The organism is Nitratireductor rhodophyticola, from assembly GCF_019891355.1.
Taxonomy (GTDB): domain Bacteria; phylum Pseudomonadota; class Alphaproteobacteria; order Rhizobiales; family Rhizobiaceae; genus Nitratireductor; species Nitratireductor rhodophyticola.
Genome location: NZ_JAHSSF010000002.1, coordinates 341,665 through 456,758, shown reverse-complemented (window position 1 = coordinate 456,758; position 115,094 = coordinate 341,665). Strand labels below are relative to the sequence as shown.

General features: G+C 60.8%; 104 protein-coding genes, 1 tRNA gene and 1 pseudogene (2 of these 106 only partly in view). 51 read left to right on the top strand and 55 right to left on the bottom strand.

Annotation, left to right across the window (positions count from 1 at the left end):
* Positions 1-189: the 3' portion of an aspartate aminotransferase family protein gene (locus tag KUG85_RS07885; RefSeq protein ID WP_223004781.1), read on the top strand. 1,128 nt of this gene lie to the left of the window's left edge; only the last 189 of its 1,317 coding nucleotides appear in the window; its start codon lies beyond the left edge, outside the window; it ends in the stop codon at positions 187-189.
* Between the two features lie 6 nt (positions 190-195).
* Here the strand turns inward: KUG85_RS07885 and KUG85_RS07880 are convergent, their stop codons facing one another.
* The 4 genes from KUG85_RS07880 to KUG85_RS07865 all read right to left on the bottom strand — a co-directional run bounded on the left by KUG85_RS07880 (position 196) and on the right by KUG85_RS07865 (position 5,413).
* A complete protein-coding gene (locus tag KUG85_RS07880) occupies positions 196-1,023 on the bottom strand; it encodes an inositol monophosphatase family protein (RefSeq protein WP_223004780.1) in 828 nt (275 codons plus the stop codon).
* Positions 1,020-2,084 carry an ABC transporter ATP-binding protein gene (locus KUG85_RS07875; protein ID WP_223004779.1) on the bottom strand — a complete coding sequence of 355 codons (1,065 nt, stop codon included), beginning with the start codon at positions 2,082-2,084 and terminating at the stop codon, positions 1,020-1,022. The genes KUG85_RS07880 and KUG85_RS07875 overlap by 4 nt, the downstream gene beginning before the upstream one ends.
* On the bottom strand, positions 2,081-4,312 hold the full coding sequence (locus KUG85_RS07870; RefSeq protein WP_223005224.1) for an ABC transporter permease: 2,232 nt from the start codon (positions 4,310-4,312) through the stop codon (positions 2,081-2,083). Before KUG85_RS07870 ends, KUG85_RS07875 begins: the two co-directional genes overlap by 4 nt.
* A gap of 72 nt (positions 4,313-4,384) precedes the next feature.
* The gene (locus KUG85_RS07865) at positions 4,385-5,413 is read right to left on the bottom strand and encodes an ABC transporter substrate-binding protein (RefSeq protein WP_223004778.1); all 1,029 of its coding nucleotides are present in this window, start codon (positions 5,411-5,413) and stop codon (positions 4,385-4,387) included.
* 203 nt (positions 5,414-5,616) lie between these two features.
* Here KUG85_RS07865 and KUG85_RS07860 point away from each other — a divergent pair, with 203 nt between their 5' ends.
* The gene (locus tag KUG85_RS07860) at positions 5,617-6,630 is read left to right on the top strand and encodes a LacI family DNA-binding transcriptional regulator (RefSeq protein ID WP_223004777.1); all 1,014 of its coding nucleotides are present in this window, start codon (positions 5,617-5,619) and stop codon (positions 6,628-6,630) included.
* A 9-nt stretch (positions 6,631-6,639) separates the two neighbouring features.
* Here the strand turns inward: KUG85_RS07860 and KUG85_RS07855 are convergent, their stop codons facing one another.
* From KUG85_RS07855 to KUG85_RS07840, 4 genes are all read right to left on the bottom strand, one after another.
* Positions 6,640-7,398 (bottom strand): iron ABC transporter ATP-binding protein, encoded by a 759-nt coding sequence (locus KUG85_RS07855; RefSeq protein WP_223004776.1) that lies wholly within the window; start codon positions 7,396-7,398, stop codon positions 6,640-6,642.
* Entirely contained in the window at positions 7,395-8,291 is an 897-nt protein-coding gene (locus KUG85_RS07850) for an iron chelate uptake ABC transporter family permease subunit (protein WP_255606371.1), read from the bottom strand. Before KUG85_RS07850 ends, KUG85_RS07855 begins: the two co-directional genes overlap by 4 nt.
* A gap of 64 nt (positions 8,292-8,355) precedes the next feature.
* Positions 8,356-9,339 (bottom strand): ABC transporter permease, encoded by a 984-nt coding sequence (locus tag KUG85_RS07845; RefSeq protein ID WP_040664623.1) that lies wholly within the window; start codon positions 9,337-9,339, stop codon positions 8,356-8,358.
* A 25-nt stretch (positions 9,340-9,364) separates the two neighbouring features.
* Entirely contained in the window at positions 9,365-10,297 is a 933-nt protein-coding gene (locus KUG85_RS07840; RefSeq protein ID WP_223004774.1) for a siderophore ABC transporter substrate-binding protein, read from the bottom strand.
* Positions 10,298-10,474: 177 nt separating this feature from the next.
* On the opposite strand from KUG85_RS07840, the gene KUG85_RS07835 reads away from it, so the two are divergent.
* Complete coding sequence (locus KUG85_RS07835) at positions 10,475-10,756, top strand: DUF2218 domain-containing protein (RefSeq protein WP_223004773.1); 282 nt, start codon at positions 10,475-10,477, stop codon at positions 10,754-10,756.
* A gap of 69 nt (positions 10,757-10,825) precedes the next feature.
* Here the strand turns inward: KUG85_RS07835 and KUG85_RS07830 are convergent, their stop codons facing one another.
* The 9 genes from KUG85_RS07830 to KUG85_RS07790 form a co-directional block, all read right to left on the bottom strand.
* A complete protein-coding gene (locus KUG85_RS07830) occupies positions 10,826-13,969 on the bottom strand; it encodes an efflux RND transporter permease subunit (protein WP_223004772.1) in 3,144 nt (1,047 codons plus the stop codon).
* Between the two features lie 12 nt (positions 13,970-13,981).
* On the bottom strand, positions 13,982-15,073 hold the full coding sequence (locus KUG85_RS07825; protein WP_065816473.1) for an efflux RND transporter periplasmic adaptor subunit: 1,092 nt from the start codon (positions 15,071-15,073) through the stop codon (positions 13,982-13,984).
* Positions 15,074-15,173: 100 nt separating this feature from the next.
* Positions 15,174-15,788, bottom strand: a complete 615-nt coding sequence (locus KUG85_RS07820) for a TetR family transcriptional regulator (RefSeq protein ID WP_065816570.1) — start codon at positions 15,786-15,788, stop codon at positions 15,174-15,176.
* A gap of 83 nt (positions 15,789-15,871) precedes the next feature.
* On the bottom strand, positions 15,872-17,470 hold the full coding sequence (locus tag KUG85_RS07815; RefSeq protein ID WP_223004771.1) for a GMC family oxidoreductase: 1,599 nt from the start codon (positions 17,468-17,470) through the stop codon (positions 15,872-15,874).
* A 5-nt stretch (positions 17,471-17,475) separates the two neighbouring features.
* The gene (locus KUG85_RS07810; RefSeq protein WP_374730055.1) at positions 17,476-18,459 is read right to left on the bottom strand and encodes a branched-chain amino acid ABC transporter permease; all 984 of its coding nucleotides are present in this window, start codon (positions 18,457-18,459) and stop codon (positions 17,476-17,478) included.
* Positions 18,452-19,339, bottom strand: coding sequence for a branched-chain amino acid ABC transporter permease (locus KUG85_RS07805; RefSeq protein WP_065816571.1), 888 nt, complete (start codon positions 19,337-19,339; stop codon positions 18,452-18,454). Before KUG85_RS07805 ends, KUG85_RS07810 begins: the two co-directional genes overlap by 8 nt.
* 4 nt (positions 19,340-19,343) lie before the next feature.
* Positions 19,344-20,063: an ABC transporter ATP-binding protein gene (locus KUG85_RS07800; RefSeq protein ID WP_223004770.1), complete on the bottom strand. Its 720-nt coding sequence runs from the start codon at positions 20,061-20,063 to the stop codon at positions 19,344-19,346.
* Positions 20,053-20,847: an ABC transporter ATP-binding protein gene (locus tag KUG85_RS07795; RefSeq protein ID WP_223004769.1), complete on the bottom strand. Its 795-nt coding sequence runs from the start codon at positions 20,845-20,847 to the stop codon at positions 20,053-20,055. Before KUG85_RS07795 ends, KUG85_RS07800 begins: the two co-directional genes overlap by 11 nt.
* Positions 20,848-20,858: 11 nt before the next feature.
* Complete coding sequence (locus KUG85_RS07790) at positions 20,859-22,064, bottom strand: ABC transporter substrate-binding protein (RefSeq protein WP_065816478.1); 1,206 nt, start codon at positions 22,062-22,064, stop codon at positions 20,859-20,861.
* A 259-nt stretch (positions 22,065-22,323) separates the two neighbouring features.
* Between KUG85_RS07790 and KUG85_RS07785 the strand changes: the two genes are divergently transcribed.
* Together KUG85_RS07785 and KUG85_RS07780 are read left to right on the top strand one after the other, a co-directional pair.
* The gene (locus tag KUG85_RS07785) at positions 22,324-23,235 is read left to right on the top strand and encodes a LysR family transcriptional regulator (protein ID WP_223004768.1); all 912 of its coding nucleotides are present in this window, start codon (positions 22,324-22,326) and stop codon (positions 23,233-23,235) included.
* Between the two features lie 148 nt (positions 23,236-23,383).
* Entirely contained in the window at positions 23,384-23,803 is a 420-nt protein-coding gene (locus KUG85_RS07780) for a DUF983 domain-containing protein (protein ID WP_223004767.1), read from the top strand.
* A gap of 103 nt (positions 23,804-23,906) precedes the next feature.
* Here the strand turns inward: KUG85_RS07780 and KUG85_RS07775 are convergent, their stop codons facing one another.
* The 5 genes from KUG85_RS07775 to KUG85_RS07755 form a co-directional block, all read right to left on the bottom strand.
* Positions 23,907-25,655, bottom strand: a complete 1,749-nt coding sequence (locus tag KUG85_RS07775) for a M14 family metallopeptidase (RefSeq protein ID WP_223004766.1) — start codon at positions 25,653-25,655, stop codon at positions 23,907-23,909.
* Positions 25,652-26,500: an ABC transporter permease gene (locus KUG85_RS07770; RefSeq protein ID WP_065816482.1), complete on the bottom strand. Its 849-nt coding sequence runs from the start codon at positions 26,498-26,500 to the stop codon at positions 25,652-25,654. The genes KUG85_RS07775 and KUG85_RS07770 overlap by 4 nt, the downstream gene beginning before the upstream one ends.
* Positions 26,501-26,514: 14 nt before the next feature.
* On the bottom strand, positions 26,515-27,438 hold the full coding sequence (locus tag KUG85_RS07765; RefSeq protein ID WP_065816572.1) for an ABC transporter permease: 924 nt from the start codon (positions 27,436-27,438) through the stop codon (positions 26,515-26,517).
* Between the two features lie 111 nt (positions 27,439-27,549).
* A complete protein-coding gene (locus KUG85_RS07760; RefSeq protein WP_065816483.1) occupies positions 27,550-29,079 on the bottom strand; it encodes an ABC transporter substrate-binding protein in 1,530 nt (509 codons plus the stop codon).
* 40 nt (positions 29,080-29,119) lie between these two features.
* Positions 29,120-30,958, bottom strand: a complete 1,839-nt coding sequence (locus KUG85_RS07755; protein WP_223004765.1) for an ABC transporter ATP-binding protein — start codon at positions 30,956-30,958, stop codon at positions 29,120-29,122.
* 366 nt (positions 30,959-31,324) lie between these two features.
* Between KUG85_RS07755 and KUG85_RS07750 the strand changes: the two genes are divergently transcribed.
* The 7 genes from KUG85_RS07750 to KUG85_RS07720 are packed head-to-tail and all read left to right on the top strand — an operon-like array spanning position 31,325 to position 39,357.
* Positions 31,325-32,485: a transporter substrate-binding domain-containing protein gene (locus KUG85_RS07750; RefSeq protein WP_223004764.1), complete on the top strand. Its 1,161-nt coding sequence runs from the start codon at positions 31,325-31,327 to the stop codon at positions 32,483-32,485.
* A complete protein-coding gene (locus KUG85_RS07745; protein WP_223004763.1) occupies positions 32,482-33,099 on the top strand; it encodes an ANTAR domain-containing response regulator in 618 nt (205 codons plus the stop codon). Before KUG85_RS07750 ends, KUG85_RS07745 begins: the two co-directional genes overlap by 4 nt.
* Positions 33,080-33,970: an ABC transporter permease gene (locus KUG85_RS07740; protein ID WP_223004762.1), complete on the top strand. Its 891-nt coding sequence runs from the start codon at positions 33,080-33,082 to the stop codon at positions 33,968-33,970. Before KUG85_RS07745 ends, KUG85_RS07740 begins: the two co-directional genes overlap by 20 nt.
* Positions 33,970-34,890, top strand: coding sequence for an ABC transporter permease (locus KUG85_RS07735; protein ID WP_223004761.1), 921 nt, complete (start codon positions 33,970-33,972; stop codon positions 34,888-34,890). Before KUG85_RS07740 ends, KUG85_RS07735 begins: the two co-directional genes overlap by 1 nt.
* Positions 34,891-34,936: 46 nt before the next feature.
* Positions 34,937-36,565 (top strand): ABC transporter substrate-binding protein, encoded by a 1,629-nt coding sequence (locus KUG85_RS07730; RefSeq protein ID WP_223004760.1) that lies wholly within the window; start codon positions 34,937-34,939, stop codon positions 36,563-36,565.
* Positions 36,555-37,499 carry an acetamidase/formamidase family protein gene (locus tag KUG85_RS07725; protein ID WP_223004759.1) on the top strand — a complete coding sequence of 315 codons (945 nt, stop codon included), beginning with the start codon at positions 36,555-36,557 and terminating at the stop codon, positions 37,497-37,499. Before KUG85_RS07730 ends, KUG85_RS07725 begins: the two co-directional genes overlap by 11 nt.
* Before the next feature lie 28 nt (positions 37,500-37,527).
* On the top strand, positions 37,528-39,357 hold the full coding sequence (locus KUG85_RS07720; protein WP_255606300.1) for an ABC transporter ATP-binding protein: 1,830 nt from the start codon (positions 37,528-37,530) through the stop codon (positions 39,355-39,357).
* A gap of 112 nt (positions 39,358-39,469) precedes the next feature.
* Here KUG85_RS07720 and KUG85_RS07715 read toward each other — a convergent pair whose 3' ends face one another.
* Positions 39,470-39,679 carry a cold-shock protein gene (locus KUG85_RS07715; protein WP_065816492.1) on the bottom strand — a complete coding sequence of 70 codons (210 nt, stop codon included), beginning with the start codon at positions 39,677-39,679 and terminating at the stop codon, positions 39,470-39,472.
* Positions 39,680-39,882: 203 nt separating this feature from the next.
* Positions 39,883-40,626 carry a sulfite exporter TauE/SafE family protein gene (locus tag KUG85_RS07710; RefSeq protein WP_223004757.1) on the bottom strand — a complete coding sequence of 248 codons (744 nt, stop codon included), beginning with the start codon at positions 40,624-40,626 and terminating at the stop codon, positions 39,883-39,885.
* 260 nt (positions 40,627-40,886) lie between these two features.
* Between KUG85_RS07710 and KUG85_RS07705 the strand changes: the two genes are divergently transcribed.
* The gene (locus KUG85_RS07705) at positions 40,887-42,086 is read left to right on the top strand and encodes a GGDEF domain-containing protein (RefSeq protein WP_223004756.1); all 1,200 of its coding nucleotides are present in this window, start codon (positions 40,887-40,889) and stop codon (positions 42,084-42,086) included.
* A gap of 16 nt (positions 42,087-42,102) precedes the next feature.
* On the opposite strand, the gene KUG85_RS07700 is transcribed toward KUG85_RS07705, so the two are convergent.
* Complete coding sequence (locus KUG85_RS07700; RefSeq protein ID WP_065816494.1) at positions 42,103-43,014, bottom strand: LysR family transcriptional regulator; 912 nt, start codon at positions 43,012-43,014, stop codon at positions 42,103-42,105.
* A 108-nt stretch (positions 43,015-43,122) separates the two neighbouring features.
* Between KUG85_RS07700 and KUG85_RS07695 the strand changes: the two genes are divergently transcribed.
* From KUG85_RS07695 to KUG85_RS07675, 5 genes are all read left to right on the top strand, one after another.
* Positions 43,123-43,629: a TRAP transporter small permease gene (locus KUG85_RS07695; protein ID WP_025029583.1), complete on the top strand. Its 507-nt coding sequence runs from the start codon at positions 43,123-43,125 to the stop codon at positions 43,627-43,629.
* Positions 43,630-43,644: 15 nt separating this feature from the next.
* Positions 43,645-44,922: a TRAP transporter large permease gene (locus KUG85_RS07690; protein WP_065816495.1), complete on the top strand. Its 1,278-nt coding sequence runs from the start codon at positions 43,645-43,647 to the stop codon at positions 44,920-44,922.
* A 30-nt stretch (positions 44,923-44,952) separates the two neighbouring features.
* Entirely contained in the window at positions 44,953-45,783 is an 831-nt protein-coding gene (locus KUG85_RS07685; protein ID WP_223004755.1) for a creatininase family protein, read from the top strand.
* On the top strand, positions 45,780-46,730 hold the full coding sequence (locus KUG85_RS07680) for a TRAP transporter substrate-binding protein (RefSeq protein ID WP_065816497.1): 951 nt from the start codon (positions 45,780-45,782) through the stop codon (positions 46,728-46,730). Before KUG85_RS07685 ends, KUG85_RS07680 begins: the two co-directional genes overlap by 4 nt.
* Positions 46,731-46,813: 83 nt before the next feature.
* Positions 46,814-48,004, top strand: coding sequence for a M20 metallopeptidase family protein (locus KUG85_RS07675; RefSeq protein WP_223004754.1), 1,191 nt, complete (start codon positions 46,814-46,816; stop codon positions 48,002-48,004).
* 77 nt (positions 48,005-48,081) lie between these two features.
* Here KUG85_RS07675 and KUG85_RS07670 read toward each other — a convergent pair whose 3' ends face one another.
* From KUG85_RS07670 to KUG85_RS07645, 6 genes are all read right to left on the bottom strand, one after another.
* A complete protein-coding gene (locus KUG85_RS07670) occupies positions 48,082-48,762 on the bottom strand; it encodes an FAD binding domain-containing protein (RefSeq protein ID WP_407673658.1) in 681 nt (226 codons plus the stop codon).
* Positions 48,763-48,867: 105 nt separating this feature from the next.
* Positions 48,868-51,045 (bottom strand): type I secretion system permease/ATPase, encoded by a 2,178-nt coding sequence (locus KUG85_RS07665; RefSeq protein WP_223004752.1) that lies wholly within the window; start codon positions 51,043-51,045, stop codon positions 48,868-48,870.
* 34 nt (positions 51,046-51,079) lie between these two features.
* Positions 51,080-52,525: a TolC family outer membrane protein gene (locus tag KUG85_RS07660; protein ID WP_025029776.1), complete on the bottom strand. Its 1,446-nt coding sequence runs from the start codon at positions 52,523-52,525 to the stop codon at positions 51,080-51,082.
* Positions 52,526-52,775: 250 nt separating this feature from the next.
* Positions 52,776-53,375 carry a L,D-transpeptidase gene (locus tag KUG85_RS21085; RefSeq protein WP_407673657.1) on the bottom strand — a complete coding sequence of 200 codons (600 nt, stop codon included), beginning with the start codon at positions 53,373-53,375 and terminating at the stop codon, positions 52,776-52,778.
* Positions 53,376-53,442: 67 nt separating this feature from the next.
* A complete protein-coding gene (locus KUG85_RS07650; RefSeq protein ID WP_223004751.1) occupies positions 53,443-53,952 on the bottom strand; it encodes a hypothetical protein in 510 nt (169 codons plus the stop codon).
* Positions 53,953-54,150: 198 nt separating this feature from the next.
* Entirely contained in the window at positions 54,151-54,942 is a 792-nt protein-coding gene (locus KUG85_RS07645; protein WP_065817137.1) for a GGDEF domain-containing protein, read from the bottom strand.
* 376 nt (positions 54,943-55,318) lie between these two features.
* Between KUG85_RS07645 and KUG85_RS07640 the strand changes: the two genes are divergently transcribed.
* Positions 55,319-55,537, top strand: coding sequence for a hypothetical protein (locus KUG85_RS07640; protein ID WP_223004750.1), 219 nt, complete (start codon positions 55,319-55,321; stop codon positions 55,535-55,537).
* Between the two features lie 29 nt (positions 55,538-55,566).
* Here KUG85_RS07640 and KUG85_RS07635 read toward each other — a convergent pair whose 3' ends face one another.
* Positions 55,567-55,890: a hypothetical protein gene (locus tag KUG85_RS07635; protein ID WP_255606296.1), complete on the bottom strand. Its 324-nt coding sequence runs from the start codon at positions 55,888-55,890 to the stop codon at positions 55,567-55,569.
* 352 nt (positions 55,891-56,242) lie between these two features.
* Here KUG85_RS07635 and KUG85_RS07630 point away from each other — a divergent pair, with 352 nt between their 5' ends.
* The 6 genes from KUG85_RS07630 (at position 56,243) to KUG85_RS07605 (ending at position 63,043) form a co-directional block, all read left to right on the top strand.
* Entirely contained in the window at positions 56,243-57,265 is a 1,023-nt protein-coding gene (locus KUG85_RS07630) for an ABC transporter substrate-binding protein (RefSeq protein WP_065817412.1), read from the top strand.
* Positions 57,266-57,326: 61 nt separating this feature from the next.
* On the top strand, positions 57,327-58,829 hold the full coding sequence (locus KUG85_RS07625) for a sugar ABC transporter ATP-binding protein (RefSeq protein ID WP_223004749.1): 1,503 nt from the start codon (positions 57,327-57,329) through the stop codon (positions 58,827-58,829).
* Between the two features lie 2 nt (positions 58,830-58,831).
* Positions 58,832-59,821 carry an ABC transporter permease gene (locus KUG85_RS07620; RefSeq protein ID WP_223004748.1) on the top strand — a complete coding sequence of 330 codons (990 nt, stop codon included), beginning with the start codon at positions 58,832-58,834 and terminating at the stop codon, positions 59,819-59,821.
* The gene (locus tag KUG85_RS07615) at positions 59,818-60,774 is read left to right on the top strand and encodes an ABC transporter permease (protein WP_223004747.1); all 957 of its coding nucleotides are present in this window, start codon (positions 59,818-59,820) and stop codon (positions 60,772-60,774) included. The genes KUG85_RS07620 and KUG85_RS07615 overlap by 4 nt, the downstream gene beginning before the upstream one ends.
* Positions 60,771-61,790, top strand: a complete 1,020-nt coding sequence (locus KUG85_RS07610; RefSeq protein WP_223004746.1) for a LacI family DNA-binding transcriptional regulator — start codon at positions 60,771-60,773, stop codon at positions 61,788-61,790. Before KUG85_RS07615 ends, KUG85_RS07610 begins: the two co-directional genes overlap by 4 nt.
* Before the next feature lie 14 nt (positions 61,791-61,804).
* Positions 61,805-63,043, top strand: coding sequence for a Gfo/Idh/MocA family protein (locus KUG85_RS07605; RefSeq protein WP_223004745.1), 1,239 nt, complete (start codon positions 61,805-61,807; stop codon positions 63,041-63,043).
* A gap of 63 nt (positions 63,044-63,106) precedes the next feature.
* Here the strand turns inward: KUG85_RS07605 and KUG85_RS07600 are convergent, their stop codons facing one another.
* The gene (locus KUG85_RS07600) at positions 63,107-64,258 is read right to left on the bottom strand and encodes a beta-lactamase (RefSeq protein WP_223004744.1); all 1,152 of its coding nucleotides are present in this window, start codon (positions 64,256-64,258) and stop codon (positions 63,107-63,109) included.
* Positions 64,259-64,609: 351 nt separating this feature from the next.
* Here KUG85_RS07600 and KUG85_RS07595 point away from each other — a divergent pair, with 351 nt between their 5' ends.
* Together KUG85_RS07595 and KUG85_RS07590 are read left to right on the top strand one after the other, a co-directional pair.
* Positions 64,610-65,716: an NAD(P)/FAD-dependent oxidoreductase gene (locus tag KUG85_RS07595; protein ID WP_223004743.1), complete on the top strand. Its 1,107-nt coding sequence runs from the start codon at positions 64,610-64,612 to the stop codon at positions 65,714-65,716.
* A gap of 11 nt (positions 65,717-65,727) precedes the next feature.
* Positions 65,728-66,078 (top strand): RidA family protein, encoded by a 351-nt coding sequence (locus tag KUG85_RS07590; protein WP_065817146.1) that lies wholly within the window; start codon positions 65,728-65,730, stop codon positions 66,076-66,078.
* Here KUG85_RS07590 and KUG85_RS07585 read toward each other — a convergent pair whose 3' ends face one another.
* Together KUG85_RS07585 and KUG85_RS07580 are read right to left on the bottom strand one after the other, a co-directional pair.
* On the bottom strand, positions 66,079-67,302 hold the full coding sequence (locus tag KUG85_RS07585; protein ID WP_223004742.1) for a multidrug effflux MFS transporter: 1,224 nt from the start codon (positions 67,300-67,302) through the stop codon (positions 66,079-66,081).
* A gap of 16 nt (positions 67,303-67,318) precedes the next feature.
* Positions 67,319-67,780 (bottom strand): Lrp/AsnC family transcriptional regulator, encoded by a 462-nt coding sequence (locus KUG85_RS07580; protein ID WP_007009486.1) that lies wholly within the window; start codon positions 67,778-67,780, stop codon positions 67,319-67,321.
* Positions 67,781-67,887: 107 nt separating this feature from the next.
* Here KUG85_RS07580 and KUG85_RS07575 point away from each other — a divergent pair, with 107 nt between their 5' ends.
* Positions 67,888-69,345, top strand: a complete 1,458-nt coding sequence (locus KUG85_RS07575; RefSeq protein ID WP_223004741.1) for an aminotransferase class V-fold PLP-dependent enzyme — start codon at positions 67,888-67,890, stop codon at positions 69,343-69,345.
* A gap of 129 nt (positions 69,346-69,474) precedes the next feature.
* Here the strand turns inward: KUG85_RS07575 and KUG85_RS07570 are convergent, their stop codons facing one another.
* The 3 genes from KUG85_RS07570 to KUG85_RS07560 are packed head-to-tail and all read right to left on the bottom strand — an operon-like array spanning position 69,475 to position 74,274.
* Entirely contained in the window at positions 69,475-70,632 is a 1,158-nt protein-coding gene (locus KUG85_RS07570; RefSeq protein WP_007009490.1) for an osmoprotectant NAGGN system M42 family peptidase, read from the bottom strand.
* A 48-nt stretch (positions 70,633-70,680) separates the two neighbouring features.
* On the bottom strand, positions 70,681-72,495 hold the full coding sequence (gene ngg / locus KUG85_RS07565) for an N-acetylglutaminylglutamine synthetase (RefSeq protein WP_223004740.1): 1,815 nt from the start codon (positions 72,493-72,495) through the stop codon (positions 70,681-70,683).
* Between the two features lie 3 nt (positions 72,496-72,498).
* On the bottom strand, positions 72,499-74,274 hold the full coding sequence (locus KUG85_RS07560) for an N-acetylglutaminylglutamine amidotransferase (protein WP_223004739.1): 1,776 nt from the start codon (positions 74,272-74,274) through the stop codon (positions 72,499-72,501).
* Between the two features lie 90 nt (positions 74,275-74,364).
* On the opposite strand from KUG85_RS07560, the gene KUG85_RS07555 reads away from it, so the two are divergent.
* Both KUG85_RS07555 and hemA read left to right on the top strand, forming a co-directional pair.
* Entirely contained in the window at positions 74,365-74,865 is a 501-nt protein-coding gene (locus tag KUG85_RS07555; RefSeq protein WP_223004738.1) for a MarR family winged helix-turn-helix transcriptional regulator, read from the top strand.
* Between the two features lie 135 nt (positions 74,866-75,000).
* The gene (hemA, locus tag KUG85_RS07550; protein WP_223005221.1) at positions 75,001-76,278 is read left to right on the top strand and encodes a 5-aminolevulinate synthase; all 1,278 of its coding nucleotides are present in this window, start codon (positions 75,001-75,003) and stop codon (positions 76,276-76,278) included.
* Between the two features lie 101 nt (positions 76,279-76,379).
* Here hemA and mscL read toward each other — a convergent pair whose 3' ends face one another.
* Positions 76,380-76,796 (bottom strand): large conductance mechanosensitive channel protein MscL, encoded by a 417-nt coding sequence (gene mscL / locus KUG85_RS07545; protein WP_007009495.1) that lies wholly within the window; start codon positions 76,794-76,796, stop codon positions 76,380-76,382.
* 303 nt (positions 76,797-77,099) lie between these two features.
* On the opposite strand from mscL, the gene KUG85_RS07540 reads away from it, so the two are divergent.
* A complete protein-coding gene (locus KUG85_RS07540; RefSeq protein ID WP_223004737.1) occupies positions 77,100-80,588 on the top strand; it encodes a PAS domain-containing hybrid sensor histidine kinase/response regulator in 3,489 nt (1,162 codons plus the stop codon).
* A 27-nt stretch (positions 80,589-80,615) separates the two neighbouring features.
* On the opposite strand, the gene KUG85_RS07535 is transcribed toward KUG85_RS07540, so the two are convergent.
* Positions 80,616-81,293, bottom strand: a complete 678-nt coding sequence (locus KUG85_RS07535) for a response regulator transcription factor (RefSeq protein WP_007009497.1) — start codon at positions 81,291-81,293, stop codon at positions 80,616-80,618.
* A 179-nt stretch (positions 81,294-81,472) separates the two neighbouring features.
* On the opposite strand from KUG85_RS07535, the gene KUG85_RS07530 reads away from it, so the two are divergent.
* Positions 81,473-81,847: a hypothetical protein gene (locus KUG85_RS07530; RefSeq protein ID WP_223004736.1), complete on the top strand. Its 375-nt coding sequence runs from the start codon at positions 81,473-81,475 to the stop codon at positions 81,845-81,847.
* A gap of 117 nt (positions 81,848-81,964) precedes the next feature.
* Here KUG85_RS07530 and KUG85_RS07525 read toward each other — a convergent pair whose 3' ends face one another.
* Complete coding sequence (locus tag KUG85_RS07525) at positions 81,965-82,402, bottom strand: hypothetical protein (RefSeq protein ID WP_223004735.1); 438 nt, start codon at positions 82,400-82,402, stop codon at positions 81,965-81,967.
* A gap of 136 nt (positions 82,403-82,538) precedes the next feature.
* On the opposite strand from KUG85_RS07525, the gene KUG85_RS07520 reads away from it, so the two are divergent.
* Positions 82,539-82,886, top strand: a complete 348-nt coding sequence (locus KUG85_RS07520) for a DUF952 domain-containing protein (protein WP_223004734.1) — start codon at positions 82,539-82,541, stop codon at positions 82,884-82,886.
* Positions 82,883-83,974, top strand: coding sequence for a quinone-dependent dihydroorotate dehydrogenase (locus KUG85_RS07515; RefSeq protein ID WP_223004733.1), 1,092 nt, complete (start codon positions 82,883-82,885; stop codon positions 83,972-83,974). The genes KUG85_RS07520 and KUG85_RS07515 overlap by 4 nt, the downstream gene beginning before the upstream one ends.
* Positions 83,975-83,977: 3 nt before the next feature.
* On the opposite strand, the gene KUG85_RS07510 is transcribed toward KUG85_RS07515, so the two are convergent.
* The 6 genes from KUG85_RS07510 to KUG85_RS07485 all read right to left on the bottom strand — a co-directional run bounded on the left by KUG85_RS07510 (position 83,978) and on the right by KUG85_RS07485 (position 88,557).
* On the bottom strand, positions 83,978-85,324 hold the full coding sequence (locus KUG85_RS07510; RefSeq protein ID WP_223004732.1) for an MATE family efflux transporter: 1,347 nt from the start codon (positions 85,322-85,324) through the stop codon (positions 83,978-83,980).
* A gap of 21 nt (positions 85,325-85,345) precedes the next feature.
* On the bottom strand, positions 85,346-85,609 hold the full coding sequence (locus tag KUG85_RS07505; protein ID WP_007009504.1) for a DUF6460 domain-containing protein: 264 nt from the start codon (positions 85,607-85,609) through the stop codon (positions 85,346-85,348).
* Between the two features lie 99 nt (positions 85,610-85,708).
* Positions 85,709-85,782, bottom strand: a tRNA-Gly gene (locus KUG85_RS07500).
* A 146-nt stretch (positions 85,783-85,928) separates the two neighbouring features.
* Positions 85,929-86,957: a mannonate dehydratase gene (locus KUG85_RS07495; protein WP_223004731.1), complete on the bottom strand. Its 1,029-nt coding sequence runs from the start codon at positions 86,955-86,957 to the stop codon at positions 85,929-85,931.
* A 105-nt stretch (positions 86,958-87,062) separates the two neighbouring features.
* On the bottom strand, positions 87,063-87,818 hold the full coding sequence (locus KUG85_RS07490) for an SDR family NAD(P)-dependent oxidoreductase (RefSeq protein ID WP_223004730.1): 756 nt from the start codon (positions 87,816-87,818) through the stop codon (positions 87,063-87,065).
* Positions 87,805-88,557 carry a FadR/GntR family transcriptional regulator gene (locus tag KUG85_RS07485; protein WP_223004729.1) on the bottom strand — a complete coding sequence of 251 codons (753 nt, stop codon included), beginning with the start codon at positions 88,555-88,557 and terminating at the stop codon, positions 87,805-87,807. Before KUG85_RS07485 ends, KUG85_RS07490 begins: the two co-directional genes overlap by 14 nt.
* A 178-nt stretch (positions 88,558-88,735) precedes the next feature.
* On the opposite strand from KUG85_RS07485, the gene KUG85_RS07480 reads away from it, so the two are divergent.
* The 5 genes from KUG85_RS07480 (at position 88,736) to KUG85_RS07460 (ending at position 93,490) form a co-directional block, all read left to right on the top strand.
* Complete coding sequence (locus tag KUG85_RS07480; protein ID WP_065817162.1) at positions 88,736-89,437, top strand: RraA family protein; 702 nt, start codon at positions 88,736-88,738, stop codon at positions 89,435-89,437.
* Between the two features lie 75 nt (positions 89,438-89,512).
* Positions 89,513-90,607, top strand: coding sequence for a TRAP transporter substrate-binding protein (locus KUG85_RS07475; RefSeq protein WP_255606294.1), 1,095 nt, complete (start codon positions 89,513-89,515; stop codon positions 90,605-90,607).
* A complete protein-coding gene (locus KUG85_RS07470; protein WP_255606293.1) occupies positions 90,604-91,164 on the top strand; it encodes a TRAP transporter small permease in 561 nt (186 codons plus the stop codon). The genes KUG85_RS07475 and KUG85_RS07470 overlap by 4 nt, the downstream gene beginning before the upstream one ends.
* Positions 91,161-92,438, top strand: a complete 1,278-nt coding sequence (locus KUG85_RS07465) for a TRAP transporter large permease (RefSeq protein ID WP_223004728.1) — start codon at positions 91,161-91,163, stop codon at positions 92,436-92,438. The genes KUG85_RS07470 and KUG85_RS07465 overlap by 4 nt, the downstream gene beginning before the upstream one ends.
* Before the next feature lie 11 nt (positions 92,439-92,449).
* Entirely contained in the window at positions 92,450-93,490 is a 1,041-nt protein-coding gene (locus tag KUG85_RS07460) for an L-idonate 5-dehydrogenase (protein ID WP_223004727.1), read from the top strand.
* A 342-nt stretch (positions 93,491-93,832) separates the two neighbouring features.
* Here KUG85_RS07460 and KUG85_RS07455 read toward each other — a convergent pair whose 3' ends face one another.
* The 5 genes from KUG85_RS07455 to KUG85_RS07435 form a co-directional block, all read right to left on the bottom strand.
* Positions 93,833-94,906, bottom strand: coding sequence for an ABC transporter ATP-binding protein (locus KUG85_RS07455; RefSeq protein WP_223004726.1), 1,074 nt, complete (start codon positions 94,904-94,906; stop codon positions 93,833-93,835).
* A 14-nt stretch (positions 94,907-94,920) separates the two neighbouring features.
* Positions 94,921-95,781 (bottom strand): carbohydrate ABC transporter permease, encoded by an 861-nt coding sequence (locus KUG85_RS07450; protein ID WP_255606292.1) that lies wholly within the window; start codon positions 95,779-95,781, stop codon positions 94,921-94,923.
* Complete coding sequence (locus KUG85_RS07445) at positions 95,750-96,685, bottom strand: carbohydrate ABC transporter permease (RefSeq protein ID WP_083213034.1); 936 nt, start codon at positions 96,683-96,685, stop codon at positions 95,750-95,752. The genes KUG85_RS07450 and KUG85_RS07445 overlap by 32 nt, the downstream gene beginning before the upstream one ends.
* A gap of 101 nt (positions 96,686-96,786) precedes the next feature.
* Positions 96,787-98,220 (bottom strand): extracellular solute-binding protein, encoded by a 1,434-nt coding sequence (locus tag KUG85_RS07440; RefSeq protein ID WP_245291840.1) that lies wholly within the window; start codon positions 98,218-98,220, stop codon positions 96,787-96,789.
* Positions 98,144-99,694 carry a sulfatase gene (locus KUG85_RS07435; RefSeq protein WP_223004725.1) on the bottom strand — a complete coding sequence of 517 codons (1,551 nt, stop codon included), beginning with the start codon at positions 99,692-99,694 and terminating at the stop codon, positions 98,144-98,146. Before KUG85_RS07435 ends, KUG85_RS07440 begins: the two co-directional genes overlap by 77 nt.
* 129 nt (positions 99,695-99,823) lie before the next feature.
* On the opposite strand from KUG85_RS07435, the gene KUG85_RS07430 reads away from it, so the two are divergent.
* The 9 genes from KUG85_RS07430 to KUG85_RS07390 all read left to right on the top strand — a co-directional run bounded on the left by KUG85_RS07430 (position 99,824) and on the right by KUG85_RS07390 (position 109,501).
* Entirely contained in the window at positions 99,824-100,750 is a 927-nt protein-coding gene (locus KUG85_RS07430; RefSeq protein ID WP_223004724.1) for a LysR family transcriptional regulator, read from the top strand.
* 80 nt (positions 100,751-100,830) lie between these two features.
* Entirely contained in the window at positions 100,831-102,213 is a 1,383-nt protein-coding gene (locus KUG85_RS07425) for a sulfatase-like hydrolase/transferase (RefSeq protein ID WP_065817171.1), read from the top strand.
* Positions 102,214-102,778: 565 nt separating this feature from the next.
* Positions 102,779-104,125 (top strand): ROK family transcriptional regulator, encoded by a 1,347-nt coding sequence (locus KUG85_RS07420; protein WP_223004723.1) that lies wholly within the window; start codon positions 102,779-102,781, stop codon positions 104,123-104,125.
* 57 nt (positions 104,126-104,182) lie between these two features.
* Positions 104,183-104,977 (top strand): ABC transporter permease, encoded by a 795-nt coding sequence (locus KUG85_RS07415; RefSeq protein ID WP_065817173.1) that lies wholly within the window; start codon positions 104,183-104,185, stop codon positions 104,975-104,977.
* A 3-nt stretch (positions 104,978-104,980) separates the two neighbouring features.
* The gene (locus KUG85_RS07410) at positions 104,981-105,760 is read left to right on the top strand and encodes an ABC transporter ATP-binding protein (RefSeq protein WP_065817174.1); all 780 of its coding nucleotides are present in this window, start codon (positions 104,981-104,983) and stop codon (positions 105,758-105,760) included.
* 40 nt (positions 105,761-105,800) lie between these two features.
* A complete protein-coding gene (locus tag KUG85_RS07405; protein WP_065817175.1) occupies positions 105,801-106,772 on the top strand; it encodes an aliphatic sulfonate ABC transporter substrate-binding protein in 972 nt (323 codons plus the stop codon).
* Between the two features lie 73 nt (positions 106,773-106,845).
* Positions 106,846-108,414 carry a sulfatase family protein gene (locus KUG85_RS07400; RefSeq protein ID WP_223004722.1) on the top strand — a complete coding sequence of 523 codons (1,569 nt, stop codon included), beginning with the start codon at positions 106,846-106,848 and terminating at the stop codon, positions 108,412-108,414.
* Positions 108,399-108,563 carry a hypothetical protein gene (locus KUG85_RS07395; RefSeq protein ID WP_223005278.1) on the top strand — a complete coding sequence of 55 codons (165 nt, stop codon included), beginning with the start codon at positions 108,399-108,401 and terminating at the stop codon, positions 108,561-108,563. The genes KUG85_RS07400 and KUG85_RS07395 overlap by 16 nt, the downstream gene beginning before the upstream one ends.
* Before the next feature lie 56 nt (positions 108,564-108,619).
* Complete coding sequence (locus KUG85_RS07390; protein ID WP_255606291.1) at positions 108,620-109,501, top strand: formylglycine-generating enzyme family protein; 882 nt, start codon at positions 108,620-108,622, stop codon at positions 109,499-109,501.
* 94 nt (positions 109,502-109,595) lie between these two features.
* Here the strand turns inward: KUG85_RS07390 and KUG85_RS07385 are convergent.
* The 3 genes and pseudogenes from KUG85_RS07385 to KUG85_RS07375 form a co-directional block, all read right to left on the bottom strand.
* Positions 109,596-109,736, bottom strand: a pseudogene (locus KUG85_RS07385) (IS3 family transposase); the annotation flags it as partial.
* Between the two features lie 241 nt (positions 109,737-109,977).
* Complete coding sequence (locus KUG85_RS07380) at positions 109,978-111,003, bottom strand: alpha/beta hydrolase (RefSeq protein ID WP_223004721.1); 1,026 nt, start codon at positions 111,001-111,003, stop codon at positions 109,978-109,980.
* Entirely contained in the window at positions 110,993-111,655 is a 663-nt protein-coding gene (locus tag KUG85_RS07375; RefSeq protein ID WP_007007601.1) for a GntR family transcriptional regulator, read from the bottom strand. The genes KUG85_RS07380 and KUG85_RS07375 overlap by 11 nt, the downstream gene beginning before the upstream one ends.
* A gap of 160 nt (positions 111,656-111,815) precedes the next feature.
* On the opposite strand from KUG85_RS07375, the gene KUG85_RS07370 reads away from it, so the two are divergent.
* The 3 genes in view from KUG85_RS07370 to KUG85_RS07360 are tightly spaced (at most 37 nt apart) and all read left to right on the top strand, a layout consistent with a single transcriptional unit that may run on beyond the window.
* Complete coding sequence (locus KUG85_RS07370) at positions 111,816-112,685, top strand: alpha/beta hydrolase (RefSeq protein WP_223004720.1); 870 nt, start codon at positions 111,816-111,818, stop codon at positions 112,683-112,685.
* Positions 112,685-113,797 carry a C45 family autoproteolytic acyltransferase/hydolase gene (locus tag KUG85_RS07365; protein WP_223004719.1) on the top strand — a complete coding sequence of 371 codons (1,113 nt, stop codon included), beginning with the start codon at positions 112,685-112,687 and terminating at the stop codon, positions 113,795-113,797. The genes KUG85_RS07370 and KUG85_RS07365 overlap by 1 nt, the downstream gene beginning before the upstream one ends.
* 37 nt (positions 113,798-113,834) lie before the next feature.
* A protein-coding gene (locus tag KUG85_RS07360) for an ABC transporter substrate-binding protein (RefSeq protein ID WP_223004718.1) crosses the window boundary here: on the top strand, positions 113,835-115,094 show its 5' portion. Its footprint extends 297 nt past the window's final position; only the first 1,260 of its 1,557 coding nucleotides appear in the window; its start codon is at positions 113,835-113,837; the stop codon falls past the right edge of the window.

Sequence of the window (115,094 nt, the reverse complement as noted above, 5' to 3'; positions counted from 1 at the left end):
CGCGCCTTCCAGCTCGGGCTCGTCATCTACTATGTGGGCCTCAATTCCAACGTGCTGGAATTCACCCCGCCCCTGACAATGAGCGAGGACGAAGCCCTTCGCGGGATCGCCATTCTCGATCAGGCCCTGAGCGATGTGGAAGCCGGCAGGGTGGATCCGCAATTGCTGGAGCGCTTTGCCGGCTGGTAGGTTTTCTCAGGACGGCGCTATGGCGGAAATCTGCTCCAGTTCGGCATAGCTGCCGCCGGTGGCTGCAAGCACACGCGCCGGTGCGTGGAAGCCATCGCGCGGGAATGGCAGAACCGTGCCGCCGGCCTCGCTGACAAGGCAATAGCCGGCCATGCAGTCCCAGGCGTTCATGCTCGGCTCCGCATAGCCGACCAGCCGGCCCGCCGCCACATAGGCGAGCATCAGCGCGCCCGAACCGTTGCGGATGAACGTTCCGCCGATCTCGAAGAGGTTTTCCACAATGCGCGCGGCGGCGGCAGGCTCGACGCGGTCATTGGAGCCAAGCCCCACCACGCCGTTGCGAAGATTGAGCTGGTCCGCGACGTGGATCGATTTTCCATTCAGCGTTGCTCCGCCACCGCGTCGGGCGCTGTAGCACTCGTCGAAACAGGGCGCGACGATGACGCCGAGCACCGGTTCGCCATCAATCGCGGCACCGACCGAAACACACCAGTTCGGCATGCCGTTCAGAAAGGCACTGGTGCCGTCAATCGGATCGATCACCCAGGTGAGACCGCTTGTGCCTTCGGTCAGCCCGTATTCCTCGCCAAGCACGCCGTCCGAGCCAAAATGCTTTGCGATCTCGGCGCGGATCAGCTCTTCGACCTTCTTGTCGGCCTCGGAAACCAGATCCTGCGGATTGCGCTTGGTCTCGATCACCAGTTCATCGCGCCGTGTGAAATAGTCGAGGGCGGCTGCCCCCGCAGCCTTTGCCATGGTTTCGGCAAAACCCAGCCGTTCGGCAAGGTCGGTTTCGGAAAGGGACACGCGGTTCTCCTGAATGGTCGTTGTCATGCGGTTATCAAGGCTATGCCGCGATCGCGGAAGCCGATGGAAACATCGGTCGCCGGCGGCAGCGGGTCGGTCGTCGCATTGTCGACGACGAAGATCGTTCCGGTATCGAGTTCCACCTCATATTCGACATGGTCGCCGAGATAGGCGGAGCTCTGGATCCGGCCCGGCAGGCTGGCATCCCCACCCGCTTCAAGGCGGATGGCGTTTGCCCTGACGGCCAGTTTTGCCGGCCCGGGACGTGCCGCCTTGCGTGTCGGCAGCGTGTGTCGCAGGCCGCCCACCTGCACCGTCGCGCGGCCCTCCGCAATGTCCAGCACCTCGCAGGCAAGCACATTGGCCTCGCCCATGAAGTCCGCGATGAATTCGGAGGCCGGTTCCTCATAAAGTTCGCGCGGCGGACCTTCCTGCGCGATGCGCCCGCCCTCCATAACGACGATCCGATCAGAAACGGCCAAAGCTTCTTCCTGATCATGCGTCACATAGACGGCGGTAAAGCCTAGCCGTTGCTGCAGCTCGCGGATTTCGGTACGCACACGGCGGCGCAGCCTCGCGTCGAGATTGGACAAGGGCTCATCCAGCAGAAGCACCTGCGGTTCCAGCACCAGCGCGCGGGCAACGGCAACGCGCTGCTGCTGCCCGCCGGAAAGCTCCGCCGGCAGGCGCGTGCCATATCCTTCGAGCCCCACCAGCGCCAGCCCCGCATGCGCGTTTTCCCGCGCCTCCGCCTTCGACTGGCCGCCCGCCTCCAGCCCGTAGGCCACATTGTCGAGCACGCTCATATGCGGGAACAGCGCATAGGACTGAAACACCATGGCGACATCGCGCTCATTGGCCGGCAGGCGCGTGACATCATGCCCACCGATTTGGATGGTGCCCGCACTTGGCGTCTCCAGCCCGGCCAGCATGCGCAATGTGGTGGTCTTGCCGCAGCCCGAGGGGCCCAGGAGCGTGACCAGCGTGCCTGGCTCGATCTCCAGATCGAGATCGTGGATCGCCGTGAACGAACCGAAATCCTTGCGCACATTGCGAAAACGGACGGAACCGCGTTGCGAATTGCTCATGCCTTTGCCTCCAGACTGGAATGGGCGCGCTTCTTCGCGGCCGGTCGACTGACTGCGTTTTCCCGTCTCAGCCGGCGCTCGCCAACCAGAAGCTGGAACCCGCCTATCACGGTGATCATGACAAGGATGAGAACCGAGGAGTAAGCGATGGCGATGCCGTATTCGCCGTTCTCCACCAGCCCCACGATATAGGCCGTCGCCATGTTGTACTTCGCGCTCACCAGGAAGATGACGGCGCTGATCGAGGTAATGGCCCGCACGAAGGAATAGACCAGTGCCGCCATGATCGCAGGGCGAAGCAGCGGCAGGATCACCCGTCGGATCGTGCGCGGGCTCCCTGCCCCCAGCGTGATGGAGGCCTCGTCGAGGCTCTTGTCGAGCTGGCTCATCGCCGCCACACCACCGCGCACGCCCACCGGCATGTTGCGGAACACGAAGCAGGCAATCAGGATCAGCGCCGTGCCTGTCATTTCGATGGGGGGCAGGTTGAAGGCCATGATGTAGCTGATCCCGATAACCGTTCCGGGGATGGCAAAGCTCATCATCAGCGCGAACTCGAAGGCGTTCCGGCCAAAGAAATTCTGCCGGACAATGAGATAAGCGGTCAACAGCCCCACCGCCGCCGTCAGCGGCGCTGCGATCAGCGCGATTTCCATCGTGGTCCAGAAACTGTCCCAGGCAACGCCGGTCCAGGCCAGCGCCCCCTCGCGCCATTCGACCGAGAAGCCACGCGCATAGTGTTCCAGCGTCAGCGTGTGATCGAGGCCCCAGGTGGTGACGAACCCGCCGAAGATGATCATGCCGTAAACCGCAAGCGTGAAGATGATCCACGGCACCACAACCGCATAAAGAAGTGCGGCGAGCGGTCCCGGCAAGGCGGCGTGTTTGCCTGAATCTCCCTTGCCCGTCACCGTTGCGAAATTGCGCCCTGCAAGCCAGACCCGCTGCAAGAGGAAGGCGGAAAGCGTGAATGTCAGAAGAATGATCGCGAGCACTGCCGCGCGCGACGGATCGGTCTGCGCGCCGACAACCGCAAAGAATATCTCGGTCGACAGAACCCCGTGGCTTCCGCCAAGCACCAACGGATTGCCGAAATCCGCCATGCTTTCGATGAAGCCGATCAGAAAGGCGTTGGCAAGCCCCGGTGCCATCAGCGGCAGAGAGACCTTGCGGAAGGTGCGCCAGCGCCCCGCCCGCAATGTCTGCGAGGCCTCTTCCATGGATGGGCTCACGCCTTCCACCACACCGATGAGAACGAGGAAGGAAATGGGCGTGAAGGAAAGCACCTGCGCGATCCAGATGCCGGTCAGGCCATAAAGCCAGCGGCCGAGCTCTATCCCCGTCAGCGCCTCGATCCACCCGGTCACGAGCCCGGAGCGGCCAAGCATCATGGTCAGCGCAAGGCCGATGACGAAGGGCGGCGTGATGATGGGCAGAATGGTGAGAAGCCTGAGGCCCTTCTTTGCCGGAAAGCCCGTTCGGGTTGCCACCAGCGCGAAGGCGAGGCCAAGCAGCGTCGAGGCGCTTGCCGTCATCACCGCCAGAAAGAGCGTCCGCCAGGCCACACCGCACCGCGCCCCACCGATCACACAGTCCAGACTCCAGATGGCCGGATCCTGAATGTTGCGGATGAAACCGTCCGGATTGAAGGAGCCGTCGAAGTCCTGGAAGGAGCCGGCGAACATCGAAATGATGGGGTAGAAGACGAAGACGCCCACGAGCGCGATCAGAAGGATGATGGAGCCGACCGTGAAGGCGTCGCCCTTCATGGCTCCGCGTTCGGCCAGCCCGTAGGCGATGAAGGCCAGAAAGCCCAGTGAGAGAATGACCGCGCCCGCGCCAAAAGCCGGCTGGCCGGGGTCCAGCGGTCCGAACAGTGCATCGCCGATGCCCCAGGCCCACCCCCAGAAAGTGATGGCAAGCCCCTGCAGGGCCATGAAACCGACCCCGATTGCGCCGATGAGCGCGAGCCGCCCTCCACGCGCATTTCCGGCGGGCATGATAAACCGTGTGGCAATCGCTGCCGCGAACAGGGCGAATGCGATCAAGAGCCAGAAGCGACCAAGAAAGAGCTGCAAAAATCCGGGATAGAGATCCGGTTCGCCTGCCATCTCCCCCACCCATTCAAGGGCGAAGAACCCGCCTTCAACCCTGTACCAGGGCAGAAGGCAAATTGCGGCAAGGCCGAGCCCGAACGTTATGTCGAGCCGACGGTTTTCGCGCGTCATCATGTGCAGTCCTGTGCGTGAGAAGCGCCTCGGGTTCCACCCCAATGGAACCCGAGGCTCCGGAACGCGAGATCAGTTGGCGATGGCGCCAATCTCACGATCCCAGCGCTCAAGCAGCGCCTTTCGCTTTTCCGAGCTGCCATAGGTGGTGAAGTCGTAGTCGATCAGTTTCACCTCATCGAGGCTCGGAGATTCCTCAGGAACCTTAGCCGAAGCATTTGACGGAATCTGGAACGATTTCGCTTCCTTCAGAAGCGATTGCACATCCGCCTTCAGCACCCAGTCATACCAGGTCTTGGCTTCTTCGACGTTGCGGGCGCGCTCGACAATCGACATGGAGCCGATCTCGTAGCCCGTGCCCTCACAGGGCGCGACGACCCCCACCGGGAAGCCTTCGACCGCCTGCGAAACCGCATCATGCATGAAGACGATGCCGATCCCGGTTTCACCGCGCGCCGCAGCCTTCACCGGCGCGGAGCCCGACTTGGTGTATTGCGAGACGTTGTCGTTCATCTTTTTGAGGAATTCGAACGCCTCGTCTTCACCCATAAGCTGCACAAGCGTCGCCAGCGCTGTGTAGGCTGTGCCCGACGAGTTCGGGTTCGCCACCTGGATTTCGCCTTTCAGCGCCGGGTTCAGCAGATCCGCCCAGCATTTCGGCGGCTCGATGCCCTTTCCGGCCAACACCTCCTTGTTGTAGCCCCAGCCGAGTGCGCCGGAATAAACACCAACGGTCTTGTAGTCGGCACTTTCGGCCTGCTTGACCGCCCAGGGCAGAAGCTCATCCAGCATCGGCGACTTGTACGACATGGTCAGCCCGTCGGCCGCTGCCTGAAGATGCGGATCGCCGGTGCCTCCCCACCAGATATCCGTCTTCGGATTGCGCGCTTCCGCGCGAACCTTCGCATAGGCTTCGCCGGACGACAGCCGCACCATGGAAACGTCGATGTCGTGCTGGGCTTCGAACGTTTCGACGAGCAGTTCGCAGATCACCACATCTGCCGAGCAGATAAGGTTCAGTTCAGCCGCATTCGCCACGGCCTGCGACGCCAGAACCGAACCGGCAGCAAGCGCAGCCGTGGCCAGATAATTTTTCCTCATTAAAGCCTCCCTTGGTGCGTATCGATCTTTTTTGCACACGTGTGCAATGTTCATCCGGCTTTGCCCTGCTGTCAACGTGCTTCGTCATAAAAATTTCACTTGAAATTATATTTTGAAACGAATGTTCTATTTTCCTTCCGTGGAGCCGGGTTATAATCCACTCCTTCAAAGCCCGCATTCAGGGCCCGCATTCAGGAGCGAAAGTGCCGGGACGCAAGAACTCTGTCAGCGCAAAGGATGTGGCCGCACGCGCCGGTGTTTCGCGGGCGGCGGTCTCCCGCACGTTCACCCCCGGGGCGAGCGTTTCTAAAGAGACCCGCAGCAAGGTTCTCGAAGCCGCAGAAGCCCTTGGGTATCAGGTCAACCACCTGGCCCGTGGCCTCATCAGCCGGAAGACGGGCATCGTCGCGCTGATCGGGGCTGACCTAGCCACCCCCTATCGCTCCGAGCTGGTGCGCGTTCTTACGGACAGGCTACAGGCCTCCGGGCGCGTGGCAATCCTCATCAACACCGACCGTTCCGACTCGACGGTCGATGTGGCGCTGCAACAGGCGATCCGCTACCGGGCCGAGGCGGCCGTGGTGCTTTCGGGCATGCCGGAAAGCTCGATCAGCGAACTCTGTCATCGGAACGGGTTACGGCTCGTTCTTATCAATCGGGACGATGCTCATACCGGCTCGGTGCAGATCCGCCTCAACGATGCGGAAGCGGCGCGGGTGGCGCTGGCCTCGTTCCTGCGTGCAGGATGTCGCCGCCTTGCTCTTGCCTCGTCACAGGCCGGCACGCCAAGTCTTCTCGATCGGGAGAACGGTTTTCTTGCCGAGGCCGAAAAGCGCGGCCTCCCCGTGCTGTGCGAGCGGCTTGGCCCGACCAGCTATGAAAGCGGCCTCGCTCTTGGGGAACGGCTTCTGATGCGGGCGGAGAGGCCCGACGCGGTGTTCTGCACCACCGATCTCCTTGCATGCGGGGTCATGGATGCCGCCCGACACCGTTTTTCTCTCTCGATCCCGAACGATCTCTCGGTCATCGGGTTCGACGACATTGAGCAGGCCAGTTGGGATGCTTATGCGCTAACGACCTTCCGGCAGCCGGTTGAAGAGATTGGCGCTGCCGCAGTCGACTGGCTTTCCGATGGCGACGCGGCCGATGGACCCCGCATCATCCACCTTACCGCGCCCATGTCCTGGCGGAAATCGGTGCGCGGCAATGGAGAATAGCGGCTGTTCTTAGAGATAGTGCAGGCCCAGCCTGTGCCCTTCCACCTCCCGCACCTGCACCACCGTGTCGTAGATGTCCTGCAACACTGCTTCCTGCATCAGGTCACCCGCCCCGCCCTGCAGCATCACGCGTCCATCACGCATCGCCACCACATGATTGGCATAGATGGAGGCGAAGTTGATGTCGTGGATCACCACGGTAATGGATCGACCAAGGTCGTCGGCGGTACGCCGCAGGAGCTTCATCATCGCCGCTGCATGTTTCATGTCGAGGCTGTTGAGCGGTTCGTCGAGCAGCACATATTTCGTGTCCTGCGCCAGCACCATGGCGACAAAGGCGCGCTGACGCTGACCGCCCGATAATTCGTCCAGGAACCGGCTCCGCAGATCGTCGAGCCCGAGATAGGAGATCGCCTCGTTGATGTGCCGCTCGTCCTCGACGGTCGGGCGGCCACCCGAGTGCGGAAACCGGCCGAACGCGACCAGTTCACTCACCGTCAGCCGCATGCCGACCTGGTTGTTCTGCTTCAGGATCGCCAGCCGCTTTGCAAGCACGGCACCCGGCGTTTCCTGCACGTCGAGCCCGTCGACCAGCACCCGGCCCGATGTTGGCGGGATCAGCCGCGCCACCATCGACAGAAGCGTCGACTTGCCCGCACCGTTCGGGCCCACGATCGCGGTTATGCCGCTCTCCGGCAGGGCGAGATTGACGTCGTCGACAACCGTTGCGTCATCATAGCGCTTGGTGAGATTCTGGATTTCGATCATCGTTTCAAATTCCGGTAAAGCAGCAGCATGAAGGCCAGGCCGCCGGTAAATTCAATGATGACACTGAGCGCGGTGTCGAAGCCGAACACGCGCTCCATTATTGTCTGGCCACCGACCAGCGCTATGATCGCGACCAGCGTCGCAGCCGGCAGCGTGTATTTATGCCGGTCCGTGCCCACCGCCTGATAGGCAAGACTGGCCACCAGCAGGCCGAAGAACGTGACGGGGCCGACGAGAGCGGTCGATACGGAAACCAGAACCGCGATCACGGCAAAGAGCATCATGACCACACGACGATAGTCGATGCCGAGATTGATCGCGGCATCGCGTCCCAGCATCAGAACATCCAGCTTTGCCAGCAGCCGGCGGCTCACCCAAGCCGTAACCAGCACAATCACCGTCGAGACCGCCAGCAACTGCCGGTCGATCGCATTGAAACTGGCAAACAGCATGTCCTGCAGGGCGACGAACTCATTGGGATCGAGAATGCGCTGCATCATGTGCGAGAGACTGCGGAAGAAGACGCCGAACACCAGCCCTGCAAGCACCACAAGATGCAGGCTGCGCTGGCGACTGAGAAACAGCCAGTGGAAGAGCGCCATCGACATGGCCACCATGAGCACCGCCTCCAGCACGAAGCGCAGACGGATATCGACATTCGCCAGGTCCCGCGTGCCGAGAAAGAAGACCAGCGCGGTCTGTAGCGCCACATAGAGGGAATCGAACCCCATCACCGCAGGGGTCAGAATCCTGTTCTGTGTGACGGTCTGGAACAGCACGGTCGCGGTCGCCACCGCATAGGCGACCAGAACGAGACCAAGCAGCTTTCCACCACGAAAGGGCAGCACGAAATCCCAGTTGCCTCTCGCGCCCACGGTCATGAAGGCCGCCATCGCCACGATTGCGCCAAGGGCGAGAACGGCCAGCGCCAGGCGCGGTCTTTGCCATGAAGCCTGCCTAGCCAAAGCGCGCCCGCCGCCGAAGGAGGAGATAGAGGAAGATGCCGGAACCGAAGACACCCGCCACCGTGCCGACCGGAATCTCATAGGGGAAACGCAACACACGCCCGACAATATCGCAGGCGAGCAGAAAACCCGCACCCGAAAGCGCCACCCACGGGAGGGCGCGCCGCAGATTGTCGCCCACGGTCAGGCTGACGACATTGGCAACAATAAGCCCCAGAAAGGGCACCGTGCCAGCCGTCACCACCGCCGAAGCCGAGACCATGGACACGATAACCAGACCGAAGGCGAGAATGCGCCCGTAGTTCAGGCCAAGATTGCGGGTGAAACTCTGACCGAGCCCGGCCACCGTGAAGCGATCCGCCGCCAGATAGGACAGCACGGCCAGACCGCCTGCGACCCACAGCAACTCGTAGCGTCCCCGCAGAACACCGGAAAAGTCACCGTTGATCCATGTGGCGAGCGACTGAAGCAGATCATAGCGATAGGCGAAGAAGGTTGTTACCGCGTTGATCACGCCCCCGAACATCAGCCCGAGGAGCGGCACAATCAGGCTGGAGCCGGCTGGAATTTTCGAGACAAGACGGAGGAACATGAAGGTCGCTGCGAGGGCGAAACCCGAGGCGACGACCATCTTGTAGAAAATGGGCAGGCCCGGCGCGAGCAGTGCCACCACCAGCAGGCCAAGGCTTGCCGCTTCCACCATGCCGGTGGTTGTCGGCTCCACGAAGCGGTTGCGGAACAGCATCTGCATGATGAGCGCAGCAACCCCCATGGACATGCCCGAGAGCACCAGTGCGAGCGTGCGGGGTATGCGGCTGACAAGGAGAAGCTGAATGGCCTGCGCGCTGCCATCGCCGCTTATGAGATCGCCCAGCGGCATGTCGGCCACGCCGATGAGAAGGCTGATGACAGCCAGAACAGCAACGCACCCGACCGCCAGCACCAGGCCGGCGACGGGGCGAAAACGGACGGACATGCTGGCGGCGGCTTGCATGGCCCTGTCAGTCGACCGCGTTCATTGCCTTGGTGATCGCGTCGACTTCCGCCTGGAGGGCAGTCATGCCGCCGCCGACCAGATACCAGCGGACCGCGTCGGCATAGTAGATATTGCCTTCCCTGGCGGCCGTGGTGGCGGCGACGAGTTCGTTGTCGAGGGTCTGTCTGGCCGACTGGCCATCGCTGCCAACAGCCGAATCGCGGTCGACGACAAAGAGCCAGTCCGGGTTGGTCTTGAGGATGAACTCGAAGGAAACAGCCTCGCCGTGAGTGGCCGCCTCGACATCCTCGACGGCAGGCAGCACGCCAAGATCGTCATGCAACCAGCCGAACCGCGAGCCGGGACCGTAGGCCGATACCTTGCCGCCATTTGTCAGAATGATGAGGCCCTTGCCGGCATCCTTTGCGGTCTCGCGCAGCGCTGCAACGGATTTGTCGAGCTTTTCGATCAGTGCATCCGCAGCGTCTTCTTTGTCGAAGATCACACCCAGCTTGCGCGCATTCTCTTCGGCACCTTTCAGGAAATTGTCGGGATCAATGGTCAGGTCGATTGTTGGCGCGATCTTCGAGAGCGCCTCATACTGCGCTGCGGATCGAGCCGCCACGATGATGAGGTCAGGCCCTGCCGCATTCACCGCCTCGAAATCGGGCTCGAAAAGCGAACCGATCTTCGCGTAGTCGCCCCCCTCATATCTCGAGAGATAGGCCGGGATCAAAGCACTTGGAACGCCCGCAACCTCGACACCCAGCGCATCAAGGGTGTCCAGCGTGGCAAGATCGAATGTCAGCACCTTTTTTGGCGTGTCCGGCAAAACGGTTTCGCCCTGTGCATGTTTGACGGTGATCTCCCCGGCATTGGCATAACCCGGCAGGAACGCCGCAAGCGCGATGGCGGAAGCCAGGAAACGCCCGGCGAGTGAGTTGAATTTCGAGATCATCGACATGCTCCAAATGTCTGGGAGGATGAAAGGAGAAGCCTGCCGACCCATGATCCGGCCAGCCGACAACGCCCTTGTCAGCATGTCGGTTAGCAAATATGATTGTGTTATTCAACTTATCTGTATGGACAATCTGCCACACAGTTTCAGCATTCACTTTTCTCGGAGACATTTCTCATGCTGCAATCCAAAGCCGTCGTGATCACGGAGCACGCTTCGAAATATCTGCAGCAGCTTTGCAAGCATTTCGCCCACAAGGTCAGCGTCGATTACGACGCCGCGCAGGGCAAGGTGGATTTCCCGTTCGGTGACTGTATCATGCGTGCGGATGAAGCAGCGCTTACCATCGAGTGCAGCGCCAAAACGGACGAGGAGCTCGCCCGTGCTCAACACGTGATCGACGATCACCTCACACGCTTCGCCTGGCGCGAAAAGCCGGAGATTGCCTGGCAGGCGTGAGCGACAATCCGAATTTGACAGAAAACAGAAAGGCGGCGGAACGCGAGCATTGAATTCCGCCGCCTTTCGTTACTCGGCTGCCTGAGGCAGCGCGAGTTGTTCATTGTCCTGGACCGCAATACCGGCACCGGCCCCCTGCTCTGCGCCCGGCCGCCGGACGCGGTAGAAGGCGGCATAAAGCGCCGGCACGAACAGGATCGTCAGCACCGTCGCGGCGGTCAGACCGCCCATGATGGCAAAGGCCATCGGCCCCCAGAACACATTGCTTGAGAGCGGCACCATGGCGAGGATGGCGGCAAGCGCCGTCAGAACCACGGGCCGTGTGCGGCGCACCGTCGCCTCGATGATCGCGGTCCATTCGGGCAACCCGTCTTCAAGATCCGCCTTGATCTGATCGACCAGAATCACCGTATTGCGCATGATCATGCCGGCAAGCGCGATCAGCCCGAGCAGAGCCACGAAGCCGAAGGGCTGGTTGAAGATCAACAGCCCGAACGCCGCGCCGATGAGACCGAGCGGGGCGGTGGCAAAAACCAGGGCGAGCCGCGAGAAGCTCTGGAGCTGGATCATCAGTATGGTGAGCATGGCCAGCACCATGATCGGGAACACATCGAACAGGGCAGCGTTCGCCTTGGCGCTTTCCTCGATGGCGCCCCCCATTTCGATGCGGTAGCCCACCGGCAGGTCCTCGATCAGCGGCTGAAGGGTCGGCCATATCTGTGAGGAAACATCCGGCGGCTGCACGCCGGCTGGAACGTCGGCGCGCACCGTGATCAGCATGTCGCGGTTCTGCCGCCACAGGATCGGTTCTTCATGGCCATAGACCACCCTCGCCACCTGCGACAGCGGCACCGGCGCGCCGCCGCGCGTGGCGATTGTCAGGTCGCCCAGATGCTCGATGTCGAGCCTTTCGCTCTCCACTGCGCGCGCCACAACATCCACCTGTTCGATGCCATCGCGGACCGAAGTCACCGTCAGGCCTGAAAGCAGGGTCTGCAGCGTGCGCCCGATATCCTGCGGCGTCAGGCCGAGAGCCCGCGCACGGTCCTGATCGACCTCAAGCCGGATGGACTTCGCCTGTTCGTTCCAGTCCAGATTGGGATCAAGCGCATTGGGATTCTGCGCCATCACATCGCGCACCTCGTAGGCGATGCGGCGTACCTCCAGCGGGTCCGGGCCAATGACACGGAACTGAACTGGGAAGCCCACGGGCGGGCCGAACACCAGTTCCGTGACGCGCACCCGGGCTTCGGGCAGACCGCCGTCGGCGATGTAGGTCTGCAGCCGCTCCTTGACCCGGTCGCGCGCTGCCGCGTCCTCCGTGTACATCACGATGATCGCGTAGTTCGGCTTCGGCAGTTCCGGGTTGGAAGCGAGGAACCAGCGTGGGGCTCCCGCGCCCGTGTAGGTGGAGTAGGTCAGCACCTCTTCGTCAGCCGCAACCACCTCTTCCATTGCCCGGGCCGAAGCCTCGGTGGCCTTGATCGGCGCGCCTTCCGGCAGGCGGATTTCCACCATCAGTTCGGGGCGGGGCGAGGTCGGGAAGAACTGCTGCTGGACAAATCCGAAAGACCAGATCGAGATGGCGAAGAGCCCGATCACCGCAGCGATGACCACCCAGCGCCATGACACACACCAGTCGACGATCCGGCGCAGCGCGTTGTAGAGGCGCGTGTCGTAGATATCGTGATGATCGCCCCCCTCTGCCACGGCAGCGCCGTGCTTGTGAAAATCGGGCAGGAGCTTGACGCCGATATAGGGCGTGAAGATCACCGCCACGAACCACGACGCCACCAGCGCAATGCCGACCACCCAGAAAATGCCGCCGGCATATTCGCCCGCTGTCGACTGCGCAAAGCCGACCGGCAGGAAGCCCGCCGCCGTCACCAGTGTTCCCGTGAGCATGGGAAAGGCCGTAGAGGTCCAGGCGAAGGTCGCCGCTTTCAGCCGGTCATAGCCCTGCTCCATCTTCACCACCATCATCTCGACGGCGATGATCGCATCGTCCACCATAAGACCAAGCGCGATGATGAGCGCACCGAGCGTGATGCGTTCCAGGCTCATGCCCAGAATGTCGAGCACGATCATCACGATGGCCAGCACCAGCGGCACCGCCAGCGCCACCACGATGCCCGTGCGCCAGCCAAGCGACAGGAAGCTCACCGCCAGCACCACGGCCAGCGCTTCCAGAAACACCTTGATGAACTCGCCGACGGAGTCCTGCACGACTTCCGGCTGGTTGGCGATCATGTCGAGTTCCAGACCGACCGGAAGATCGGCCTTGATCCCGTCCATTGCCTGATCGAGATTTTCGCCCAGGGTGAGAATGTTCGCGCCTTCGGCCATGACCACGCCAATGGCGAGCGCCTGCTGTCCCTCATGGCGTGCGGTGAAGGTCGGCGGGTCTTCATAGCCGCGACGGACATCGGCGATATCGCCAAGACGGAACACGGTGCCGTTTACGGCAACAGGCACAGAAGCCACGGCTTCCACGCCCTTCAGCGCTCCTTCCACGCGCAGGAACACCCGGTCGGATGCCGTCTCGATCTCGCCCGAAGGTGTCACCGCATTCTGTGCCGCGATGGAATTGAAGATCACCTGCGGGTCGATGCCCAGAGTGGCAAGCTTGGAATGGGAGAACTCGACAAAGATGCGCTCGTCCTGAGCGCCGTAAAAACGCACCTTCTCCACATCCGGCACCCGCAGAAGCCGCTGGCGGATGTCTTCCGCCGCGTCCTTCAGATCGCGCATCGTCGCGCCGTCGCCGGTCAGCATGTAGAGCGCACTGTCCACATCGCCGAATTCGTCATTGAAGAAGGGGCCGATCACGCCCTGCGGCAGGGAGGCGCGGATGTCGCCGACACGCTTGCGGATCTGATACCAGATGTCGGCCACCTCACCTGGCGGTGTCGTGTCCTCAAGCTGCACCTGCATGAAGGTGGAGCCCGGTTTGGAATAGGTGCGCACCTTGTCGAAATAGGGCACTTCCTGCAGCGTCTTCTCGATCGGGTCGGCGACCTGTCGCTGCACCTCCTCGGCCGTGGCGCCCGGCCAGATGGCATTCACCACCATCACCTTGATCGTAAAGCTCGGATCCTCCGCACGACCGAGCCGCGCATAGGAATAGGCTCCGCCCAGCGAAAGAACGATGATCAGAAACAGGACGAGCGTCTGGTGAGTGACGGCCCACTGCGAAAGGTTGAAACGCTGCATGATGGCCTCCGGTCAGTCAGCGCTGGCAGACTGGATTTCGGCGAGCCGGACGCGTTCACCATCCTGCAGTTTCTGGACACCGAGCGTGACGATCCTGTCGCCATCTTCAAGGCCCTCCGCGATAATCGCGTTGCGCGACTGATAGGCCTCGACGACGACCGGCCGGCGTTTGAGTTCGTTCGAGGGGGGATCGACTACGAACACGACCGGGCCCCGGCCATCGTCGAGAACCGCCGTCATCGGTATGCGCGCGACCGGTGACGGATCTCCTTTGGTAAGTGAAACGGTGGCGGTCATGCCGAGCCGGACATTCGCATCCGCCCGCGGCACGGAGAAGCGCACCGGATAGGTCCTGCTCGTGCCGTTGGCCTCCGGCGCGATCTCGCGCACCTTCGCGGCGTAAAGCCCGTCGCCGGCCCACAGCGAAACCTCCGCGGTGGAGCCTTCCAGATCGGTAAGACGGCTTTCGGGGATCGAAACCTCGACCTCCTTTTCATCCAGCCGCGCCACGCTCACCACCATCTGACCAGGCGAAACCACCTGGCCCGCCTCCACACCCACGGCACTCACCACGCCGTCGGCGGATGCCGTGAGTTCGGCATAGCCCATCTGGTTTTCGGCAAGGGCGACCGCGCGCTCGGCCTGCTCGAAGCGCGAGCGCGTTTCGTCGACGGCCAGCGCCTGTGCATCGAGCGCTGCCTCAGTCACGTGCCCGCGCTTGAACAGCGTGCGCGCCCGCTCGAGATCAGTCTCGGCCTTGGCGAGGCTTGCCCGCGCTGCCGTAAGTGCTGCCCGCTGCTGCTCAAGCTGCAGGTTGAGATCGACCGGGTCGAGCCGCGCGAGAACCTCTCCGGCCTTGACCGCGTCCCCCACATCCACACGGCGTTCAGCCACCTTGCCACCGACACGAAACGCCTCAGCCACTTCGGTGCGCGGCACGATGGTGCCCGTATAAGTGCGCGTCTCCGCAAGCGGGGAAAGCCGCACCGTCGCCACCCGCACGACAGGATCGGGACGCTCGGCCACCTCCTCTTCCTGGCAGGCGGCCAGTGAAAGCGCCATCGCGCCCAGAAGAACAATCCGTTTCGGTGTCGTCAGCGGCATGAGCCCCTACCTTATAAACGTTGTTAACTGATGATTCTCAATATTTATCACTATTTGAGCGCGCGCATTCCAATGCCGCCACAGCTTTGGGCGCATCAGCCTATGCCCGCTTGCCCAGTGCCTTCAGAATAAAGCGCAACTGCTCGCGCAGACCCTGCTCGGTGTCCTCGCCGTGCTGTATGCAATGTTCGATCAACAGGGGGTGGAAAAACGGCACAAACGCCGTTTTGACGCAGCGCGCCGCCTCTGCCGGATCATCGACATCGAAATCGCCCGCCTCGACACCCTCGCGGATGATGCCTTCCATGATCGTCGTCATGCGCTCGATATGCGCCTTGATGATCGACCAGTTTTCCTGCATCGCAACCGCAACCATCTCGTGGGTGCGCTTTTCCTTGATCAGCGTCGCCTTGTTGTGCTCGTGGATCGACGTCAGAAGCCGCGACAGCTTCTCAGGCGCCGGCGCGTTGGTCCGCGCGATGGAAAAGGCGATCGCCGCCACTTCCTCGACGATCCGCCCGCAGATGCACTCGTTGATCGCCCCTTTTGAAGGGAAGAATCGGTAGACATTGGCCGGACTCATACCCACTTCCGCCGCAATATCGGCAACGGAAGTCTTCTGATAGCCAATGCTGCGGAAGAAATTCTCAGCCACTTCCAGAATGCGGCTGCGGGTTTCCTCCGGATCGGTGCGGGTGCGCGTAATCTGTTTCATCATCCTATTCCTGATGATTTTCAATAATCGTCAGAATTCAGGAAGTCAACAGCTATTCGCCCCGCAAGGCCATGGCGTCCGGCCTATCGCGCATCCTCGAGGATCATCGACGCCGCCTTTTCCGCGATCATCAGCGTCGGCGAGTTGGTGTTGCCGGAAACGATTGTGGGCATCACCGACGCATCGGCGATGCGCAGGCCATCGAGCCCACGCATTCTAAGCCGCGGATCGACAACCGCTCCCTCATCCGCCCCCATCCGGCATGTGCCGACGGGGTGGAAGATCGTCGTGCCGATCTGGCCAGCTGCCTCAACCAGTTCTTCCTCGCTCTGGTAATCCGGTCCCGGCTTGAACTCTTCGGGCCTGTAGCGCTGCAGGGCCGGCTGGGCGACGATGCGGCGCGTGAGCCGGATTGCATCGGCGGCCACCTGCCTGTCACCCTCGGTGGAGAGATAGTTGGGCCGAATGGCCGGCTGTTTCCGGAAATCCTTCGAGGTCAGATGCACCGAACCCCGGCTCTCGGGCCTGAGATTACACACGCTTGCCGTGAAGGCCGGGAAGGGATGAACCGGATCGCCGAACCTGTCGAGCGAGAGCGGCTGCACGTGATATTGCAGATTGGCCGTTTCACGCGTTTCGTCCGAGCGCGTGAAAAGGCCAAGCTGGCTTGGCGCCATCGACATGGGCCCCGAGCGTTTCAGAAGATATTCCAGCGCAATCGCCGCCTTGCCGGTCAGCCGGCTAGCCTGTTCGTTGAGCGTGCGGATGCCCGAAACCTTGTAGGCGCAGCGCAGCTGCAGGTGGTCCTGCAGGTTTTCGCCCACCGAATTCTGCTCGAAGACCACGGGAATGCCGGCTGCCTGCAACACCTCCCCGCGCCCGATGCCCGACAGTTCGAGAATGTGCGGCGAGCCGACTGCGCCCGCCGACAGAACGATTTCGGCCCGGCAATGCGCCTCGCGCGCCCCCCCATTCTGCTCAAAGGCGACGCCCGTGACGCGCCCCTCTTCCACAATCAGCCGGCGCACATGCGCGCCCGTCTCAACCCGCAGGTTCTGCCGGTGCCGCACAGGCTTCAGGAAGGCTTTGGAGGCGTTCCAGCGTATGCCGCTGCGCTGGTTCACCCGGAAATAGGACGAGCCCTCATTATCTCCCCGGTTGAAATCGTCGACCTTCGGGATGCCGAGCGATTCGGCCGCATCCTGAAACGCATCCAGAATGTCCCAGCGCACGCGCGCCTCTTCCACGCGCCACTCGCCGCCGGCGCCATGCATGTCGTCGGCGCCCCGGTAGTAGTCTTCGGGCTTCTTGAAGAAGGGCAGCACATCGTCCCAGGCCCAGCCCGTGCAGCCCATCTGCCGCCAGCGGTCGTAATCGCGCGCCTGCCCGCGCATGTAGATCATGCCATTGATGGAGGAGCAGCCGCCCAGCACCTTGCCGCGCGGATAGGCGAGCGAGCGCCCGCCCAGCCCAGCCTCGCTTTCGGTGGTAAAGCACCAGTCGGTGCGCGGGTTGGAGATGCAGTAGAGATAGCCGACCGGGATATGCACCCAGGCGTAATTGTCCTTACCGCCCGCCTCCAGAAGCAGCACCGAAACCTTCGGGTCGGCAGACAGGCGGTTGGCCAGAAGGCAACCCGCCGTCCCCGCGCCGACGACGATATAGTCGAATGTCTCCGTCATGGCGGTCAGCGCACGTCGCCCTCCCCGCGCGAAAACCGCGCGAGGATTTCGCCCACGATACCGCGACGGAACAGAAGCACGCAGATCATGAAGATCGCGCCGGTGATCACCGTCACCGGAAACTCCGACGTGGCAAGATAGTTCTGCAGCGTGACGACCAGTCCCGCACCGACAATCGGCCCCAGCATCGTGCCGATGCCACCAAGCAGTGTCATCAGGATCACCTCGCCCGACATCTGCCAGGTCACATCTGTCAGCGTTGCAAACTGGAACACCAGCGCCTTCATCGCACCCGCGAGCCCCGCCAGTGTTGCCGACATGACGAAGGCGGCAAGCTTATAGCGGGCCACGCTGTAGCCGAGCGAGATTGCGCGATTCTCGTTCTCGCGGATCGATTTCAGGATCATGCCGAAAGGCGAATGCACGATGCGCCAGACGGCAAAGACGCCGATCAGGAAGCCGCCCAGCACGAAGAAATACATGTTGAGCGGCACGCTCAAATCGATGAAGCCGAAGAGATGCCCGCGCGGCACGCCCTGAATGCCGTCCTCGCCCTTGGTGAAGGGGGCTTGCACGCAGAAAAAATAGAACATCTGCGCCAGCGCCAGCGTGATCATGGCAAAGTAGATGCCCTGCCGGCGGATGGCGAAAAAGCCGATGATCAGCCCCAGCACCGCCGCGCCGAACACGCCGAGAAGCACGCCGAATTCCGGTGTCCAGCCCCATTCCTTCACCGCGTGAGCGGTAAAATAGGCCGCGCCGCCAAAGAAGGCCGCATGGCCGAAGGAAAGCAGGCCCGTATAGCCAAGCAGCAGGTTGAACGCCGCCGCAAAGAGCGCAAAGCACAGCATCTTCATCAGGAAGACGGGATAGAGGAAGAACGGTGCAGCGATCAGCGCCGCAATGCCCAGCCCCACGAGAAGCCATTCGGTGCGGGCACGGGTCTGCCGGTCGATGCCGGTACTGGTCAGTTCAGCCATGTCACGCATCCTTCCCGAACAGTCCGGCCGGTCGCACCAGAAGCACGATCGCCATGATCACGAAGATCACGATGTTGGACGCTTCCGGGTAAAACACCTTGGTCAGCCCTTCGGCGAGACCGAGCATATAGCCGGTCACGATGGCGCCGAGGATGGACCCCATGCCGCCCACCACCACCACGGCAAACACCACGATGATGAGGTTCGACCCCATCAGCGGGCTCACCTGATAGACGGGCGCGGCCATGATGCCGGCAAGACCGGCAAGTGCCGAGCCAATGCCATAGGTCAGCGTCAGAAGCAGCGGAACGTTGACGCCGAAGGCCTGCACAAGGGTCGGGTTTTCCGTCGCCGCGCGCAGATAGGCGCCAAGCTTGGTCTTTTCGATCAGAAGCCATGTGCCGATGCAGATGATGAGCGACGCCACCACCACCCAGCCGCGATAATTCGGCAGGAACATAAAGCCAAGATTGGTGCCGCCGGAAAGCTGCGGCGGCGGCATATAGGATTGTCCCGAAACGCCATAGAAATAGCGGAACGCGCCTTCCAGCACGAGCGCCAGCCCGAAGGTGAAGAGCAGGCCGTAGAGCGGGTCCACATTGTAAAGCCGGGACAGGGCGACCTTCTCGATCGCCATGCCGCTCAGCCCCACCAGCAGGGGCACGAGGATCAGCGCCGGCCAATAGCCGATGCCCAGATGCGCCAAAAGCAGATAGCCGATGAAGGCGCCCAGCATGTATTGCGCGCCATGGGCGAAATTGATCACCCGCAAAAGGCCGAAGATGATGGCGAGCCCGAGGCTCAGCATCGCGTAGAACGAGCCATTGATGAGACCGACCAGCAATTGGCCGAGAAAGGCCTGGATCGGGATTCCGAAGATCATGGTCATGTCATCAAACTCCAATCACCTCGTGCAATTCCTCCATGCGCTGTTCCAGCTCAGCTGCCGGGAAGCTCGCCGTTATCTGGCCGTGCTCCATCAGGTAGAAACGGTCGGCAACGCGGCTTGCAAATCGGAAATTCTGCTCAACCAGCAGGATCGTCATGCCGCGCGCCTTGAGCGTTGCCAGCACCTCGCCGATGCGCTCCACGATCACCGGTGCGAGGCCTTCGGTCGGTTCATCGAGCAGAAGGAGCTTCACGCCGGTGCGCAGCATGCGGGCGATTGCAAGCATCTGCTGTTCGCCGCCGGAGAGCTTTGTGCCCTGGCTGTTGCGCCGCTCTTTCAGATTGGGGAACAGCTCGAAGATTTCGTCAATGCTCATGCCGCCATCGGAAACTACGGGCGGGAGAAGCAGGTTTTCGTCCACCGAGAGCGTGGCGAAGATGCCGCGCTCCTCGGGCACGAAGCCGAGCCCGGCATGCGCCGTGCGATGCAGCGGCGTGTGGATCAGATCCTGCCCCGCAAAGTCGATCGTGCCCTTGCGCTTGCGGATGATGCCCATGATCGCGCGCAGGGTTGTCGTCTTGCCGACGCCATTGCGGCCGAGCAGCGTGACCGTTTCGCCCTCCGCCACATCGAGGTTCACACCGTGCAGTGCGTGGCTCTCGCCATACCAGGCATGCAGATCGCGGACGGAAAGAAGCGGCTTTTTGCCGTGCTCACTCGTCATAGGCCGTCCCCATATAGGCCACCTTCACCTGCTCGTCCTGGCTCACGGTCGCGTAATCGCCGGCGGCGATGATTTCGCCACGCTGGAGAACCGTGATCCAGTCACAGAGATCGGCGACCACCTTGAGATTGTGCTCGACCATGAGAACCGCGCGATCCTTCGCCACATCGCGGATGATGTCGGCGACGGTCTCAACGTCTTCATGGCCCATGCCGGCCATCGGTTCATCGAGCAGCAGCACTTTCGGATCGAGCGCCAGCGTGGTGGCAATCTCCAACACACGCTTGCGGCCATAGGAGAGATCGCCGGCCATCCTGTGGCGTTCGTTCTGAAGCCCGACCGTCTCCAACAATTGTTCCGCGCGCGGGGTCAAGAGGTCGAGGCTGCCGAGCGAGCGCCAGAACTGATAGCCGAGCCCGCCCGGACGCTGCAGCGCGACGCGCACATTGTCGAGCACGCTCAGATGCGGAAAGATCGCCGAGATCTGGAACGACCGCACCAGCCCCATCCGCGCCACCTTCGCCGGCGGCGTGCTGGTGATGTCGCGCCCCATGAACTCAATGCGCCCGGCACTGGGCGCCAGAAACTTGGTCAGAAGATTGAAAACGGTCGTCTTGCCGGCCCCGTTCGGACCGATCAGCGCGTGAATCTTCGCATGGTGCACGTCGAGATCGACATTCTTGACGGCAACGAACCCGGCAAAATCGCGCCGCAGACCGCGGGCGGAAAGCACCACCCGCGGCTCTGCATCATTGGCGGCGCCGGAAACCGGCGCATCTGTCATGACAGCCTCCGTCACTGGCTAACCAGGGAGCAGCCGCTTTCAGACGGTTTGATATAGGCTTCCTCACCCGGAATGGTGGCAAGGACGTTGTAGTAGTCCCACGGTTCCTTGCTGTCGGCGGGCTTCTTCACTTCCATCAGATACATGTCGTTCAAGAGACGCCCATTGGCACCCACCGTCGCGTCACGCGCGAAGAGGTCGTTGACCTTCATCTCGTGCAGCTTTGCAGCGACAGCTTCCGTTTCGTCCGTACCGGCTTCCTTGATGGCTTTGAGGTACTGCATCACGGCAGAATAGGTACCAGCCTGGATCATGTTGGGCATACGCTCGGTGCGTTCGTAATAACGGCGGGCGAACTCACGCGATTCATCGTCGCGATCCCAGTAGAAGCCTTCCGTCAGCGTCAGCCCCTGCGCGGCTTCAAGGCCAAGACCATGAACCTCGGCCAGCGTAAACAGAAGCGCTGCCAGGCGCTGCCCGCCAGCCACGATGCCGAATTCGGCGGCCTGCTTGATCGCGTTTGCCGTGTCGAGACCGGCATTGGCCAGGCCGATCACCTTCGCGCCCGAGGCCTGCGCCTGAAGCAGGAAGGACGAGAAGTCGGTGGTGGCGAGCGGATGACGCACTGCGCCCAGGATTTCACCGCCCTTGGATTTTGCGAAATTGCCAGTCTGCTCTTCAAGCGAATAGCCGAACGCATAATCCGCTGTCAGGAAGAACCAGGTGTCGCCGCCCTGCTCCACCAGCGCACCGCCGGTGCCGACCGCGAGAGCATGCGTGTCATAGGCCCAGTGGAAACCGTAGGGCGAGCACTGTGCGCCGGTCAGTTCCGTGGTCGCCGCGCCGGTGACCATGTTGATCTTCTTCTTCTCTTTCGAGATGCCCTGCACGGCCAGAGCCACCGACGAGGTGGTCAGTTCCATGATCGCATCCACCTGTTCGGTATCATACCACTGGCGGGCGATATTGGCGGCAATGTCGGGCTTGTTCTGGTGGTCGGCGGTGATGACCTCGACGGGCTTGTCGAGAACCGTGCCGCCGAAATCTTCGACCGCCATCAGCGCGGCCTCATAGGACCATTTTCCGCCGAAATCGGCATAGACGCCCGACTGGTCGTTCAGGATGCCGATCTTCACCTTTTCATCGGAAACCTGGGCCATGGCCGGAATGGCGGTGGCCGTCATCAGGGCCATGGATGCAAGCGCAAGTAACTTCATAATCGATCTCTCCTCCCAAAACGGTGATCCGCAAGCCGGTGCTGCGCGCCCGGCGGCGGTTATCCTGAACCGCAGGGCGTGCTCGTGCTCCTCCGCACATCTCCCTGCAGGAAATCGGCATGGCAATTATGGGGGCTGGAGCCGGTGCGAACCGGGCCTCCCTTCCCTCATGCACGACCATGCCTATAGTCATAGCATTGACCTTTCCGTACACAACTCATTATTTTTGCACAAATACGGTGCAAAAACGTACAGAGCGATGCGACCATTTTCCTGGGACGACCTGCAATACTTCCTCGCCGTCGCGCGAACGGGGCAGCTTTCGGCAGCGGCGCGCAAGCTGAGAACCAATCACGCCACGGTTTCGCGCCGCATCGACAGGCTGGAGCAGGCGCTGGGAACACGGCTCTTCGAACGCAACCCGCGCGGCTATCTTCTGACGGCGGCCGGCGAAAAAATGGTGGACCGGGCCGAAGTGATCGAGCGCGAAGCCGCTCACGTGCAGAGCGAACTCGCAGGTGACGCCACCTCGGTGAGCGGTGTCGTGCGCATCAGCACACTGGAAGGGTTCGGCAATTTCTTCCTGGCCGACCGCCTGCCCGATCTCGCCCGTTCCCTGCCTAGCCTGTCTATCGAGCTTCTCATCATCCAGCAGATCGTCTCACTGTCACGCCGCGAGGCGGATATGTCGGTGACCCTGTCCACCAACCGGGCGGGCTCACATCACTATGAAAAGATCACCATGTATCGGCTGTTTCTTTATGGAACCCGCGAGTATCTGGAAAAACACCCTCCGGTGCGCCGCAAATCCGATTTGGCGTCCCATCGCATCATCGGCTACATCGAAGACATGATCTTTACGCCGGGCCTCGATTACCATCGGGAGATCCTGCCGGGTGCCCGCGCATTTTACCAGAGCTCCAGCATTCATGCGCAGCTTGCCGCCACGCGAAAGGGGCTGGGGCTGTGTGTGATGCCGAACTTCATGGCACGCCACTACCCCGATCTTGTTCCGGTCATACCAAAAGAGATTCATCTCGAACGCTACTACTGGTGCATCGCCCATCAGGACGTCGCGCACACACCGCGCATTCGGATGCTGACGGACTTCATCAAGACCGAAGCGGAGGCCGCGAAGGACGATTTTCACGGGCAGAATCTTTTGACGTAAAAACACGTCGTTTTCCGGAAAACGAAAGCGTTTTACCTCAAATTCCGGAATTTCCGGGACTTTTCGGCAATTTTGTCGCAAGCTGAATTGTCACATGGCCACGCAGTCTTCTTTCGATGAGACTGCACCCTGAAATGGAGAGGCCGCGATGAAGAACGCCCAGTATACACCCACCGACAACCCGATGCTGACGGGGACCCTTGGCCGCTGCCCGCAATGCCAGCAGGGTCACATCTTCAAGGGCTATCTCCAGCTCGCGGAAAGCTGCGAGGTCTGCGGGCTCGACTACTCCTTCGCCGATCCGGCCGACGGTCCGGCCTTCTTCGCCATGACCATAGCCGCCGTTCCCGCGCTCGCCTTCGGGGTGTGGTTCCAGATGGCATTCGAACTGCCGCTTTGGGTCCACGTTTTCACGACCGTGCCATTGACGATCCTGAGCTGCATGGCGCTTTTACGCCCGCTCAAGGGCTGGCTCGTCTGCTCGCAATATTTTCACAAGGCCGAGGAAGGCTCCATCGACCACGCCTGGCACAGCGAGGCGGCGGCCAAGAAGGCCGATCAGGCCTAGATCGCAATGCGTCCATCCGGACGCACAAAGGACGATCTAGGTAGTCTATAGTTGGAGCATCGGAATAATCCGAAAACCGGATTCCACTTTTCGGTCCGATGCTCTAGACCATCAAGTTCTCCGCCATCATTTCCTGAAGCGCGTCATAGGCGGCGAGCACCGTTTGGGTCTGCGCTTCATGGGCGAGCCGGAAGGCTTCGCCATAGACCGTCTCGTCCGGATATTCGGTGATGAGCGTCATCGGCGCGTCGTGGCGGTCGACTTCCGTGATGGTGATCGGAAAGCCGTTCAACACCTCGAACTGAAGCGCGCCGGCGTGGATTTCATAAAGCCGGATCTGCGCTTCATTAAAGGCGACGAGGCCCGGAACCTTTGCAAGTTTAGCCGTCACCTTTTCGATGAGACGGCGCGTGCGCTCGGCCCAGCCGGGCTTGTGACGGGCGACCAGGAAAAAGCCCTTCGGCACGGTCCACATCTCGAATCCGCGCGGAATGTAGCCCGTCAGCGGCCGTGTCCATTCATGCGAGGGGTAGCCGTGCAGATTGACGTGGAGCACGGCCTTGGTGCGTGAATAGGCTTCGCGGCGAATGGCTTTTTCATAAAGCGGTTCAGCCTCACGATATTCCAGATCGTCGCCGAGCGCGGTGTAACGGGCGGCGTGGTGCATATGGTGCGGCTGGCTCTGGCACAGCGCATAATGCAGCGCATAACCGTCCGGGTTTTCCAGCGGCGAAACCGTGAAATGCGCGCCCTCGCGCTCAGAAAGCAGCGAAGCACCGCGCAGGGCGCCGGCAACGCCGGAGATCTCGTTGGGATGCTGCCCGCCGCTCAGCATGATCGGGTGGTCGGTTCCGCGCACATAGCGCGCCAGGACAGCGCGACCGGAACGCGATGAAACCTCGAACGCCTCGCCGCCGATCTCTTCAAGCGTCTCGTTGACCATCGAGACGGAGAACGGCCCCTCTGCCTCGTGCAGCGGCTGCGCCGGCCAAAAGGCGGGTTCGGTAGTGAGCGGCCGGGTTTCGACCTTGACGGTGATCGCGCCTTCGCCTGCCGCGATCACCGGAATGATCTGACCGGGCTGGAGCCCGCGCGAACCGAGCGGACGGCCGGATTTCTTCTGGAAGAGTTCAAGCAGCGAGAAATAGAGATCCTCGTGCAGCGCTTCATGCAGGCTGATCGCTTCCTCGCCGACCGGGAGGCGTGTGTCTGCGCCGGGCATGGACACGGCAATGTGCAGCGCGTCGAAAAAGGGTTCGCTGTCACCCCAGGGATGCGCATCGATAGCCTGAACCGTTTCGTGGAACAGGTGCTCGAAATCGGTTTCCACCGCCTCGTCGACGCTGCGGCCATCCGGGTGACGCAGGCGCAGCCAGCCACAGGGCGAGAGAAGCTTTTCGCCAATGTGATCTTCGGCCAGCCGGTTGGGCGCGAAGACCGCATGGCGCGAGACAGCGCCGTCCGCCGCCGTGATCTCGACGCCATATTCAAGCGCGCCGCCGGCCTCGGCGGGGGTGAAGGCTATCTCCGCCTCGCCCACCATGCCGGCAAGCGGATAGGCCTCCAGAAGGAAACGCTGCCCGGGCGCGGCAAGGCTCACCGGATAGGTGACGGCGATGCGCGCTGCACCGGCTGCCGCATCCTCGGTGAAGAAATGAACCAGCGGCTTGTAGGCGCTGTGCAGCCGGGCGGTGACTCCCGCTGCCGCAAAGCGCTTTTCGGCGGCGCGGCGCGCCGCCTCATCCTCGAAAAGCCAGGCCTCCAGCTCGCCACCGCGCCATGCCTCAATGGCGTATTCGGCAACCAGACGGTCGAGCGTGCGGTCAAAGGTCTTTTCGAAGATCGCGGTCATGTTTCTGTGCGTCCCGTTGGATCGAGGAGATCGCGCAGCCAGTCGCCAAGCAGGTTCAGGCCGAGCACGGTGAAGAGAATGGCAAGTCCCGGAAAGACGCTGACCCACCATGCGTTTTGCAGATAGGTGCGGCCATCGGCCAGCATGCCGCCCCAGCTCGGGATGGTCGGATCGACGCCGAGGCCGAGGAAGGTGAGCGAGCTTTCCAGAAGTATGTTGGTGGCGACGTTGAGCGTCATCAGAACGATGACCGGGCCGGCGAGGTTCGGCAGAAGGTGCTGGAACAGGATCTTGAAATCCGGCACGCCGATGGCCTTGGCCGCATGGATGAACTCACGGTCATTGAGCGACAGGACGGAGCCGCGCACAAGGCGGGCATACTGAACCCATTGCGACACGATGAGCAGGATGATCGTGTTGGTGATGCCGCCGCCCACAATGGCGATGAAGGTGATGGCAAGCAGGATGAAGGGAAGCGCGAGCTGCACGTCGGCAAAGCGCATGACGAGCATGTCCCAGAAGCCGCGATAATAGCCCGAGATCAACCCCATGACCACGCCGACCACCACAGCGCCGGCAACGGAGGTGAAGCCGACCAGAAGCGAAATCTTGCCGCCAGTTATCACACGCGCCAGCACATCGCGGCCGAGCGGATCGGTGCCCAGAATGTGCGCCCAGTCGGTGAACGGTTTTGTGAGACGTGCCGTCAGATTGATCTGCTCGCCGCCATCGGGGAAGAGCAGGGGTGAAAGCAGGACCAGAAGCGTCATCGTTCCGGCAAGTAGAATGCCCAGAATGAACTCGATGTTCTTGAAGTGACGCAAACGCGAAACAGCCTGTGCCATGATTGCGTCCTTTCCTATCGGTTGCGGATGCGCGGATCGACCAGCCCATAGGCGATGTCGACCAAAAGGTTGACGCCGATGATGAGCAGCGAAAGCACGGTGATGACCGCCTGCAGGACCGGATAGTCACGTCCCGCCACCGCATCGAAGGCGAGCGTGCCGAGGCCCGGCCAGTTGAACACGCGCTCGATGACGACAATGCCGCCCAGAAGGCCGCCGAACTGGAGGCCGAAATAGGTGATCAGCGGAATGGCGCAGTTTCTGAGCGCATGCTTGTAGAGCACCTTGCTCTCGCTCAGGCCCTTGGCGCGGGCGACCTGGATGTACTGCGAGCGCAGCGTCTCGAGCATGGCCGTGCGCACCAGGCGCACATTGGTGGCGGTGAGAATGACCCCCATGGTGACCGCCGGCATGATGAAGCTGGCAAACCCGCTCATGCCTGATGGCGGCAGCCATTGCAGCATGATCGAGAACACCAGAACGAGCATGATGGCGAGCCAGAAATTCGGGAAGGAAAGCCCGACCAGAGACAGGATGCGGATCACCTGATCAGCGGTCTTGCCCTTGTTGACCGCCGCGTGAATGCCGAGCGGAATGGAAATCGCGATGGAGACCAGCATGGAGGAGAAGGCAAGTGCCAGCGTGGCCGGCAAAGCCTTGGAAATGAGCAGGGAGACCGAGGTTCCACCAAGGAAGCTGCGGCCGAAATCGCCGACGAAAAGCCCTTTGATGAAGTCCCAGTACTGGGCGATGAACGGCTCGTTGAGGCCTAGCGCCTGACGGATGTTCGCCAGGTCCTCTTCCGTGACACTGCCCGCGCCCTGGGAGAGCATGAGCGCCGGATCACCGGTCAGCCGGATGGCGAACGACACCGTGAGGGTGACGACGAAAACGACGAACACCGCCTGCAGGATGCGTTTGAGAAGAAAACTGGCCACCAGAGCCTCCGGAAGAGATTTCGTGCACGCCGCAAAGTCTTTACGGATCGCGCAATGTTCGCGGGTTCGGGGGCGGCACAAGCCGCCCCCGACATCTATGTCCTGGGAGGACTATTCGACTTCAACCTCGTTGAGGCGCATGCGGCTGTCCGGCGGCGCGATGAAGTTTTTCACCCGCTTGTTGACGCCATAGAGCGCATTGAGGTTGTAGAGCGGCATCTCGAGAGCGCGGTCGGCTGCATAGGCTGCGATTTCCTGCAGCACCTTCTCACGCGCGTCGACGTCGATCATCGGGCGCTGCGATTCCAGAAGCGCATCGAGCTCCTTGTCGCTGTCATACGGGTTCCAGCGCTCGCCCGTGTGGTACATCAGGTAGGCGGTGTTGTCGTAGTCGAGCGTCCAACCGCCCCAGCTCTGCTGGAACATTTCGCCGGTCTTGCCCTGCGGGATGATGTCGTTGAGCAGGACATTGGTCTCGTACGGCTTGATGGTGGCGTTGAGGCCGACCATCTGCAGATAGCTGGCGACCGCCTGGGTGACTTCACCGAAGGTGGCATCATTGCCGCGAATGTCGATCTGGACCGGTGCGCCGGCAGCAACGCCGGCTTCCTTCAGAAGCTCCTTGGCCTTTGCCTGATCGAAGGGCAGCGGCTCCATCTCCGGGTCGTAGCCGAAGGACAGTTCCGACTGGAAGGATGCGATCTGCTTGGCCTGACCGCCGAGAACGGCGTCGATGATGGCCTTGCGATCCACGGCCATGATCATGGCCTTGCGCACGCGCTCATCGGCGGTGATGCCGTTGCCGGTGTTGAAGCGCAGGGCATAGACCGTCGGGCTGGTGACGGAGCGGATTTCGAGCTTCTCATCCGCCTCGATGGTGGGAACCATGGAGATCGGGATGGTCGGCGGGATGACGATGTCGACACGGCCGGCCTGCAGCTCGGCAACGGCAGTGGCCGGCTCCGAGATGAAGCGATACTCGACGGCGTCGAGCTTCGGTGCACCGCCCCAGTGATCGGCGAAGGCTTCAAGCTTCACGCCGACCTTCGGCTCGTAGGAGGTCATCTTGAACGGGCCGGTGCCAACGGGATTTGCGTTGACGAAATCTTCCTCGTTTTCGGTGACGTATTTCGGCGGCACGATCATCGCGCCATAGCCGGCGAGCTTGGTGATCAGCACCGGATCGGGCTGGGTCAGAACCAGATCCACCGTGAAATCGTCAACGATCTCGACCTTTTCGATGACGGCATAGTTGGAGCGCTGCGGGCCCTTCTTGCCTTCTTCGCCAAGCAGGCGGTCGAAGGTGAATTTCACGGCCTCGGCGTTGAAATCCTCGCCATTGTGGAACTTGACGCCTTCACGCAGCTTGAAACGGATGCGCTTGCCCTCATCGAGCACTTCCCACTCGGTGGCAAGGCCGGGGACGATCTTCGTATCGGGACCGCGATAGACCAGACCATCATAGATGTTGGTGGCGACGGACGACCAGTTCACCAGGAAGGTGTCGATCGGATCCCAGCTGCCCGGATCCTGCGGGGAAGAGATGGTGAGCGTGCCTGCGGCCTGCGCCGGCATGACGCCGAACGGCAGAGCCGCCAGCACGGCGGCGAGTAATGCGCCGCGTGTATTGCCCAGTTTCATGGATAAGTCCTCCGTTTCTTTTGCGTTTGTGTTCCAGTGATCAGCCCGTGGCGCTCTGCGCGACCAAATGGTCGGGCGCGATCTCCACCAGAGGCTGAATTTCGGGCTCGTCGCCGACCCTGCGGACAGGGCTCGGGATTTCGCCTTCAAGCATGGGCCGGTCGGGCCGCTTTGTCGGGTCGGCGATGGGAACCGCCGAGAGCAGTTTCTTCGTGTAGGGATGCGTGGCGCGCTCGAACACTGCCTCGCGCGAACCCGCCTCCACGATCTGCCCCAGATAGAGCACGGCGACGCGGTGGCTGACCTTCTCGACCACCGCCATGTCGTGGCTGATGAAGAGGTAGGACAGGCCTTCGTCGGCCTGTAGTTCCATCAGCAGATTGATGATCTGCGCCTGCACCGACACGTCGAGCGCGGACAGCGCCTCATCGGCGATGATGAGCTTGGGCCGCGAGGCGAGCGCGCGGGCGATGCAGATGCGCTGGCGTTGACCACCGGAGAATTCATGCGGGTAACGGCGCGCATGCTCGGCCTTGAGGCCGACGCGCTCAAGCAGTTCATCCACGCGCTTCTGCCGCGCGGCGGCACCTTCGATCAGGCCATGTGTGACGATGGGCTCGGCGATGGAGAAGCCGACCGTGCGGCGGGGATCGAGTGAGGCGAACGGGTCCTGAAAGACGTATTGCACCTTTTGGCGCAGGCTGTGGCGTTCCGCCGACGACATGGCGGAAATCGCCTTGCCCTCAAAGAAGATTTCGCCGCCGGTCGCTTCCTGAAGCTGCTGGATGGTGCGGCCGATGGTGGACTTGCCGGAGCCGGATTCACCGACCAGCGAAAGGGTTTCGCCCGGCCAGATGTCGAGGCTGACCTTTTCCACCGCGTGAACGCGATGGGTGACGCCGCCGAAGAAGCCCTTCTTGATGTCGAAACGGGTTTCGAGGTTTTTGAGGCTCAGGATCGGGGACCTATCGTAGCGCGCGGTGTCCTGCAGATGTTCCTCGCCCACAAGGCGGGGCGTTTCGCCATCCATGACGGCAACCGGCAGGCGCTTGGGATATTTTTCGCCGGCCATGGAGCCGAGGGTGGGAACGGCGGACAGAAGGGTCTGCGTGTAGGCATGCTTTGGGCTGGCGAAAACCTGTTCCACCGGGCCTTCCTCAACCTTCTTGCCGCGCCACATGACGACCACATCGTCGGCCACCTCGGCCACCACGCCCATGTCATGCGTGATGAAGATGACGGCCATGCCAAGCTTTTCCTGCAGGTCGCGGATGATGGACAGGATCTGCGCCTGAATGGTGACGTCGAGTGCGGTGGTGGGCTCGTCCGCGATCAGGAGTTTGGGCTTGCAGGCAAGCGCCATGGCGATCATCACGCGCTGGCGCATGCCGCCGGATAATTGATGGGGATAGCGCGACAGGAGCGCGCGGGCATCCGGCAGGCGCACCATCTCCAGAAGGTCGCCGGCCTGACGCAGCGCCTCTTTCTTCGAGACGCCTTCGTGCAGCATCAGCACTTCGGCGATCTGGTCGCCGATGGTGAAGACCGGGTTGAGCGAGGTCATCGGCTCCTGGAAGATCATGGCGATGTCCTTGCCACGAACCTTGCGCATGGTTTCGACCGGCGCTTTCGCCAGATCGACCGGACCATTGCCGCCATTAAACAGGATCTCGCCCTTGGCGATGGTACCGTTCATGTGGTCGATCAGCCGCATGATGGAGAGCGAGGTGACCGATTTGCCGGAACCGGATTCGCCCACAATGGCCAGCGTGCGGCCCGGCGCGACCTGGAAGCTCAGATCGTCGACAACACGGTTCGAGCCGAAGGCAACCGCCAGCGAACGAATGTCCAGTAACGTGTCGTGTCCAAGCTGCGGCATAGATACTCCCATCTGAAGGACAGGCCGAAATGTCCCATTGAACCCGGCTACATCTGGCCCTAGTCTTTAGACCAGTCCGGTGGCAGACGCATGATTTCCGCGCTTTCCTGAGCGACCCTCCCGGCAAAAGAAAACATTTCCAGACATTTTGTCAATAAATTATCATTGAAGAGACACGAAATCCGCATGGCATCTGCCGGATACGGCTTTCGCCAACCACGGGTTCGCCGGAAGCGATTGTCGCGGGGCGGCTTGACAGTTTCGTTTCGCCAGCTAGGCTTGAGCCATAATAAGATTTTGGCATCTGGGCCTCGCCGGGAATATTGTTGTTCCCGTCGGGGCCCTTTGCGTTTTTGGGGAACGGGTGTGAACACTTATCCGATCGGCGTTCTGTTTTCGCGTAGCGGTGGCTACAGCCGGCCGGCCGAACAGGGCTATTTCGGGGCCCTGGCGGCAGTGGCCGACATCAATACGGATGATGCCTATCCGTTCAGGCTCGAAGCCCATCATGCGGACCCAAAAGGCAATGCCGACCGTTATGCCGAGCTCTGCCGCGATCTCATCCGCCAGACAGGCGCGCAGCATATTGTCGGCTGCACCACCTCGTGGAGCCGCAAGGAGGTGATCCCGGTTGTCGAGAAGCTTGACGCGCTGCTCTGGTACCCTTGCGTCTATGAGGGTTTCGAGGTTTCGGAAAACCTCGTCTATATCGCCGCCTGCGCCAACCAGCAGCTCGTGCCGCTGCTCGATTATATCGTGCCGCGCTTCGGCGCGCGCGGTTTCCTGACAGGCGCGAACTATATCTGGGGGTGGGAAACCAACCGCATTGCGCGCGATGTTCTAACCCGCTCCGGCGGCAGCGTTCTGGGCGAACGCTACGTGCCCATCGGCGATGATGACATTGGGCATCTGATTGATGAAATCCGGGAGAAGCGGCCTGATTTCATCCTCAACAATCTGATCGGAAATTCCTCATACGCCTTTCTCGCCGCTTATCAGGCGCTCGGGAAGGAAGACCCGGCTTTCCTGCCGGACAACTGCCCGGTGGTGAGCTGCAATCTATGTGAGAATGAAACCACGCGGCTCGGCACCATCGCAGAGGGACAATACACCGTATCGAGCTATTTCCGGGCGCTGGCGAGCGAAGAGAATGACCGTTTTGCCGCCCGGATGAAGGCCGAAAATCCTGAACAGGTGGCGGACGCATTTTTCGTTCAGGCCTATGCCGCCGTGGTGATGATTGCCGATGCCATCCGCCGCACCGGAAGCGATGAGGCACAGCGGGTGCTGGAAGCGGTCCGTGAGTATGAGACGGCGACGCCGCTTGGTTCGCTGCGCGTCGACCCTGCGACCAATCACGTCAGCCTCCACGCTCATATCGGCCGCACACGCGCCGATGGCGATTTCGAGATCGTGCATCATTGCTCCAAAGCCATTGTGCCCGACCCGTTCCTGACGGCGACGCCGCTCGACCGGCTTTATGCGAACATGGCCGCCGACGCGCGGCAACTGAGGGTGGTGCGATGAGCCCGGCCCTTGCCCATACGCCCAATTTCGTCGGCTGGCGGGCGTTGATCCTGCACCGGCCGCACCAGAATGTGGACGCGCTCACCGCGCAATGCGCGCGCATCGGCATCGCCGCCGAACAGGCATGGCCGACGCTGGAAAACCGCGACGCCATGCGCGATTTCAACGTGCTGCTGATCGATGCCGATATGGGCCATGACGAGCAGTTTCCATGGGCGCCCGGCTTGGCGCCGATGCCCATCATCGCCCTGATCGGCTCGGAAGCTCCCGGCCGCATCGCCTGGACGATTGGGCAGGGCGCGGATGCGCAGCTTTTGAAGCCTATCGGAAGTGCCGGGCTCTACAGCGCACTTGTTGTGGCCAGCCAGGGTTTTCTGCGGCGCACGGCGCAGACAGAAGAAATCGCTCGGCTGAAGGATCAACTCGCCAAGAGACAGGTTGTGGCAGAGGCGACCGCCATCTTGATGCTGAAGCACAATTGCGATGCCGGCACGGCCTATAACCACCTTCGCAAGACAGCCATGGCCGAGCGGCGCTCCATCGAGAAAGCCGCCGCCGGCATCATCGCAAATCTTGATACAGACGGACGGACGAATGTCACAAACGGTCGCTGAAACACAGTCACCAGTGGCGACGCCTTCGGTGATGATGCGCCTTTTGCGCCGGCCGCTGGCACTGACCGGCTTGATCATCATCGCCGTGGTCGTGCTGGCGGCACTCTTTGCACCATGGCTCGCGCCTTACAATCCCTATGAGCAGTTCTTCGAGGGGCTGACCATCGAGGGCGCACCGCTGCCGCCCAATGCGCAGTTCTGGTTCGGCACCGATCTCGTGGGGCGGGATCTCTTCAGCCGCCTGATCTATGGCGCGCAGACATCGCTGATCATCGGCGTGGTGGCCAATGGTATCGCCGTGGTGATCGGCTCGGCAGTCGGTATCTCCGCCGGCTATTTCCGCGGCTGGGTCGATACCGTTCTGATGCGCTTCACCGATCTGATGATGGCCTTTCCGGCGCTTTTGCTCGCCATCGTCCTGGCGGCGATCTTCAGCCCCAGCCTCTGGATCGTGGCCATGGTGATCGCCATGGTGAACTGGGTGCAGATTGCCCGCGTGACCTATACCGAGACACGCTCCATCGCCGAACGCGATTTCGTGGTGGCCGAGCGCGCCATGGGCGCGGGCGCAGGGCGCATCCTGTTTCGCCACATCCTGCCGCATCTGCTCTCCACCATCATCGTGTGGGCGACGCTCGGCATCGCCACCACAGTTCTCCTTGAAGCAACGCTTTCCTTCCTTGGCATCGGCGTTCAGCCGCCCATTCCCTCATGGGGCAACATCATCTTCGAGAACCAGACCTATTTCTCCTCCGCGCCCTGGCTCGTGTTCATTCCGGGCGCGGCCATTCTGGCGCTGGCGCTGGCCTTCAACCTTGTGGGCGACGCGCTGCGCGACATTCTCGACCCGACACAGCAGGGGCGCCACTGATGCTTGCCTATATGACCCGCCGTCTGATCCAGACCGCGCTGATCCTGCTTGGCATCAGCTTCGTGACCTTCGTGCTGCTCTATCTCGTTCCGGCAGACCCCGCGCGCCAGATTGCCGGCCGCAGTGCGACCGCTGCAACGGTGGAGAACATCCGCGAACAGCTCGGCCTCAACCTGCCCTTCTATGAGCAGTATCTGCGCTATCTCGGCGGGCTTTTGAACGGTGATCTGGGCCGCTCCTATCTGCAAAAGACAGAGGTTTCCGAACTCATCGCTTCCCGTCTGCCCGCCAGCCTTCTCCTGATGGTGGGCGCCATCTTCTGCGAACTCGTGCTGGGCCTGACCATGGGCGTGGTGGCGGCGCTGAAGCGCGGCTCGCGCACGGATGACACGCTGATGATCGCCTCCTTTGTCGGCGTGTCGGCCCCGCAATTCGTGATAGGCATTCTGCTGCTCTACGTCTTTGCGGTGAAACTCGGCTGGTTTCCCATTGGCGGCTACGGCACCTTTGCCCACCTCATCCTCCCCTCCATCACGCTCGGTTTTCTGGGGGCTGGTTGGTATTCGCGCATGATGCGTTCATCGCTGATCGACGTGCTGCGTCAGGACTATATCCGCACCGCACGTGCCACCGGTATCACCCGCGCAAAAGTGCTTTTCAAACATGCGCTGCCCAACGCCATCCTGCCCATCATCGCAATGATCGGCATCGACATCGGGCTCTTCATGTCGGGCATCGTGGTGGTGGAAAGCGTGTTCGGCTGGCCCGGCATCGGGCAGCTCGCCTGGCAGGCGATCCAGCGCGTCGACATTCCCATCATCATGGGGGTCACGCTGGTTTCGGCCTGCGCCATCGTTCTCGGCAATCTGCTTGCCGATCTGATCACTCCGCTGATCGACCCGCGCATCAAGCTGCGCTGATGCAAGACCAACGATAAGTGCAGCACCAGAGAAAGGAACACTTGAGATGAGAAAACTGCTTCTGGCCGGCGTTGCCGCCGCTGCCCTTTCCAGCTCCGCCATGCTTGTCCCTGCCCTTGCAGAGGATATCAAGCAGGGCGGCTCCATGACCGTGACCTATAAGGATGACGTCTCCACGCTCGATCCGGCCATCGGCTATGACTGGCAGAACTGGTCGATGATCAAGTCGCTGTTTGACGGGCTGATGGACTATCTGCCGGGCACGACCGAGCTGCGCCCGGAAATCGCCGAATCCTACGAGATTTCCGAGGATGGTACGGTCTTCACCTTCAAGCTGCGCGACGACGTGAAATTCCACAATGGCCGCGACCTCACCGCCGAGGACGTGAAATACTCCATCGAGCGCACGGTGAACCCGAAGACCCAGAGCCCCGGCGCCGGCTTCTTCGGTTCCATCAAGGGCTTTGAGGAAGCCTCCAGCGGCGATGCGGAGGGGCTTTCCGGCATCACCGTGGTGGACGATCACACCATCAAGTTCGAGCTCTCGCGGCCCGACGCGACCTTCCTGCATGTGCTGGCGCTCAACTTCGCCCATGTGGTGCCGAAGGAAGAGGTGGAGAAACACGGTGCCGATTTTGGCAAGCACCCGGTCGGTTCCGGCGCGTTCAAGCTCTCAGAATGGACGCTCGGCCAGCGCCTCGTCTTTGAGCGCTTCGAGGACTACTGGAACCCCGGCGTGCCGAAGCTCGACCAGATCATCTTCGAAGTGGGTCAGGAACCGGTCGTGGCGCTTCTGCGCCTGCAGAACGGCGAAGTGGACGTGCCGGGTGATGGCATTCCGCCGGCGAAGTTCATCGAGGTACAGAACGATCCCAAGTTCAAGAACCTGATCATTCAGGGCGGACAGCTGCACACCGGCTATGTGACCATGAATGTGAAAATGGAGCCGTTCGACAAGCCGGAAGTGCGCAAGGCCGTGAACATGGCCATCAACAAGGACCGCATCCTGCGCATCATCAATGGCCGCGCCGTTGCCGCCAACCAGCCGCTGCCGCCCTCCATGCCGGGCTACGCCAAGGATTATGAGGGCTATGCCTATGATCCGGAAGCCGCCAAGGCGCTTTTGGCCGAGGCCGGGCTTGCCGACGGGTTCGAAACCGAACTCTACGTCATGAACACCGACCCGCAGCCGCGTATCGCGCAGGCGATCCAGCAGGACTTGAAGGCCATCGGCATCAACGCCTCGATCAAGTCTCTGGCGCAGGCCAATGTGATCGCGGCAGGCGGCGAGGAAGATCAGGCGCCGATGATCTGGTCGGGCGGCATGGCGTGGATTGCCGACTTCCCGGATCCGTCCAACTTCTATGGTCCGATCCTCGGTTGCGACGGCGCGGTGCCGGGCGGCTGGAACTGGGCCTGGTATTGCAACGAAGATCTCGATGCCATGGCGAAGGAAGCCGATGCCATGGTCGACCCGGCCAAAGCAGGCGAGCGCGAGGCCATGTGGCGCGACATCTATCTGAAGGTGATGGAAGACGCCCCTTGGGCACCGATCTTCAATGAAGAGCGCTTCACCATCCGTTCCGAACGCATCGGCGGCGACGACAAGCTGTTCGTCGATCCGGTGCACATTCCCGTCCACTATGACGAGGTTTTTGCCAAAGATGTGCAGTAACTGCGACTACACCATTCACGGGCGACACCACCATTTTGGGTGGGATCATTCGATCCCGCCCGCAGAACGGGTGACGCCGGGCTCGACGCTGGAATTCGAGTGTCTCGATTCCGGCTCCGGTCACTTTTCGCCCGACAGCACCGTGGACGATATCGCCACGCTGGATTTCTCCAAGGTCAACCCGGTCAACGGCCCCATCTATGTGGAAGGGGCCAAGCCGGGCGATGCACTGAAGGTGGAGATCCTCTCGTTCAAACCGTCCGGCTTTGGCTGGACGGCGAACATTCCCGGCTTCGGGCTCCTGGCAGACCAGTTCAAGGACCCGGCGCTGACGCTCTGGAACTATGACGCGACGGGCCTTGAGCCGGCGGCCTTCGGCAAGCATGGCCGTGTGCCGCTCAAACCCTTTGCCGGAACCATCGGGCTGGCACCGGCTGAGCCGGGTCTGCACTCGGTGGTGCCGCCCCGGCGCATGGGCGGCAATCTCGACATTCGCGATCTGGCGGCGGGCACCACGCTCTATCTGCCGGTCGAGGTGGAGGGGGCGCTGTTCTCCATCGGCGACACCCATGCCGCACAGGGCGATGGCGAAGTGTGCGGCACGGCCATCGAGAGCCAGATGAACGTGGCGGTGAAGCTCGACGTGGTGAAGGACGCAAACCTTGCCATGCCGCGCTTCACCACGCCGGGACCGGTGACGCGACACCTGGATGCGGAAGGCTATGAGGTGACGACCGGCATCGGCTCCGACCTCATGGAAGGGGCGCGGGCCGCCCTTTCCGGCATGATCGACCTTCTGTGCGCCACGCGCGGGCTCTCGCCCGAGGACGCCTATATGCTCTGCTCGGTGTGTGGCGACCTGCGCATCAGCGAAATCGTCGATCAGCCCAACTGGGTGGTCTCGTTCTACTTCCCGCGCGTCGTCTTTTCGTGAGCCGACACCAATGAGCAAAGCGCGCGCCATGCAACAGAAAACAACCAGCGGTCTTCTGGAGGTGAACGGCCTCACCGTTCAGGTGGCCACACCGACGGGCGCGCGCACTGTCGTCGACGATCTGTCCTTCACGCTGGAGAGTGGAAAGACACTCTGCATTGCAGGCGAGAGCGGTTCTGGCAAATCCATGACCGCGCTTTCCCTGATGCAGCTTCTGCCGAAGCCCATGGCGCGTGTTGCGGCGGGAACGGCGGCTCTTGAGGGACGCGATATTCTTGCCCTGCCTGAAGCCGGGATGCGGCAGGTGCGTGGCCGCCATATCGGCATGATCTTTCAGGAGCCGATGACATCGCTCAACCCGGTGCTTTCCGTCGGAAAGCAACTGGCTGGTGCGATTTCCGCTCATGGCGGGCTTTCTGAAAAAGCGATCCGCGCCCGTGCGCTTGAACTGCTCGATCAGGTGCAGATTCCCGAGCCGGCGCGGCGTTTGAAGCAATATCCGCACGAACTTTCCGGCGGCATGCGCCAGCGTGTGGTCATCGCCATGGCGCTGGCCCAGAGCCCGCAGATCCTGATTGCAGACGAGCCCACCACGGCGCTGGACGTGACCGTGCAGGCGCAGATACTGGCGCTGATCCGCAAATTGCAGGCTGATCTTGGCATCTCCGTGATCATGATCACGCACGATATGGGCGTGGTGGCCGAGATGGCCGACGACGTGCTGGTGATGCAGCATGGGCGCATGGTGGAGCACAGCCCTGCCAGCGTGATCTTCTCAAAACCCCGTCACGCTTACACGCAGGAACTGCTCGCCGCCGTGCCACGGCTGGGCGAAATGACCGGCACCACGGAGCCGAAGCGCGTGGTGGCGCGCCCGGGAACCGGGCCGGAAAAGCCGCTTGTCGCCGAACCGCTGGTTTCCGTGAAGGACCTCACCGTGCGCTTCGACATCAAGGGTGGCATCCTGCAGCGCCCGGTTCAGCGCGTGCACGCGGTGGAAGGTGTTTCCTTCGACATCATGCCGGGCGAGACGCTTTCGCTGGTGGGAGAATCGGGCTGCGGCAAATCGACCACCGGCAAGGCGCTTTTGAACCTGACCCCGTGGCAAGGCGACATTCGCGTGGCGGGCCAGACGACGCGCGGGCTCAGGCCCCGCGCCATGCGACCGGTTTTGCGCGATGTGCAGATGATCTTTCAGGACCCCTATGCCTCGCTCGACCCGCGCATGCGGGTGGGTGATCTGGTGGCCGAGCCGCTGCAAATTCACGGGCTGGCAAGCGGCAGCGCGCTGGAAGACCGGGTTGCCTATCTCTTCAAGCGAGTGGGGCTCTCGACCGATCAGATGCGGAGGTATCCGCACGAGTTTTCCGGCGGCCAGCGCCAGCGCATCTGCATCGCCCGCGCGCTTTCGCTTTCGCCTAAACTGATCGTGGCGGATGAATCGGTCGCCGCACTCGATGTCTCGATCCAGGCGCAGGTGCTCGATCTGTTGCAGGACATCCAGAACGAGACGGGCATGTCCTATCTCTTCATCTCGCACGACATGGCCGTGGTGGAGCAGATCAGCCATCGCGTGGCGGTGATGTATATGGGGCGGTTTGTGGAGATGGGCAGCCGGGCGCAGATCTTTGAGAACCCGCAGCACGACTATACGAAAAAGCTGATGGCCGCAGTGCCAGTGGCCGACCCGTCACGCCCGCGCCGCGCCTTTATGGAAAAAGCGGAGGACCTGCCAAGCCCCGTGCATGGGCTCGACTATGTGCCGCCGCGGCAAGCCGCGCGCGACATTGGCGGCGGGCATTTTGTTTGGCACGACCATGCTGAAAGCGGTGTTTCCGGCGCAGCTCACCAGGCCTGAAGGGATCTGCTCCGAAGAGCTGATGCAAAAAAGGCCGGGCGCTAACCCGACCTTCCTGATCATCTCTATGCGACGTGCCAGTACATCCGTGGTCACATCGCAGAGATGAAAACTATGCAGCCTGCAGGTTGTCTGCGGCGCTTTTGCCGGACTTGCGGTCCTGCACGATGTCGAAGCTCAGCTTCTGGCCTTCAACGATGTTCTGCATCCCGGCACGCTCGACAGCCGAGATGTGAACGAAAACGTCGTTGTCGCCATTGTCAGGAGCGATGAAACCAAAACCTTTGGTGGCATTGAAGAACTTTACGGTACCAATAGTCATACGATTTTCCTTTCAAATCGTCATAGGAATTTGATGCCGACAACTGCCGGGCATCTGGAAGTTCGAATTTGAGGGAAGATCGTAGGGGCGCTTGGCAGCGCAAAAACAAAGTTCAACAGCAATTTCGATGATCACGATATAGATGTAGATTGCGTCGAAAGCAAGGCTTGGTTGAATAAATAAACCGACCGCTGCCGCAAGCCCTAAAACAACCTGGCGAAGAAGATCAGGCTCATCGCCGTTCCAACGACGATGACCACGGCGCGCACCACGGAAGCCGGGAGCGCGCGGGCAAGCGGTGCGCCCGCATAGCCGCCGACCGTGGCCGCGACCATCATAACCAGCGCCTGAGGCCATGCGACGATGCCGGCGACCGCAAAGGTGGCAACGGAAATGGCCGAGAGGATGAAGGACAGGCCGTTTTTCAGGCCGTTCATCGTGTTCAGATCGCGCATGCCCCAGAGCGAGAAGAGCGCCAGCAACACGATGCCCAGACCGCCATTGAAGTAACCGCCATAAACCGAGACGAGAACGGTGCTGAACCGGCCTTCACCCCTGCCGCTGCCGAAACGGCGGGCAAGGCCCTGTATCTTCGCGCCGAAGGCGAAGGTGAGCGTGGCAATCGCAAGCAGGAAAGGCACAACGAGCGAGAACGCTTCATTGGAGGAAACCAGCAAGAGGAGCGAGCCGACCAGACCGCCAATGGCCGTCAGACCGGCAATGCGCAGGAGGCGGGTGCGGTCGAATGCGGCGAGTTCGGAACGGAAACCCAGTGCGCCACCGAGATAGCCGGGAAACACGGCAACCGCGCTGGTGGCATTGGCTGCGACAACGGGAACGCCGGCATAGACGAGTGCCGGGAAGGTGAGAAACGTTCCACCGCCCGCAACCGTGTTCAGCGTGCCGGCCAAGAATGCCGCCGCGGCCAGGATCAGATACTCTTCCATAGCGCTTCCAGTTTCGAGAACCCTGCCGGCTCCCTTAACCCACAAGGTCCTATCGGCCAATGGCCTCAAAACTGAGCCGGTTGGTGCAGCCGGCTCACACAGTTTTGATAGCCACACTGGATTGTGTCGCCGGCGGCCCTTCAACCTTCGTTATGAATCTGACATTAGGGAAGGTATGAAGGGACTTTGAGCGACGCGCCCATGGCGAGACGCTTCGTAGCATGCTGGATACCCCAATGGAGAATAGCCTTTTGATCAGCATGACCGGCTTGATCGGTCCAACGATCATGCTCGTCTTTGCAATCGGATTCATATGGGTGTGGTTGGTGGACAGGCGTCACAGGCATTCCGCCACTCTCGCCGGTGCCTGCGCCCTATTCGGTCTGGGGATGCTCTCCCAGGTCCTGCAATGGCCCTCCGGTGTCGGCCCGAACGCGCTCTTCTCCGGCTTTCTCTACACGCTCGCCGTGGTGCTGGCGAGCGAGGGGATATTACGACGCGCCGGCAAACGGCTTGGCCGCGTGGCCATCGTGCTGCTGCTGGGCGCGATCATGGCGCTGTTGTGGTATTTCTCCTATATCCAGCCCGATCTTCTGGCGCGTATTTACGTGCAGAACTTCAGCTATGGCGCCATTCTCTTCATCGTCGCACTGTGCATCCTGCCAGCCCGCAATGCCGGCAGGGCCGACCACATTCTCTTTTGGGTGCTGCTCGCCTTCGCCCTGCAGTTCTTTCCCAGAACCCTGCTGACCGCAGGGGACTCGCTGCCCACGCTGAGCGTGGCACCCGGGAACTCGCTGTTCTGGCAGGCATTGCAGCTTTCGCTTTCTGTCATGGGCGCAGCACTCGCACTGACCGTTCTTGCCACCATCCTGACGGACGTGATGGATGAGCTGCGGCACGACCGGGACCGTGACGGGCTGACTGGCGTGCTGAACCGGCGGGGCTTCGAAGAGCAGGCGCAATGCCATGTGAAATCACGGCGCAGAGCTCCGCTTTCTCTCATCGTCTGCGATCTGGATCACTTCAAGCAGATCAACGACACCCATGGCCACCATGTCGGCGATGCCGCCCTGAGAGCCTTCGGCGACATGTTGGAGAACTGCGCGCGCTCCAGCGATATTGTCGGGCGCATCGGCGGTGAGGAATTTGCCCTGCTCCTGCCGCACACGGATATTGAGGGCGCGCGCGACCTGGCCGAGCGTCTGCGCAGCGGCCTTTCATCAAGCACACTTGCGATCAACCAGAAGAGTGTTCGCCTTTCGGCGAGTTTCGGCATCGTTCACAAGAACGCCGATGACGATCTTGCAACGCTTCTCAGGCGGGCCGACGACCATCTCTACCGTGCGAAGCAGGCGGGCCGCGATCGTGTACTGTCCGACCCCGTGGCAGGTTCATACCAGAGCAGTACGGAACCCCTTCAATCCGACCCGTCCGAGAGCCCTGCATCGAGCGCCTGAAATTCATGCGCGGGTTTCAGTGGCCGGTTTCGCCGACGGCGGCGAGCGTGCATTTCACGAAGTCGCGCACGAAAGGATTCATGCTGTCTTCGCGCCAGGCGACAACCAGCGAGACGGCCTTGGGCAGTTTCGGGAGCTCGCGGTAAACCACATTCTCCATCGGCGTCATGACAACCCAGGCCGGGACGATGCCGACCCCGATGCCGGCTGACGCCATGGCAACGACCGTCATGGTGTGGCTGACCTCCTGCACCACTTTGGGGACGAAGCCCGCCTTGCGGCAATGCTGCAGGACAACATCCTGATAGCTCACGCCGACGATGGAGGAATAGGTGATGAAGTTTTCGTCGCGCAGGTCCTCGACTTCGAGATTCTCGCGGGAGGCAAGGTGGGATTCCGCCGGGAGCACGGCGACGAACCCCTCCCGATAAATCTCCCGGTAGGCAATGCCGGAGGCCGTGCGCGGCGGACGCACGAAAGCCACGTCGACCTTGCGATCCTTCAACAGCGCAAGCTGCTCTTCCGTGGTGTGGATCTGCATGTCGATCAGGACCGAAGGGTTGCGCCGGCTGAACTCGCGCATGGCCTTCGACATGAAGTTGTAGAGACCCACATAGACGGCGGCGATGCGCAGACGGCCGGAGGAAAGACCGCCCGCCGCCTGTGTCTCTCGAATGCCCTCCTCCAGCGACACCAGCACCTGCTGCGCCTTCTCAAAGAGAACACGGCCAGCGGGCGTGAGTGTCACGCTGCGGGTGGTGCGGTCGAACAGGCGAACGCCAAGCCGCTGCTCCAGCTGGCGTATCTGTTGGCTGAGGGGCGCCTGCGAAACGCCCAGCATCTCCGCCGCCCGGCCGAAATGCAGCTCCTGCGCGACCCGCATGAAGTAGCGCAAATGACGGAATTCTATGGCGCCGAGTGACTGCATCGCTGCCCCTTATTAATATCTAAAAGAGAAAAATAGCCTTCATAAATATATTGGACAACCAATATCCGCACATGCTTCCGTAAATGAAACCGGACCGGGAGGGTCTTCGTGAACGACCAGAAACCAATTGATCTCGCGCGACCGCTGCGGATCGCCGTTGGCCTCATGCTCATCGTCGTGGTGGGTGTGACGCTGCTGCAGATTATCCTGCGTTATTTCTTCAACGCACCGCTCGTCTGGAGCGAGGAACTGGCGAAACTGCTCATCGTCTGGATCGCCTTTATCGGCGCGGCCGCTGTCTGCTGGGATGGCCGCCATCTGAACGTCGATGTCTTCTTCCTGATGCTGCCGCCCAGGGCGCGCAACCTGCTGCGCTATGTCAATGCGCTTATCTCCGTCGGCTTTCTCGCCATTCTCGGCTGGACCAGTGTGAAGCTGGTGATCCTGGAGAACATGCAGGACCTCTCTGCCCTCCCGCTGCCTGCGGGTGTCGTGCGGCTGGCGGCAACGGTGGGCGCTGTCCTGATGATCGCGGGGATCGTCGGGCGCATCGTCTATGTCCGTCCGATGCACCGCCAGACAGACCCGGCCTATGGCCATGAAGACCCCATGTGATCCGCGGACCATATAATGCTGACCATTTCGATTATCGGACTGCTTCTGGTCCTTCTGTTCATGGGGCTGCCGCTGGTCTTTGCCATCGGCGCATCCTCCATGGTGTATTTCTTCTTTGCCGACATCAATCTGGCGCTCCTGACCCAGCGCATGACGGCCTCCATCAACTCCTTTCTCATTCTGGCCATTCCGTTCTTCTTCCTGGCCGGCGAGTTGATGAATGCGTGTAAACTGACCGACCGCATCATCGCGCTGGCGAAGGCTCTGGTCGGGCACATCCACGGCGGTCTGGCGCAGGTCAACATCTTTGCCAGCCTGATCTTCTCCGGCATGTCGGGCTCGCCCACAGCCGACACGACCGCGCTCGGCTCCGTACTCATTCCGGCCATGAAGAAGGAAGGGTATCCGGCCCCCTTCTCCGCCGCCGTGACCGTCGCCTCCTCCATGGTGGGGCCAATGATCCCGCCGAGTGTTGCGCTCGTGATCTATGGCACGCTGGCGAACGTCTCGATCGGCCGTCTGCTTCTGGCAGGTATTTTGCCGGGTTTCGTGATCATCGGCACGCAGATGCTGTTCACATATTTTTATGCGCGCAAACGTGACTTCCCGCGCTACGAGCGGGCGACACTGCCGGAGCTGGCGACCGCCATCAAGGGCGGTGGCCCGGCCATTCTTTTCCCGGTCATCATCGTGGCGGGCATTCTGTTCGGTATCTTTTCTCCCACCGAGGCGGCGGCTGTCGCGGTGCTTTACGGCCTTCTGCTCAGCCTTTTTTACCGCAATGTGAAAGGTGCCGACATCTGGGGCGCCATTCAGAACACGGCACTCGGCACGGCACGCATTCTATCCATCATCGCCGTTGCTTCGGCCTTCTCGTGGATCATGGTGCGCGAGCAGGTGCCGCTGGCCATCGCCGATGGCATCTCCACCATCTCGGAGAACCCGGTGATCGCGCTCTTCGTGATCGTTGCCATGCTTCTCGGCGTCGGGCTTCTCATGGTCGCGTCCTCTGCCGAGATCGTTCTGACGCCGATCCTCGTTCCGGTGATCCTGCAATTCGGCATCGATCCGGTGCATTTCGGCGTGCTGATGGTGTTCAGCCTGATCATCGGCGGCGCAACACCGCCTGTGGGTGTGCTGATGTTCATCGCACAGGACATCGCAAAGATATCTCACGGCCAGATGGTGAAGGCGATGCTGCCCTTCTACATCCCGCTTTTCACCGCGGTCGTGCTGCTGGTCCTGTTCCCGCAGATCAGCCTTTTCCTTCCCAACCTCGTGTTCGGAAACTGAGCGTTCAATGACTTTGGAGTCCATGCATCAATGAGTACCGCGAAGAAGCACCTTCTGGAGGACATGACCTTTCTGGAATTCCAGGAGCGGATGGGCGAGGATCCGGTGATCCTCATCCCCCTTGGCTCGCAGGAAATCCAGGGGCCGATGGTGCCGATGGGCGACTTCATGCTGACCCGTGAAATTGCCAGCCGCGTGGCGGAGAAAAGCGGGGCCATTGCGGCACCCACCATGCCCTTTGGCTATGCGGAATATTTTCGCTCGGTGCCTGGCGGCATCGCGCTTTCTGCCGATGCGTTCCGTGCCACGCTGCGCGACATGCTCGACAATTTTCTCGATCATGGGCTCACGAAGCTTGTGATCGTCAACGGCCACAGCGGCAATGCCCCGTTGATCGACCAGGTCATACGCGCGGTCCGGCGCGACCATGACGTGCTGGTTCCCTGCATCAATCTATGGCGTTCGATTCCCGATGCCCTCTGGAATGAGGTGCATGGCGAGTTCGGCAAGAAGGCGTTTGCGCATGGCGGCGACCCGATCACTTCGGTCTATCTGCACCTTTTCCCGGATCTCACCCGCATGGATGCCGTGGAGATCGATGCCCAGTTCGGAAAGATGATCGACCTGCCCACTGCCGGGCTTGCCGCGGTGCGCTTTCAGGGCACGGAGATCGGCCTGCCGGTCAATGTGGACGATCACTGCTCCAACGGGATCGCCGGCGGTGACGCCTCACGGTCTTCGGCTGACAAGGGCGCCCGTTTCGTCGATCACCTCGTGACGTTCTGCTCCGACTTTGTCGAGCACATGCGGTCCGTTTCTTCATCCACAAAAGCGAAATCAAAAGGGGAGTATGCAGCATGAAGATGAAAGCACTCGCACTCAGCGCCGTTCTTCTGGCGACGGCCAGCGCGCAGGCGGACGAAATCCGCTATGCGCTCTGGGCTCAGCCGGGCGAGGCACAGTATGAAGGCGCCCAGGAGTTCAAGCGTGTGGTGGAGGAAAACTCCGATCACACGGTGACGATTTTCCCGGGCGATCAGTTGGGCACCCCGCGTGAGGTTTATGCGCAGATGGCGCTCGGCTCGACGCAGATGCTGGCAAGCGGCGACCCCGGCCTCAAGGAAATCGAATATCTCGCCCTGCCCTATCTGATGAACGGCATCGACAACTACAAGAAGGTGCTCGATACGGATTTCGGCAAGGAATGGAACGAGCGTCTGACGGCTGAACGTCAGGTGCGGATGCTTGGCTTCATGCCGCGTAGCCCGCGCCAGATCAGCGCCAATGTGGTCATCAACTCCATGGACGATCTGAGCGGCCTGAAGCTGCGCGCGCCGGAACGCGACTACTATGTGGAATCGCTGCGCGCGCTGGGCGCCAACCCCACGCCGATGGCCTTCGCTGAAGTGTACACCGCCCTGCAGACCGGCATCGTTGACGGGCAGGAAAACCCGATCGAGACGATCTATGCCCAGAAATTCTACGAAGTGCAGAAGGGCGTGGCGATGGTCGATTACATCAACAAGCCCGCTTATGTGGTCATCAGCGATCAGTTCTGGCAGGGCCTTTCGGAGGAAGATCAGGCACTTCTCCAGAAGGCCAACGATGCCTCGACTGCAAAGGTCAATGAGCTGATGCCGGACCAGACCAAGAAATACATCGCCGAGATGGAAGCGGCTGGTGTGACGGTCACCCATCCCGACAAGACGCCTTTCATGGAAGCCACGCAGTCCGTGCGCGACAACCTTGGCAAGGGTGTCTGGGGTGAGGACATCTACAAGCAGATCGTCGAAATCGGCAAGGAATAGCCGATCCCCTGACGACAACTGCCGGCGTGGTCCTGACAGGCTGCGCCGGCCATTTTTTACTTTTCGAGGACTGCAGCCCAGCCATGAGTGAAGAGCAAAACCTGCGCGCGCGCATTGAAGAGATCACCGCCGAGATCACGCCGCGCCTGATCGAAATCCGTCGGCAGCTCCACGCCAACCCGGAGCTGGGCTTCGAGGAATATGAGACCTCGGCACTGGTGATGCAGGAGCTGGCGCGGCTGGGTGTCGATCATCGCTCCGGTATTGGCAAAACCGGTGTTGCAGCCACCATCGGACAGGGCAATGGCAAGACGATCGGCATTCGCGGCGACATGGACGCGCTGCCCATCGAGGAAACCGCCTCACCCGACTACAAATCGCGCAATCCGGGCAAGATGCATGCCTGTGGGCACGACGCACACACGGCCATTGCGCTCGGCGTGAGCGAAGTGCTGGCACGCCTTTCAGACGCTCTGCCGGGCCGGGCGCTGATGGTGTTTCAGCCGGCAGAGGAAGGGCTGGGCGGCGCGCGCGCCATGCTGGAGGACGGTCTGTTCGAGTGGGTCGAACCCGACATCATGCTCGGTTATCACAACTGGCCGCTGATCGACGGCGGCACGATCGGCTATCATCCGAAGACGGCCTTCGCTTCCACAGATCCGTTCGACATCACCATCACCGGCCAGTCGGGCCATGGGGCGCACCCGCATCTTGCGGTCGATCCCATTGTCGCTGCCGGCAATCTCGTCTCCTCGCTCCAGACGATCGTTGCCCGCGAGATCGCCCCGCTGGAAGCGGCAGTGGTGACCATCGGCTCGATCAAGGGCGGATCGGCACGCAACCAGATCCCCGACAGTGTGACGCTTGAAGGCACGACCCGCAGCCAGAATCCCGCCGTGCGCGAGGCGGTGAAAGCCGCCATTGAACGCGTCTGCGCAGGCATTGCGCTGACCCATCGGGTGACCTGCGAACCGACCTTCCTGACCGGCGTTCCGCCTGTGGTGAACGATCCCGACATCCTGCACCCCGTGCTTGAGACCGCGCGCCGCATGATCGGCGACGACAAGGTGATCGAACTGCCACAAGGGTCCATGGGCAGTGAGGATTACGCGGAGTTTTCAACCCGTGTGCCGAGCGCGCATCTGAGGATCGGCTCGCGCCTCAAGGACCGCAAGACGATGCTCCATCGCAGCGATTTCGACCTGGACGAGGCGTGTATTCCAACGGCGGTAAAGGCCATAGCGGCTGCGGCCATCGACCTGATGAAGCGCTGAACCGAGCTCAACAACCCCTTTTTTCACAACAAAGCCCGGGCGGATTGCGCCCGGGCTTTGCTGCTTTCGCTTTCCGCTCAGGCGAGCGCGCGTTTGGCCATCGCCCGGATCAGATTGGCGCGATAGGCAGCATCGCAATGGATGTCGGACATAAGCCCGTCAGCCGAGATTTTCACCCCGTCCACCGCAGCGGCAGACCAGTCCTTCGACAGCGCCTGTTCCAGCCCTTCATGGCGAAACACGCCATCCGATCCTGCCCCTGTGACGGCAACACGTACCGCACCGCCGCCCTTCGAGACGAAGACGCCGGTCATCGCGTAGCGCGAGGCAGGGTTGGGGAATTTTGCGTAGCCGCAGGCTTCCGGCGCCTCGAAGCTGACGGCGGTGATGATCTCCCCCTCATCCAGCGCGGTGGAGAAAAGCCCGGTGAAGAAATCATCCGCGGCAATCTCGCGCCGGTTTGTGTGGATCGTGGCTGCGAGCGCCAGAAGACCCGCCGGATAATCAGCCGCGGGATCGTTGTTGGCGATGGAGCCGCCGATGGTTCCCTGATGGCGCACAGCCGGATCGCCATCGTCGAGCTGAAGGATCAGGTCGCCCTTGCTGACGGTCTGCCCGATTGTGACAGCGATTTCCTGGACGATTCCGGCCTCGCTCGATTGAACGATCTGGGTTTTGGAGACCGGAATGATCTTGCCCTCGCCGCGGGCGATCTCCTGAACCTCGGCAATCGAGGCCCAGCCTATGAAGGTCATCATCAGGGCTGCGATCACGACCAGCCCCAATCGTGCAGCCAGTGGAGGACGGTCCATTGCAATCCGCCTTTCTTCTTGTCCGGGCGCATCATCGACGCCGCGAGAGGCCTATTGTTTCCTTCCCGAACGCCCGCCCCCGGCGTTCTTCTGCAATTCCTCGATCACCCTCTCCTTGGGCCCGTCGGCGATGACACGCCCCTGATCGATCACCACCAATCGGTCGACAAGCTGCAGCATGCTGTGCCGATGGGTGGAGATGATCAGCGTCACGTCTTCGCGGAAGGCCGTTTTCATCCGGGCGATGAGCTCGCGCTCACTCGCCAGATCCATGGCTCCCGACGGCTCATCCATGAACACGACCCGTGGATCGCTGAGCAGAACACGAGCGATGGCGACTGCCTGTCTCTGTCCGCCCGAAAGCTGGCTGCCACGCTCGCCCACCGGCATGTCGTAGCCTCTGGGATGGCGTGCGACAAAGGCGTCGACACCGGCAGACTCGGCGGCGGCAACCAGCTCATCGTCCGTTGCGCCCGGCTTCGCCATGAGGAGGTTTTCCTTCACCGAGCCCGAAAAGAGGTCTGCGCTCTGCGAGGTGAAAACGACGGCGGAACGCACGACGGAGGGATGATACTGGCGAATGTCGACGCCATCCAGGAGCAGGTTGCCGCTCGATGGCGGATAGAGGCCTGCCAGCAGCCTGCCAGCCGTGGTCTTGCCCGATCCGATCCGGCCGATAATGCCGACGCGTTCACCGCCCTTGACCGAGAGATTGAAATCCACCAGCGCCGGGCTTGCTGCCTCGGGATAGGTGAACCCCACATTGCGAAAGTCAACGTCACCGGAGCGGATCTCGCGATTGACGAACCCCGCACTCTCCGGCCGATCCTCCGGCTGTTCCATGATCGTGTTGAGAATGCGCAGCGACAAAAGCGCCTGACGCATGCGTGAGAGCGTCATCGCGATCTGGCCAAGCGGCGCGACCGCACGGCCCGACAGCATGACCGTTGCGATGATCGCACCGGTCGAGATATTGCCTTCAGAGAATTCATAGGCACCGGCGACCACCAGCGCGACCGTCACAAGCTGCTGAACGAACTGCGTCATGTTCGCTGCCCATGCGGACAACTGCTTGATGCCCTCCGCGGTACGCGACGCGTTCTTGGCCAGTTCGCTCCAGCGGCGCAGCAAAGTGCGTTCGGCGCGGAGGGATTTCACTGTCTCGATGGTGGAGATCGTTTCCACCAGAAGAGACTGGCGTTGCGCGGCCTCATTGTTGGCAGCCGCCACACGCCGGCCAATCCGGGACTGGGCAATCAGACCGATGATCAGGGCAAAGGCGAATGCCGTCGCGGGAATGACCGCTAGCCAGCCGGCAACACTGTAAATGACGGCAATGAACACGAAGACGAAGACGCTGTCGATCAGCGTGCTGATCGTGTTCGAGGTAAAGAATTCGCGCACGAATTCATACTGCGTGACCCGATTGGCATATTCGCCCGTCGACATCGGGCGAGAAGCCATTGTGGCATGCAGCACCTTCTCGAACAGAAGGTAGGACAGTTTGAGATCGGCTTTGCGGCCGGCATAGTCGATCAGTGCCGCGCGCACGCTTTTCAGAAGCAGGTCGAAAAGGATCGCGCCTGCGACGCCCAGCGCCAGAACCCAGAGCGTGGCCGTCGCCTGATTGGGCAGCACCCGGTCATAGACATTCATGACGAACAGGGGCGAGGCCAGCGCAAGCAGATTGACAAAGAGTGCCGCTATGGCGACCTGGGCATAGGATTTCCAGAACGGTGCAAGGGTCGTCGTGAGCCAGTGGCGCTTTTCGATCCGCTTTGCCAGGGTCGAGTCCGTGCCTTCGGACTGGTTCAGATAAATGACGCTGAAAGAAAGGATCAGCCGGATGTTCCTGGAGAGGACGTCCTTCAGCGCAATGCCTTCTTCCGCAATCGGATCGGGGAGAAGCGTGGTGCGCAGGTGATCGTTGGGCAACGGCTCGAGGAGCGCCTGTGCCGTGCCGTCTCCGAAAACGACGAGCACCGGCAGATCGAGCGCGCCACCGGCCAGTTCGCGCCGGCTGTGCTGCTCTACCTCAAGCCCGATGCGCGCTGAAAGGCGCTCTATATCCTCAAGGGACGGGCTTTCTTCATCGAAAGGAGTGTCCGAGAACAGGACCGTTTCCGAACTCGGACGCGCCAGAAACTGCGCAATCTCCCGAAAGGCAAACCTGAAACTGCCTGCCTGAAGCGGCGTGCCTGCCACGGGATTATTGCGGAGCTGTTCCACCTTCCTCCTCTATGCCACCATGGCGATGCGGCAGCTATTGCGACCGGATCGGAGCGAGAAGATCGAGCGGCAAATCGTTCGTCTGTCGCGAAGGCAGCCTCTTGTAGGTTTCGGTCGGTGCCGTCTCCGGCACGTTGAATTCTGCGCGCGCATAGGCCTCGGACTGCTTGGCGCTCGAAAGGTTCATCGTCGAGAGCAGCGTTCCCGTTGCAGCGAGTATGCGATATTCGGCAAAACGCGCGGCGTACTGGGCTGTCTTGGACAGAACGTTGACGCTGAACCGCGTGTTCTGCGCACCCAGCACATCGAGCAGCGATCGCTGGCCGACGACAAGCTGTTCACGGTAGGAACTGACGAGCTGGGCGTTGGTCTGGGCCTGTGAACGCAGGGTACCTGCCAGATCGATCTGACGCTGGCGGCGATCCCACGAAATGCGAACCGCTTCCTCGACCTCACGATAGGCCTGATGAAGCACGAGGCGCTGCTCGCTGGCACGGCGGATCTGCTCCTGCTCGTTGGCAACGTCGATACCGCCGCGATAGAGGTTCCACTTCGCGACGATCCGCGCCTGAAGATCGTTTGTGCGCCCATCGGCGCCGTCGATGTCGTAGCCGGCGCGGGCGCGCCCTTCCGCACTGATCTCGGGCAGCATGTTGGAGCGGGCGGCATCGACCAGGGCGTCGGCCGCGTCAATATCGGCGTTGGCGACCTTGATGCGCGGATTGTTGGCCCGTGCGATGCCGATTGCCTTGTCGAGCGATGCCGGCAGGGCCGATGCCACTGAGCCCGGCATTGTCGGGTTTGTGAGGGGCTTGCCGACAAGCTTGTAGAAACGAATCTTCGCTGCTTCCAGCTCTTCCTCGGCTTCCTTCAGACGTGCCGTGGCGGAGAGCATGCGCTCCTGCGCCTGCTGCCTGTCGGCTTCAGTCAGCGCACCGCCTGAAATGAGAGAACCGATATCCCCCAGCATCGACCGGTGGAAGCCGACATTGTTGCGCGCCTCGTTCACGATCTCGACCTGCAACAGATATTCGAGATATTCGCGCACGACCTGCAGGGCGATGGTCTCGGAACGCTCCAGAACGCGGAAGGAGGCCGAATCGACCCGTGCGGCCTGGCGTTCCAGTTCGGCACGGCGTCCGCCGCCATCGAACAGCTTCTGGGTGATCGACAGCCCGATTTCGGCCGGATAGAGCGGGTCATCCTCAATGCCAACGCCGCGGCGCGAGGGATTGTCGAGCCGGCGCGCGCCCACCGACGCTTCGAGATCGACGCTCGGCAGGAAAAGCCCGCGAGCCTGACGCAGCTCGAACTCGATCGCCTCACGATTTTCGATCGCCTGTCCGATTTCAGGATTGGATTCCAGAGCCACCGCCATCGCTTCCTTCACAGAAAGAGCGTTCGCATCGGTGGAAAACAGAACTGCGCCGCTCATCAGAGTAGCAGCGAGCAGGCTCAGAATACGTGACTTGTGCTTCATCATCCCCCCTTTGCCTGCGCCTCAGCCGACGCAGCCAACGGATCCATCCGGCTCCAACACCAGATCTCCAAATATCATTTTATGCTAAGCTAACTGCCCTTGGCTGGCTACGATATAAGCCGTCCTAATACCTCTTTAGGAGTAATTTAGTCGACTCATTTCGCGGCTATGTTGCAGTGTGGCAACAAAATCGGCATTTCGTTAAGCATTTCAATCCTAAAATGCATGAAACACTGTCAGTCTTATTGCCCTATCGGACCAGAACCAGTGTTCCGACCTTCACGCTGTTATATAGTGTTATAACATCCTCGTTGGTCATCCGGATGCAGCCTGACGAAACGGCCTGGCCGATCGTCCAGGGTTGATTGGTGCCATGAATGCGGAACAGGGTCGAACCGAGATAAAGCGCGCGAGCGCCAAGCGGGTTTTCAGGGCCACCCTCCATGACCGAAGGCAGGATCCTGCCCTGCGCGGCCTCACGCCGGATCATCTCGGCCGGAGGGCGCCAGTCGGGCCATTCAGCCTTTCTCGTGATGCGCTCCCTGCCACGCCAGGCGAAACCCTCACGCCCCACGCCGATTCCATAACGAATCGCCGTGCCGTCGCCGCGCAGATGGTAAAGACGACGCTTGGCGGTCTCTATGACAATGGACCCGGCGGGCAGATTTTCCGAATATGGCACCACAGACGGTTTAATCGCCGCGTCCCCCCAGGGCGCTTTGAAGGAGAGGGTCCGTTCCCGCCTGACCCAAGTTCCGGTTGCCGGATCGAACTGGCGCACCGTCGCGGTCTGCGCGTTGGCCTGCGTTGCCGGAGACAAAGCAAGCCATGCCGAAAACACGATCGCCAAAGCCGGAACGACAAGGCCCCACGGGCGCCGATGCCGTCCCCTTTCGACAGAGCCCTTCTGGTCAGAGCTATTCATCTGCGCCGTTCTTCGCCAGTTCAAACGTCTCTCCCTCAATGAGTATGGTGGTTGTATCGGGTACCGAAATCGATCTCGCGCGCCCGTCACGACATACCAGTACCGGCCATTGATCGATTTCACAGTCGATCTCGGCGTAGAGGTTCGCCAGCGGCTCACCATGCGCAATGACCAGGGCACCGCCGCCAAGCCGCAGAACATGCCTGTCATTCGCTCCCACAAACGCCGAAACCCCGCCTTCGCCAGGCGCGGGTGCAAAACCCTGTCCGTAAACCGCCTCGCCGCGCTGGCTCGCAAGAACGTGCCGATTGGCCGACATTGCCCATGCATAGCGCCGCAACACATTGCTGCGGCCACCATAGAGCGTTGCGATGTCCGGATGCATTTCATCTGAAAACGGCAGCGGCGCCTGGAAAAGCCTTGCTCCGCGTTCATCGGCGAACCCCGCCTCACAGGCGAGCAGAAGCAGACCGCAGCACGAAACAAGCGACTTGAGGTTCATCGCCACCCCCTGGGGTGCTTCTCACAATTGCGAGACGAACACCCTCTGCAAAAGCAGACCGCCCATGCAGCCGGCTGCATGGGCGGTCTGCTTTATTCATTCTGCGGCTAAATATCTAACGTGTCCAGTACAGGGCCACGTTGCGATGGTCTCTGGACTGCACAGGTGGAGAGTGTGCGGCCTGCCTATTCGCTGCCGCTATTCGCGACTCTGGCCGTTCTCTTCCGATTCGAGCGCGTTGAGCGCGCTGAGGCGGAATCCACCCGCCTCGCCCTGGCGCGCTTTTTCGAGCTGCTCCGACGCGATCCTCATCAAACCGCGGAACTCGATCTGATCCTCGAAAATCACCCCGCCAATATCAAGGGACAGTTCGACAGTCTCGCCCTGTGCGGTGAATGGCGCCTTTGCCACGGCATTGCGGATGCGTTCGCCGACATCGCGCGCCTGCTCGACCGTCGCACCCGGCAGGAACACACCGAACTCGTTGCTGCTCAGCCGGCCAACGACATCGCTGCGACGAACATTGGCCCGAATCACCGATGCGATCTGACGCATCGATTCCTCGCCCCAGTTGAACCCGTAGTCGATGCTGATATCCCGCGTGTTCTCCGCTTCCACAATCAAGAGCGCGCCGAAGGTCCGACCGGCTTCGGACACCGTCGCCGAGCGGCGGCGCTCCACAAGCGTTGTGAACATGTCGCCGTTAAAGACCTCGGTCGAAGGATCGTGGGCTGCAGAGAAATTCCGCTCCCGTTTCACACGCCGCAACTGCTCGCTCGCCTGCCCGATGTAAGCGAGCAGGGGGGCGGCTATGAGTATCGGCAGAACAAGCGCAGCAACGAGGCTGCGCTGATAGGGATTGAAGTCATCCCCGAAGAACAACAGATAGTGGACCAGAAACGAAAGCCCCACTGCGGCGAGCGTGCCCAGCAGTGTGAAGGCAATGAGCCATGTCCAGCGCGGTTTGCGTTGCAAGAGCGACTTGTCCATATGCTTTCAACGTCCCCAATGTGACTGAGTCGTTGGTAACCGGCAAACTTCTAATAAAAGTTTCTTTGGTCGGTCGTCTTTTAACAATTAACGTTTTCACCAGCAGCGCAAAAAAATCGGGAGTGTTTCCACGGCGCCCGGGACACCCTGGGACACCCCGGGACACAATGCGCCTGTCAGCGGAGTTTCTTCGAGAGCGTCTGCCGGCGAGTTGCCCCTGCCGGACCTTCCAGCCCAGATTGCAGGGCACCGCTTCCGGGCTTCTCCCGTGTTGTGGCCGGCTACATCGTTAAAATGCATTCGATATATTTTGTTTGCCGGTTACAATTATCTGCGCATGATCAGGTCGATGCGGGGGCATTGAAAAAGGACTACCATGCCGACGAACTTTGCGTCCGTGCAAACCCATCTGGAAAGAGCGCAGGCAGAGCTCACGGGCACCGACCCGGCGACGCAGCAACTGCGCGAAGCAATCGGCCTCCTGATGGACGCCGCGCTCAAGGCCGAGTTCTCGGCCAAGCCGCAGGTGTGCGAGATTATTCCCTTTCCGCGGGCAGAAACCGGTCGGTCGACGCGGACATCACACCATGGATAAGATGCTTCGCGCGCCCATCCGTGCCAACGTCACGGCGTTTCGCTGACCACCCGGTCGCGTGCTTTTTCTGCCTCGCGGGCGATTGTCCGTCCGCTGTTGCCAGCGTTTTCCACCTGAATGGTTGTGCCCGAATGGTCGAGAAAGACCAGCGCCACATCGGCTTCCGGCCCCACCATCACCGCCGCGACCCGCTGAAACCGTGGATCACCATCAAGCCTCCGGTTGAAGAGAACACGCCCGTCGAGCTCTTCCAGCGCTGCCAGCAGGGCGGTCTCGAAACCCTGCGCGATCAGATCCGCAAGGCCGAGCAACAACTCCAGCTGGACCACCTCCAGCGACACTTCTTTCGACACTTTTACGCTACTCGAATCATTACGCACGTTCAGAAACTAGTCGAGTTATCTGAAGCCGGGCAACCAATCCGCAGGAACAGATTGTGTCGTTATGAAACATGATCCTGCGCCGCCAGTCTCATCGTCAACATGGCCATGCGTTGGCAGGGCGGCTCCATCCACCGGTCTGGACTCCGGCAGTTTCAGCCCTTTGGCCGGGGCCGAGCGATTCAGTCTTGAAATCGATTACATTTGCCATACAATCGATTTCATTGGCGTGGCGGAGGACATGCCAAAAGGGAAGGAAGATGCACGATCGGCAACGGAGCCCCGGCTACCTGCGCCGCTGGTGTTTGTCATCAGGGAGGAATTCATGAAACGACTGGCAACTGTCGCCGTGGTCGCCGCTGCCCTTGCAGGCACGGCACTTTCGGCTATGGCTGAAGATTTCAAGATCGGCCTGTCAAACGGCTGGGTGGGCAGCGAGTGGCGCACCCAGATGATCGAGGAAGCCGAGCAGGCCGCCGCTGCCTGGAAGGAAAAGGGCGTCAATGTCGAAGTGGTCGCCCAGAGCGCCAATGTCGATGTGCCCGGCCAGATTGCCCATGTGCGCAATTTCATCAGCCAGGGCGTGGACGCGATCATCATCAACCCGAACAGCCCGACGGCCTTCGACCCCGTGTTCGCGCAGGCCAAGGAAGCGGGCATTCTGGTGATCGCCACCGATGCGGAGGTTTCTTCGCCGGACGCCCTTTATGTGGGCATCGACCAGAAAGGCTGGGCGATGGAAAGCGCCAAATGGCTGGCCGATACACTGAACGGCGAAGGCAAGGTCGTTGCCATCAACGGCGTTGCGGGCCACCCGGCAAATGAAATGCGTGTTGCCGGCTACCGCGAAGTGTTCGGCGAGCACGAGGGCATCGAGATCGTCAACGAAGTCAACGCCAACTGGGACCAGGCGCAGGGCCAGCAGGCGATGCAGAACCTGCTCGCCACCTATCCCGACATTGATGGCGTCTGGGTACAGGACGGCATGGCCGCCGGCGCGTGGCGCTCCATCATGGATGCGGACAAGGCGGGCGACATTGCCGCCACCGGCGAGATCCGCAAGGACTTCATCGACATCTGGACCGAGAATGACCTCAACTCCGGCGCTTCGGTGAACCCGCCCGGTGTGATGGCAAGCGCGCTCAATGTGGCTGTTCTCATGCTGCAGGGACGCGAATTGAAGGAGCCGGCCACGGCCGGGCAGTACAACAACGCCATGTATCTGCCGATCCCCTTCATCAGCTCGGAAAACCTGGAAGAAGTGGCCGCTTCGGTTGAAGGCAAGCCGGGCTACTATTCCTATACGAGCTCGCTTTCCATCGAGGATGCGGAAGCACTGTTCAAGTAGGCCCGCTCCATGGATGCCGCGCCGGCAATGACTGGCGCGGCGCTCTCTTCGGGAAGATGTCATGACCAAGCTCAAGCTCAGCGGTGTAAGCAAGGCTTACGGCGCCACCCTGGCGCTACGCCGCGGCGACCTCGCACTCGACACGGGCGAAGTGCACGTGCTGATCGGCGCCAATGGCTCCGGCAAGAGCACGCTTTGCAAGATCGTGGCGGGCAGCGTGCGGCCCGATGCGGGCGAGGTGTTGCTCGACGGGCGTGCCGTGACCGTCAGTGGGCCGCGTGCTGCGCAGGCGCTGGGCATCGGCATTTTCTACCAGGAACTGAGCCTGGCCGATCATCGCAGCGTGGCTGAAAACATCTGCCTGCCGGACCTGCCGAGAAAGAACGGGTTTTTCGTCGACCACGAAGCGCTGCTTGAAAAGGCTGGCCGCTACATCGCGCTGTTCGAGACGGTTGCAGGCGATGAACTCAATGCCGAAGCCACCGTTGGCGATCTGCGGGCCGACCAGAGGCAACTGGTCGAGATCATGAAGGCGCTGGCAACCGAAGCGCCGATCCTGATCTTCGACGAACCCACTTCCGCGCTCGACCGCGCGCAGGTGGATCGCTTTTTCGAAATTCTTCGCGACCTCAAAAGTGAGGGGCGCAGCATCGTTTTCATCTCGCACCGCATGGATGAGATTTTTGCAATCGGGGACCGGGTGACGGTGATCCGCGATGGCGAAACGGTGGGCACCGAAGCCATTGCAGACACAAGCCCCGAAGCGGTTATCCGCATGATGGTGGGCGAACAGGAAACGCTGGCCACGCCACAGGCGGCCCCACCGTCGCATGAGGCCTCCCACGAAATCGCACTGACAGTGGAGAAGCTCACAGGCATGGGCTTCCGCGATGTGGATTTTGAGGTGCGGCGCGGTGAAATCCTCGGGCTTGGCGGCCTGCATGGACAGGGGCAATCGGCGCTGCTCAAGGCGCTGTTCGGCGCGCCGCCTGCGCTTTCGGGTCAGATGACACTCAACGGGCGGCCGCTTCGCACCGAGAGCCCGCGCGCGGCCATTGCGAAAGGCCTCGCCTATGTTTCCGGCGACCGGGGACGCGACGGCGTGATCAGCGGGCGACCGATTCTCGAAAATGTCACGCCCATTCACGCGCTGCGGAACAGGCTCGTTCTGGCAAGGCCCGGGCCGCTCTCTGAAAAGGCGCTGCCGGCGCTGAAGGCGCTGAACACCAAATTCGCCGGGCTCTCCCATTCCATCGGCTCGCTGTCGGGCGGAAACCAGCAGAAGATCGTCATCGCCCGCTGGCTCATCGACAAACCGGACATCCTGCTTCTCGACGACCCGACCAAGGGCATCGACCTTTCGGCCAAGGCAGACCTTTTCGCGCTGATCCGCAGGCTCGCCGAAGAAGGGCTCGCAATCCTGCTTTACTCCTCCGAAGACGCGGAGCTTCTGAACAATGCCGACCGGATCCTGGTCTTCAATGGCGGGGCAGTGAGCCGCGAACTGAGTGGCGCGGACCGCACCCGCTACAATCTCTACCAGGCAGCCTACGAGGCGGCATGACGATGACCAGTGTTTCCAGCCCCACCAGACAGGACAATGGAAGCTTTCGGGCGCTGCTCGGGCGGTTTCCCTTTCTTCCCGCCCTTCTCATTCTTGTCGTGCTTCTGATTCTAAACGGCATTTTTGAACCAAACAGCCTGAGCTTCCGCTCGCTCACCGGCCTGGTGCGCACCTATCTCGCATTGATGCTTCTGGCCGTGGCACAGACCTATGTGGTCTATGCCGCCGACATCGATCTCTCGGTCGGCGCCATCGCCTCGCTGGTCAATGTGACGATCATCGTGCTGATGCAGCATATGGGCGGCGGCGGGCTTTCGGTTCTGGCCGCGCTCGGCATTGGCGTTTTGGTCGGGCTTGCCTGCGGGCTGGTCAACGGTTTCGTGGTGGCTGCACTCCGGCTCCAAGCCATCGTCGCAACCTTTGCCACCAGCATCTTCTTCACCGGGCTGGCGCTCGTCATCCTGCCGGTGGCCGGCATGCCCGCACCGACCGTTTTCTGGCGCACCTATGGCGGCACCATCTTCGGCATTCCGTTCGTCTTTTATGCGGCTGCGGCGCTCGCCATCCTGCTTTACCTGCTTGCCCGCACCCGGCTTGCCACGCAGCTTCTGGCGGTGGGCGATGGTCAGCAGGCCGCCTTTCAGAGTGGGCTTCCCGTCACCGCGATCCGCATTGGCGGTTATGCACTCTGCGGCGTGTTCGCAGCGCTTGCCGCCTTCTGCATCACCGGCGACACGGCAAGCGGCGACCCGCTCGTCGGCGCGAAAATGACGCTCTTCAGCGTGGCGGCCGTGGTGCTGGGCGGAAGCGCACTATCGGGTGGTTTTGGCACGGTCGCGGGTTCAGTTATTGCGGCGCTGATCATCGGGCTCATCAACTCTCTGGTGTTCTTCGCCGGCACGCCATCGCACTGGCAGAATTTCGTACAGGGGCTCGCCATTCTCGCGGCGCTGATGGTCGGCGTGCTCGTCAGCCGCAGGGGGCGCGCATGAACCGGGCCATCGAAATCGCGAAGAACCCGCTTCTCATCGCGCTGGTGCTGATTGCAGCACTCCTCTTCCTCGGCAACACGCTTTCGCCGGGCTTCGCCTCCGGCGGGCAGATCCTGCGCCTGCTCATCGTTGCTGCCCTTCTCGGCATTGTCGCAGCCGGCCAAAACCTCGTCATTCTGGGCGGGCGCGAAGGCATCGACCTTTCGGTCGGCGGCGTGGTTTCGCTTTCGGCCATCGTGGCCGGCAATGTGATGAACGGCATGGATGGCGGCATCCCGCTGGCCATTCTGGCCTGTGTTGCGACCGGCGCGCTCTTTGGCCTGTTCAATGGGCTCGGTGTCACGCTGTTGCGCATTCCGCCGCTGGTGATGACACTTGGCATGCTGGGTGTCCTTCAGGGGCTGCTCGTTGTCATCCGGCAGGGCATCCCTTCGGGCCGGGCCGCCCCTGCCCTTTCGGAATTCGTGACCCGGCCATTCCTCCTCGGTCTGCCCGGCATCATCTGGCTGTGGATCGGTGTTGGCCTGCTGATGGCCTTCATCCTGCACCGCACCGTGTTCGGCCAGCGCATCTATGCGATCGGCTCCAACGAGCAGGCTGCCTTCATGGCCGGCGTACCGGTGCGGCGCATACGCATTGCGCTCTTCATGCTCTCGGGCGTGTTTGCCGCCATTGCCGGGCTTTGCCTGCTTGGATATTCCGGCTCCTCATTTGCCAATGTGGGGGAGCAATACATGTTGCCTTCGATTATTGCCGTGGTGTTTGGCGGCACGCCGCTTTCAGGCGGCAAGGGCGGCTACACCGGGACCATGGCGGGTGCTGTTCTGCTGGTGGTGCTGCAAAGCATCCTGACCACGATCAATATCGATGAATCCGGGCGGCAGATGGTGTTTGGCGCCACACTTCTGGTGCTGATGCTTTTCTATGGCCGTGGGCGAGGGTTGCGCGCATGAACCGCCGCCCCAAGATCAAGGATATCGCGAAGGCGCTGGGCGTTTCCCCGGCCACCGTGTCACGCGCACTGAGCGGCAGCGACCTTGTAACGAGTGAGACCCGCGCGCGCGTGCGCAAAACGGCCGATGCACTGAACTACCGCCCCAATGCCAGCGCCCGCAGCCTGCGCACCGCCCGGTCCATGGCGGTTCTGATGGTGGTGCGCGATGTGGGCAACCCGTTCTATCTCGATATTCTGAAAAGCGTGGAAGCGACCGCCCGCGCTGCCGGCTATTCCGTGCTGATGGGCAATACGGAAAACGACCCCGAACGCGAGATCGAGTATTTTGACATGCTCCGCGACGGCCATGCCGACGGCATGATCCTGATGACGGGCAAACTGCCTGAAGAAAATGGCTCGCGGAACAAGTTACCCCCGAACGCTCCCATCGTGGTGGCGCTCGAAACGATTGAGGGCTCTGGCTTTCCGCATGTGCAGATCGACAATGTCGCGGCGGCCTGCGAGGCGGTGGAACACCTGATCGGACTGGGGCACCGGCGGATCGCCCATATTTCCGGTCCCGTGCCGGAGGTGATGAGCCTTCGCCGCCAGGAGGGATACCGCCGTGCCATGCGCAATGCGGGGCTTGCCATCCCGGAGGGCTATGAACAGCGCGGCGACTATCTTCTCCACGGTGGCGCACGCGCCTGCGAGGCGCTTTTTAGCCTGCCCGAACCGCCTACGGCGATCTTCGTCTCGAATGACGAGATGGCCTTCGGCGCCATTCACCATCTGCGCGAAACGGGACGTGATGTACCGGGTGACGTTTCTGTTGTCGGGTTTGACGATCTTTATCTGAGCGAAGCCTTCTATCCGCCCCTCACCACTGTCAGCCAGCCGCGCATCGATATCGGCCAGCAGGCGATGAGCATTCTTCTCAAAATGCTTTCCGGCGCTCTCGTGCCCGCAAAACCGGTGGTCTTGCCCGCCACGCTGCGCGTGCGCGGCACCACCGCACCACCCAAATCAGCTTGAAAGGGGAAACAACCATGTCCGCACAGCCAAGAAAACGCCTGCGCATCGGCCTTGTCGGCACGGGCTTCATCGCCGAATTTCACCTGCGCTCCATGGTTGCCGTGCGCCATGTGGACGTGACCGCCGTCTACAGCCGCAAGGCGGAAAACCGGGAACGCATTGTCAAACTGGTGGCCGAACTGGGCCTTGGCGAATGCAAGAGCCACGAAAGCCTTGTGTCCATGCTGCAGGCGGACGATGTGGACGCGATCTGGATCCTCTCGCCCAATGACACGCGCGTGGACACCATGCGCACCATCCATGACGAAGTGGTGGCCGGACGCAGCAAGGTGTTTGCCGTAGCCTGCGAGAAGCCGCTGGCGCGGACGGTGGCCGATGCACGCGAGATGCTGCGGCTGGCCGAAGCCGCCAAGCTGAACCATGGCTATCTGGAAAATCAGGTTTTTGCGACGCCCGTTCTGCGCGGCAAGGAGATCATCTGGCGGCGCGCCGCTTCCACGACCGGCCGGCCCTATCTGGCACGCGCGGCGGAAGAGCATGCTGGCCCGCATGAGCCCTGGTTCTGGCAGGGCGACAAGCAGGGCGGCGGCGTGCTGCTCGACATGATGTGCCACAGCGTCGAGGTGGCGCGCCATCTCCTGACAGAACCGGGCAAGAAGCGGGACTCGCTGAAACTCAAGGCCGTGCAGGGCAATGTGTCCAATCTGAAATGGACCCGGCCGCGCTATGTGGAGGACCTCAAGAAGCGGTTCGGTCCCGAAGTGGACTACGCAAACCGCCCCTCGGAAGATTTCGCGCGCGGCAATGTGATGCTGGAGGACGAGGACGGCAACGAGCTGATGATCGAGGCGAGCACGTCCTGGGCTTATGTGGGGGCAGGCCTGCGCATCCAGCTTGAGCTGCTTGGGCCCGAATATGCGATGGAGTTCAACTCGCTGGGAACCGGACTCAAGATCTTCATGTCCCGTGAGGTGACCGGCGACGAAGGCGAGGATCTCGTTGAAAAGCAGAACGCCGAGCAGGGCCTGATGCCGGTGCTGGAAGATGAAGCCGGGGTCTATGGCTATACGGATGAGAACCGGCACATGGTCGAGTGCTTCCGCAAGGGCGAAGAGCCGCTTGAGACTTTTGCCGACGGAGTCGCGGTGATGGAAATCCTGATGGGCCTCTATCTCTCCTCGGAAACCGGGAACACGGTGCGTTTTCCAAATCCCGACCTGGAGAACTACGTGCCTGTGGTGGCGCGACGCTAGACAGCTCCAGGCCAACCTATGTATGCCGGCTGGGCCACAAGGCCCGCCGTCAGCCCCATCCGCTCAGGGGCCTGGGGCCTGCAGCATCTCGAGAATGCGGTATGCGATGCTCACCAGATCGGGCTCGGGAACTGACTTGTTCACAAGCAGAGCGATCCCCGTTTTGCTGGCCGGTACAAAGGCCACATATGCCGCGAAGCCGCTTGTCGAACCGACCTTGTTGATCCACACATTCCTGCGGGGAGGAAATGGCGGCTTCAGCCGCAGTGCCGGCACATCGGTCCATTCCACTCTCGTGGAATTCCCCTGAACCAGCTGCCTGAGCGCGACCGGAAAGGCATATTGCTCCCAGATGAGGTTCTGCGTGAACGGGCCGGCTTTGTAATAGCCGGTGAGGGTCTTGCGGATGGCGCGCTTCATGTCCGGGTCGATGTCGCCAGCCTCCATATGCGCTTCGACATAGCGGATCATGTCACCCGCCGTGGTTCGCATTCCGTAGACTGCGGAAACAAGCGGCTCCGGGCCAATGTCGACGGGCAGATCTCCCTGGGTGTTGCCCTGCGCGTAGTCTTTCGTGCCGCTCGCCGGAACCTGTGTATAGGTGTGCGACAGGCCCAGTTTCGGCAATATTTCCCCGCCGAGAAGCTCATCATAGTCCTGCTTCATTGCGGCTGCGCCAACCGTGGCGAGGAGTGCGGCGCCAATATGGGAATATGTCCGTTGCGAACCGGGCGCATAGCGCCGTCGCCAGGAAGCGCAATAGGCGAGAAGCGCCTCGGGCGTCTTCACGTCCCCGGGTGGAAACAGGTCCAGTCCGCTCGTGTGCGTCGCCAGGTTGAGAACCGTCACGGTGTCGAAGGCGCTTCCCTTCAACGCCGGTAAATGATCACTGACTTCGTCGAAGAAAGAGAGCCTTCCCTTGACCTGCGCGTAAGACGCAAGAAGCCCAGCGAAGGTCTCACCAATGGCGCCGATCTCGAAAAGCGTTTTGTCTGCAACAGGTTCTCCGCTTTCTCGGGAGGCAACCCCTTCATTGAAGATGCGACGCTCGCCATCAATCGTGATGGCAACCGAGAGACCGGGAATGCCGTTCTCCCGCATAAAGCGCCGGGCTTCCGCCTCAATTCTTCGTTCGATTGTCGCCGAAAGGACCGGGCCTGCGGCCCACGCAGGAACTGTCCATAGAATAGCAGCGCCGAGAAGCAACGCGCGCAAGCACCAGAAGGGAGAGCCTGCCACTCTGCCAAAAAGATAATATAGCATATAATTATTTTTAAATATCAATACGTTACTAGATTTCTGTGTCATAAAGCAAATGCACTGACATGACAAACCCTATGATCAACAAGGCTTTGTGATCGCAGGCCGGTGCCATAATGCCACAAGGGGGTTGAGCCTATTGCTTTCGCAGTGCGATCAGTATCTGTGTGCGGTGCTGGCCGCCCGGGATAGCGACTCGATTTCAGGGAGCCACGCCGAGGACAGGTGCCGCGCGATACACCCGCTGAGATGTGGGTGCTTTCGGAGCGCTGCATCCAGACACGGGAAAGCGTAGAGGGGGAGAGCATGAGCCAGACATCCGACATCATCATTATTGGCGGCGGCATCGCCGGCATCGGCGCGGGGGCGCGCATTGCCGCAGACGCGAAGGTCACTGTCCTGGAGTCGGAAGAGGCCATCGGCTACCACGCAACGGGCCGTTCCGCGGCGATTTACATCCGCAATTACGGCAACGACACGCTGCGCGCGCTCAACGCCGCCTCCGAACCGGTGTTCAGGGAGCCGGAAGGCATCTCAGAAGAAAGTGTCCTGAGCCCGCGCGGCCTGCTTTATGTCGCCACCGACGAGCATGTCGGAGCGCTCGACACCATCCTTCAGGGCGCGACCGGCATGGAACGCCTCAGCCCGGACGAAGCGATCGCGCGCGTTCCCATTCTGAAACGCGAAAGCATCGCAGCGGCAGCCATTGAGGCGGGGGCGCAGGACATTGATGTGGACCGCCTCCTTCAGGGCTTTGCAAAAATGCTGCGCCATCGCGGTGGCAGCATTGTCAACAAGGCGCCTGTGAGCGCCATTTCACGCGCAAACGGCACGTGGACACTGGAAACGCCGCAGGGGTCCTTTTCCGCCCCTGTCATCGTGAACGCCGCCGGCGCCTGGGCCGACGAGATCGCCAGACTTGCCGGCGTCCAGCCACTTGGACTCACGCCGATGCGCCGCTCGGCGGTGATCCTGCCTGCGCCGGAGGGGCATGATGTGACGGGCTGGCCGCTGTTCGCCTGTGCCGGCGAAGGCTGGTACGCCAAACCCGATGCGGGCAAGCTGATGGTTTCGCCGGCGGACGAAGACCCGTCCGAGCCCTTCGACGCCTGGCCCGACGACATGGTGCTGGCGGAAGGCCTGCACCGTTTCGAACAGGCCGTGACCGTGCCCGTCACACGCATCGAGCGGAGCTGGGCGGGGCTGCGCAGCTTCTTCCCCGACCGCACGCCCGCCGTCGGCTTCGCGCCGGATGCGGAAGGTTTTTTCTGGCTGGCCGGCCAGGGAGGGTATGGGGTGCAGACCTCGCCCGCTCTCTCGGCGCTGGCAGCCGATCTTTGCGCGGGGCGGACATCCGCCCTGCCCCAAACCGTGGTGCAGGCCCTGGCACCGAACCGTCTCATCAAGTCCTGAAAGGAAAATCAATGTCCGAGATCAAACGCGTCGACACCGGCACCCGCATGAGCCAGGCCGTCATCCACAACGGCACCATCTATCTGGCTGGTCAGGTCGGCACGCCGGGTGAGAGCGTGGCCACGCAGACCAAAGACATTCTCAAAAAGATCGATGCGCTTCTGGAGCAGAATGGCTCCGACAAGACCCGCATCCTTCAGGCAACCATCTGGCTTGCCGACATGAAGGATTTCGCCGAGATGAACGGAGTCTGGGACGCCTGGGTCGCGCCCGGCCACGCACCGGCCCGCGCCTGCGGCGAGTCCGCGCTGGCAACGCCCGACTATACGGTCGAGATCATCGTCATCGCCGCTGCCGGCTGATCACGCCGCGCGCTTGACCGGTATCACCGGCTCCTGGCTCGCCCCCGAGGCGAGCCGGACAAGAACGAACCCCAGCACACCAGTTGTCAGAAAACCGGACGCCAGCGGCATGGGCGTCTGGTTGTAGAATGCGCCAAAGGCCACGGCAAAGATCACGGCCACGAGGCTCGATCCGGAGGCAATGAGCGAGGCGCCGAGCCCGGCCAGCTGCCCAAGAGACTGCATCGCCATGGCATTGAGATTGCCAAACAGGATGCCGATGCAGAAGAAGATCACAAAGCCCATTGCCATGAAGGCCACAAAGGGTGGCCTCCCCTCATAGACAAGTGACAGGGAAAGCAGGCCAAGGCCGAGGATGACAAGGCCCAGCAGGGCTCCCTCGCACATCGCCTGCATTCCGAAGCGGCGCACCACCTGGGCGTTGACGATGGAGGCAAGGCCGATGCCGGCGGCGAAGGCCGCGAAATAGGCGGGGAACATGGCGGAGACGCCATAAACATCGAAGAAGATGTCGGCAGCCGTGCTCAGATACTGGAGATGGGCGCCGAAGACGAGGCCGGTCGCAACGATGAGCAGTGTCACACGCCGGCTGCGCAGGATGCGCGCGCCGTTCTGCACAAGCGTGGCCGGGTGAAATCGTATGCGGCTCTGCGGCGGAAGCGTTTCGGGCTGCCGCGCAACGAGCCAGATGCACAGAAGCACGGAGAGGGCCAGATAGACCGCAAAGATCGCCCGCCAGCCGGCGAATGCCAGCACAATCTGCCCCATGGCCGGCGCGAGCATCGGGACAAGGATAAAGAGCACGAACATGAAGGACATGATGCGCGCCATGGCCTCGCCTTCGAACTGGTCGCGGATCAGGGCGCGCGTGGCGATCTTCGGCCCCGCCACGCCGATGCCCTGCAGGATGCGGCCGACAACGATCATGCCGACGCTAGTCGAAAACATCGCCACCAGCGTACCCACCATATAGAGACCCAGGCCGAGAACCAGAGCCCGCTTGCGCCCGATGGCATCGGAAATCGGCCCGAGGAACAGCTCGCCGAACACCATGCCGAAGATGAACAGGGACACGATGTGCTGCGTGGATAGCGGCGGCTCTACATGCAGTTCCGTCTCGATGATCCGCAACGCGGGCAGCACGGCATCGATGCTGAGTGCGGTGAGCGATGTGAGAAACGCGTAAAGCGCGATGCGCTCGAACGAGATGGACTGTTTTTTCATCGGCAGGCCTGAACGGTCAGATGGGCAGGGGGCGGCGTTCTTCAATGGCCTCCATGGCGAAATAAGACGTGACGGATTCCAGCTCGACCTTCTGGATCAGACGCTGATAGACGGAATCGTAGCTTTCCATATCCGTGGTCACGATACGCAGCATGTAATCATAGTCGCCGCCGATGCGGAAGAAGTCGACGATCTCGGGAATGCTGGAGACATGCTGACGGAAGGTCTGCAGCCAGGTCGTGGAGTGATGGCGCGTCTTGACCATCACGAAAACCACAAGCCCCAGTCCCAGCTTGTTTCTGTCGACCTGCAGCGTGCGTCCACGGATGACGCCGCGTTCTTCCAGCGATTTCAGACGGCGCCAGCAGGCGTTCTGGGAAAGGCCGACCTTCTCCGCCAGATCCCGTTGCGAAAGGCTCGCATCGCGCTGAAGAACCCGCAATATCCGCCTGTCAAATTGATCGATTTTTTCACCCATAATCTATCATATGACTCATTTTCTTTCCATATTCCATAATTTTATGTGAGAATGATAGACGATCACTGTGCGATCCTTTCGTCCTGTTCAATCTGACGGATCAAACCATGGCACGTGATGTTCTGAACGCCTTCAAGGAGAGCCTCAACCGCGACGACCTTGCCGAGTATCTGCGTGCGGGCCTGATCGGCGAGAATGCGGTCATAGAGGGCCCCTGTGGGGAAAAGCCGCTGATCTATGCCGATTACGTCGCATCCGGCCGAGCGCTTGCGCAGGTGGAGGACTTCATCCGGGATGAGGTCCTGCCCTATTATGCGAACAGCCACACCGAGGCGTCCTATTGCGGCTCTTTCTCGACCCGCCTTCGTGAGGCGGCGCGCGCGGAGATTCACCGCATCGTCAAGGCCGACAAAGAAACAAGCGTTGTCTTTTCCGGGTCAGGCGCCACGTCCGGCATCAACCGGCTGGTACGGCTTCTGCAGATTGCCGAAACCGTGGCGAAAGGTGGCCGGGTGGTGGTGTTCACCGGCCCCTATGAGCACCACTCCAACATTCTGCCCTGGCGCGAGAGCGGTGCGACGATCATCGCCATTCCCGAGACCGCATGTGGCGGCCCTGACATGGCAGCACTGAAGACGGCCCTTGAAGCGAATGCCGACGCGGCGTTGAAGGTAGGCACGTTTTCTGCGGCGTCGAATGTCACCGGCATAACAACCGACACGGATGCAGTTACGCGACTTCTGAAAGCGCATGGTGCACTCGCCATATGGGACTATGCGGGCGGTGCGCCCTATCTCGAAATCGACATGAAGCCGGGCACCGAGTGTGCCAAGGATGCGGTGGTGATTTCGCCGCACAAATTTCCCGGCGGGCCAGGTGCATCGGGCCTTCTGATCCTGCGCAACGCCATCGCCCGTACCGCGCAGCCGACCATGCCCGGCGGCGGGTCGGTGACCTTCGTGTCGCCCTGGACACACGATTACTCGCGATCGCTTTCGGCGCGCGAGGAGGCAGGCACCCCAAATGTGGTGGGCGATATCCGCGCCGCTCTCGTCCTGCTCGTCAAGGAAGCGCTGGGGCAGGATTTCATAGACCGCCGGCATGAGGAACTGCGTACGCGGGCACTGGGCGTCTGGTCGCAGAACCCGTGCCTGCAACTTCTCGGCAACCCGGCAGCGCCGCGACTGCCAATCTTTTCGTTCCGTATTCTCTGCCCTGAAGGCAACACGCTGCACCATCAGCTCTTTACCCGGATGCTGAGCGATCTTCACGGCATTCAGGCGCGTGGCGGCTGCGCCTGTGCCGGCCCCTATGCGCATCACCTGCTCGGCATCGATGAACCGCAGTCGAATGCGCTTCTGCAGAGCATTCGCGACGGTCGGGAGATGGAGAAGCCCGGCTGGGTGCGGCTGAACCTCAGCTATCTCATGACGGATGAGAAGGCGGATTTCGTCATCAACACCGTCGACCGGCTGGCACGCGAGGCTGAACGCCACGCCAGCGCCTATGATTTCGACCCGAACACGGCGCGGTTCCGCCACCGGTCGCTTGCAATCGCAGGCTAGGCATTTTGCAGTCAGGTGGTTTCACCTGACGTCGGCACAAATGCGGGAAAACAGGCAGTTGGAGCGGAGCGGCGTTTCCACGAAACGGTGAGCCGCTCCAGGTTCAGGATCGCCCTGCCCGGGAGGCCGCTATTCCTGCTTCGGCAGGTTGTTGGCGCGTCTTGCCATCTCTGCCTCGTTGGTCGGCTGCTCGGTGAAGCCCTCGATGTCGGAAACCTCCTCGACATCGCGCTCGATTTCCATCGGGCTTGCCACATAGGCGGTTGCCAGCTCCGCGACCGAACGCAGCGCATGGACATGAATGCGCTCATAGCCGTGCGAGGCGTCGATACCGAAGGCGATCAGGGCCGTGCGCACATCGTGCCCGGCCTCAATGGCCGATGCGGAATCGGAACGGTAGTAGCGGAACACATCCTTCTGATAGCGAATGTCCTCCTCGCGGCACAGTTCCACGAGCTTCTTCGTCAGGTGATAGTCGAACGGACCTGCCTGATCGGCCATGGCGATGGTAACCCCGAATTCCGTGGAATTCTGCCCAGGTGCCGTGGTGCCGTTGTCGATGGTCACCATGGAGGCGATTTCCGGGGTGACGATCGAGGCGGCGCCCACCCCCACCTCTTCAGCGATGGTGAAAAGCCAGTGTGTGTCGACCGGCAGTGTCACTTCATTGCTGAGAAGCGATTCCAGCGCTGCCAGGGCGATGGCAACGCCGGCCTTGTCATCCAGGTGCCGCGAAACGATGAAGCCGTTTTCAAGGAACTCCGGCTGGGGGTCGACGGCAACGAAATCGCCGACATCTATGCCTAAATTGTGCGCGTCTGCGCGATCCCAGCACATGGCATCGACACGCAGTTCCACAAAATTCCAGCCCACCGGCATTGTGTCGACATCGTCATTGAACGTATGGCCGGACGCCTTGAGCGGTAAAATGGTGCCGCGATAGGCGCCCTTCTCCGTATAGAGCGTCGCCCGTGCGCCCTCGGCGAAGCGCGCCGACCAGTGACCGATCGGCACGAGCTCGAAGCGCCCGTTGTCCTTGATATATTTGACCTGTGCGCCGAGCGTGTCGAGATGCGTGATGATGGCGCGTGCGCCTTCACGGCGGCCACCGCGCACAACGGCCCGGATGGCGCCGCGCCGCGTGAGTTCGGGCTCCAGCCCAAGCCGCTCAAGCTCCGTCGTCACATGCCTGACGATCGTATCGGTGTAGCCGGTGGGACTGTCGATCGCCAGCAGCGCCTTGAGCTGGTCGACCAGATAGGAAACGTCGATCTTCAGTCGTGACATGCATTCCCTTTGGATTGCTCGATTGCAGATGCCGCCCGGGGAGAGGATCTAAGCCCTGGGAGCCAGTGCCCTTTCCGCCGATTTCACGCCGGAGCGCGGGAAAAGCAGGTCGACGAAGCGTTCGGCGGTCGGTTGCGGTTCATGGTTCGCAAGGCCTGGCCGTTCATTGGCTTCGATAAAGACATAGTCTGGCTGACCGGGCGACCGGACCATAAGGTCAATGCCGACAACCGGAATGTCAATGGCACGCGCTGCTGTACAGGCTGCCTTCACCAGATCCGGATGCACCTTCTCCGTAACGTCGTGAATGGAACCGCCGGTGTGGAGGTTTGCCGTCTTGCGCACCACGACCTCCTCGCCTTCCGGCAGCACACTCGACAATTCATACCCGAGGGCGGCAACGCAACGCCGGGTCTCGTCATCAATGGGGATTCGGCTTTCGCCGCCCGTTGCGGCAGCGCGCCGGCGCGACTGTTTTTCGATCAGTTCCCCGATGGTCTTGTGACCGTCGCCCACCACGCGCGGCGCACGGCGCACAGCCGCCGCTACGAGGCGATAGTCGATGACGACCAGGCGCAGATCCTCGCCTTCAAAACAGGCCTCCACCAGAACGCGGTCGGAAAGCTCACGGGCGATGCGTATGGCGCTCTTCATCTCGTCCAGCGTTTCAAGACCGACGGCAACGCCCTTGCCCTGCTCGCCGCGTGCCGGCTTCACAACGACGCGCCCATGCTTCTTCAGGAATGCGCCAAGGGCCTCATCGTCATCAACCGCTTCCATCTGCTCCGGCACGATCAGCCCCGCGCGCTCCACCACGCGGCGCGTGACCGCCTTGTCGTCACAGATCGACATGGCGACCGCCGAGGTCAGTTCAGAGAGGCTCTCGCGGCAGTGAATCGAGCGGCCACCAAACGACAGGCGGAAAAACCCGCCTTCGGCATCCGTCACATCCACCGCCACACCGCGCCGGTGAGCCTCGTCCACAATCAGCCGCGCATAGGGATTGAGAAGGTCGAAATCCGCGGGCGGATGGGTGAAGAGCTTTTCGTTGATGGGGTTCTTCCGCTTGACGGCGAACACCGGAACACGATGGAAACCGAGCTTCTCATAAAGCGCAATGGCCTGATCATTGTCATGCATGACCGAGAGATCCATGAAGCTCGCCCCCCGGGCGGCGAAATGCTCGGCCAGCCGCCGCACCAGCATCTCACCCACCCCTGCATGACGGCATTGCGGATCGACCGCGAGGCACCAGAGGGAGGAGCCGTTTTCGGCGTCCTGAAACACGCGGCGGTGATCGACCCCGGTTACCGTGCCCAGAATGTCTCCGGTCTGATCGTCCTCGGCGACGAAATATGTGATGGCGCGACTGTCTCGGTTGGTCCAGAAGAAATCCGGCCGCACGGTGACCATGCCGCGGCTCTGATAGATGGCGTTGACGGCGTTTGCGTCCGCCTCCGAGGTCAGCCGCCGGATAAAAAAGCCGCGTGGCTGACGCCGGCTCGGGCGATAGGTCGCAAGATCGAGCCGGTAGGTGTGCGACGGGTCGAGAAAGAGTTCCTGCGGCGCCATGGACAGGAGCACATGCGGGTCGCGGATATAAAAGGCGATGTCGCGCCGGGCCGGGCCCTCGTCCCCCAGCGCGCCGGCGAGTTCTTCATTTGTCTCGAAGGTCTGGGCGAAGAGAAGCCGCCCCCAGCCGAGTTCCAGAGAGACCGACCTGTCCTGTTGTTCGGCGGATTGATCGGCCGGGGCGCTGGTCGGCTTCATGGTCTCGCTGCGCAGGCGCTTCAGACGGTAGCCGAGCGCCTTGTCGCTGCGCCCGCGCGAGGCGCGCAAAGCCACATCCTCTTTCTTGGCCATCGGTCATACCCCGTGGGTTTGCAGCCAGAGTTCGAGCAGCCCTACCTGCCAGAGTTCAGAGCCACGCAGCGGCGTGATGTGATCGGCCGGCGCGGCGTAGAGCGTGTCCAGATACTCCTGACGGAAGAGGCCGCGTTCGCGTGCGGATTGCGAGGATAGCGCATCGCGCACCATATCGAGATAGGGCCCATCGACATATTTGAGCTGCGGCACCGGGAAATAGCCCTTCTTCCGGTCGATCACCTCATGCGGGACCACCTGCCTTGCAACTTCCTTCAGCACGCCCTTGCCACCCTGTTTGAGCTTTTCCTCGGGCGGAATGCGGGCCGCAAGCTCCACCAGCTCATGATCAAGGAACGGCACCCGCGCTTCAAGCCCCCAGGCCATGGTCATGTTGTCCACCCGCTTGACCGGGTCATCCACGAGCATGACGGTGGAATCGAGCCTCAGCGCCGCATCGACCGGCGTGTCGGCACCTGCCCGCGTGAGGTGAGCCGCCACCAGTTCGCGGCTCGCATCGCGGTCGGCGATCCATTCGGGCGCGAGCTGTCTGGTCAGCGTTTCGTGCGACCGGTCGAAGAAGACCTTCGCATAGTCACCCACCACATCGTTGGAATTCATCAGCGGCGGATACCAGTGATAGCCACCGAAAATCTCGTCGGCGCCCTGCCCCGACTGCACGACCTTGATGTGTTTCGAGACTTCCTTGGAGAGGAGATAAAAACCGACATTGTCGTAGGAGACCATTGGCTCCGACATGGCAGCGAACGTGCCGGGAAGCGCGTCCATCAGGCCGGCCGAGGGCACGAAGATCTTGTGATGATCGGTGCCGAATTCCTTCGCTATCAGATCGGAATAGACGAATTCGTCACCCTTTTCGCCATTGGCCTCCTCGAAACCGACGGAGAAGGTCATGAGACCCTTCTGGCCGGCCTCGGCGAGAAGCCCGACGATGAGGCTGGAATCCACACCTCCAGAAAGCAGGACGCCCACCGGCACGTCGGCCACCATGCGGCGTTTGACGGCGAGATGCAGCGCTTCCATCGTGCGGTCACGCCATTCGTCCGGAGAAAGAAGGGCCGTATCGGGATCGCGCGCGAAGGGCGGATCCCAGTAGATCCGATCCCGCTGGCTGCCATCGGCTTCGATGATCCGGATGGTGGCAGGCGGCAGCTTCTTCACGCCGTTCAGGATGGTTCGCGGCGGGGGGACAACCGCATGGAACGTCATGTAGTGATGCAGCGCGTGGCGGTCGATGGACGTGTCCACCTCACCCGCCGCCAGCAGGGCCGGCAGGGACGATGCGAACCGAATGCGCTCCGGCGTCTCCGCCAGGTAAAGCGGCTTGATGCCAAACCGGTCGCGCGCCATCACCACGCGGCCCGTTTCACGCTCGCGCAGCACGAAGGCAAACATGCCATGGAAGCGGGTCACACATTCCTCACCCCAGGCATGCCAGGCTTTCAGAATGACTTCGGTATCGCCGGTGGAGAAGAAGCGGTAGCCCCTGCCCTCCAGTTCCGCACGTAGCTCGGGATAATTGTAGATGCAGCCGTTGAAGGCGATGGTGAGCCCAAGCTCCGCATCCTCCATCGGCTGGCGTGCCTTTTCCGACAGGTCAATGATTTTCAGCCGCCGATGCCCGAAGGCCGCGCTGCCATGAATGACGGCGCCCGCGCCATCAGGCCCGCGCGGCGCAAGACAGTCCATCATTTTCGAAAGAGCGACAGGTGAGGCAGGGCGGCCATCAAGCCGCAGTTCTCCGCAGATTCCGCACATGGATAGCGATCTGATCCCTTGTTCGTCGTTGCGTCGGAGCGTATTTTAGTTATAGTTATAACTATTAGATGTCAAATTAATGGCGTCAGCATGAGCTTTAAGAAGACAACTGACAAGGTCACCAACAGGTTCCGCGACGATGAGTTACGGGGCGTGGAAAAATGCATCCGCCGGATCGTCCGTGCCAACGATGTGCAGTCCCGGGCGCTTGCAAAGCAGATCGGGCTCACGGCGCCGCAGCTCATTACCCTCAAGGCGATTGCCGCACTTGGGGAGGTCACGACCACTGTCCTGTCGGCCCATATCGATCTGAGCGCTGCGACCGTGATCACCATCCTCGACAATCTGGAAGCACGGCAACTGGTCGAGCGCTACCGCTCACGCAATGATCGCCGCGTGGTCCACACCCGCCTCACACCGGAAGGCGCCGCGCTGTTGACGCGGGCGCCGGAACCGATGGGCGACGCCTTCGCCCGGCGTTTCGCAGACCTCTCTCCGGAGCACCGCAGCCAGCTCATCCTGGCCCTGACAGCCATTGCCGACATGATGGCACCGGGCGAGGGCCCGCCGAAAGACACGCTCCCGCACTGACCAGTGCCTCCCCTCTCGGATTGAATTTGATCGAGCGCAAGGCGATGTCACGCAGACGTGTCAATTTGCCCGAAACACGCAATGGACGCAGACGGGGTGCGCGATTATGATCGCGCCGCACAGCAGGAAGGTTCAATGAATTACCAGCGTTTTTTCTCAGAAGCGATCGATCAACTTCACGCTGAACGCCGCTATCGCGTCTTCGCAGATCTCGAGCGGATCGTCGGTGCGTTTCCGCGCGCGCTGTGGCGCTCCGGTGAAGAAACGCGTGAAATTACCGTCTGGTGCTCGAATGACTATCTGGGCATGGGCCAGCATGAGAGCGTGATCTCGGCCATGCAGAAGGCGGCCGGCTCAATGGGCGCAGGTGCCGGCGGCACGCGCAACATTTCCGGCACCAATCACCCGCTGGTGGAGCTCGAAGCCGAGCTTGCCGACCTGCACGGAAAGGAAGCCGGCCTCGTCTTCACATCGGGTTTCATCTCCAATGAAGCCTCCATCTCCACCATCGCCCGCCTCCTTCCCAACTGCCTGGTTCTTTCCGACGAGCTGAACCATGCTTCGATGATCGAGGGCGTGCGCCGCTCTGGCGCGGAGAAGAAAATCTTCCGGCACAACGATGTTGCGCATCTGGAAAGCCTGCTCAGGGATGCCGACCCCGGCCGGGCAAAACTGATCGTTTTCGAATCCGTCTACTCCATGGACGGCGATATCGCGCCCATCGAGGCGATTGCCGATCTCGCCGACAAGTATAATGCGATGACCTATATCGACGAGGTTCACGCCGTCGGCATGTATGGCGCGCGGGGCGGTGGCATCACGGAGCGCGACGGCCTTGCGCAACGCATGGATGTTATCGAGGGCACGCTGGCCAAGGGCTTTGGCGTGATCGGTGGCTATATCACCGGCTCCACCGCCGTTATCGACGCGGTGCGCTCCTACGCGTCCGGGTTCATATTCACGACCGCCCTGCCACCGGCCATCGCGGCTGCGGCCACCGCATCGATCCGCCACCTGAAGACCTCCTCGGTTGAGCGCGAAGCGCAGCAGCGCCAGGCCCAGCAGACCAAGGACAAGCTTCTCGCAGCCGGTCTGCCGGTGATGCCGTCGCAGACCCATATCGTTCCGCTGCTCGTGGGCGATCCCGAACTGTGTAAGCAGGCCACGGATCACCTTCTTGAAAAGCACGGGATCTACATCCAGCCGATCAACTATCCGACCGTGCCGCGCGGCACGGAACGGCTGCGCATCACGCCGACGCCGTACCATGACGACGCGCTGATCGACACATTGCGCGATGCGCTTCTCGAAACCTGGGAAGCGCTCGGCATTCCCTTCAACGAAGCGGACCAGCCACAGCTGGCGAAATCCGAGCGGGTGGTGTCTCTTCTGGTACCCAAATCCGGCGGCTGACTTCTTTTTCCGAGCAAAAACAATGAGAACGCCGCCGTGATACCCTCCCGGCGGCGTTTTCGGATTTTCCCGGTGTTTTTCGATAAAAAGGCGAAAAAGCCCTATTTTTTCGACAAAAGGTCGCGGATTTCGGTGAGAAGCTGAACATCGGCCGGCGGGGCTTCGGGCTCTGCCGGCTTTTCGGCTTCCTTGCGGCGCAGCGCGTTCACGCCCTTCACCATGAGGAAAATGATCCACGCCAGAATCAGGAAGTTGACGACCACGGTCAGGAAGTTGCCGTAGGCGAACACCGCCCCTTGCTCCCGCGCAGCTTCCAGCGTCGTTGCGGTCACGGTGGACGAAAGCGGCATGAAATAGTTCGAAAAATCGAAACCGCCAAAAATGGCGCCGATGACCGGCATGATAATGTCATCGGTCAACGATTTCACAATAAGACCGAACGCGCCGCCGATGATCACGCCGACCGCGAGGTCCATCACATTGCCCCGTGCAATGAACTCCCGAAATTCTTTCATCATAAGGGTATCTCCCCAATCCAGAGCGTTTTCGCCTTTCGTTGAATCGCGAAAGCGCTCTACCTTGTTGTTTTGCGCAATTCCGGACGGAAAACCGGTTCCCACTTTTCCTGGAATTGCCCTGGCTGCAACCCCGGCGACTCAAAGGCCACCAGTACGTGCACAATAGCAGTGCCACAAGTGAGAAGCGCAACAAAAACCGTTCTTTTCACTTCACAGGGCTCATTGGCCGAAAGAAGCATTGGACACGCCACCGGGCCTGTGTTTGCCTTTTGGCGTGCCCCGTGAGGAGGAGAATCGCGACCGGTGCAGGGCTGGGTCATCGCAATCATAGCCGTCGCTTACGTGACGCTGCTCTTCTTCATAGCGAGCGTCGGCGACAATCGCGCCGCCCGCCAGGGAGGGCTCGGCTCGCGCCCCTATATCTATGCGCTCAGCCTTGCGATCTATTGCACGTCCTGGACCTTCTTCGGCTCGGTGGGTCTGGCCTCCGAGCGCGGGCTGGAATTTCTGGCCATCTATATCGGCCCGGTGCTGGTTTTCCTGTTCGGCTTCCCGATCCTCAAGCGCATCATCCGGCTCGCCAAATCCGAGAAGATCACCTCGATCGCCGACTTCCTTGCCGCCCGCTATGGCAAGAGTTTTGCTGTCGCATCCGTGGCCACGCTCATCGCGACGTTTGGTACCGTTCCGTATATTGCCCTGCAGTTGAAAGCGATTTCCGATTCCGTCAGCCTCATGGTCACGCATTACGACGGCGCGCCGCCGGTCATCGATTTTTTCGTGGGCGACATGGCGTTGATCGTCACCTTTCTGCTGGCAATCTTCGCCGTTCTCTTCGGCACCCGTCACGCCGATGCCACCGAGCATCAGGAAGGTCTGGTTCTGGCCGTTGCCGTGGAGACGGTGGTGAAACTAGCGGCCTTCCTCGCGGTCGGCATCGCCATCACCTATTTCTTCTTCGCAGGACCGCTCGACCTGGCGCGCGCCGTGAGCAGCCTTCCCGAAGTGCAAAAGGCCTACACCTACCCCACGTCGCTTGCGACCTGGATAGTGATGACGACGCTGAGCGCTTTCGCCATCATCATGCTGCCGCGGCAGTTCTACGTCACCATCGTGGAAAACCGCAGCACCACGGAGCTCGAGACCGCAAGCTGGCTCTTTCCGCTCTATCTGGTGCTGATCAACCTTTTCGTGATTCCGATTGCCTTTGCCGGTCTGGCGCTCGTCGGCGACAAAGCCAATTCCGATCTCTACGTGCTCGCCCTGCCGCTGCTCGCCGGGCATGATCTTCTTGCCCTGGTCGCCTTCATCGGCGGGCTTTCGGCCGCCACCGCCATGGTCATCGTCGCCAGTGTGGCGCTTTCGATCATGATCTCGAACGACCTGGTGATCCCGCTTTTTCTGCGCCGCCTGCTGCGCCCCGACCACCGAGAGAAGAACGACTGGTCGTCAAGCATTCTCAACATCCGCCGCGCCGCCATCTTCATCATCCTTTTCACCGCGTTTCTTTATTACCGCGAGACCACGCACAACACACGGCTGGCCGCCATCGGCCTCATCTCCTTTGCAGCCATCGCCCAGTTCGCGCCGGCCTTTTTCGGCGGGCTGATCTGGCGCGGTGCGAATGCGCGGGGCGCGCTGCTCGGCATGGGAGCGGGGTTTGCCCTGTGGGGCTACACGCTTCTGTTTCCTTCGCTTGCCCCGCAAGGGACCAGCATCATCACGGACGGTCTCTTCGGCCTGCCGGCACTCAGGCCGCAGGCGCTTTTCGGCACCGTGGCCGAGCCGCTCAATCATGGCGTTCTGTGGAGCCTTGCCGTCAACACGCTGTTCTTCGTACTGGGCTCGCTTTCGCGCGCGGCACAACCGCTCGAACGTATCCAGGCGGCAATCTTCGTGCCCCGCGACACGGGCCCCATCCCGACCCTGCGCCGGTTTCGCACGGCGGTCACCGTCAACGATCTGAAGGACACGATCTCGCGCTATCTGGGCGCAGAACGCACAGAACGCTCCTTTGCCACTTTCGAGGCAACACATGGCGTTCGTCTCAACGGCAACGACCAGACGGGCATCGCCCTGGTGCGCTTTTCCGAACAATTGCTTGCCAGTGCGGTGGGTTCGTCTTCCTCACGGCTCATTCTTTCGCTGCTCTTCCAGCGCAATGACCGCTCACCACGCGATGCGCTCAGACTGCTCGACGATGCCTCCATGGCACTGCAGCACAATCGCGACCTGCTGCAGACCGCGCTCGACCAGATGGAAGAAGGCGTGACCGTGTTCGACCGCGATTTCCAGCTCATCTGCTGGAACCGGCAGTACAGAACGCTCTTCAACCTGCCGGACGAAATGGGCCAGGTTGGCGTCTCGCTCGACCGGTTCGTCAATCTGCTCGCAGTGCGCGGGGAAATTCCCGTCGACGCCTATACGGTGACACTCAACCGTTTCACCGACTTCGGAATGCCCTGGGAGATCAGGCTGCGAAAGAGCGGACGCATCATCGAACTGCGTACCAACCCCATGCCCGACGGTGGCATCGTTGCCACCTACACCGACATCACACCGCGTGTGGAGGCGGACATCGCCCTGAAGCGCATCAACGAGACACTGGAACAGCGCGTGGCCGACCGCACGGCGGAGCTGATGCGGGTCAATGAGGAGCTGGCACAGGCGCAGGTGATCGCCGAAGAAGCCAATCTCGGGAAAACGCGTTTTCTGGCGGCGGCCGGCCACGACATTCTCCAGCCGCTCAATGCGGCCCGGCTCTACTGTTCATCGCTGATGGAACGCGCCGATGGCGGCGAGACACGCGAGTATGTCAGCAACATCGAATCCTCGCTCGATTCCGTGGAAACGATCCTCGGCGCCGTGCTCGACATTTCGCGCCTGGACACCGGGGCGCTGAAACCCTCAGCCAGTGTCTTCAAGCTCGATGGCCTGCTGCGCCAGCTGAGCACGGATTTCATGCCACTGGCTGAAGAAAAGGGGCTGGAGCTGACCATCGTCCCCTCGACGCTCACGGTGAACACGGACCGGAACCTGCTGCGGCGCCTCGTTCAGAACCTGGTCTCCAATGCGATCAAATACACGCCGAGCGGCCGAGTGCTTGTGGGTGTGCGGCGGCGCGGTGCGCTTCTGGAACTCCAGGTGATCGACACGGGCATCGGCATTGCACCCGACAAGCTGAACACGGTGTTCCGTGAATTCACCCGGCTGGAGGAAGGCGTGCGGCAGGCTCAGGGACTGGGCCTTGGCCTCTCGATTGTCGACCGCATCGCGCGGGTTCTGAACATGGAAATACGTCTCGATTCCGAAATTCACGGCGGCACGCGCTTCTCCGTCATCATCCCGACAAGCTCCACCCCTGCCAAGGAGGTCGAGAGACCCGCGCGCCCTGCGGCGGTTCAGCAGACCATGCTGGAGGGATTGCGCGTGTTGTGTATCGACAACGATCCGCGCATTCTCGACGGGATGCGCCGGCTTCTGGAAGGCTGGGGCTGTGCCGTTTCGACGGCGACCGGGTCGGCCACCCTGCCCGATTTTTCGGGCGGAGCGCCCAACATCATCCTGGCCGATTATCATCTCGACAACGAAGTGGGGCTCGATGTGATCGCCGCATTGCGGGCGCGCTATGGAGAAACGATACCGGCAATCCTGATCACCGCCGACCGTTCCAACGAAGTGCGCGCCGAGGCGGAGGCGCTGACTGCCATGGTGCTGAACAAGCCTCTGCGCCCGGCATCGCTGCGCACATTGCTGATGCGCTGCCGCCAGATGCTCGCGGCAGCGGAATAGGCAGGAAGAGCAGAACCGGCGACGGCTTCAGCTTTCCGTTGCGATGGTGTCGGCCCCGATTTTCGACAGGCGGATCACGGCCTGGGTGCGACTGTCTACATCCAGCTTCTGCAACACCGCGGAGACATGCGCCTTGATGGTTGCTTCCGAGACGTTGAGCTCGTAGGCGATCTGCTTGTTCAGCAGCCCTTCCGCCAGCATGCTCAGCACCCTGGTCTGTTGCGGCGTAAGGGTTTGCAGCCGGCGGATGAGATCGGCAATCTCCGGATCGGCCTCGGCGCCCAGATCGATGTCGGCGGGCGTATAGATACCGCCATCAAGGATAGTCTGAACCGCCGTTCGGATCTCGTCCATGCCTGACGATTTCGAGATGAAACCGGACGCGCCCAGTTCCAGCGCCCGCCTGATGGTTTCCGGATCGTCGTGAGCCGACACGACAACGATCGGCACTGCCGGGTTCATTCCGCGAAGCGCAATCAACCCCGACAGACCGCTGACGCCCGGCATGGAAAGATCGAGCAAAACGAGATCGATACTCTCGTCGACCAGCGCTTTCGCGCCTTCAAAGTCGCCTGCCTCCAGTATCCTGCATGCATCGTCGAGTCCGGAAAGAGCGCCCTTCAACGCTCCCCTGAACAGAGGATGGTCGTCGGCGACCAGAAATCTATAGCCCGATGCCAAAAGTCCCTCCCGCGCCTGCGGCATTTTTGTCGTCTTCTTCCGTCGCAGGTTCCGGCGGCGATTATGCGGGGAATAGCCATCATTTCAAGCTCTGCCATAGCCAGACACTCCACCACTCGCCAAAACGCTCGCAGAAGATTTACTTGCCTGCCCCACATCTATGCCACAGACTCGCCGGGAGGGTGAAAACCCGTGAGCCTGCTATGGAGAAAATCCACAAGGTAGCCATACTCTGCATCGGTCGCGCCGTGATGTTCGGCGCCTTTGCCATTGGCCTGGTGATGCTGAGCTTCTCATTCGATCTGGTGCTCGCTTTCAGCGCAGGCGCATTGATGACGCTGATCATGTCCGAGCTTCTGATACTCAAGGCCTACGCGCTTGCGCGACAAAACCCCAGGAAGACCGAGGTCTGGATGCATCTGAAGCCGAATGCGCGCCCGGTCGGCCGTTCGGGCGCAAAAGTGTTCATCGCTATCCTGAAAGACATCTATCTGCGCTTCGCCGTTCTCAGCCTACAGGTTGGCTGCGGCTTCTTCGCCTTCTCAATGTTGCTGCGCATGGCGCGCGCGATCACGTAGAGCGGTCTGCAGTCCGGCGCGCACCACCCAACGTCCGCGCAGATGCGAAAACGTTCGGATATAGTGCTTTAGCGCGATTCCGAGTCGAAAGCCTGTTTGCACTTTTCCCGGAATTGCTCAGGTCCGGTCAGGTGCAGGCGTATCAGGCGACGTCGTCTTTTCTTCCTTCTCGAAATCCTTCACGATTCCCATGAAACGGCGGAAGAAGCGCTCCATCAAACCCAGGGTCTGCTCGAACTCTTCCTCGGACGGCAGGTCCGATGCCGCTTCGGGGGATGCGCTTTCCAGCGCTTCGACCCGCTCCTCGAGGGTTTCGAGCCTGTCCTGAAGCGCGGCGATGTCTTCCTCATAGGCCGTGCGTTCATCGGCCGCCGGCGCACAGACGAGCTGTCCCGACCGCTCGCGGCAGATCGACATGGCACCGGTCTGGGTGTCCATGCGCACATAGCCTTCTTCCGTGCGCTCAAGCCGAAAGCGTTCGGCCTCCTGCGCCATGGCGTTCGCCGTCATGGACAGGATGATCAGCGCTCCTGTCGCCGCGATTGTCTTGCGCATGGGTCTGCTCCGCGTTCATGCATCCGGTGATGAGATCATGCGCAAGGAATGCGCCATAAATGGGATAGACCGCAATCCCCCGAAAACGCCTTTTCGGGCCTTTCGCTGACACTGTATTGCAAGTATAGCCGCTGGCATGGTCCACCTGATCTATAAAATCTGTCCCCGCACGCTCTGGCAGGAAGCCGAGACCGCGGGAGTGTTCAATGGCGCGCCGATCGATCTCGCCGACGGTTATATTCATTTCTCCACGGCGGGGCAGGTCAAGGAGACAGCCGCCAGGCACTTTGCCGGGCAGGACGACCTGCTGCTCGTTGCCGTTGAAGCAGGCGCGCTTGGAAATGCGCTGAAATACGAAATCTCGCGCGGGGGCGCTCTCTTTCCGCATCTCTATGCCTCTCTGCCGCTCGATGCGGTTGCATGGGTGCGGCCCCTGCCGCTGGGCAGAGATGGCCTCCACCTTTTTCCAGAGCTATCAGAATGAAATCGCTGCTCGACAGGATTGCGCGCCAGGCCCTTTTCCGGATGGATTCCGAACGCGCCCACAACCTTGCGATCATGGCCCTGAAAAGCGGCATGCCGCTGGCCCGGCCACCGCAGATCAGCAAACGCCTCAAAACCATAGTGGGCGGGATGGTTTTTCCCAACCCGCTCGGCATGGCAGCCGGCTTCGACAAGAATGCCGAGGCAGCGGACGGCCTGCTGCGGCTGGGCTTCGGCTTCGTGGAATGCGGTACCGTGACCCCGAAGCCGCAGGAGGGAAACCCCAAGCCGCGCCTTTTTCGACTGGAGGAAGACAGCGCGCTCATCAACCGGATGGGTTTCAACAATGACGGCATCGTGGCGGTGCGCGAGCGCATCAGGAGCCGTGCCGGCAGGGGCGGAATTGTCGGCGTGAACATCGGCGCCAACAAGGACAGCACGGATCGCATTGCCGATTATGAGGCGGGCGTGCGTGCCTTTGGCGATGTCGCGTCCTATCTTGCCGTCAACATCTCCTCCCCCAACACGGCCGGGCTGAGGTCGCTTCAGGATCGTGCGAACCTCTCCGAACTCCTTCACCGGGTGATCGAAACACGCAACGAAGTCGCCAGGCTGCGGCGGGCGCCGATCCCGCTGTTCCTGAAGATCGCACCTGACCTCACCGACGCTGCCCTGGCCGACATAGCCGACGAAGCGCTAGGCAAACGCATCGACGGGCTGATCGTCAGCAACACCACGCTTTCGAGAGCCGGCGTCACAAGCCGCCTGGCACACGAGACGGGCGGGCTCTCCGGCCAGCCTCTTTTCGAACGGTCCACAGTCATTCTTGCCAAGATGCGGCTGCTGGTCGGGCCGGCCATGCCGATTATCGGCGTTGGCGGGGTTTGCTCCACTGAAACGGCGCTGGAGAAGATCCGCGCCGGTGCCGATCTGGTGCAGATGTATAGCGGCCTGATCTTCGGCGGCACCTGCCTGCCCGGCAGGATTCTGGAAGAGATGAGCGCATTCGCACAGCGCGAGAACCTCTCTTCGCTGCGTCAGCTGCGCGACACCCGCGTGGACGAATGGGCTGCGCGCCGTCTCGACTGACGTCTATTCCGCGAACGTTCTGCGCATTCGTGACGGCACAATGGCGAAGAGGCTGATGCCGCGAACGATCAGGAGAATGTGGAATGCCGCCCACAATCCATGATTGCCAAAACTTCTCGTCAAAAAGAACAGGCAGGCGAGATAGAGCGCGAAAGAAAGCAGCATCGTGTTGCGCATGTCGCGCGACCAGGTTGCGCCGATGAACACCCCATCCATCTGAAATGCCAGAACGCCAGAAATGGAGATCAGCGCCGCCCAGGGCAGAAAGGTGTTGGCGGCCATTCGCACATCCTGTGCCGTGGTGATGAAGGCTATCAGCGCTTCGCCGGCCAAAAGCAGAAACAGCGACATGGCAATGGCAAGCCCGAAGCCCCACGCCACCGTCAGCCTAAGGGAGCGAAGAAAGGCGGGGCGGTAACGCGCGCCCACGGCACGGCCTGCCAATTGCTCGGCGGCGGTGGCGGTCCCGTCGAGGAAATATCCCGCGACCAGGAAAAAATTCATCAGGATCGCATTGGCGGCCAGAGTGACGGTGCCAAACTGCGCGCCCTGCCTGGTGAAGAGCGCGAATGCAGCGAGAAGCGAGAATGACCGGATCATGATGTCGCCATTCATGGCAACCATCCGGACGATCCGGGGCGTGTCGAAGACCCGCCGCAGTGAAACGCGGGGCCCGCGCCGAAAGCGCCAGGCCAGCACGGCGAACCCTGTGAGCATGCCGACAGCTTCGCCACCCACCGTGCCCCAGGCCACACCCTCGATGCCCCAGCCCAGCGACAGCGCGAGAAACATCGACAGCGCAATGTTCGTGCCGTTCAGGATGAACTGCAGCACGAGCCCGAGCACGCCCTCGCCCCTCCCGAGCACATATCCAAGAATTGCGTAGTTGATGAGAGAGACGGGGGCGGCGAGAATTCTGATCGAGACATAGGCACGCATGGCTGCCGCCACCTCGGGCTCGGCCCCCATGAAATACACACCGCCGGCAATCACGAACGGACCGAGCAACACAACGAGAACACCGGCGGCCAGGGCAACAAGCAATGCCCGCCACAGAACCGCCTGCTCCTCCAGCGCATTGCCCTGGCCATAGGCCTGCGCGACGAGGCCGGTCGTGCCGGAGCGCAGAAAGTTGAACGTGGTGAAGACCACGTCGAAGACGATGGCGCCCGCCGCCAGCCCGCCCAGCAGGGCCGCGTCGCCATACTGGCCGACAATGGCCGTATCGGCGATGCCCAGAAGCGGCGTGGTCAGATAGGCCAGCGTCATCGGCAGGGCGATCGACAGGACGAGACGGTTCGTCACCGTGAACGGATGCGATACGCGGTCTTGCGGCTGAGCATGATCCATGGAAATGCGCCCCTGGCTTCGCTAACGGCGATAGTTCAGGAGGCGCAGGATCAGAAAGGCCGGCACGACAATTGCCGCGCCCAGCAGGATATAGCTTGCGAAACGGCCGAGCGCATCGAACCCCATGTTCCAGAGATGAACGACAGTGTCACGCAGCGCATGGATGATGTCGAACGGAGACCAGTTGAACGCGCTCATCACAAAGCCGACGATGAGTGAAACGATCAGCAGTTTGATGATGACGCGCAGCGGGCTGTCGCCGAGGAATCTGGTCAGTGCCGACACCGGAATGCTCCTTGATCTTGACCGCAAAGAGATACGCACCCTGATGCAGGTGCGCAAGCCTGGATGGGGCGCCAAAGGGCAGGTCCTGATCGGAGCATCTGGAGCGGGTAGCGGGAATCGAACCCGCGCGTTCAGCTTGGGAAGCTGACAGGCTACCATTACATCATACCCGCGCAGCGCGCATTAATCCGCGACCCGGGCCCCGGCGTCAAGCGGGTTTGTGAGTGGGTGGTGCGGTTGTTGCGGGTTTCTGTCCGGGCGCCGCTGTAACCAATAGCCATCCTCGGCTTGCCGCGTGCCGCGGTGATCGTTTCGAGCTCTACATATTCTTCTGCAGCGCACGCATATAGCCCATCGCATAGGCCATCCCCGAATGCCAAGGCGCATCGCACGCCATCAGTGGTGTGTGATCCGGGATCATGACACCGGTAAAGCTCGCTTCATTGAGTATTCGGACGATGCGCGCCATATCGATATCACCTTCGTCCACAAACGTCTCACTGTAGTTGGGGACCTTGCCGCGCACGTTGCGGAAATGGATATAGGCGATGTTTCCGTTTTCTGCATGGTATCTGGTTGTCTCGTAGATATCCCCCTCCGTCATCTCGGACAGCGATCCCAGACAGAACTCCAGCGCGTTGGAAGAACTGGGATGGATGTTGATGAGCCGCTGATACATGGCCTGTTGATAAACGAGGCGTGGAGTACCGCGTACAAAAGGGGCGGGCGGGTCGTCTGGATGCGCAGCGAGACGCACCCCGGCCTCTTCCGCCACCGGAAGCACTGCATCGAGAAAGTACGACAGCCGCTGCCACAGGGTCTCATGGTCGATCTCTTCCACGGTGCCCTGCGGCGCATCTGGATCATAAACCATGTTCCAGACCATGCCATTCGGGATTGGTGTGTCATCGACACCATCCATTGCAACCGACTCTGCATTGCCGCGCGCAAAAGGGCCAACCACACGGCTGGCGACGCCGGCCAAGCTGAAATTGTAACCGATCACCGGAATGCCCGCAGCGCCGGCATTGCGTATAAACGTCCGGATTGTATCGATCTGCTCGTCCCGGCGCGGGCCTGCAAGGAGGACGTCGTGCCAGTGAGATGGATCGAAGTTCTCAATGGCCGCCAGTTCGAGACCGGCATTGCTCAAGCGGTCGCGCAAGGCCCGCAATGCTTCCAGGGACCAGCGCTCTGTCGACCCGCCAGCCCTGCCCCATCCGCTCTGCTGGCCAACAGGCTGATTGACCTGTCCCTCCTCGGCCGTGCCAAAATAATCGACCAGATGAACGACAGCGTGGGTCGCACCGCATTGCCGGGCGAACCTGAACGTCTCGTCGTTCAGCATGTGGTGATAGAAGCCGAAGCCAAGTTTGAAGCTTGCCATGGCGGAAGTCCTCCCAAAGCAGATTGAATGTCGAGTGACGTAGCGCTGATAATGGTTGCTTTAAGCCTAGAAACCGATCGAGATGCCACCGTCTACAGGCAGGGAAACGCCGGTTACGAAGCGTGCGGCGGGTGAAGCCAGATAGACAGCCGCCTCCGCGATATCTTCCACCGCACCCAACCGACCGACAGGCGTTCGCGACAGGATTTTTTCGAGCCGCTGCGGATCCCTCCTGAAGATATCGCGGTTCATGTCGGTTTCGATAAAGCCAGGTGCAATGGCATTTACGCGAACGCCGGCGGCGCCGAATTCGACGGCCAGCTGCCGGGTCAGACCAGCGAGAGCAGCTTTGGAGGACGTGTACGCGGCGACCTGCGGGATGCCGAAAAGGCTCGCCATGGAGGTAATCATGATGATCGAACCGCTCTGGCGCTCACACATGGGCTTAGCGACCTCACGGGTGAGTGCAAACGAACCGAGCGGGTTGGTCGTCAGAACACGAAGGAAGTCCGCATCGCTCGTATCCAGCGTGGGAAGCTTGAGATGCGCTCCGGCATTGTTGACCAGGATATCGACCGGCGCCACTGCCTCCAGTCTGGCGGCGGTCACTGCACTGGCTGCAGTATCCGAAATGTCGGCAACCACATAACCGGCATTGCCATCAAGTTCGGCAACGGCCTGGTGAAGCCGTTCTTCGCGCCGACCGACAACCGTCACTCTTGCTCCTGCGGAGCAGAACGACCGGGCCATTGCGAGGCCGAGCCCAGTACCGCCACCGGTTACAACGGCGTGAAGACTGCGCAGCGGTTCAGCCCTGTTCATTCGCATTTCCATCGGACTCGCCGCCGCCAATGGGCTGCCCCGCGACCCGGTCTGCAACTATCGAAATCAGCGCGTCGTCGAAATGCGCAGCCATGGCCACAGCTGCGGCGGCACCGTCACCCATGCGAATTGCCGTGACAACGTCACTATGCAGAACATGTATCCGCTGCAACTCCCGCTGTGAGTTTCTCGCCGCAATGCCGTGAGCAATGGATTCACGCATGGGCCCTCTTATCGATGCAATAAGGTTGTACAGCATCGCATTGCGCGATGCCGAGGCAATCAGCAGGTGGAGCTGGACGTCAAGGTCAATGAAGGCTCTGTGGTCTTTTTCATCAAGGTGCTTCTTCATCAGGGCGACTGTTTCTTCCAGACGCCTGCAGTCATCCTCTCCCGCCCGCTGCGCTGCAAGTATCGCGCTTTGAACCTCCAACCCGCGACGAACCTCCAGCAGCTCCTGAACGCTGCCAGAATCCAGGCCCAGAGAAAGCTTGAAAAAAAGACCTGGCAATTTGCCGTCGATGGGTTGCACCATCGGGCGCCGACCACTGTGCATTTCGACCAGTCCAATAGACTTCAACTGGCCAAGCGCCTCGCGCACCACCGGTCGACTGATCCCGAACATGTCTGCCATCTCACCCTCCGATGGCAATTGATCGCCGGGTGCCATTGCCGTGTTCTGAATGTGCTCCATCAGTTGCTGCGCAACCTGATCAGCCAGCGTTTCGCGTTTAAGCACGTCCCTAGTCTTCAAAAGATAAACCTCGTTGGCCCTCACTGGGTCAAAGCTACCGGGGCTATCTCGTGCTGTCAAGCTGTCATACACCTTGACAGTTATAACGCTGTTGGTTTAGCTACCCCTCCAACGGTTGACAAACCAACCGCACTGTCCGGCTCATCAATGGAGGCATCAGGGCATGCAACGACAGCACGACCCAGCACGTGACAAGGAAAGATTTGCCGCTGCCAAACAGCAGCTACACACCAATGTCGTGGGCGACATTCTCGATTCCCTTGGGCTTTACGATCAGTTTCTGCGCCCCGAACTGAGGCCGGTTCAACACGACGCAGTGTTGATCGGGCGGGCTATGACCGTCCTTGAAATCGATGCGCCATTCGCCAGCTTCGAAGACGCCCACAATGCAACCGTGGCACAGCCCTTCGGCATGATGTTCGAAGCCCTGGACAGCCTGAAAGAGAACGAGGTGTATGTCTGCACAGGGGCATCGCCGCGCTTTGCCCTGTGGGGCGAGTTGATGTCGACCCGCGCAGCCGTACTCGGGGCAGCGGGCGCTGTCGTCGACGGCTACTCGCGGGACACGCGCGCTGTGGCCAATCACCCGTTTCCGGTATTTTCCCACGGCAGCTACGGACAGGATCAGGGGGCCCGCGGCAAGGTTGTGGACTACCGGGTTCCGATCCGGATGGGCAATGTGTGGATCAATCCGGGGGACATCATTTTCGGCGATATCGACGGCGTGCTGGTCGTGCCGCAGCAAGTCGAGGATGAGGTCTTCGCAAAGGCCATGGAGAAAGTGTCCGGCGAGAACGTCGTCCGTAACGCCCTGGCTGCCGGTCTGAGCACCGTCGAAGCCTACAAGCACTATGGAATAATGTAGGCACGCAGGTCCGCGCTTCTGGAACCATGCAATGCCAACCACATCAGTTGAGCAACATGGCAGGAGATCGACCAGATGCTCCTGCCAGTCAGCGGAGGGCCAGCCCTTCGACTGGCCGTGCCGCGCAACCCATCATTGACCCTGTGCCACCGAACACAAAACCAAACGCATAAACAGCATATGGAGGAGAAAATGCTGACAAGACGTTCGTTAACAAAGACAGTTGTAGCGGGCTTGGCCGCCGCCATATTAGCGGGCTCTGCGCACGCAGCCGACATGACATTGAAACTTGGTCATTTGGCCAATGAAGACAACATCTGGCACAAGGCTACAATCAAGTTCGGCGAGGAATTGAAGGCGCTCACCGACGGGCGCATCGAGGTCGAGGTCTACCCCAACGAGTCGCTCGGCAAGGAAATGGATCTCATCAACGGCATGCAGCTTGGCACCGCCGACATGACGATCAGCGGCGAAAGCCTCCAAAACTGGGCACCCATGGCCTCGCTCCTTGGTATTCCCTATGCATTCAAGTCGCTTGAGCACATGGACGAAGTCATCAATGGCGACATCGGCGACCAGATCGAAGCCGATATCATTGCAAAGGCGAAGGTTCGCCCGATTGCCTATTTTGCCCGGGGCCCTCGCAACCTGACATCCAACCGTGAGATCAGGTCGCCCGACGACCTGAATGGCCTCAAGCTCCGGGTTCCCAACGTTCCGCTTTTCGTCGATGTCTGGAAGGCACTTGGTGCTTCACCAACGCCGATGGCTTTCTCCGAGGTTTTCACCTCGCTGCAGAACGGGACCATCGACGCTCAGGAAAATCCGCTGGCGCTTATCAAGTCTGCGAATTTCAATGAAGTCCAGAAGTTCGTAAACCTGACCGAGCATTCCCGCTCCTGGATTTATCTGGTGATTTCCGAGTTGACCTGGAACAAGCTTTCCGATGCCGACAAGGAAGCCGTGCTGGAGGCGGCAGAGCGGGCGCAGGCCTTTGAACGTGCAGCGTTTCTTGAAGATGAAAAACAACTCGTCACAGAGTTGCAGGAAAAAGGCATGACCTTCGTTGAAACCGACAAGGCGGCATTTGCGGCCAAAGCGAAGGATGCCGTTCTGATGAACGTCAAACCCGAGATCAAGGGTATCGTCGAAGACCTGTTTTCCAATTGAACGATCCGTGCTTCGGGCGCTATCCGCCCGGAGCACCTTTTGACAGAACGGGGGGGGCCATCATGTTGAGGGTGCTCGAAACTGGCAGTCGTATCGCGGCAGGATTCGCTTTCGTTGCCCTGATGGTGGCGGTGATTACGCAGGTCGTCGGACGTTCGATCATCGGCGATTCACCGGTGTGGACAGAGGAGCTGACGCGTTTCGCATTGCTGTATCTGGCAGCCTTCGGAGCCGGTCTCTCATATCGCTCGGGCGAGCTGGTCAATGTTGATCTTATCTGCGAGGCGCTGCCCGGTGCATGGCCGCACCGCCTGCGCCTGCTTTCAGCGATCCTCACAGCAGTGCTCTGTCTGGGACTGATCCTCCCAGCATGGAAATACACCAGCATTGGCGCACTACAAACCTCAACGGCACTGGGATGGCGCATGGATGCCGTTCACGCCACCATGCTCGTGCTGCTTGTTTCTCTTTTCGTCTTTTCGCTGGGCCGGGCAGTCAACATGCTTTGCGGCAGGACGGACGGTTTTCCGGAACGCCGGCCAGGAGATGGCAGATGAGCCTTTTCATATTGATCTTCGTGTTTGTCGCCGGACTGGGCCTGGGCGTGCCTGTGGCGGTAACACTGGGAATTGCCTCAATGGCCTACCTGCTGACGGCGGATATCCCGCTCGTCGTCATGCCCCAGAAAATGTATGCCGGCATCGACGTTTTCGTTCTGCTGTGTATTCCCGGCTTCATCCTCGCCGGCAATTTGATGAACTCCGGAGGCATCACAGAGCGCATCATCCGCTTCGCCAATGCACTCGTCGGCTGGGCCCGCGGAGGGTTGGGGCTGACCAACATCGCTGGCTCAATGCTGTTCGGCGGCATCTCCGGCACCGCCGTGGCCGATGCCGCGTCAATCGGCGGAATGATGATACCGGGCATGAAGAAAGCCGGTTATCCAGCCGATTTTTCTGCTGCCGTAACAGCGGCCTCATCGACCGTCGGACCGATTATACCACCATCGGTTCCCATGATTATCGTCGGCGCACTCTCGGGCATCTCGGTCAGCAAGATGTTCCTTGCCGGCGCCATTCCAGGCATACTCATGGGACTGGCGATGATGGTCACCGCATATCTTATCGCAGTGCGCCGCGGCTTCCCGCGACAACCCTGGCAGGGGCTGGGCGAGCTGGCACGTTCCTTCTTCAGCGCATTCTGGGCGATCGCCATGACCGCACTCATCATAGGCGGTCTGCTCTCGGGTCTGGCAACTCCCACGGAAACGGCCATCGTCGCCAGCCTCTATGCCTTCGCGGTCGGAGCGTTCATCTACCGCGATCTACCAATCCGTGCGGTGCCTCGAATTGTCATCGACAGCGCGGTCTCATCGGCGGCCATCCTCGTCCTGATTGGATTTGCCAATGTCTTTGGCTGGATTCTCGTTTCCGAGCGCATCCCGCAGGCAATTGCGACGGCGGTTCTGTCGATCACCGACAACAAGTATCTCGTCATTCTGCTGATCAACATTCTGCTTCTGTTCGTCGGCATGTTCATGGAGACGATCGCCGCGCTCATCATCCTGTTTGTGCCGCTGCTGACGCTGTCGCAAAGCGTCGGGGTGGACCCGCTTCACTTCGCAACCTTCGCCGTTCTGAACCTGATGATCGGTCTGACGACCCCACCTGTGGGTGTCTGTCTTTTTGTCTGCGCCAATATCGCCAGACTGCCGCTCACACCGGTGGTGCGCGCAATTGCGCCGTTCCTGCTCACCAACATGATCGTGCTGCTTCTCGTCTCGTACGTCCCTGCCTTCGCCACGTGGCTGCCTTCCCTGCTTCTCGATTGAAGGAAAAGCTCATGGAAACCCGTGTCTGCCGGCTCTACGACAAGCATGACCTGCGCGTGGAAACAGAGACCATTGCCGAGCCGGCTCACGATCAAGTGCTCGTTGCCATTGGAGCCGGCGGCATCTGCGGTTCCGATCTCCACTATTTTCACGATGGTGGCTTTGGCCCCATCCGCATCCGGGAGCCCATCATCCTGGGGCACGAGGTTGCCGGCACGGTGCTCGCCGTCGGACCGGATGTCACCGGACTTGACGCAGGAGACCGTGTTGCGATCAACCCCAGCCGACCCTGCCACGCCTGCAAGTACTGTCTGGAAGGCCTGTTCAATCATTGCCTGAACATGCGCTTTTACGGGTCCGCCATACGATTCCCGCACGAACAGGGAGCGTTTCGCGATCGCATCATTTCCGAAGCGTTCCGATGTGAGAAGATCCGCCCCTCGACGAGTCTGGCTGAAGCAGCCTGCGCGGAACCCCTTGCGGTCTGCCTTCATGCACGCAGCCAGGCCGGTACGCTAAAGGGAAAACGCGTTCTCATCACCGGGGCTGGACCGATCGGCGCACTGTGTGCGGCCGTGGCAAAGGAGGACGGAGCGGCCGAGATCGTCATCACCGACCTGCAGGAGAAGCCGCTTGCAGTGGCCCGTAGAATGGGCGCGACTTCCACGATCAACGTCGCGCGCGACAGTGCTCCGATGAGCGCCTACACGGCGGAGAAGGGATATTTCGATGTTGCGTTCGAGTGCTCTGCCGCCGGGCCTGCCATCCGCATGGCCATCGAATGCGTTCGCCCGTGTGGCATTATCGTACAGGTCGGGGTGACGGGTGATATCGCATTGCCGATCAATGCAATTGCCGCAAAGGAGATCACCCTCAGGGGAACCCACCGGTTCCATGCGGAGTATTCCACGGCCGTTCGTCTGATCGACAGCGGCAAAATCGACGTCAGGCCGGTCATCACCGACACTTTTCCACTTGAAAGGGTGCAGGCGGCCTTCGAGACCGCGGGAGATCGAACGCGCTCGGTGAAAGTTCAACTGACATTCGAGTAATGGAATGCTCCATGGGGCCATGGGCTTCCCAAAATGAGGAACGACCAGGTTGAGGCTTACAACTTCCGCCTAAAAGCACCGTCCTTCCGCAGCGAAACACAAGAGCTTATATCTCTCATGTCTGACGTCAGATACGCGTATCTGACGCCTGATTCAATGAAAGGCTCAGGCCCGTCACGGTTTTCGTTTTGGAGCGGTTCACGGTTTCACTTTTCCTGGAATTGCTCCGGGTTGCACAGGAACCGCAGTCAGCAAGCTGTCGCGGCGCAGCGCGCGGGATCATCATGCGGCTACAATGCACACCGCGACCAAGACTTGATCCAGCGCAGCCAAGCGCTACGGTCAGTTGATGCGGATGCGGCTTTCCGCGTCAAACAGGTGAATCTGCGCCGGATCAGGATAGAGCCGGACCTGGTCTCCGTGACCTGGCGCATCAATTCCACGGACCACGCTGATCAACCGCCCTGCCCCGCCCTCGGCGAAGATGACCGTCTCGGGTCCGAGGCACTCCGCATCAAACACGCGAACTGGCAATCCTATGGTGCCGGGTTCAAGATGCTCCGGCCTGACGCCAACGACGACTTTCCGCCCATCCTCCATGGCCACCCCCGATTGCACAGGCAATGAAAAGGCAGGTTCCTGGTGGAACGTAATGTGTGGCCTGTCACCTTTTATGCGTACCACTCCATCGATAAAATTCATTTCCGGCGAACCTATGAAACCGGCCACAAAGGTGTTTGCCGGTTGCAGATAAAGCTCCATCGGTGTGCCGACCTGCTGGATGCGGCCGTCATTCAGCAAGACCACCCGGTCAGCCAGGGTCATAGCCTCAATCTGGTCATGCGTGACATAGATCGAGGTTGCTTTCACGCTTCGGTGCAGGTCGCGGATCTGTTGTCGCATCTGCACGCGCAGCTTCGCATCGAGATTGGACAGGGGTTCGTCGAACAGAAACACCTTGGGATCGCGGATCATCGAACGCCCCATGGCGACCCGCTGACGCTGCCCGCCAGAAAGTGCCCTCGGCTTGCGGTCGAGCAGTTCGGAAAGTCCGGTCATCTGAGAAACCCGGTCAACTGCCCGCGCAATATCGGACGGATCGTGCCGCCGGACCGACAGGGGGAACCCGATGTTCTGTCTAACTGTCATGTGCGGGTAAAGCGCATATGACTGGAATACCATCGCGATATCCCGCTCGCGCGCTTCGACATCGTTTACCACACGCCCGGCGATGCGCAGCGTCCCGCTGGTTATCGTCTCCAGCCCCGCAATCATTCGCAGAAGCGTGGACTTGCCGCAGCCGGATGGGCCAACCAACACAACGAACTCGCCTTCATCTATATCCAGCGAAACATCCTGAAGGATCCTGAGTGTGCCGTAGTCCTTGCCGAGCGCTTCCATTTCTACGGTAGCCATGCCCGTTGTTCCTCCTATTTGACGGCGCCGGCGGTGAGACCGCGCACGATGAATTTTTGCCCGACAAACATCAGAATGATTGCCGGGACCGCCGAAAGGACCGAAGCGGCGGCCATTTCTCCGTGGCGGATTTCGTATTGGCCGGCGTAGTTGGCGATAGCCACCGGGATCGTCATCGTTTCTGTCGCGGTGAGATTCAGGGCAATACCGAACTCGCTCCAAGAAAAGACGAACGCCAACAGCCCCGAAGCGATCAGGCCGGGCGTGGTCAGCGGCAGCAGGACACGACGAAATGCAGTTGTTCGTCTGCAACCATCAATGATCGCTGCCTGTTCCAGTTCGCGGGGGATGTTGCCGAACGCTGTCATCATCAACCATATCGTCATTGGCAGGTTGATCACGATATGGGTCAGCGTCAGGCCAAAAAGCGTGTTGTAAAGACCAAGCTCCCGAAAAATCAGAAACCATGGCCCCACCAGCGTTATCGGCGGGATGATATTGAAGATCAGTGTCCAGGCCAGAAACACGCTGCTAAAGAGAGGCGACCAACGCCGCCAGGACAATGAATAGGCAGCAAGGGTTCCGACGACAAGGACGCATGCCGTACTGATCAGGGCGACGATCAGACTGTTGCGCGCATTCAACAGAAATTCCGAACTCTTCCCGAACAGCACCTCCTGATAATTGAACCAGGTGGGGTCGAACGGGAACTGCGCCATCAGGATCTGGATCTGGTACTTCAGCGAAACGCCAACGATCCATATGAAGGGGGCCACCACGCCGACGAGAGCGACAACGACCAGGAGCCATATCCCAAAGATTTTCCAAGGTGACCGGACCATCTCACCACCCCTTCGAAAGGCGGCGCTGCGCATACGCATAGACTGCGAGATAAGCGCACACGATGGCGATGGTCAGAAGTGCAAGCAGTGCACCATATCCAAGCTGGCTCTGCTGGAAATAGACCTTGTACACATACATACTCATGACCTCCGTTGCTGTCCCCGGACCGCCGGAAGTCAGCAGGAATATCTGGTCGAAGACCTTGAAGGCGACGATCGAGCGAAAGATGAACGCGACGATGATCGTCGGCCACATCAGCGGGATGATGATCCGAAACAGTTTCTGCCGATAACTCGCCCCATCAATGCTGGCCGCTTCCATAACTTCTTCCGGCAGAGCTTCGAGACCCGAGAGAAGGATGAGGAAAACCAGCGGCGTCCAGTGCCATACATCCACGAGAACGACCGCAAGCAGGGCTGTGTCAGAGGACCCCAGGAAGTCGATGGGCGGCAGCCCAATGCCTTGAAGCAGCGCGTTGATGATCCCGAATTCGGGATTGTACATCAGCCGCCATATGTTCCCTATGGCGACCGGGGGTATGAGGATTGGCAGAAGCATCGCGGTTCGCACGAGACCCCGACCACGCACTATCTGACTCACCGCCAGCGCCAGCGCGAAGCCCAGAATCATCTCGATCATGGTGGAAGCAAACACGAAGATCAGCGTATTGATGATGGCCTTGCGAAATATCCAGTCGCTCATCAGCTTGTCCAGATTGTCCTGGAGCGCCGACACGCGGATCATCTCTGCGTTTTCGAACGAGATACGCGACCCCGCCATCACGAACAGTTCGTATAGCGGAAAGACAGTGAGCGCGAGGAACAGAAATACCGCAGGCAGAACCGTGAGAAGTCGAAAATGACGATCAACGAAATCCCAAACCGGCTCCAGAATACCCGGCTTTGTCTGTTTGCGGGGCGTGGCGAGGTCACTCATCGGCTGTGAATCCGTTGCTCGGTTGCATTTTCCAATGTGGCAGAGGCGGCGGACCGCCTCTGCCGTGGAGGCGCCCCATTCGCGGAGCGTCGCTGAGGACCTCAGAGATCCGCAAGCTTTCCGGTTGAACGACCGCTTTCCTGCAGAACCTTGAACGCATCGTCTGCAGCAAGGTTGAGCGCTTCCTCCGGACCGAGCTCTCCAATGACAGCCTGGTTGAGCCGGAGGCCGAGAATCTCCTCAATCTGCGCGCCTTCCTTGAACAGCAAGACAGCCGAGGCATTCTGAGCCACTTCGGCATAGGGCTGCATCCAACGGAATTTGTCCTGTTCAGAAAGCGGGCCGCGCAACACACCCATATGGACCGGGATACCGCCGTTCTCCGCGTAGTAAGTCTGCGCGTCTTCGGTCAGAAAGTATTTGATGAACTCCATTGCCGCCTGCTTGCGGCTATCGGGCAAATTGTGCGGCACCCCCATCTGCCAGCCACCGAACACGCCCGCCTTCTGCCTCTCGGCTACGTTGGGCATCGGCGCATAACCGATCTTGCCGACCACGGCAGACTTGGTCGGGTCATCCATCTGCGATTGAGCAGCCACGACGAGTTGTGCCTGCGCCGCCTTTCCGGTCAGAAGGAGTTGGACGAGATCGCCCTGCGCCACCGCGCCCGGGTTCTCCACGCTGCAATTCTCCATGATCTGCAGGAATGTCTTCAGCGCTTCAAGGTTTTCCGGGCTGTTGATGGTTACGGTGAAATCTCCATTTTCCGGATCCTGGAGAAAGGAGCCACCATAAGCCAACATATGTGGGGTGAAGGCGAAGCGGATCGCATTTCCACGCTCACCGCGCATCACGGCACCGTAGGTCTGTGGTGGATTGTGCAATGCCTGACAGTTCGCCAACACGTCGTCATAGGTTTCGGGTGGCGTGTCAATCATGTCCGTCCGATAGTACCACAGGTGTGTGTTGCTGTTGGGTGAAAAGGTCATTGCCCGGCCACCCTTCGCAGTGGTCCAGCCCTTTTCCTCATTCCAAAACACCGCTCCACCATTGGTGATGATTTCAGGTGCGAAACTGAAGTCCGGATCAATCTCGTCGAGCGGGGTGAGAAAGCCGCCGTCATAGAATTCGACGACCCAGCCAGCATCGATATTGATGAGTTCGTAGGGGCTTTGATCCGCCCGCACTGCATTGCGCCCTTTCTCGAGCATTCCAGGATAGGGTGTACGATCAATTTTGACGGTATTGCCGGTTTCTTCCTCATACTTCTCAACAACCGCTTCGAAGCCGCCATACCAGGGCGAGTTGTTCACAAGGATGGTGATGGGGTCCGCAGCCAGGGCTGTCGTGGCAAGGACCGCGCCAAATGTACCGGCAAGGGCGATGGCGCCCATTGATCTGATTGCAAATTGTTTCATTTTTCTCCTCCCATTTGTGCCGATAGCGGCAAGCACCTGATCAACCAGATGCCAGCACCGGAACGTTTTCCGGCGTGTCAAGCGCATAGCGAGCGTAGAGCTCAGCCGGGCAATCATGCTCGGCCAGAATTTTTCTGATTGCCCCACGCAGACGGGTCTCGACGACCTCGTTGCGGAATGGCTTCTCCTGCTTTGGATCGTTTTCAAGGTCGTAGAGCCGCGTGCCGGTGTCCCGGAAAGCCTCGCCGTCGTGCATGGGGATGCGCGCTGCATCCATCAGGGCGTCGACCTTCAACACAGGCATCTCCTGGGTGAAGTTGAAGCCGTGCACAAGTTCGGCCGTCTTCATCTCGGATGCGCTGAAACGGGTACGTAGATGCGTGGGCATCAAGGTGTATTCGTGCAGCCCCGGGGCATAGAGATCTTCCGGATAGAGGTAGTAGCTGTAACGCCCATCGGTGGCACCGATGGGGCCGCCGAACATGCCGTAAATTATGACCTCCCGCCTGGCGTCTGAAAGGACGGAAGCCGCCCGCACTTCCTCAGGTGGCGGGAGATCAAAGAGGTCCAGGATCGTGGGCATCAGGTCTGGTGTCTGGGTCAATCCCTGCGATCGCGTCCCTGCCAGTTCCGGACGGCGCGGGTCATGCACCATCAGCGGAATGTTGGCGAGTTCCTGATAGTAGGGTTGCAGGTTCTTGCCCCACCAATCGTGCTCGGAGAGCAGAAAGCCGTGATCCGTGGTTAGTATCAGTGCCGTGTCCTCCCACATATCGTGAGCGTCCATCCGGTCGAGCAAGCGACCGAAATACTCGTCACACATAGCCACCAGCGCCGCATAATTGGCCCGGATCTCGGCGATTTCCTCCTCGCTCTCATTCACCTTCGCGTAGAGCGGCCAATCCAGAACACCTCCGTTCCAGCCGGTTCTGTATGCGTCTTTGTAGCGCTCGGGTGCGCAGAAAGGTTCGTGAGGATCGAAGCATTCCACCATCAGGAACCAGCCATCCGCATCCCGGTTTGTGTCGAGAAATTCCAGAGCCGAGGCGTAACAGCGCGGCCCCGGGTAGTCCTCTTCTTCCTTTATGAAGAGATTGTTTACCGCATGCTGCAGGCGAACAGATTTTCGGCCCTGAGCTTCATCTCCTTCCGCAACGGGATAGTGCTTCTGCGAGTAGATTTCACGAAACCGCTCCAGAGGCGGCTGCACCATGGCCTTCCAGGGATCATATTCCTGCCCCCGGATGAAATCGTAGCTGGTGAAGCGGTTGTGGTAGGTGGCGCCTCCGTCCTCAAAGTAGTGCAGATGATCGGTGATCAGATGACTATGGATGCCCTTGCCCTTGAGAACTTCGGGAAAGGAATTGTCGAAGGGCTCCAGAGGCCCCCAGCTTCGATGCATGAAATTCAGCCGGCCGGTATGCATGTCTCGACGCGCGGGCATACATGGCAGCGAGCCGACATAATGCTGGTCGAAGACCTGCGACCGCTTTGCAAACCGGTCGAAATTGGGGGTCGCTATGCGACTCGTCCCATAGGCATTCACGGCGGATCTGTTGAGCGAGTCGAACAGGCAAAAAATCGCACGCATAAACATCCTCCCTGGCACTGCAGGGCATGCCACGCAGGCATTGCCCCAAGCAGATCCAATCTTAGGCCTTCTCGAAGAGTACGAAAAATGATTTAGTGTGCGCTTGGAAATAACCATAGGGAATATCTCATGGATCGCACGCTCAAAGCCTTTCTGGCCGTTGCACAGCATGCAAACCTGACGGCGGCAGCGGCGCGCATTGGCCTGACCCAGCCCGCGCTCACCAAGAGCATCAGGCGGCTGGAGGATGGTCTCGGCATGCAGCTTTTCCTGCGGACTCCCCGCGGCATGGTGTTGACCGAAGAAGGGGAGATGTTTCTCAAACGCGCCCGGGCGATCGATGCACATTACCGCCAGGCCTTTGAAGAGGCCGACGCGCACCGGTCGGGTGTGCTGCAGGAGTTTTCGATTGCTGCAGGCGCGGCCTACCACATGCGAATAGCGCCCCGTCTGGTGAAGGCGCTCAGCGCGGAGTTCCCTCACACACGGTTCGTTCTGGAATTTGACGTGGCTGCCAGTTCGCTCGCGCGGCTGGAGAATGGTTCCATTCATTTACTCCTTGGCGCGTTTGTTGCAGCACCGCCAGAAGCCATACAGACACGTGAACTCATGCAGGTGGAGATCGGCGCATTCTGCTGGCGTGAGAATCCAATTGCGAGGAAAACATTCATCCAGCCAGGACTGCTGCGCGAGCAACCCTGGGTGATCTACAAGCGTGACGGTCACATGACGCAGCGCCTCACGAGCTACTATCACGAGAATGGCCTGCCGACTCCCCGCGTCAGCATGGAAGTGGATGCGCTCTCAGCGAGTTTCTTCATGGTTCGGGGAACCAGTTATCTGACGGCAGCTCCAACCTCCCTGGCGGGCGCTGCAAAAGACGCGGACCTTGTTCGCCTGCCACTGGAAGATCCTATCTGGCGCTTTCGCACCGGCGTCTGGTACCGGAAGTCCAGCCTCCGCTACCCGATCGTACAACGCGCGCTGGCGCTTCTCGAGGAATATTGCAGGCCGGGCGACAATATTCCCAAAGGTTATTCCTGGCGGCCACATTAGTCATTTTTTCTTTTGGAAGCTGCAGCATAGGTTCTCAGTGCAACCAGCATACAAGGTTTGCGCACAGGAGGATTCTTGCAATGGCGCGCCCAAACGTCATCGTCTTTTTTACCGATCAGCAACGACACGACACCACCGGAGCGCACGGCAATCCGATGGGTCTTACTCCCAACTTCGATCGTCTCGCTCGCTCAGGCACGCATTTCTACAATTCCTTTGCCTGCCAGCCGCTTTGCGGACCGGCGCGGGCCGCACTCCAGACAGGGCGCTTTGCAACCCAGACCGGTGTGTTTCGAAATGAGATACCGCTACCTGAAGACCAGGAGACCCTGGCGAAAGTGTTTTCGCGAAGCGGCTACGCAACCGCCTATATCGGGAAATGGCATCTCGCCGGCCAGGATCCGGTCCCGCAACGCCTGCGCGGAGGCTATCAGGAATGGCTTGCAGCAAATCATCTGGAATTCATCTCGGACGCCTACGACGCAGTTCTGTTCGATGAAGAGGGACACAAACGCAAGCTGCCTGGCTACCGTGTCGATGCGCTGACCGATGCCGCAATCCGGTACTGCGACGCCCATCGTGACGACCCGTTCTTCCTCTTCGTATCGTTTCTGGAGCCACACCATCAGAACCATACCGACGATTATCCGCCACCTGAAGGATATCGGGAGACACTGACCGCGACGCAATGGACACCACCGGACCTTGCCACGCTGAAAGGAACCAGCACCTGGCACCTGGGTGGGTACTACGGAATGGTCAAGCGCCTGGACGAGGCCTTCGGGCGGCTGATCGATGCCCTGAAAAGTCTCGACATGCTGGACAACACGATTGTTCTCTTCACGTCTGACCACGCCTGCCACTTCAAGACGCGCAACGCCGAGTACAAAAGATCCTGTCACGAAAGCGCAGTGCGCGTGCCGACGATGGCCATCGGTCCGGGCTTTCAGGCCGGCGGTCAGGTACGTGCGCTCTTCAGCACGGTCGATATCGCGCCGACGCTGATCGATGCGGCAGGCCTGGACATTCCAGACAGCATGGTGGGGTGTTCCGCGCTGCCGGTGGTCCGCGACGCACGCGCGCCCTGGCGCGACGACCTGTTCTTCCAGATCAGCGAGACGGAAACCGGTCGCGCACTGCGGACGCATCGCTGGAAATATGGAGTGACAGCGGACTATGACAGCGACCAGCCACGTGCCGACATTTACCGCGAAAGCTATCTTTATGATCTCAACGCCGACCCATATGAAATGGTGAACCTGATCGGCATGCCTGCGTTCCGCGAGATCGCCGACGATCTCAAATCCCGATTGCTCGCCTGGATCAACGACATAGAGGAGGGGCAGACTCCAACGATCCTGGATGCTCCCTGCCGTGACCAGCGACAGTATCGTCTTCATCCGAGCGACCTGCAACGGGATTTCGAACGCGACAGCACGCTTGGAGTGAAACCTGGGGCATGAATGGTAGGGCAGAGCCAATGAGGGGTTCCGCCTGTTCAACGCCGCAGCCCGTGCGCGGCTGTCACAATCGCCGTATCCACAGGGGAGTCCGGCGATCGTGTACGCTGCGCAGGCACAGAGCTGAAACCGTCTTTTCGCTCCATTACCTGGGGGTGCGGGCCGACTGAGGTCTGGAGAGTTCGAATAGCGCGCGGAAACATAAGACGCAGCAATGACCGTATGCCAAGCATGGCGCTGCGCTGAAGGTCCCAATCGAAAGCGACAGCAGCCTCGCCCGCTGAATTGAGAACGCCGGATCAACGAACGCGCTGGGATTTCTGGATTTGACCTGAAGGAAAACCGGGGCCGTTTCCTCCCCTGCAAGCCAGAATTCCCGGCGCACTCCAGGACACCAACGATGCTTAAGCCATTGACAAATATATAGTTACAGCATGCATCGATAGTTGAGAAGCTGATAGGCTACCGTTACATCATAACCCTGCAGCGCGCATTAATCGGCGACCCGGCCGCAGCGTCAAGCGGGCTTGTGAGAGGGTGGTCGGGTTGTTGGAAGCTGGTTGCGCCATTGCCGCGTCCTGCCCAATCCCAGAACACTGCCCCTGTTGCCGGCAACCCTTTCGTCTCAATTTCTCATTCACAGGCCGGTCCGGCGAATCCACACGCTGGGCCACCGGTTCATGGCCGGTTCCAGCCCAACAAGAAACAGATTGACACACCAATTCATTTAATTTACTCAGTAAGAAAAATAAATGAGGGTCCTGTGAACGCGACCGGACAAATCCTGACACTGCTGCGCGATAGTGGCCCGGCCTCCCGGGCCGACCTTGTTCGTGCGACAGGCCTATCGTCGGCCGGCCTTACCAAGATTGCCACATCCCTCATGCAGCAAGGCATTCTCGACGAACGTCAGGTCGACAACCACAGTGGCCCCGGGCGCCCACCGGTGGCGTTGTCCCTGCGCTCCGATGCGCGCTACGTGATTGGCATTCATTTGTCGGCAGGACGAACCCGCGTTGTGATTGCCGATGTGCTCCTCAATGTCGTGGCCGAGGATGGCTTTACATTTGACCTGAACATGCCGGTGGAAGCGCTTGTCGATCGAACTGCCCAGATAGCGACGCAACTGATCGACACCAGCCGTCTGCCGCGCAACCGCCTTATCGGCATAGGCGTGGGTTTGCCCGGCGGTGTGGACCGCGCCCGGCGCGTCAATATCCATTCATCATTCACCAACTGGACAAATGTGCCCTTTGCCGCACTTTTCGAGGAACGCCTGGGACTGCCTGCAATTCTCGAACACAATGCGACGGCAATTGCTCTTGCAGAAACGCAGTACGGCCGCAATCGCAGTTCGGCCCGCACCCTGCATGTCTTTATGGGACGCGGTATTGGCGCCGGCCTCGCCCAAGGGGCGCATTCAACCGAACGCGGTGCCGCGCGCGGTCCCGTCGAAATTGGCCACATCGTTCTTGATCCCGAAGGCCCGCCGTGCCGCTGCGGCGGTCGCGGCTGCCTGGAAACATATTTTTCCGAACAGCCGATCCTGCAGTGTATCGGGCTTGACGCGGTACCGCCCGAGGGGCTGATCGCCAGAGCAATGGAGAGCGAAGCCTGGCCGGATCTTTATCAGCGTTTCCTGCAAGCACTCTCAACCGCCGTGACGCTCCTGTCGCCCGACAGCGTAGGGCTTGGCGGTCATTTGCATTCGGCACCGGAACAGCTTCTGACCGATCTGCGCCGAGATTTGCCACGCCGCGTCATGCCACAGCAGCGTGAAGGCCTGACCATCAACCGCACCGGGCTGGATAAACCCATCGGGGCGCGCGGAGCTGCCTGCATCGGCCTTGAGGCATTCTTCTATCGCACAGGGCCGGCGCCACTCTTGAGCACCGCTCACATGGAACCGGCCTGAACCAGAATGTCATATCGATAGATCGGGGCTGGAGGGCCCTTCAGGGAGGGGGAAACTATGTCCGTGGTCAGCGAACTCGCGACCGAAAAGCCGAAGCTGTTATCTGCAAGGGGCACCGCCATCATGCTCGGCGCCATATCCTTTGTCGCCGGTATTGGCTTGTGGTGGCTTGCAGTTCTGGCAGGTCTTTCCGCTCTTCCCAATCCACCGGAAGTTCTCAGGCGCTTTATCGAACTCGTCGCAAATGGCCAATTGTTCGGCGACATGGCGGCCTCCCTTCAAAGAGTGCTCATCGGCTTTGCCCTTGGCTCTCTGGCTGCAGTGCCTGTCGGTTTCCTGATGGGCTGGTACAGAATTGCCCGCAATCTGATCGATCCGTGGATTCAGTTCTTTCGCGTCGTGCCGCCACTGGCGATCATACCGCTTGCCATCGTCACACTCGGGATCGACGAAAAACCAAAGATATTCGTGATTTTTCTGGCTGCGTTCCTGTCCTCGGTGGTCGCCACATATCAAGGCGTCATCAGCGTGGACAAAACCTATATCAATGCGGCTCGCGTCCTCGGCGCATCTGACCGGGTGATATTCTCGCATGTCGTCATTCCAGCTTCCACACCGTTCATACTGGTGGGCTTTCGAATTGGGCTGGGTGCGGCCTGGGCTACAGTGGTCGCGGCAGAGCTGATCGCCGCCCAGTCGGGTCTCGGCTTTCGGATGCAGCAGGCCCAGCTCTACTACGACCTGCCGACAATCTTCGTCAGCCTGATCTCAATCGGCATTCTCGGCCTGATCATGGACCGCATCGTGGTGTGGGCAGACGAGCGCCTGACCGGCTGGCAGGAAAGGGTCTGAACCATGGCCACCATTCCAAAGATTCACTTTGACAACGTTGGCAAAATCTTCGGCACGGGTCCGAATGCTTTTATCGCTCTCGAGAAGCTGAATCTCGACATTGCCGATGGTGAGATCGTTACTGTCGTCGGGCCATCGGGCTGCGGAAAGTCCACTGCCATGAACATCGTGGCAGGGCTTCAGGAAGCCACATCAGGGCAGTGCCTCGTTGACGGCAAGGCGGTTCGCGGCCCTGGACCCGACCGAGGCGTGATCTTTCAGCAATACGCCCTATTTCCCTGGCTGACCGTGCGCAGGAATGTCGAGTTCGGCCTCAAGTTGCAGGGCTTGCCGGTCGCCGAAAGGCGCAGCCGTGCCATGCACTATATCGAGCTTGTCGGGTTGGCAGATTTCGCTGATGCCCTGCCCAAGATGCTGTCGGGCGGGATGAAACAGCGCTGTGCAATCGCTCGGGCCTATGCGGTGAATCCATCGGTGCTGCTGATGGACGAGCCATTTGGCGCGCTGGATGCGCTAACCCGCGTTAGGCTACAGGACCAGTTGCTGGACACCTGGTCGCGCGACCGCCGGACGGTCATGTTCATCACCCATGACGTCGACGAAGCCGTTTATCTGGCGCATCGAGTCATCGTCATGGCCGCCCGTCCCGGCCGTCTCCAGGAAATCATCGAAGTCGATCTGCCGTTTCCGCGCAATGAGGACATTCGTCTGTCGCCGGAGTTCACCGAAATTCGCAACCGGGTCTGGCACGCGGTCTACACCCGCAAGTCCAAGGCTGCCTGACAAATTTCCACGAAAGCAACGCATGACAGGGAGGAAATTCATGCATCTCACCAAACGCAATTTCATCGCCGCCGCCTTTGCGATCACGGCATCCGCTGCCCTGGCCGCACCCGCGGTCGCCCAGGAGACGGATCAGATCCGCATGGGCTATATCGCCGACTATTTCGGAACCAGCATCGCCGCTATCGCGAGCGATCAGGAGCTTTGGGAAAAACATGGGCTGGAAGCTGAACTGAAGGTATTCACTAACGGTCCGATCCAGGTTCAGGCCCTGAACGCCGGCTCTCTGGACTTTGCCTATATCGGCCCCGGCGCGCTTTGGCTTCCGGCAAGCGGGCAGGCCAAGGTGATCGCCGTCAACGCACTCGGCTACACGGATCGTGTGATTGCACAACCCGGCATCAAGGGAATTGAGGGTCTTAAAGGCAGGAAAGTCGGCGTGCCGGAAGGCACCTCCGGCGACATGCTCCTGCGTCTGGCGCTGGAGAAAGCAGGTATGAAGATGGACGATGTCCAGGCCGTGAAGATGGATCCGAGTACCATCGTAACGGCTTTCGCTTCAGGCCAGATTGATGGTGCCGGGATCTGGTATCCCTTCGTGGATGTCATTGCCAAGCGGGTCGAGGGCCTGCAGGAACTGGCATCCAACGAGGACTTCTTTCCCGACATCGCGTTTCCCAGCAGTTTTATCGTCAGCGATGACATGGCCGGCAATGCCGATGTCATTCGCAAGGTGAATGCTGTCATCAAGGAAGCGACCGATTTCCGGCGCGCCAATCCCGAACAATCGGTCAAGATCACAGCCGACTTTTTGAATGTTCCCATGGAGCCATTGCTGGCCGAATCCAAACTGGCAAAACTGCCTTCCAGCGCCGAGCTGGAAGTACTGACGCGCGAAGGCAAGGTGAGTAACTGGTTTGACACGCTGGCTGGCCTTTATCAGACCTTCGGCAAAATTGAGAGCCCTTTGCCAGCTTCAGACTTCTATCTGGGCGACCTCTACGCCGATTGATCGTCACCGATAACCGGACCGGCCGCGTACGGGACGCGGTCGGCACCAGACTAGCCAGTTCTCCGAGGACAACATGACGAAGCGCCCCAATATCCTGTTCATCATGGCGGACGATCACGCCGCCGCTGCGATCTCGGCCTACGGATCGGGCCTGAATCACACGCCGAACATCGACCGGCTCGCACAGGAAGGAATGCGGCTGGATGGATGCTATGTCACCAACTCAATCTGCACTCCAAGCCGGGCGGCGATCCTCACCGGGACCTACAATCACGTGAACCTCGTAACAACGCTGGATACCCATATCGACAACCGCCTGCCGCATGTTGCCAAGCATCTGCGCGCCGCCGGATACCGGACCGGCATGTTCGGCAAATGGCATTTGGGTGAGGGCCGTGCGCATGAACCGACAGGCTTTGATGAATGGTCGGTTCTGCCCGGGCAGGGCGACTATTTCGACCCGGTCATGATCAGCCCTGCGGGAGAAACCGTTCACCCTGGTTATGCGACCGATATCATCACGGATCAGTGCATCGATTTCCTGCAGCGCGGCGATGCCGAACAGCCCTTTTTTCTGATGTGTCATCACAAGGCACCCCATCGCCCCTTCGTTCCGCATCCACGCTATTGCGATCTCTATGTAGATGATCTGCCGGTTCCAGCGACCTACGACGACGCGTATGACAACCGGGCCGCGGCCGCGGCCGCTGCGAAAATGCGCGTGCGGGTCGATATGAGCTATGAGGACCTGGGGCTGGTGATGCCCGAGGGCGGCGCTGAAGTGGGAGAACTCGGGCAGCCAGGATCGACCATGCGCAAGGTCCCGAACGATGACGATGTCAGCAATCTGCGCCTGATCGATCGTGCGACGGGCGAGGTCTACACGTTTGACAGCAAGCGTGAGCTGGACCTGTTCAAATACCAGCGTTACATCAAGCGCTACCTTCGAACCATTGCCGGCATCGATGACAATGTCGGGCGCCTCCTGGACTATCTCGATGCCGAGGGACTGTCCGAAGACACCATCGTCATCTACACATCAGACCAAGGGTTTTTCCTTGGCGAACATGGCTGGTTTGACAAGCGTTTCATGTATGAGGAATCGCTGCAGATGCCATTTCTGATCCGCTATCCCCGCGAGATCGAGCCGGGGAGCACTTCACGGCAGATCGCCTGCAACGTGGACTTCGCACCCACTTTTCTTGATTTCGCCGACGCGCCCCTTCCCAGCTATATGCAGGGCAACAGCCTGAGGCCGCTCTTGCGCGGGGAAGCTGGCGCCGACTGGCAACAGGTCGCCTATCACCGTTACTGGATGCACAGGGACGAAATTCACAATGCCTTCGCGCATTATGGCATCCGGGACAGCCGCTGGAAGCTGATTTATTGGTACAATGACCCGCTTGACCAGATCGGGGCGCAGCACGGAGACGAACCGCCTGAGTGGGAGCTCTTCGATTGTGAGACCGATCCGCATGAACTGCGCAATCTTGCGAATGATCCCGCCTACAATGCCGAGTTCGAACGGATGCTGCGGCTGCTCGACGTCAAAATGGATGAGATCGGTGATCTGCGCGAACATGAGAGCGAAGCTGTTCTGGCTGACCGCAGGAAGGTAATGGCTACATGCACAACCGCCTGATCGAAATCGTGTCGCGTCTCGTTGCACGGATCACCGCACTCCTTCATACATCAGAGCGCTATTATCCCGAGCGCCACTATATGCGCGGTCGGGGTCCGAAAACCGCCGCCCGCGAGCGCAGCGCGCGGGCCGGTTTGAACGGAGACTGACCCTGCCCTGTTGTCCTGCAAGATCATTTGGCCCCGCTGAAGGCTCGGCGACGCCGTTGCCTGCGGCTGCTCTCGACATCGCGGATGGTTCCAGACCGGAGACAGTGGTCATTGCCGGCGGGCGCAGCCATGTCGGACGAGACAGGCCGAAGCTCCCAGAGGACGGTGAGGGTCCACGGCGGCAGATGCGGTTGTCGCCTTATCGCATCGAAACCGTGCCGGTGACGAACGCTCGCTTCGCCGCCTTCGTGCGTGAGACCGGCTATGTGAGTCTTGCCGAGAGATTTGGCTGGGGCCCGGTCTTTCGCCCCTTTCTTGCAAATCCTGAAAGCGTGAAGCCCTCTGCAACAGCGACACCATGGTGGGGGCGCGGCGACGGCGCTGCCTGGTTTCAGCCTGAAGGGCCCGGCAGCAGTGTCGCAGACCGGGCGGATCATCCCGTCGTTCATATCGCATGGGACGACGCCCGGGCTTTTGCCGCATGGGCCGGAGGCAGACTGCCAACGGAGGCCGAGTGGGAGACGGCGGCACGCGGCACCCTCACCGACCCCGTGTTTGTGTGGGGCGATGAACCGCCTTCGCCTGATGCACCGCCCTGCAACATCTTCGTTGGTCGCTTCCCCTATGGGAGTGCGCGCAAGCCCCCCTATCGCGGGACTACGCCCGTTGGCAGCTATTCGCCCAACTCAATCGGCCTGTTCGACATGGCCGGAAACGTCTGGGAATGGGTTGCCGATGCATTTCACGTCCGTTCTCTCTCCCGCGCCGCCAAGGCCCGCAACGCGCTGGCGGCCCAGGCCAATGAGAAAGTCATGAAGGGGGGCAGTTTTCTCTGCCATGAGAGCTATTGCGATCGCTATCGCATTTCAGCCCGGTCGGGGGTCGCTGCAGATAGCGGTGCAAGCAACACAGGCATGCGCATCGTCTATGATGCGTGACGCATCGATATATGCCGAATTGTCCGTCGTCAGATGTTTTGAACAGTTCGGCGGCCTGATTTAGTGGAGGCTCCGGCTCATCAAGGCTTTCATTTCAAGCGGCGGCCTTGCGATGCAGCAAGCGCCGTTGGTTTATGGTGTCGCGTTTGATCCTTTCTCTTGCCTGTAAGATGGTCTGGCCGCGTCCGAAGTAGACGTCAGCCGGAACGAGGTTCCCGAGGCTCTCGTGATAGCGCCGGCCAGGATGCGGGCATACCAGCGATTGCAGTGGGGGGGGCAATTGCCGCCATGGCTGCATTGCGGGTTCCACAGCCGCCGGCAGGCGCCGATCCGCTGGAAGAAACACGCGACCGTTTTGCGAGCGTAGTCAAAATCTACTTCGCCAGATGGATGGAGGCTCTTCGCAAAGCGCTTGAAGGCATCGGCTTCGAGAGAGACCATGCAATTCGCAGCGCGAACAGCATAGTCGCCGGCATTCAGCTCACCCGGGGACCGGCGTCGAGCGGGCTTGTGAGTGTGTGGCGGAACCTGTCGTGGTGGGCGCCGGATCGCGCCAGCGAGGCTGAAATATCTTCCACTATGCAAAAGAAATGCCTCAACGCACGGGAAGATATTCCACCGTGGCACATGAAGCTGTGCAGCATGCCCGGAAGGCATTCCGCCTGAGCCTCCACGCCGGCTTCAATGAGGCGTGTCGCGAAGGCGAGGCCCATATCGCGCAAGGGGTCGCATTCAGCGTTGTAAATTCGCGTAGGCGGCAGCAGATGCAGATCCGGCTGGAAAAAGAGCGTGTTCTCCGGCAACACGCCTTCATCTGGCGCCTTCAGGTAGGTCTCACAGAACCACCGCATCTCGTCCGCATCCAGGTTCATGCCTTTCGCATAGGTCTCGACGGAGGGGTAGATCGGATCCACGCCGGTGAAAGGACGCATATCGGTGACGGGATAGATCAGTGCGAGGCTGCGAAGGGAAAGGCAATTGGTGCGGTGCGCATGGAGAGCCGCGTTGACCGCAAGATTGCCGCCGGCGCTTTCTCCCATCAAAACGAACCTGTCCGGATCGAGACCGAGGGTTTCAGCGCGCTCCGCCAGCCACTCCATCGCATCTGCCGCGTCTTCCACTGCGGCCGGGAACGGATGTTCCGGCGCCAGGCGGTAGCCGACGAAGACCACCACGGCCTGCGTGAGATGCGCCAGAGCGCGCGAATGCATATCGTAGGTTTCCGCATCGCCGAGCACGAAGCCGCCGCCGTGAAAATAGACGATGGCCGGTTGCGGCCCCTCTGTCCCTTCGGGTCGGTAGAGGTGGACATCGAACGTGCCCCGGCAGTCTGATGCTGCGATATGAACCGCTTCGACCTCGTGGCGGATCGGATAGCCATTGTTGCGGAACATGGCGCGCATGGCCGAGCGCGCATCTTCCACCGCCATGTCCTGGAGCGGAGGTCCGCCCGCCGCCTGGGAGCGGTCGAGCATACGCCGGAGTGCCGGATCAAGCGTCATCGGTTTTCTCTTCCTGCCGCCGCTCACCGGCGATATGGGCCATGATGCGGCGGCGCAGCAAATTCAGATCCCTCTGCTCGATCGCATCGACTATGTCGAAATGGTCCTGTGTCGCGCGCTGCAACTGGGCAAGCGTCTGCCATTGCCCCACGGGAGCGGCAGGCCCCTGCTGACGCATGTCCAGCATCAGTTCGCGCAAAACGGCGTTGCGGCAGAAACCATAGAGAACCGCGTGAAACGCATAGTTAGCCTCGATCTGCGAAAACGAGGTGCCATTGAATGCGGCCTCGCGAAAGGCCTCGGCGAGCTCGCGCAGACGGGCGACATCGCCATCGGTCGCCTGATCGATCACATCGGCGGCCGCATGGGCTTCGAGCAGGGCGCGAACCTCGCCGATCTCACTTTCGCGGACGGCGTCCGGCTCGGGCACACGATAGCCTCGGTTGGGAATGTGCTCCACCAACCGCTTGGAATGCAGATAGGCCAGCGCATCGCGCACCTTGATCCGCGTGCAGTCGTAGCGGCGCTCGAGATCAATCTGCTTCAGCCATTCTCCCCTGCGCAGGACGCCAGCATTGATGTCCGCCATGATGCGCTGGGAAATTTCGTCAGGCCGGGTCTTCTCGCCATTTGGATCTTGTTTTCGCGCCATCGTCCAGCCAGGCCCCACGTTTCTTTCGTGGCGAACATAATCGGGAAAAAACACCGAAGCAATATCATCTTCAAAATTGGCGCCAATTTATAAAATTATTTTGACACCAAAAAATCCCGCAGTTAACGTCCCCTCCGAATGAGTTCAGGAGGCTTTCCCCATGCTGCCACGCGTGCAGGACAGTCCGCAGGAGCGGGCCCGCGCATTGTATTTGACTGGTGAGACGACGATCATCGCCTGCCGGCAGGACCCGCGGTTTTCGTTCATGCTCTACATTCCTGAAAGTGCCTGGAGCGAGCCGGAACGCACGCTCGACCTGCTGGTCTCCGTGCACGGGACCATGCGGCTGCAGTCGCTTTATCGCGGTGCGTTTTCGGGCTTCGGCCGTTTCAACAACTGCGTGATTCTTGCGCCGCTGTTTCCCGTTGGCGTGCGGGGCGACATGGAAGCCGGCGGCTACAAATACATGATCGAGGGCGACATTCGCTATGATGAGGTTCTGCTGGCCATGGTCGAGCAGGCGGGCGAACTTATCAATCGCAGGTTCGAGAAATTCATGCTCTTCGGCTTTTCCGGCGGAGGGCACTTCACGCATCGCTTCCTTTATCTGCATCCCGAGCGGCTCAAGGCCGTCTCGATTGGCGCCCCTGGATCGGTGACGCTGCTCGATGAAACGATGGACTGGTGGCCGGGTGTTCGCAATTTCCGGGAGGTGTTCGGGCGCGGCATCGACTTCACGGCCCTGAAAGATGTCAGGGTGCACATGTCGGTCGGGGCGCTGGATACCGAGGAATGGGAAATCACCTTTCCGGAGAATTCACCCAAATTCATTCCCGGCGCGAACAGCGCAGGCCGCAACCGCAACCACCGCCTGCACGCCCTGCGCGAAAGCCTGGAGGCGCGCGGCGTGGATGTCTGGCATGACACGGTGCCCGGTGTCACGCACGACATGATGGGCGTTTTTCCCTATGTCGAGAGCTTCTTTACCGGCGTGTTGCGGGAGCGACTGCCCGCTCCGGGAGCGCGCTGATGGTGGCCGCTCCCAAGCTCGTCGAGATTGAAGGGCCAGCCTTCGAGCGCGGCCTTTCCTACGGGCGGCAGGCCGATGTGCAATTGCGCCACGGGCTCGCCGTCTATCAGGATCTGTTCCGGCAGCACGAACTCGGCTGGGACAGTGTGCTCGGCTATTCCGCACGCTTGCGCGAGGCGCTGGCCCTTCAGGTTCCCGACGCGGTTGAAGAACTGCGCGGCATTGCCGAGGGCGCGGGGGTGAAGCTTGAGGAAGTTCTGGTCATCAATGGCCGGAGCGAAATCATCAACCTTCATGCGCAGGCCCCCAAGGACACCGCTTCGCTCGATGACGGATGCACGGCTGCCGTCGTGCTCCCCGGTCTTTCCGAAAACGGTCGCCTTCTGCACGTTCAGAACTGGGACTGGCTGCCGGAATGCGCCGAAAGCACGGTTGTTCTGAAAATCCGTTCAGACCGGCACCCGGACATTCTCACCTATGTCGAAGCCGGAGGCCTCGCGCGCGCCGGTTTCAACGATCAGGGCGTGGCCATAACAGGAAACAATCTGGTCAGCGCGCAGGATGGAACCCGCCCTTATGGGATTCCCCTCTCCGTCATCCGGCGGCGTGTTCTGGAGGCAGGCGGCTATTCCCAGGCCCTGACCGAGCTTTATCGCCTGCCGCGCACGGTTTCCAACAACATGACGATCAGTTGCGCTCGCAGCGGCGACTGTCTGAACTTCGAAACCACTCCGGACGAAATTTACTGGCAGGCGCCGGACGGAGCGTGTCTGACTCACTCCAATCATTTCGTCACGCCTCAGGCGCGGATACGGGAGCGCGACAGGGGCATTGCCCGTGGTGCCGACACGCTTTTCCGGGACAGGCGCCTGCGCCAGCTCATCGAGAAAGATGGGCACAGGCACGATCTCGACAGCCTGAGCCGCGCGCTTGACGACCGCTTCGGTTCGCCGCGCGGCATCATCCGCACGCCGGAGGGCAATGAAGGCGAGACCAACGCCTATCTCTCCGCCACCGTGGCGATGATCCTGATGGACGCCGGCGCCGGGGAAATGCGTGTGCGCCAGTTGCCCTACACGTCCGACGAAACGGTGCGCTATCAGCTCCACTGACAATAAAAATCATAATGAAAACAAGAGGGAACAGCATATGAGACAGAGAACGACAAACTTCCGTTCAATTGCGCTTGCGGCAGCAGTCGGCCTCGGCGGCGTCGCGCCGGCCATGGCCGACAGCATGGTGAGGACATCGCTCAACGCCGACATTCGCGGCACCAATCCGGGTGTGACGCGCGACGGCAACACCGATGAAGTGCACGGTCACATGATCGAAGGGCTCGTAACCTATGCAAGCGATTTCAGCATCATCCCCATGCTGGCCGAGAGCTATGAGATTTCCGAGGACGGACGCACCTACACATTCAAGCTCCGCAAGGGCGTGAAGTTTCACAATGGCGAAGAAATGACCGCCAGCGATGTGGAATGGTCCTGGAACCGGCTCGCAGGAGAGGCTTCAGAATCCCACTGCAAGAACTTCTTCAATGGCGAGAACAACATCGAGGTGACGTCCGCCAAGGCACAGGGCGACGACACTTTCGTCATTACGCTTGCCGAACCCTATGCGGTGTTTCTGGCGACGATGGCACGTTTCGACTGCGGTTCGATGGCGGTGCTGCACCCCGATTCCGTTAACACCGACGGCAGCTGGAACAAGCCGATCGGCACCGGCCCCTACATGATGGGAGACCACGCTCCGGGGCGCTATGTCGAGCTGAACCGCTTCGAGGACTATTCCAGCCGGGGCGGGGCGCCCGATGGCTATGGCGGCGGCAAGAACCCTACGGTCGACGTGCTGCGCTGGGAGATTGTGGGCGAAGGCGCGGTGTCGAAGACGGCGCTGCTCGCCGGGGATCTCGATCTGGTCGATATCGACGCCATGACTGCGGCCGAACTCAAGGATCAGCCGAACTTCAGCGTTGACGCTGCGGAGTCGGCCGTCTGGGACACATATCTCCTCAACTCCGACGATCCGGTTCTGTCGGATGTCCGCATCCGCCGCGCCATGGCGCATGCGATCGACCCGCAGCGTATCATGGCGGCCATCACCGAGGGTTTCGGCAAGGCCTCGCCATCGCCGGTGCCGCCGATGTCGGCCAACTACACCGACGTGCAGGCGAAATATCTGACCTATGACGTGGAGAAGGCCAAGGCGCTGCTCGAAGAAGCCGGTTACAACGGAGAAGAGATCACCATCCTCGCAACCCGCCGCAATGGTGCCTATTACGAACGGGCCCTGATGGCACAGGCGATGATGATGGATGCGGGCATCAATGCCAGGCTCGAAGTGGTCGAATGGGGCAGTCAGCTCGAAGCCTATCGCAACGGCTCCGGCTACCAGATGCAGAGTTTC

Excerpts from the sequence above, each read along its gene's own strand:
- KUG85_RS07880 (WP_223004780.1), bottom strand. The coding sequence starts at position 1,023 with ATGACAACGACCATTCAGGAGAACCGCGTGTCCCTTTCCGAAACCGAC.
- KUG85_RS07875 (WP_223004779.1), bottom strand. The coding sequence starts at position 2,084 with ATGAGCAATTCGCAACGCGGTTCCGTCCGTTTTCGCAATGTGCGCAAG.
- KUG85_RS07870 (WP_223005224.1), bottom strand. The coding sequence starts at position 4,312 with ATGACGCGCGAAAACCGTCGGCTCGACATAACGTTCGGGCTCGGCCTT.
- KUG85_RS07865 (WP_223004778.1), bottom strand. The coding sequence starts at position 5,413 with ATGAGGAAAAATTATCTGGCCACGGCTGCGCTTGCTGCCGGTTCGGTT.
- KUG85_RS07855 (WP_223004776.1), bottom strand. The coding sequence starts at position 7,398 with ATGATCGAAATCCAGAATCTCACCAAGCGCTATGATGACGCAACGGTT.
- KUG85_RS07850 (WP_255606371.1), bottom strand. The coding sequence starts at position 8,291 with ATGGCGGCCTTCATGACCGTGGGCGCGAGAGGCAACTGGGATTTCGTG.
- KUG85_RS07845 (WP_040664623.1), bottom strand. The coding sequence starts at position 9,339 with ATGTCCGTCCGTTTTCGCCCCGTCGCCGGCCTGGTGCTGGCGGTCGGG.
- KUG85_RS07840 (WP_223004774.1), bottom strand. The coding sequence starts at position 10,297 with ATGATCTCGAAATTCAACTCACTCGCCGGGCGTTTCCTGGCTTCCGCC.
- KUG85_RS07835 (WP_223004773.1), top strand. The coding sequence starts at position 10,475 with ATGCTGCAATCCAAAGCCGTCGTGATCACGGAGCACGCTTCGAAATAT.
- KUG85_RS07830 (WP_223004772.1), bottom strand. The coding sequence starts at position 13,969 with ATGCAGCGTTTCAACCTTTCGCAGTGGGCCGTCACTCACCAGACGCTC.
- KUG85_RS07825 (WP_065816473.1), bottom strand. The coding sequence starts at position 15,073 with ATGCCGCTGACGACACCGAAACGGATTGTTCTTCTGGGCGCGATGGCG.
- KUG85_RS07820 (WP_065816570.1), bottom strand. The coding sequence starts at position 15,788 with ATGAAACAGATTACGCGCACCCGCACCGATCCGGAGGAAACCCGCAGC.
- KUG85_RS07815 (WP_223004771.1), bottom strand. The coding sequence starts at position 17,470 with ATGACGGAGACATTCGACTATATCGTCGTCGGCGCGGGGACGGCGGGT.
- KUG85_RS07810 (WP_374730055.1), bottom strand. The coding sequence starts at position 18,459 with ATGCGTGACATGGCTGAACTGACCAGTACCGGCATCGACCGGCAGACC.
- KUG85_RS07805 (WP_065816571.1), bottom strand. The coding sequence starts at position 19,339 with ATGACCATGATCTTCGGAATCCCGATCCAGGCCTTTCTCGGCCAATTG.
- KUG85_RS07800 (WP_223004770.1), bottom strand. The coding sequence starts at position 20,063 with ATGACGAGTGAGCACGGCAAAAAGCCGCTTCTTTCCGTCCGCGATCTG.
- KUG85_RS07795 (WP_223004769.1), bottom strand. The coding sequence starts at position 20,847 with ATGACAGATGCGCCGGTTTCCGGCGCCGCCAATGATGCAGAGCCGCGG.
- KUG85_RS07790 (WP_065816478.1), bottom strand. The coding sequence starts at position 22,064 with ATGAAGTTACTTGCGCTTGCATCCATGGCCCTGATGACGGCCACCGCC.
- KUG85_RS07785 (WP_223004768.1), top strand. The coding sequence starts at position 22,324 with ATGCGACCATTTTCCTGGGACGACCTGCAATACTTCCTCGCCGTCGCG.
- KUG85_RS07780 (WP_223004767.1), top strand. The coding sequence starts at position 23,384 with ATGAAGAACGCCCAGTATACACCCACCGACAACCCGATGCTGACGGGG.
- KUG85_RS07775 (WP_223004766.1), bottom strand. The coding sequence starts at position 25,655 with ATGACCGCGATCTTCGAAAAGACCTTTGACCGCACGCTCGACCGTCTG.
- KUG85_RS07770 (WP_065816482.1), bottom strand. The coding sequence starts at position 26,500 with ATGGCACAGGCTGTTTCGCGTTTGCGTCACTTCAAGAACATCGAGTTC.
- KUG85_RS07760 (WP_065816483.1), bottom strand. The coding sequence starts at position 29,079 with ATGAAACTGGGCAATACACGCGGCGCATTACTCGCCGCCGTGCTGGCG.
- KUG85_RS07755 (WP_223004765.1), bottom strand. The coding sequence starts at position 30,958 with ATGCCGCAGCTTGGACACGACACGTTACTGGACATTCGTTCGCTGGCG.
- KUG85_RS07745 (WP_223004763.1), top strand. The coding sequence starts at position 32,482 with ATGAGCCCGGCCCTTGCCCATACGCCCAATTTCGTCGGCTGGCGGGCG.
- KUG85_RS07740 (WP_223004762.1), top strand. The coding sequence starts at position 33,080 with ATGTCACAAACGGTCGCTGAAACACAGTCACCAGTGGCGACGCCTTCG.
- KUG85_RS07735 (WP_223004761.1), top strand. The coding sequence starts at position 33,970 with ATGCTTGCCTATATGACCCGCCGTCTGATCCAGACCGCGCTGATCCTG.
- KUG85_RS07730 (WP_223004760.1), top strand. The coding sequence starts at position 34,937 with ATGAGAAAACTGCTTCTGGCCGGCGTTGCCGCCGCTGCCCTTTCCAGC.
- KUG85_RS07725 (WP_223004759.1), top strand. The coding sequence starts at position 36,555 with ATGTGCAGTAACTGCGACTACACCATTCACGGGCGACACCACCATTTT.
- KUG85_RS07720 (WP_255606300.1), top strand. The coding sequence starts at position 37,528 with ATGCAACAGAAAACAACCAGCGGTCTTCTGGAGGTGAACGGCCTCACC.
- KUG85_RS07715 (WP_065816492.1), bottom strand. The coding sequence starts at position 39,679 with ATGACTATTGGTACCGTAAAGTTCTTCAATGCCACCAAAGGTTTTGGT.
- KUG85_RS07710 (WP_223004757.1), bottom strand. The coding sequence starts at position 40,626 with ATGGAAGAGTATCTGATCCTGGCCGCGGCGGCATTCTTGGCCGGCACG.
- KUG85_RS07705 (WP_223004756.1), top strand. The coding sequence starts at position 40,887 with ATGACCGGCTTGATCGGTCCAACGATCATGCTCGTCTTTGCAATCGGA.
- KUG85_RS07700 (WP_065816494.1), bottom strand. The coding sequence starts at position 43,014 with ATGCAGTCACTCGGCGCCATAGAATTCCGTCATTTGCGCTACTTCATG.
- KUG85_RS07690 (WP_065816495.1), top strand. The coding sequence starts at position 43,645 with ATGCTGACCATTTCGATTATCGGACTGCTTCTGGTCCTTCTGTTCATG.
- KUG85_RS07685 (WP_223004755.1), top strand. The coding sequence starts at position 44,953 with ATGAGTACCGCGAAGAAGCACCTTCTGGAGGACATGACCTTTCTGGAA.
- KUG85_RS07680 (WP_065816497.1), top strand. The coding sequence starts at position 45,780 with ATGAAGATGAAAGCACTCGCACTCAGCGCCGTTCTTCTGGCGACGGCC.
- KUG85_RS07675 (WP_223004754.1), top strand. The coding sequence starts at position 46,814 with ATGAGTGAAGAGCAAAACCTGCGCGCGCGCATTGAAGAGATCACCGCC.
- KUG85_RS07670 (WP_407673658.1), bottom strand. The coding sequence starts at position 48,762 with ATGATGACCTTCATAGGCTGGGCCTCGATTGCCGAGGTTCAGGAGATC.
- KUG85_RS07660 (WP_025029776.1), bottom strand. The coding sequence starts at position 52,525 with ATGAAGCACAAGTCACGTATTCTGAGCCTGCTCGCTGCTACTCTGATG.
- KUG85_RS07650 (WP_223004751.1), bottom strand. The coding sequence starts at position 53,952 with ATGAACCTCAAGTCGCTTGTTTCGTGCTGCGGTCTGCTTCTGCTCGCC.
- KUG85_RS07645 (WP_065817137.1), bottom strand. The coding sequence starts at position 54,942 with ATGGACAAGTCGCTCTTGCAACGCAAACCGCGCTGGACATGGCTCATT.
- KUG85_RS07640 (WP_223004750.1), top strand. The coding sequence starts at position 55,319 with ATGCCGACGAACTTTGCGTCCGTGCAAACCCATCTGGAAAGAGCGCAG.
- KUG85_RS07630 (WP_065817412.1), top strand. The coding sequence starts at position 56,243 with ATGAAACGACTGGCAACTGTCGCCGTGGTCGCCGCTGCCCTTGCAGGC.
- KUG85_RS07625 (WP_223004749.1), top strand. The coding sequence starts at position 57,327 with ATGACCAAGCTCAAGCTCAGCGGTGTAAGCAAGGCTTACGGCGCCACC.
- KUG85_RS07620 (WP_223004748.1), top strand. The coding sequence starts at position 58,832 with ATGACCAGTGTTTCCAGCCCCACCAGACAGGACAATGGAAGCTTTCGG.
- KUG85_RS07615 (WP_223004747.1), top strand. The coding sequence starts at position 59,818 with ATGAACCGGGCCATCGAAATCGCGAAGAACCCGCTTCTCATCGCGCTG.
- KUG85_RS07610 (WP_223004746.1), top strand. The coding sequence starts at position 60,771 with ATGAACCGCCGCCCCAAGATCAAGGATATCGCGAAGGCGCTGGGCGTT.
- KUG85_RS07605 (WP_223004745.1), top strand. The coding sequence starts at position 61,805 with ATGTCCGCACAGCCAAGAAAACGCCTGCGCATCGGCCTTGTCGGCACG.
- KUG85_RS07595 (WP_223004743.1), top strand. The coding sequence starts at position 64,610 with ATGAGCCAGACATCCGACATCATCATTATTGGCGGCGGCATCGCCGGC.
- KUG85_RS07590 (WP_065817146.1), top strand. The coding sequence starts at position 65,728 with ATGTCCGAGATCAAACGCGTCGACACCGGCACCCGCATGAGCCAGGCC.
- KUG85_RS07585 (WP_223004742.1), bottom strand. The coding sequence starts at position 67,302 with ATGAAAAAACAGTCCATCTCGTTCGAGCGCATCGCGCTTTACGCGTTT.
- KUG85_RS07580 (WP_007009486.1), bottom strand. The coding sequence starts at position 67,780 with ATGGGTGAAAAAATCGATCAATTTGACAGGCGGATATTGCGGGTTCTT.
- KUG85_RS07575 (WP_223004741.1), top strand. The coding sequence starts at position 67,888 with ATGGCACGTGATGTTCTGAACGCCTTCAAGGAGAGCCTCAACCGCGAC.
- KUG85_RS07570 (WP_007009490.1), bottom strand. The coding sequence starts at position 70,632 with ATGTCACGACTGAAGATCGACGTTTCCTATCTGGTCGACCAGCTCAAG.
- ngg (WP_223004740.1), bottom strand. The coding sequence starts at position 72,495 with ATGGCCAAGAAAGAGGATGTGGCTTTGCGCGCCTCGCGCGGGCGCAGC.
- KUG85_RS07560 (WP_223004739.1), bottom strand. The coding sequence starts at position 74,274 with ATGTGCGGAATCTGCGGAGAACTGCGGCTTGATGGCCGCCCTGCCTCA.
- KUG85_RS07555 (WP_223004738.1), top strand. The coding sequence starts at position 74,365 with ATGAGCTTTAAGAAGACAACTGACAAGGTCACCAACAGGTTCCGCGAC.
- hemA (WP_223005221.1), top strand. The coding sequence starts at position 75,001 with ATGAATTACCAGCGTTTTTTCTCAGAAGCGATCGATCAACTTCACGCT.
- mscL (WP_007009495.1), bottom strand. The coding sequence starts at position 76,796 with ATGATGAAAGAATTTCGGGAGTTCATTGCACGGGGCAATGTGATGGAC.
- KUG85_RS07535 (WP_007009497.1), bottom strand. The coding sequence starts at position 81,293 with ATGCCGCAGGCGCGGGAGGGACTTTTGGCATCGGGCTATAGATTTCTG.
- KUG85_RS07530 (WP_223004736.1), top strand. The coding sequence starts at position 81,473 with ATGGAGAAAATCCACAAGGTAGCCATACTCTGCATCGGTCGCGCCGTG.
- KUG85_RS07525 (WP_223004735.1), bottom strand. The coding sequence starts at position 82,402 with ATGCGCAAGACAATCGCGGCGACAGGAGCGCTGATCATCCTGTCCATG.
- KUG85_RS07520 (WP_223004734.1), top strand. The coding sequence starts at position 82,539 with ATGGTCCACCTGATCTATAAAATCTGTCCCCGCACGCTCTGGCAGGAA.
- KUG85_RS07515 (WP_223004733.1), top strand. The coding sequence starts at position 82,883 with ATGAAATCGCTGCTCGACAGGATTGCGCGCCAGGCCCTTTTCCGGATG.
- KUG85_RS07510 (WP_223004732.1), bottom strand. The coding sequence starts at position 85,324 with ATGGATCATGCTCAGCCGCAAGACCGCGTATCGCATCCGTTCACGGTG.
- KUG85_RS07495 (WP_223004731.1), bottom strand. The coding sequence starts at position 86,957 with ATGCTGAACGACGAGACGTTCAGGTTCGCCCGGCAATGCGGTGCGACC.
- KUG85_RS07490 (WP_223004730.1), bottom strand. The coding sequence starts at position 87,818 with ATGAACAGGGCTGAACCGCTGCGCAGTCTTCACGCCGTTGTAACCGGT.
- KUG85_RS07480 (WP_065817162.1), top strand. The coding sequence starts at position 88,736 with ATGCAACGACAGCACGACCCAGCACGTGACAAGGAAAGATTTGCCGCT.
- KUG85_RS07475 (WP_255606294.1), top strand. The coding sequence starts at position 89,513 with ATGCTCCTGCCAGTCAGCGGAGGGCCAGCCCTTCGACTGGCCGTGCCG.
- KUG85_RS07465 (WP_223004728.1), top strand. The coding sequence starts at position 91,161 with ATGAGCCTTTTCATATTGATCTTCGTGTTTGTCGCCGGACTGGGCCTG.
- KUG85_RS07460 (WP_223004727.1), top strand. The coding sequence starts at position 92,450 with ATGGAAACCCGTGTCTGCCGGCTCTACGACAAGCATGACCTGCGCGTG.
- KUG85_RS07455 (WP_223004726.1), bottom strand. The coding sequence starts at position 94,906 with ATGGCTACCGTAGAAATGGAAGCGCTCGGCAAGGACTACGGCACACTC.
- KUG85_RS07450 (WP_255606292.1), bottom strand. The coding sequence starts at position 95,781 with ATGCGCAGCGCCGCCTTTCGAAGGGGTGGTGAGATGGTCCGGTCACCT.
- KUG85_RS07445 (WP_083213034.1), bottom strand. The coding sequence starts at position 96,685 with ATGAGTGACCTCGCCACGCCCCGCAAACAGACAAAGCCGGGTATTCTG.
- KUG85_RS07440 (WP_245291840.1), bottom strand. The coding sequence starts at position 98,220 with ATGATTGCCCGGCTGAGCTCTACGCTCGCTATGCGCTTGACACGCCGG.
- KUG85_RS07435 (WP_223004725.1), bottom strand. The coding sequence starts at position 99,694 with ATGCGTGCGATTTTTTGCCTGTTCGACTCGCTCAACAGATCCGCCGTG.
- KUG85_RS07430 (WP_223004724.1), top strand. The coding sequence starts at position 99,824 with ATGGATCGCACGCTCAAAGCCTTTCTGGCCGTTGCACAGCATGCAAAC.
- KUG85_RS07425 (WP_065817171.1), top strand. The coding sequence starts at position 100,831 with ATGGCGCGCCCAAACGTCATCGTCTTTTTTACCGATCAGCAACGACAC.
- KUG85_RS07415 (WP_065817173.1), top strand. The coding sequence starts at position 104,183 with ATGTCCGTGGTCAGCGAACTCGCGACCGAAAAGCCGAAGCTGTTATCT.
- KUG85_RS07410 (WP_065817174.1), top strand. The coding sequence starts at position 104,981 with ATGGCCACCATTCCAAAGATTCACTTTGACAACGTTGGCAAAATCTTC.
- KUG85_RS07405 (WP_065817175.1), top strand. The coding sequence starts at position 105,801 with ATGCATCTCACCAAACGCAATTTCATCGCCGCCGCCTTTGCGATCACG.
- KUG85_RS07400 (WP_223004722.1), top strand. The coding sequence starts at position 106,846 with ATGACGAAGCGCCCCAATATCCTGTTCATCATGGCGGACGATCACGCC.
- KUG85_RS07395 (WP_223005278.1), top strand. The coding sequence starts at position 108,399 with ATGCACAACCGCCTGATCGAAATCGTGTCGCGTCTCGTTGCACGGATC.
- KUG85_RS07380 (WP_223004721.1), bottom strand. The coding sequence starts at position 111,003 with ATGACGCTTGATCCGGCACTCCGGCGTATGCTCGACCGCTCCCAGGCG.
- KUG85_RS07375 (WP_007007601.1), bottom strand. The coding sequence starts at position 111,655 with ATGGCGCGAAAACAAGATCCAAATGGCGAGAAGACCCGGCCTGACGAA.
- KUG85_RS07370 (WP_223004720.1), top strand. The coding sequence starts at position 111,816 with ATGCTGCCACGCGTGCAGGACAGTCCGCAGGAGCGGGCCCGCGCATTG.
- KUG85_RS07365 (WP_223004719.1), top strand. The coding sequence starts at position 112,685 with ATGGTGGCCGCTCCCAAGCTCGTCGAGATTGAAGGGCCAGCCTTCGAG.